Annotated in this window: 111 protein-coding genes and 2 pseudogenes (1 of these 113 running past the window's edge); 98 read left to right on the top strand and 15 right to left on the bottom strand. The window is 49.3% G+C overall.

Annotation, left to right across the window (positions count from 1 at the left end):
• The 10 genes from ACQ76X_RS19765 to coaD all read left to right on the top strand — a co-directional run.
• Positions 1–510 carry the end of a sensor domain-containing diguanylate cyclase gene (locus ACQ76X_RS19765; protein ID WP_438495561.1) on the top strand. The gene continues 1,122 nt to the left of window position 1, outside the view, so the window shows 510 of its 1,632 coding nt (coding positions 1,123–1,632); its start codon lies off the left edge, out of view; it ends in the stop codon at positions 508–510.
• 521 nt (positions 511–1,031) lie between these two features.
• Positions 1,032–1,835 carry a glucosaminidase domain-containing protein gene (locus ACQ76X_RS19760; protein WP_438495560.1) on the top strand — a complete coding sequence of 268 codons (804 nt, stop codon included), beginning with the start codon at positions 1,032–1,034 and terminating at the stop codon, positions 1,833–1,835.
• Positions 1,836–1,840: 5 nt separating this feature from the next.
• Entirely contained in the window at positions 1,841–2,119 is a 279-nt protein-coding gene (locus ACQ76X_RS19755; protein ID WP_438495559.1) for a holin, read from the top strand.
• Positions 2,120–2,247: 128 nt separating this feature from the next.
• Positions 2,248–2,670, top strand: coding sequence for a hypothetical protein (locus tag ACQ76X_RS19750; RefSeq protein ID WP_438495558.1), 423 nt, complete (start codon positions 2,248–2,250; stop codon positions 2,668–2,670).
• Between the two features lie 161 nt (positions 2,671–2,831).
• On the top strand, positions 2,832–2,966 hold the full coding sequence (locus ACQ76X_RS19745) for a YjcZ family sporulation protein (RefSeq protein WP_438495557.1): 135 nt from the start codon (positions 2,832–2,834) through the stop codon (positions 2,964–2,966).
• Positions 2,967–3,093: 127 nt separating this feature from the next.
• Complete coding sequence (locus tag ACQ76X_RS19740) at positions 3,094–3,546, top strand: GNAT family N-acetyltransferase (protein WP_438495556.1); 453 nt, start codon at positions 3,094–3,096, stop codon at positions 3,544–3,546.
• A 34-nt stretch (positions 3,547–3,580) separates the two neighbouring features.
• Positions 3,581–4,519, top strand: coding sequence for a cysteine synthase A (gene cysK, locus ACQ76X_RS19735; RefSeq protein WP_438495555.1), 939 nt, complete (start codon positions 3,581–3,583; stop codon positions 4,517–4,519).
• Positions 4,520–5,144: 625 nt separating this feature from the next.
• Positions 5,145–5,462 (top strand): hypothetical protein, encoded by a 318-nt coding sequence (locus ACQ76X_RS19730; protein WP_438495554.1) that lies wholly within the window; start codon positions 5,145–5,147, stop codon positions 5,460–5,462.
• A gap of 439 nt (positions 5,463–5,901) precedes the next feature.
• A complete protein-coding gene (gene rsmD / locus ACQ76X_RS19725) occupies positions 5,902–6,510 on the top strand; it encodes a 16S rRNA (guanine(966)-N(2))-methyltransferase RsmD (RefSeq protein ID WP_438495553.1) in 609 nt (202 codons plus the stop codon).
• Positions 6,494–7,012 (top strand): pantetheine-phosphate adenylyltransferase, encoded by a 519-nt coding sequence (coaD, locus tag ACQ76X_RS19720; RefSeq protein WP_144024236.1) that lies wholly within the window; start codon positions 6,494–6,496, stop codon positions 7,010–7,012. The genes rsmD and coaD overlap by 17 nt, the downstream gene beginning before the upstream one ends.
• Here the strand turns inward: coaD and ACQ76X_RS19715 are convergent.
• The gene (locus ACQ76X_RS19715; RefSeq protein WP_438495552.1) at positions 6,984–8,213 is read right to left on the bottom strand and encodes a nucleoside recognition domain-containing protein; all 1,230 of its coding nucleotides are present in this window, start codon (positions 8,211–8,213) and stop codon (positions 6,984–6,986) included. The genes coaD and ACQ76X_RS19715 overlap by 29 nt on opposite strands.
• A gap of 153 nt (positions 8,214–8,366) precedes the next feature.
• Between ACQ76X_RS19715 and ACQ76X_RS19710 the strand changes: the two genes are divergently transcribed.
• Positions 8,367–9,404, top strand: coding sequence for a SepM family pheromone-processing serine protease (locus ACQ76X_RS19710; protein WP_438495551.1), 1,038 nt, complete (start codon positions 8,367–8,369; stop codon positions 9,402–9,404).
• On the opposite strand, the gene ACQ76X_RS19705 is transcribed toward ACQ76X_RS19710, so the two are convergent.
• On the bottom strand, positions 9,394–10,632 hold the full coding sequence (locus tag ACQ76X_RS19705; protein ID WP_438495550.1) for a nucleotidyltransferase: 1,239 nt from the start codon (positions 10,630–10,632) through the stop codon (positions 9,394–9,396). The two genes, ACQ76X_RS19710 and ACQ76X_RS19705, sit on opposite strands and share 11 nt — an antisense overlap.
• Before the next feature lie 149 nt (positions 10,633–10,781).
• On the opposite strand from ACQ76X_RS19705, the gene ACQ76X_RS19700 reads away from it, so the two are divergent.
• The 18 genes from ACQ76X_RS19700 (at position 10,782) to hydF (ending at position 28,224) form a co-directional block, all read left to right on the top strand.
• Positions 10,782–11,291 (top strand): YceD family protein, encoded by a 510-nt coding sequence (locus ACQ76X_RS19700; protein WP_038591190.1) that lies wholly within the window; start codon positions 10,782–10,784, stop codon positions 11,289–11,291.
• Positions 11,292–11,353: 62 nt separating this feature from the next.
• The gene (gene rpmF / locus ACQ76X_RS19695) at positions 11,354–11,527 is read left to right on the top strand and encodes a 50S ribosomal protein L32 (RefSeq protein WP_019911234.1); all 174 of its coding nucleotides are present in this window, start codon (positions 11,354–11,356) and stop codon (positions 11,525–11,527) included.
• 269 nt (positions 11,528–11,796) lie between these two features.
• Positions 11,797–12,393 carry a transcription factor FapR gene (gene fapR / locus ACQ76X_RS19690; RefSeq protein ID WP_076109228.1) on the top strand — a complete coding sequence of 199 codons (597 nt, stop codon included), beginning with the start codon at positions 11,797–11,799 and terminating at the stop codon, positions 12,391–12,393.
• On the top strand, positions 12,377–13,366 hold the full coding sequence (plsX, locus tag ACQ76X_RS19685; protein ID WP_038591196.1) for a phosphate acyltransferase PlsX: 990 nt from the start codon (positions 12,377–12,379) through the stop codon (positions 13,364–13,366). Before fapR ends, plsX begins: the two co-directional genes overlap by 17 nt.
• A gap of 8 nt (positions 13,367–13,374) precedes the next feature.
• The gene (locus ACQ76X_RS19680) at positions 13,375–14,364 is read left to right on the top strand and encodes a beta-ketoacyl-ACP synthase III (protein ID WP_144024237.1); all 990 of its coding nucleotides are present in this window, start codon (positions 13,375–13,377) and stop codon (positions 14,362–14,364) included.
• A gap of 96 nt (positions 14,365–14,460) precedes the next feature.
• Positions 14,461–15,393 (top strand): ACP S-malonyltransferase, encoded by a 933-nt coding sequence (fabD, locus tag ACQ76X_RS19675; RefSeq protein WP_438495549.1) that lies wholly within the window; start codon positions 14,461–14,463, stop codon positions 15,391–15,393.
• A gap of 34 nt (positions 15,394–15,427) precedes the next feature.
• Positions 15,428–16,177 carry a 3-oxoacyl-ACP reductase FabG gene (gene fabG, locus ACQ76X_RS19670; protein WP_038591204.1) on the top strand — a complete coding sequence of 250 codons (750 nt, stop codon included), beginning with the start codon at positions 15,428–15,430 and terminating at the stop codon, positions 16,175–16,177.
• A 121-nt stretch (positions 16,178–16,298) separates the two neighbouring features.
• Positions 16,299–16,532, top strand: a complete 234-nt coding sequence (locus tag ACQ76X_RS19665) for an acyl carrier protein (protein ID WP_019911228.1) — start codon at positions 16,299–16,301, stop codon at positions 16,530–16,532.
• Between the two features lie 221 nt (positions 16,533–16,753).
• Positions 16,754–17,992 (top strand): beta-ketoacyl-ACP synthase II, encoded by a 1,239-nt coding sequence (fabF, locus tag ACQ76X_RS19660; protein ID WP_438495548.1) that lies wholly within the window; start codon positions 16,754–16,756, stop codon positions 17,990–17,992.
• A gap of 12 nt (positions 17,993–18,004) precedes the next feature.
• Complete coding sequence (rnc, locus tag ACQ76X_RS19655; protein ID WP_038591210.1) at positions 18,005–18,709, top strand: ribonuclease III; 705 nt, start codon at positions 18,005–18,007, stop codon at positions 18,707–18,709.
• A gap of 279 nt (positions 18,710–18,988) precedes the next feature.
• Positions 18,989–19,339: a Na-translocating system protein MpsC family protein gene (locus ACQ76X_RS19650; RefSeq protein WP_438495547.1), complete on the top strand. Its 351-nt coding sequence runs from the start codon at positions 18,989–18,991 to the stop codon at positions 19,337–19,339.
• A gap of 133 nt (positions 19,340–19,472) precedes the next feature.
• Entirely contained in the window at positions 19,473–21,617 is a 2,145-nt protein-coding gene (gene fdhF / locus ACQ76X_RS19645) for a formate dehydrogenase subunit alpha (protein WP_438495546.1), read from the top strand.
• Positions 21,614–22,204, top strand: coding sequence for a 4Fe-4S dicluster domain-containing protein (locus ACQ76X_RS19640; protein WP_438495545.1), 591 nt, complete (start codon positions 21,614–21,616; stop codon positions 22,202–22,204). The genes fdhF and ACQ76X_RS19640 overlap by 4 nt, the downstream gene beginning before the upstream one ends.
• Positions 22,205–22,236: 32 nt before the next feature.
• Complete coding sequence (locus ACQ76X_RS19635; protein WP_438495544.1) at positions 22,237–23,634, top strand: [FeFe] hydrogenase, group A; 1,398 nt, start codon at positions 22,237–22,239, stop codon at positions 23,632–23,634.
• Positions 23,631–24,215, top strand: coding sequence for a 4Fe-4S dicluster domain-containing protein (locus tag ACQ76X_RS19630; RefSeq protein ID WP_438495543.1), 585 nt, complete (start codon positions 23,631–23,633; stop codon positions 24,213–24,215). Before ACQ76X_RS19635 ends, ACQ76X_RS19630 begins: the two co-directional genes overlap by 4 nt.
• Positions 24,216–24,251: 36 nt before the next feature.
• Complete coding sequence (moaA, locus tag ACQ76X_RS19625; RefSeq protein WP_438495542.1) at positions 24,252–25,283, top strand: GTP 3',8-cyclase MoaA; 1,032 nt, start codon at positions 24,252–24,254, stop codon at positions 25,281–25,283.
• 22 nt (positions 25,284–25,305) lie between these two features.
• Positions 25,306–26,712 (top strand): aspartate ammonia-lyase, encoded by a 1,407-nt coding sequence (locus ACQ76X_RS19620; protein WP_438495591.1) that lies wholly within the window; start codon positions 25,306–25,308, stop codon positions 26,710–26,712.
• Between the two features lie 243 nt (positions 26,713–26,955).
• Positions 26,956–28,224 carry a [FeFe] hydrogenase H-cluster maturation GTPase HydF gene (gene hydF / locus ACQ76X_RS19615; protein WP_438495541.1) on the top strand — a complete coding sequence of 423 codons (1,269 nt, stop codon included), beginning with the start codon at positions 26,956–26,958 and terminating at the stop codon, positions 28,222–28,224.
• A gap of 88 nt (positions 28,225–28,312) precedes the next feature.
• On the opposite strand, the gene hydG is transcribed toward hydF, so the two are convergent.
• From hydG to fdhD, 3 genes are all read right to left on the bottom strand, one after another.
• Entirely contained in the window at positions 28,313–29,728 is a 1,416-nt protein-coding gene (gene hydG, locus ACQ76X_RS19610) for a [FeFe] hydrogenase H-cluster radical SAM maturase HydG (protein WP_438495540.1), read from the bottom strand.
• A 100-nt stretch (positions 29,729–29,828) separates the two neighbouring features.
• Entirely contained in the window at positions 29,829–30,905 is a 1,077-nt protein-coding gene (hydE, locus tag ACQ76X_RS19605; RefSeq protein ID WP_438495539.1) for a [FeFe] hydrogenase H-cluster radical SAM maturase HydE, read from the bottom strand.
• A 121-nt stretch (positions 30,906–31,026) separates the two neighbouring features.
• Positions 31,027–31,782, bottom strand: coding sequence for a formate dehydrogenase accessory sulfurtransferase FdhD (gene fdhD / locus ACQ76X_RS19600; protein ID WP_438495590.1), 756 nt, complete (start codon positions 31,780–31,782; stop codon positions 31,027–31,029).
• A gap of 270 nt (positions 31,783–32,052) precedes the next feature.
• Here fdhD and smc point away from each other — a divergent pair, with 270 nt between their 5' ends.
• The 13 genes from smc (at position 32,053) to ACQ76X_RS19535 (ending at position 48,758) form a co-directional block, all read left to right on the top strand.
• On the top strand, positions 32,053–35,622 hold the full coding sequence (gene smc / locus ACQ76X_RS19595) for a chromosome segregation protein SMC (protein WP_438495538.1): 3,570 nt from the start codon (positions 32,053–32,055) through the stop codon (positions 35,620–35,622).
• Positions 35,623–35,689: 67 nt separating this feature from the next.
• The gene (gene ftsY, locus ACQ76X_RS19590; RefSeq protein WP_038591243.1) at positions 35,690–36,688 is read left to right on the top strand and encodes a signal recognition particle-docking protein FtsY; all 999 of its coding nucleotides are present in this window, start codon (positions 35,690–35,692) and stop codon (positions 36,686–36,688) included.
• A 485-nt stretch (positions 36,689–37,173) separates the two neighbouring features.
• The gene (locus ACQ76X_RS19585; protein WP_438495537.1) at positions 37,174–38,637 is read left to right on the top strand and encodes a circularly permuted type 2 ATP-grasp protein; all 1,464 of its coding nucleotides are present in this window, start codon (positions 37,174–37,176) and stop codon (positions 38,635–38,637) included.
• A 67-nt stretch (positions 38,638–38,704) separates the two neighbouring features.
• The gene (locus ACQ76X_RS19580; RefSeq protein WP_076109245.1) at positions 38,705–39,658 is read left to right on the top strand and encodes an alpha-E domain-containing protein; all 954 of its coding nucleotides are present in this window, start codon (positions 38,705–38,707) and stop codon (positions 39,656–39,658) included.
• Complete coding sequence (locus ACQ76X_RS19575; protein WP_038591251.1) at positions 39,655–40,521, top strand: transglutaminase family protein; 867 nt, start codon at positions 39,655–39,657, stop codon at positions 40,519–40,521. The genes ACQ76X_RS19580 and ACQ76X_RS19575 overlap by 4 nt, the downstream gene beginning before the upstream one ends.
• Positions 40,522–40,727: 206 nt before the next feature.
• Positions 40,728–41,537 carry an SDR family oxidoreductase gene (locus ACQ76X_RS19570; protein ID WP_438495536.1) on the top strand — a complete coding sequence of 270 codons (810 nt, stop codon included), beginning with the start codon at positions 40,728–40,730 and terminating at the stop codon, positions 41,535–41,537.
• Between the two features lie 374 nt (positions 41,538–41,911).
• Positions 41,912–42,256, top strand: a complete 345-nt coding sequence (locus ACQ76X_RS19565) for a DUF1801 domain-containing protein (protein ID WP_438495535.1) — start codon at positions 41,912–41,914, stop codon at positions 42,254–42,256.
• Between the two features lie 137 nt (positions 42,257–42,393).
• Entirely contained in the window at positions 42,394–43,218 is an 825-nt protein-coding gene (locus tag ACQ76X_RS19560) for a DUF2087 domain-containing protein (RefSeq protein WP_340898591.1), read from the top strand.
• Positions 43,219–43,267: 49 nt separating this feature from the next.
• Positions 43,268–43,651: a GIY-YIG nuclease family protein gene (locus ACQ76X_RS19555; RefSeq protein ID WP_438495534.1), complete on the top strand. Its 384-nt coding sequence runs from the start codon at positions 43,268–43,270 to the stop codon at positions 43,649–43,651.
• A 65-nt stretch (positions 43,652–43,716) separates the two neighbouring features.
• Entirely contained in the window at positions 43,717–44,115 is a 399-nt protein-coding gene (locus ACQ76X_RS19550) for a DnaJ family domain-containing protein (protein ID WP_438495533.1), read from the top strand.
• Positions 44,116–44,302: 187 nt separating this feature from the next.
• On the top strand, positions 44,303–46,792 hold the full coding sequence (gene hrpB / locus ACQ76X_RS19545) for an ATP-dependent helicase HrpB (protein WP_438495532.1): 2,490 nt from the start codon (positions 44,303–44,305) through the stop codon (positions 46,790–46,792).
• A gap of 381 nt (positions 46,793–47,173) precedes the next feature.
• Positions 47,174–47,749, top strand: a complete 576-nt coding sequence (locus ACQ76X_RS19540) for a general stress protein (protein WP_438495531.1) — start codon at positions 47,174–47,176, stop codon at positions 47,747–47,749.
• A 649-nt stretch (positions 47,750–48,398) separates the two neighbouring features.
• Positions 48,399–48,758: a helix-turn-helix transcriptional regulator gene (locus ACQ76X_RS19535; protein ID WP_438495530.1), complete on the top strand. Its 360-nt coding sequence runs from the start codon at positions 48,399–48,401 to the stop codon at positions 48,756–48,758.
• Positions 48,759–48,760: 2 nt separating this feature from the next.
• Here ACQ76X_RS19535 and ACQ76X_RS19530 read toward each other — a convergent pair whose 3' ends face one another.
• Positions 48,761–49,372 (bottom strand): TraR/DksA C4-type zinc finger protein, encoded by a 612-nt coding sequence (locus ACQ76X_RS19530; protein WP_438495529.1) that lies wholly within the window; start codon positions 49,370–49,372, stop codon positions 48,761–48,763.
• 186 nt (positions 49,373–49,558) lie between these two features.
• Here ACQ76X_RS19530 and ACQ76X_RS19525 point away from each other — a divergent pair, with 186 nt between their 5' ends.
• The 6 genes from ACQ76X_RS19525 to ACQ76X_RS19500 all read left to right on the top strand — a co-directional run bounded on the left by ACQ76X_RS19525 (position 49,559) and on the right by ACQ76X_RS19500 (position 56,350).
• Entirely contained in the window at positions 49,559–49,942 is a 384-nt protein-coding gene (locus tag ACQ76X_RS19525; protein WP_076109250.1) for a DivIVA domain-containing protein, read from the top strand.
• A 124-nt stretch (positions 49,943–50,066) separates the two neighbouring features.
• Entirely contained in the window at positions 50,067–52,814 is a 2,748-nt protein-coding gene (locus ACQ76X_RS19520; protein WP_438495528.1) for a CHASE3 domain-containing protein, read from the top strand.
• Between the two features lie 210 nt (positions 52,815–53,024).
• Entirely contained in the window at positions 53,025–53,891 is an 867-nt protein-coding gene (locus tag ACQ76X_RS19515) for a PRD domain-containing protein (protein ID WP_438495527.1), read from the top strand.
• Positions 53,892–53,913: 22 nt separating this feature from the next.
• Entirely contained in the window at positions 53,914–54,423 is a 510-nt protein-coding gene (locus tag ACQ76X_RS19510) for a PTS sugar transporter subunit IIA (RefSeq protein WP_438495526.1), read from the top strand.
• A gap of 43 nt (positions 54,424–54,466) precedes the next feature.
• The gene (locus ACQ76X_RS19505) at positions 54,467–55,921 is read left to right on the top strand and encodes a PTS transporter subunit EIIC (protein WP_438495525.1); all 1,455 of its coding nucleotides are present in this window, start codon (positions 54,467–54,469) and stop codon (positions 55,919–55,921) included.
• Positions 55,922–56,035: 114 nt separating this feature from the next.
• A complete protein-coding gene (locus ACQ76X_RS19500; RefSeq protein ID WP_438495524.1) occupies positions 56,036–56,350 on the top strand; it encodes a hypothetical protein in 315 nt (104 codons plus the stop codon).
• A 133-nt stretch (positions 56,351–56,483) separates the two neighbouring features.
• Here the strand turns inward: ACQ76X_RS19500 and ACQ76X_RS19495 are convergent, their stop codons facing one another.
• Complete coding sequence (locus tag ACQ76X_RS19495; protein ID WP_438495523.1) at positions 56,484–56,696, bottom strand: hypothetical protein; 213 nt, start codon at positions 56,694–56,696, stop codon at positions 56,484–56,486.
• 324 nt (positions 56,697–57,020) lie between these two features.
• On the opposite strand from ACQ76X_RS19495, the gene ACQ76X_RS19490 reads away from it, so the two are divergent.
• The 4 genes from ACQ76X_RS19490 to ACQ76X_RS19475 are packed head-to-tail and all read left to right on the top strand — an operon-like array spanning position 57,021 to position 60,591.
• Complete coding sequence (locus ACQ76X_RS19490) at positions 57,021–57,545, top strand: sigma-70 family RNA polymerase sigma factor (protein ID WP_438495522.1); 525 nt, start codon at positions 57,021–57,023, stop codon at positions 57,543–57,545.
• Positions 57,546–57,599: 54 nt separating this feature from the next.
• Positions 57,600–58,721, top strand: coding sequence for a hypothetical protein (locus ACQ76X_RS19485; protein WP_438495521.1), 1,122 nt, complete (start codon positions 57,600–57,602; stop codon positions 58,719–58,721).
• Positions 58,718–59,707 (top strand): ABC transporter ATP-binding protein, encoded by a 990-nt coding sequence (locus tag ACQ76X_RS19480; RefSeq protein ID WP_438495520.1) that lies wholly within the window; start codon positions 58,718–58,720, stop codon positions 59,705–59,707. Before ACQ76X_RS19485 ends, ACQ76X_RS19480 begins: the two co-directional genes overlap by 4 nt.
• Positions 59,704–60,591: an ABC transporter permease gene (locus ACQ76X_RS19475; protein WP_438495519.1), complete on the top strand. Its 888-nt coding sequence runs from the start codon at positions 59,704–59,706 to the stop codon at positions 60,589–60,591. Before ACQ76X_RS19480 ends, ACQ76X_RS19475 begins: the two co-directional genes overlap by 4 nt.
• 95 nt (positions 60,592–60,686) lie before the next feature.
• On the opposite strand, the gene ACQ76X_RS19470 is transcribed toward ACQ76X_RS19475, so the two are convergent.
• Complete coding sequence (locus ACQ76X_RS19470; protein WP_438495518.1) at positions 60,687–61,013, bottom strand: winged helix-turn-helix transcriptional regulator; 327 nt, start codon at positions 61,011–61,013, stop codon at positions 60,687–60,689.
• A gap of 166 nt (positions 61,014–61,179) precedes the next feature.
• Between ACQ76X_RS19470 and ACQ76X_RS19465 the strand changes: the two genes are divergently transcribed.
• The 10 genes from ACQ76X_RS19465 to ACQ76X_RS19420 all read left to right on the top strand — a co-directional run bounded on the left by ACQ76X_RS19465 (position 61,180) and on the right by ACQ76X_RS19420 (position 69,942).
• The gene (locus ACQ76X_RS19465; RefSeq protein WP_438495517.1) at positions 61,180–61,962 is read left to right on the top strand and encodes a GTP cyclohydrolase II; all 783 of its coding nucleotides are present in this window, start codon (positions 61,180–61,182) and stop codon (positions 61,960–61,962) included.
• Between the two features lie 165 nt (positions 61,963–62,127).
• Complete coding sequence (locus tag ACQ76X_RS19460; protein ID WP_379148656.1) at positions 62,128–63,192, top strand: ABC transporter ATP-binding protein; 1,065 nt, start codon at positions 62,128–62,130, stop codon at positions 63,190–63,192.
• 70 nt (positions 63,193–63,262) lie between these two features.
• Positions 63,263–64,057 (top strand): ABC transporter permease, encoded by a 795-nt coding sequence (locus tag ACQ76X_RS19455; RefSeq protein ID WP_341097659.1) that lies wholly within the window; start codon positions 63,263–63,265, stop codon positions 64,055–64,057.
• Between the two features lie 49 nt (positions 64,058–64,106).
• The gene (locus ACQ76X_RS19450) at positions 64,107–64,850 is read left to right on the top strand and encodes an ABC transporter permease (RefSeq protein ID WP_179091683.1); all 744 of its coding nucleotides are present in this window, start codon (positions 64,107–64,109) and stop codon (positions 64,848–64,850) included.
• Positions 64,851–65,031: 181 nt separating this feature from the next.
• Positions 65,032–65,775 (top strand): AzlC family ABC transporter permease, encoded by a 744-nt coding sequence (locus tag ACQ76X_RS19445; protein ID WP_438495516.1) that lies wholly within the window; start codon positions 65,032–65,034, stop codon positions 65,773–65,775.
• The gene (locus ACQ76X_RS19440) at positions 65,772–66,086 is read left to right on the top strand and encodes an AzlD domain-containing protein (RefSeq protein ID WP_438495515.1); all 315 of its coding nucleotides are present in this window, start codon (positions 65,772–65,774) and stop codon (positions 66,084–66,086) included. The genes ACQ76X_RS19445 and ACQ76X_RS19440 overlap by 4 nt, the downstream gene beginning before the upstream one ends.
• Positions 66,087–66,114: 28 nt before the next feature.
• Positions 66,115–67,644: a PLP-dependent aminotransferase family protein gene (locus ACQ76X_RS19435; RefSeq protein WP_438495514.1), complete on the top strand. Its 1,530-nt coding sequence runs from the start codon at positions 66,115–66,117 to the stop codon at positions 67,642–67,644.
• 79 nt (positions 67,645–67,723) lie between these two features.
• Positions 67,724–68,692: an ROK family protein gene (locus ACQ76X_RS19430; protein WP_438495513.1), complete on the top strand. Its 969-nt coding sequence runs from the start codon at positions 67,724–67,726 to the stop codon at positions 68,690–68,692.
• Positions 68,693–68,821: 129 nt separating this feature from the next.
• A complete protein-coding gene (locus ACQ76X_RS19425) occupies positions 68,822–69,334 on the top strand; it encodes a GNAT family N-acetyltransferase (protein ID WP_438495512.1) in 513 nt (170 codons plus the stop codon).
• Between the two features lie 71 nt (positions 69,335–69,405).
• Positions 69,406–69,942, top strand: coding sequence for a hypothetical protein (locus ACQ76X_RS19420; protein ID WP_438495511.1), 537 nt, complete (start codon positions 69,406–69,408; stop codon positions 69,940–69,942).
• A 136-nt stretch (positions 69,943–70,078) separates the two neighbouring features.
• Here the strand turns inward: ACQ76X_RS19420 and ACQ76X_RS19415 are convergent, their stop codons facing one another.
• Positions 70,079–70,519, bottom strand: a complete 441-nt coding sequence (locus ACQ76X_RS19415) for a DUF4395 domain-containing protein (protein ID WP_438495510.1) — start codon at positions 70,517–70,519, stop codon at positions 70,079–70,081.
• Between the two features lie 503 nt (positions 70,520–71,022).
• On the opposite strand from ACQ76X_RS19415, the gene ACQ76X_RS19410 reads away from it, so the two are divergent.
• The 16 genes from ACQ76X_RS19410 (at position 71,023) to ACQ76X_RS19335 (ending at position 85,854) form a co-directional block, all read left to right on the top strand.
• On the top strand, positions 71,023–71,682 hold the full coding sequence (locus ACQ76X_RS19410; protein ID WP_438495509.1) for a response regulator transcription factor: 660 nt from the start codon (positions 71,023–71,025) through the stop codon (positions 71,680–71,682).
• A gap of 2 nt (positions 71,683–71,684) precedes the next feature.
• On the top strand, positions 71,685–73,055 hold the full coding sequence (locus tag ACQ76X_RS19405) for an ATP-binding protein (protein ID WP_438495508.1): 1,371 nt from the start codon (positions 71,685–71,687) through the stop codon (positions 73,053–73,055).
• 60 nt (positions 73,056–73,115) lie between these two features.
• Positions 73,116–74,198, top strand: a complete 1,083-nt coding sequence (locus tag ACQ76X_RS19400) for a hypothetical protein (RefSeq protein ID WP_438495507.1) — start codon at positions 73,116–73,118, stop codon at positions 74,196–74,198.
• A 462-nt stretch (positions 74,199–74,660) separates the two neighbouring features.
• Complete coding sequence (locus ACQ76X_RS19395; protein ID WP_438495506.1) at positions 74,661–75,572, top strand: aminoglycoside adenylyltransferase domain-containing protein; 912 nt, start codon at positions 74,661–74,663, stop codon at positions 75,570–75,572.
• Between the two features lie 95 nt (positions 75,573–75,667).
• Entirely contained in the window at positions 75,668–76,123 is a 456-nt protein-coding gene (locus tag ACQ76X_RS19390; protein ID WP_438495505.1) for a GNAT family N-acetyltransferase, read from the top strand.
• A 126-nt stretch (positions 76,124–76,249) separates the two neighbouring features.
• On the top strand, positions 76,250–77,434 hold the full coding sequence (locus ACQ76X_RS19385) for an acyltransferase family protein (RefSeq protein ID WP_438495504.1): 1,185 nt from the start codon (positions 76,250–76,252) through the stop codon (positions 77,432–77,434).
• Between the two features lie 76 nt (positions 77,435–77,510).
• Entirely contained in the window at positions 77,511–77,741 is a 231-nt protein-coding gene (locus tag ACQ76X_RS19380; protein ID WP_438495503.1) for a hypothetical protein, read from the top strand.
• A gap of 253 nt (positions 77,742–77,994) precedes the next feature.
• Positions 77,995–78,777: a lysostaphin resistance A-like protein gene (locus ACQ76X_RS19375; protein ID WP_438495502.1), complete on the top strand. Its 783-nt coding sequence runs from the start codon at positions 77,995–77,997 to the stop codon at positions 78,775–78,777.
• Positions 78,778–78,808: 31 nt separating this feature from the next.
• Positions 78,809–79,969 (top strand): sensor histidine kinase, encoded by a 1,161-nt coding sequence (locus ACQ76X_RS19370; RefSeq protein WP_438495501.1) that lies wholly within the window; start codon positions 78,809–78,811, stop codon positions 79,967–79,969.
• The gene (locus tag ACQ76X_RS19365) at positions 79,969–80,625 is read left to right on the top strand and encodes a response regulator (RefSeq protein ID WP_438495500.1); all 657 of its coding nucleotides are present in this window, start codon (positions 79,969–79,971) and stop codon (positions 80,623–80,625) included. The genes ACQ76X_RS19370 and ACQ76X_RS19365 overlap by 1 nt, the downstream gene beginning before the upstream one ends.
• A gap of 260 nt (positions 80,626–80,885) precedes the next feature.
• The gene (locus tag ACQ76X_RS19360; protein ID WP_038591368.1) at positions 80,886–81,455 is read left to right on the top strand and encodes a TetR/AcrR family transcriptional regulator; all 570 of its coding nucleotides are present in this window, start codon (positions 80,886–80,888) and stop codon (positions 81,453–81,455) included.
• Positions 81,456–81,516: 61 nt separating this feature from the next.
• Entirely contained in the window at positions 81,517–82,971 is a 1,455-nt protein-coding gene (locus ACQ76X_RS19355; protein ID WP_438495589.1) for a DHA2 family efflux MFS transporter permease subunit, read from the top strand.
• 165 nt (positions 82,972–83,136) lie between these two features.
• On the top strand, positions 83,137–83,469 hold the full coding sequence (locus tag ACQ76X_RS19350) for a PadR family transcriptional regulator (RefSeq protein WP_438495499.1): 333 nt from the start codon (positions 83,137–83,139) through the stop codon (positions 83,467–83,469).
• Positions 83,469–84,119 (top strand): permease prefix domain 1-containing protein, encoded by a 651-nt coding sequence (locus ACQ76X_RS19345; RefSeq protein WP_438495498.1) that lies wholly within the window; start codon positions 83,469–83,471, stop codon positions 84,117–84,119. Before ACQ76X_RS19350 ends, ACQ76X_RS19345 begins: the two co-directional genes overlap by 1 nt.
• Complete coding sequence (locus ACQ76X_RS19340; RefSeq protein ID WP_438495497.1) at positions 84,116–85,057, top strand: hypothetical protein; 942 nt, start codon at positions 84,116–84,118, stop codon at positions 85,055–85,057. The genes ACQ76X_RS19345 and ACQ76X_RS19340 overlap by 4 nt, the downstream gene beginning before the upstream one ends.
• A 26-nt stretch (positions 85,058–85,083) precedes the next feature.
• On the top strand, positions 85,084–85,854 hold the full coding sequence (locus tag ACQ76X_RS19335; RefSeq protein ID WP_438495496.1) for a M15 family metallopeptidase: 771 nt from the start codon (positions 85,084–85,086) through the stop codon (positions 85,852–85,854).
• A gap of 253 nt (positions 85,855–86,107) precedes the next feature.
• Here the strand turns inward: ACQ76X_RS19335 and ACQ76X_RS19330 are convergent, their stop codons facing one another.
• Positions 86,108–87,010 (bottom strand): DMT family transporter, encoded by a 903-nt coding sequence (locus ACQ76X_RS19330; protein WP_438495495.1) that lies wholly within the window; start codon positions 87,008–87,010, stop codon positions 86,108–86,110.
• 126 nt (positions 87,011–87,136) lie between these two features.
• Between ACQ76X_RS19330 and ACQ76X_RS19325 the strand changes: the two genes are divergently transcribed.
• The 3 genes from ACQ76X_RS19325 to ACQ76X_RS19315 all read left to right on the top strand — a co-directional run bounded on the left by ACQ76X_RS19325 (position 87,137) and on the right by ACQ76X_RS19315 (position 90,890).
• Positions 87,137–88,015: a LysR family transcriptional regulator gene (locus ACQ76X_RS19325; protein ID WP_438495494.1), complete on the top strand. Its 879-nt coding sequence runs from the start codon at positions 87,137–87,139 to the stop codon at positions 88,013–88,015.
• 21 nt (positions 88,016–88,036) lie between these two features.
• Positions 88,037–89,587: a YcdB/YcdC domain-containing protein gene (locus ACQ76X_RS19320; protein ID WP_438495493.1), complete on the top strand. Its 1,551-nt coding sequence runs from the start codon at positions 88,037–88,039 to the stop codon at positions 89,585–89,587.
• Positions 89,588–89,729: 142 nt separating this feature from the next.
• Positions 89,730–90,890, top strand: coding sequence for a Gfo/Idh/MocA family protein (locus ACQ76X_RS19315; RefSeq protein ID WP_438495492.1), 1,161 nt, complete (start codon positions 89,730–89,732; stop codon positions 90,888–90,890).
• Positions 90,891–91,009: 119 nt separating this feature from the next.
• Here ACQ76X_RS19315 and ACQ76X_RS19310 read toward each other — a convergent pair whose 3' ends face one another.
• On the bottom strand, positions 91,010–91,897 hold the full coding sequence (locus ACQ76X_RS19310; RefSeq protein WP_038591390.1) for a helix-turn-helix transcriptional regulator: 888 nt from the start codon (positions 91,895–91,897) through the stop codon (positions 91,010–91,012).
• Between the two features lie 125 nt (positions 91,898–92,022).
• Here ACQ76X_RS19310 and ACQ76X_RS19305 point away from each other — a divergent pair, with 125 nt between their 5' ends.
• On the top strand, positions 92,023–92,910 hold the full coding sequence (locus ACQ76X_RS19305) for a sugar phosphate isomerase/epimerase family protein (RefSeq protein WP_438495491.1): 888 nt from the start codon (positions 92,023–92,025) through the stop codon (positions 92,908–92,910).
• 22 nt (positions 92,911–92,932) lie between these two features.
• Entirely contained in the window at positions 92,933–93,997 is a 1,065-nt protein-coding gene (locus ACQ76X_RS19300; RefSeq protein ID WP_438495490.1) for a Gfo/Idh/MocA family protein, read from the top strand.
• A 133-nt stretch (positions 93,998–94,130) separates the two neighbouring features.
• Here the strand turns inward: ACQ76X_RS19300 and ACQ76X_RS19295 are convergent, their stop codons facing one another.
• On the bottom strand, positions 94,131–94,337 hold the full coding sequence (locus ACQ76X_RS19295) for a DUF1657 domain-containing protein (protein WP_038591399.1): 207 nt from the start codon (positions 94,335–94,337) through the stop codon (positions 94,131–94,133).
• Between the two features lie 207 nt (positions 94,338–94,544).
• On the opposite strand from ACQ76X_RS19295, the gene ACQ76X_RS19290 reads away from it, so the two are divergent.
• From ACQ76X_RS19290 to ACQ76X_RS19230, 13 genes and pseudogenes are all read left to right on the top strand, one after another.
• Positions 94,545–95,405 (top strand): DUF421 domain-containing protein, encoded by an 861-nt coding sequence (locus ACQ76X_RS19290; protein ID WP_438495489.1) that lies wholly within the window; start codon positions 94,545–94,547, stop codon positions 95,403–95,405.
• Between the two features lie 1,131 nt (positions 95,406–96,536).
• Positions 96,537–97,736: a right-handed parallel beta-helix repeat-containing protein gene (locus tag ACQ76X_RS19285; RefSeq protein ID WP_438495588.1), complete on the top strand. Its 1,200-nt coding sequence runs from the start codon at positions 96,537–96,539 to the stop codon at positions 97,734–97,736.
• A gap of 16 nt (positions 97,737–97,752) precedes the next feature.
• Positions 97,753–98,382, top strand: a pseudogene (locus tag ACQ76X_RS19280) (family 16 glycoside hydrolase); the annotation flags it as partial.
• Positions 98,383–98,514: 132 nt separating this feature from the next.
• Positions 98,515–99,900, top strand: coding sequence for a hypothetical protein (locus tag ACQ76X_RS19275; RefSeq protein WP_438495587.1), 1,386 nt, complete (start codon positions 98,515–98,517; stop codon positions 99,898–99,900).
• A gap of 100 nt (positions 99,901–100,000) precedes the next feature.
• Complete coding sequence (locus ACQ76X_RS19270) at positions 100,001–100,984, top strand: aldo/keto reductase (protein ID WP_438495488.1); 984 nt, start codon at positions 100,001–100,003, stop codon at positions 100,982–100,984.
• 145 nt (positions 100,985–101,129) lie between these two features.
• On the top strand, positions 101,130–102,578 hold the full coding sequence (locus ACQ76X_RS19265) for a spore germination protein (RefSeq protein ID WP_438495487.1): 1,449 nt from the start codon (positions 101,130–101,132) through the stop codon (positions 102,576–102,578).
• The gene (locus ACQ76X_RS19260; RefSeq protein ID WP_438495486.1) at positions 102,575–103,738 is read left to right on the top strand and encodes a Ger(x)C family spore germination protein; all 1,164 of its coding nucleotides are present in this window, start codon (positions 102,575–102,577) and stop codon (positions 103,736–103,738) included. The genes ACQ76X_RS19265 and ACQ76X_RS19260 overlap by 4 nt, the downstream gene beginning before the upstream one ends.
• Positions 103,739–103,759: 21 nt before the next feature.
• Positions 103,760–104,851 carry a GerAB/ArcD/ProY family transporter gene (locus tag ACQ76X_RS19255; protein WP_438495485.1) on the top strand — a complete coding sequence of 364 codons (1,092 nt, stop codon included), beginning with the start codon at positions 103,760–103,762 and terminating at the stop codon, positions 104,849–104,851.
• Positions 104,852–104,945: 94 nt separating this feature from the next.
• Complete coding sequence (locus ACQ76X_RS19250; RefSeq protein ID WP_438495484.1) at positions 104,946–105,923, top strand: AAA family ATPase; 978 nt, start codon at positions 104,946–104,948, stop codon at positions 105,921–105,923.
• Between the two features lie 3 nt (positions 105,924–105,926).
• Positions 105,927–107,015: a DUF58 domain-containing protein gene (locus tag ACQ76X_RS19245; protein WP_438495483.1), complete on the top strand. Its 1,089-nt coding sequence runs from the start codon at positions 105,927–105,929 to the stop codon at positions 107,013–107,015.
• Between the two features lie 20 nt (positions 107,016–107,035).
• Positions 107,036–108,337 (top strand): hypothetical protein, encoded by a 1,302-nt coding sequence (locus ACQ76X_RS19240; RefSeq protein WP_438495482.1) that lies wholly within the window; start codon positions 107,036–107,038, stop codon positions 108,335–108,337.
• Positions 108,338–108,622: 285 nt separating this feature from the next.
• Positions 108,623–109,030, top strand: a complete 408-nt coding sequence (locus ACQ76X_RS19235) for a MerR family transcriptional regulator (RefSeq protein WP_340898494.1) — start codon at positions 108,623–108,625, stop codon at positions 109,028–109,030.
• An 88-nt stretch (positions 109,031–109,118) separates the two neighbouring features.
• Positions 109,119–110,078, top strand: a complete 960-nt coding sequence (locus ACQ76X_RS19230; RefSeq protein WP_438495481.1) for an alpha/beta hydrolase — start codon at positions 109,119–109,121, stop codon at positions 110,076–110,078.
• Here the strand turns inward: ACQ76X_RS19230 and ACQ76X_RS19225 are convergent.
• The 3 genes from ACQ76X_RS19225 to ACQ76X_RS19215 all read right to left on the bottom strand — a co-directional run bounded on the left by ACQ76X_RS19225 (position 110,070) and on the right by ACQ76X_RS19215 (position 113,464).
• On the bottom strand, positions 110,070–110,396 hold the full coding sequence (locus ACQ76X_RS19225) for an AzlD domain-containing protein (RefSeq protein ID WP_438495480.1): 327 nt from the start codon (positions 110,394–110,396) through the stop codon (positions 110,070–110,072). The genes ACQ76X_RS19230 and ACQ76X_RS19225 overlap by 9 nt on opposite strands.
• Positions 110,387–111,124, bottom strand: coding sequence for an AzlC family ABC transporter permease (locus ACQ76X_RS19220; RefSeq protein ID WP_038591428.1), 738 nt, complete (start codon positions 111,122–111,124; stop codon positions 110,387–110,389). The genes ACQ76X_RS19225 and ACQ76X_RS19220 overlap by 10 nt, the downstream gene beginning before the upstream one ends.
• A gap of 285 nt (positions 111,125–111,409) precedes the next feature.
• A complete protein-coding gene (locus tag ACQ76X_RS19215; RefSeq protein WP_438495479.1) occupies positions 111,410–113,464 on the bottom strand; it encodes a beta-galactosidase in 2,055 nt (684 codons plus the stop codon).
• A gap of 146 nt (positions 113,465–113,610) precedes the next feature.
• Between ACQ76X_RS19215 and ACQ76X_RS19210 the strand changes: the two genes are divergently transcribed.
• Together ACQ76X_RS19210 and ACQ76X_RS19205 are read left to right on the top strand one after the other, a co-directional pair.
• Entirely contained in the window at positions 113,611–114,444 is an 834-nt protein-coding gene (locus tag ACQ76X_RS19210) for a helix-turn-helix transcriptional regulator (RefSeq protein ID WP_341092900.1), read from the top strand.
• A gap of 185 nt (positions 114,445–114,629) precedes the next feature.
• A pseudogene (locus ACQ76X_RS19205) lies at positions 114,630–115,343 on the top strand (hypothetical protein); the annotation flags it as partial.

Here is a 115,343-nt window from a genome sequence, read left to right as displayed (position 1 = left end):
GATATGGCTCTGCACGATGTGCTAACAGGGCTGCCGAACCGGGCCGGATTGAACGAATTTTTGGTTCACGCGGTGAACAAGGCTAAATTGAACCGGACAACCCTCAGTTTTCTGTATATGGATCTGGACGGATTTAAAAAAGTGAATGATACTTTCGGCCATGCGACCGGAGACGTTTTGCTCCAGCAGGTGGCTGTGCGGCTGCGGGAGTGCACCCGTGACAATGAAATCGTTGCCCGTCTGGGCGGAGATGAATTTGTGATCATTCTGAATACTTCTGCAAGCAAACCCATGCAGGAGTCGGAGGTTGTTGCAGCGCGCATCATCAGCAAAGTTAATTTGCCGGTCGTCATTGGAGGCGATACCATACAGGTCGGATGCAGTGTCGGAGCAGCCGTATGGACTCCAGAATGCTTGGGTACGGCCGAAACTCTGCGGCTGGCGGACGAGGCATTATATATTTCTAAACGCAGCGGCAAAAATCGCATTACATTTGAAGCCGCTTGCTAATAGGTACTGTGCAGCCAAAAAACCTTTCTGTGTAGATATAGCGGTTAACTTGCCGCTGTATCCTAAGAAAGGTTTTTTTGTGTTGCTATTCTAATGAGATTCTTAGTTGTAAGTGAAACCCTTAGCGCAATTTTTTTCGGGGGGAAGCCCACCATTTGATCCAGAGGCTCCCTTCGTCATCATGAAATAATTTAATGCCAAACCATCTAAGGGGTGTCCACAACTCTTTAAAATAATATGATGGCATAGTCCAATAGACCCTCCTAAATAGTTAATTTTCACTATATACTACCCCAAAATTTAGCAACTAACAATAGCTTTTCTATCAAATTCAGGTAAAGTTTTGGTAAAATCAGGGCCGTTTATCTTTAAGTTGGTTGCTCTATGTACGGTGTTGGATGAACAATTGATAATTCATTACCCCTTTATTCATTTAGCTAAACAGCTATCCTGAATTCATAGGAATAAGCACAAGCTTTTTGGCAGAATGCGCATTTAATATAGGGAGAGGATGTGATGAGATGACGGAGACCGAATTTATTTCCAGACTTATACCCTACGCAGTCGAAGATATGAAGCGCAGTCATATTGCGGCCTCACTGACCATTGCGCAGGCAGCGCTGGAATCCAGCTGGGGAAACAGCAGTTTAACGGTTCAAGCCAATAACCTCTTTGGTATTAAAGGCAGCGGACCTGCCGGAAGTGTGGCGGTACGGACAACAGAGTACAGAGACGGCAAACCGGTGCAGGTGACTGCGGCCTTCCGTGCTTACAATAACTGGGGTGAATCGGTGGCCGACCATTCTGCGTTGCTCATCGGCGGGGTCTCATGGAATCACAGCCTATACAGCAAGGTGATTGGTGCGGATGGAAAAAAGGCCGCACGGGAAATTGCGGCAGCGGGATATGCGACTGATCCCAAGTATGCGGCAAAGCTGATTCAGATAATGAATACCTATAACTTGTACGCATATGATGAAATTAAGGAGGAGGATGAGATGTCGGCGGAAGATAAGCAAAAGCTTGCAAGTCTGGAAAAAGAGCTGAAAGAGCTGCGGATTTTGTTGTCAGATCTTGCAGTCAGCAGAGATATGCTGAAGACAGATGTACAGGAGCAGGGGCAGGCGATCACTAGTGCGACTGAGCGCCTTTCCCTAATTGAAGGCCGAATGGTGATGAATGTCCCGGCATGGGCGGAGTCGGCTGTCAGTGCTGCAGTGACGGCGGGACTGCTGGATACGCCCACCGGCGGCAGCTTGGATTTCTACCGGGTTCTGACAGTATTGCATCGGGCGGGATTGCTGTCATCCCGGAAGGAGGGGTGAACGTCATGTATAACGATGCGCTTAACAATGTGCTTGCTTTCGCATCGGTGTTAGCCGTGTTTGTAATGGCTCTTGTTCAGCTTGTGAAGAATAGCGTGAAGCTTCCGCGCAACCTTGTACCAACGGTTGGTCTGGCAATAGGATTATTAGTCGGGGCCATTGCCTATCCTTTTACAGATATGAATCTGGTGCTGCGTCTGTGGGCAGGCGGACTGGCAGGATTGTCTGCCACGGGTCTGTTTGAACTGGCTTTTAACAAAAGAGATGGAACAACTAAAGATTAATGTCCTGTACCTGATGAATCTATTAAAGATTTACTATGAATTATTGAACCTATTGGTGATATGTACAAGCAATCAGTAATCTCTCTTAATACAATGAAATATGCAAGAAAGGAAAGGGGGTGCTCATCATGGGAACTTATCTTGATGCTCGAACCTCGCAGAACGCGAGCCTAGCGAACTCTATTGCCATTCCGATTCTGCTGCTGAATACTCCGCAGCTGTTCGGACAAATTGGCTTGATCACCGCAGGTGCAACGACGAATCCGCGAGTATTGTTAAAAGGAACAATCTCTTTGACGCTTCCGCTGGCGCTGGCTGGTATTACAATTACAATAGTGAGAGGAACACTTAGTACCGATCCGGTTGTATATTCTGCTACCTCTACGTTTAGCCTTAGCGTCTTGGCGCCGCAAGTCATCACGTTTTCAGCTGCAGACTTTAACCCGCCGATAACTCCTCAATTAACGTACACTGCTTTCGTTAGTTCCAACCTGCTCGGCACTGTTCGTGTTGGTCCGGAGAGTTTTGACGGTATTCTGGTCTCCGATTAATTTAAGGTTACTGTGTCTTGTCATGCCTGTAATATTGGGCATGACAAGACACCTCTACATATACATTTGCCGTGGCCTAAATTTAGACCATTTCGCCCAATCTGTTAAGCCAGCCAATACATATTCTACCTTGTAGTAAACATTATGAAGGAGGTAATCTCATGGGTGCAGATTGCGGATACGGTGGCAATGTTGGTGGCGTTCAAAATTGTCAGGTAAGTCCTTTTACATCAACAGGTGCAATTCTGGTTCTTTATATCCTGTTGGTCATTATTTTGAGTGCCTGTTTCATCTAAGCTGAATAGCACATCGACGCGTCCCCGGGCTTTTTGCCGGGGCGCGCTTTTTTCTGCGTTTAGTCCGTTTTACATAGTGTACCAAAACATTTATAGTTAAGAATAATCCCTAAACAAGGAGAAAATTATGGAATTCAGGAAAATAAAAAACGGTGAAAGTCTGCCACTGGAGCTGCTGTTGTCAGCTGATCCTTCTCTGCCGAAAGTGGAGGATTATGTAAAAAGAGGTGATTGTTATCTCGCAGTTGACAATGATGAGGTTGTGGGAGTGTATGTGCTGCTGCCGACAAGACCTGTTACAGTTGAACTGGTAAATATTGCGGTTGCTGAAGAGCAGCAGGGCAGAGGAATAGGTAAACAAATGGTGATGCACGCCATACAGATCGCCAGACAAGAAGGGTACCGCGTGATGGAAGTGGGCACCGGTAATTCAAGTGTAGGGCAGCTTGCGCTGTATCAGAAATGCGGCTTCAGAATAGTAGCCGTGGATATGGATTTTTTTACAAAACATTATCCTGAAGAGATCTATGAGAATGGTATACAATGCAGAGATATGCTACGGTTATCCCGAGATATATGACTAGCTGTATCATTAATTTATTGGAGGAATTGTTGTGACAACTATTTATAAGAATCTAACCGATCTGATTGGCAATACGCCGCTGCTGGAGCTGGGGAATTACAGCAATTCTCATCAGGTTGAAGCTAAGCTTATCGGGAAACTGGAGTACTTTAACCCTGCTGGTAGTGTAAAGGACCGTATCGGCTTTGCGATGATCAAAGATGCTGAAACCAGAGGGCTGATCCAAAAGGATTCAGTATTGATTGAACCTACCAGCGGAAACACCGGGATTGGACTGGCTTTTGCGGCTGCTGCACTTGGTTACAGGCTGATGATCGTGCTGCCTGAATCGTTCAGCGTGGAACGCCGCAAACTGCTGAAGGCGCTTGGAGCTGAGCTTATTTTGACCCCGGCGGCTGAAGGGATGTTAGGTGCAGTTACCAAGGCGGAAGAACTGGCTGCAGCAATCCCGAATTCTTTCATTCCACAGCAGTTCAGCAATCCGGCCAATCCACAAATTCACCGCGACACAACTGCAGAAGAAATTTGGAAGGATACCGGCGGGGAAGTGGACATTTTTGTGGCTGGGGTAGGTACTGGGGGAACCATTTCTGGAGTCGGAGCAGTATTAAAAGCAAGAAAACCGGGCGTGCAAGTAATTGCTGTCGAGCCGGCAGATTCGCCGGTCCTTTCCGGTGGCAAGCCAAAAGGGCATCAGATCCAGGGCATTGGAGCCAATTTTGTGCCCGATAATTTTGACCAAGACGTGGTGGACGAAATTTTTCAGGTTAAGAACGAGGAGGCATACGAAACGGCGCGCAGTCTGGCCAGAACAGAAGGCCTTCTTGTAGGGATTTCCTCCGGAGCAGCTGTTTATGCCGCATCGCAAATAGCTAAACGCCCCGGGAATCAAGGGAAGAACATCGTTATTATCCTGCCGGATACGGGAGAGCGCTACTTGTCTACACCACTTTTTGATGACGAGGAATAAATGTATCCGCAGGATGTAACTCCGACGATAACAAGAATCTGATTATACTAGGGGCAACCCAATATAATAAGCACAATTGGTCCATTATTGGTGGGCCCTTAGCTTCCCGGGATGGTGTTGTTGAACTTACTGTAAGTTGGAGCGAGATTTAAGTGTATATACCCTGCCGCTGGTAGGGTTTTATTTTTTTACATTTCCTATTTCATTGATTGTCTTTCGAATGGCAATGTGTTAGAAGCAAAAGAAATAGACAAGACATCATCAATCTATACCATACTGATTTTCGTTTACTTAATGGGAAGCTATTAGATTATTATGGTTGTACAAAACAATTAAGTGAGGCATTAAGCAACAGTGGTTCAATAAGTGAAATAGAAGAGGTCAAACCTAAAGATATAGAGGAATTTGTTCCCTATGTATTAGGAGATATGGATTATGATAGGGACCATTTAGAACAGCACTTATCGGTATTCACATTGGATCAAATGGTTGGTTACATAGAGACTTCAGTTGATAAAAGTTTAATTTGCATCAAGTCTCTAATGCGACCTCCCTAATTTCCAAAGTAGAATAAAAATTTTGATTCTGGTACAATCTAAATATTAAGTTTGAGGGAGCGGAGCACATGGATAATGATTTGGTGCAGTTATTGAGATCCGTCATTCGTGAAGAGTTAGCGCCTGTAAATGAGCGGTTGGATCGGACAGATGAACGGCTGGATGGTGTAGGTCAGCATCTGGAACAAATGGACCAGCATATGGAGCAAATGGACCAGCGTCTGGTACGCATTGAGGAAGATCAGCATTTGATCAAAAGTGCTGTACTGGAAACCAACGAACGGGTAATCAAAATAGAATCCATTCTGGAGAATCAGCACCGGATTATTGAACTGCTCTCGGCACGGTCCATTGAGCAGGAAGCCCAGCTTAAGCGAATTAAATAGATTGCTCAGTCCGGCGCGGTCAGGTGTCGGACTTTTCTTTATTTTGTGCCTACGTAAATACGAATTATGGTTTATATGAGCAGCCAGAATTATATTACTGACTTAGTTGGAGGAGCCCTTGATACATAAGGGTCTATAGAACAAAAATCGAGGCCCTATTTCTAGGGCCTCTTTCATGGGAGAGGAGAAACCGGACGAAGAGCTTATGGGGAAACGTAAGCCTGCTCCGCGGTTGTCTACGACATTTTGTGATGTCGATAGTTACATGATGTCCCGGTTGCTCCAGTCTTATACCTGTGGACGTTAAAAAAAATCTGCCGGCCTCAATGTGACAACGGTAGACAATCTTTTTATTTCAATAGACAATTGTGGTACTATAGGCTTGGACTTGTGCCTTAATCGGCATAATAAACAGAGACATAGAGCAGGTGAATAATCGTTGAGAGTTGTATCGGGAAGTGCAAAGGGCAGGCCCCTGAAGAGTGTTCCGGGCAGCGGAACGCGGCCTACAACCGACAAGGTAAAAGAAGCGGTGTTCAGTATGATCGGTCCTTATTTCGAGGGCGGGACAGCGCTTGATTTGTTCGCAGGTACTGGCGGTCTTGGCATTGAAGCCTTGAGCAGAGGGATGGACAGTGCGGTATTTGTGGATATGGAGCAGAAAAGCATCGACACTGTGCGTGCGAATCTGAAGGCAGCTAAGCTGGAAGCGCAAGCTGAGGTTTACCGCAATGATGCCGGCAGAGCCCTTAGTGCGCTAGAGAAGCGGGGACGTTCGTTTGATCTTGTGTTCCTGGACCCGCCGTACAGGCTGAAGCATGGGGATGATCTGATGATGGCGATGGCGCAAAAAGGTCTGCTCGGATCAGACGCGGTCATCGTGCTGGAGCATGAATCAGGCTATGCCTATCCGGAGGATATTCCGGGGTTCTATAGAACCAGACAGGCCGTATACGGCGAGACGACAATTTCAATCTATCAGTATGAATCCGCTCTCCGTGAAGAGGCTGTGAGTGGTAAGGAGGGTAATGATGAGTCTGCAAATTAGAAAAGAACGTGTTGCCATTTATCCCGGGAGCTTTGATCCGGTAACGATGGGACATATGGATATTATCCGGCGTGCAGCCAAACAATTCGACAGACTGATTGTTACCGTGCTTAACAACCTAAGCAAGAATCCGATGTTTTCGGTAGAAGAGCGTACAGAGCTGCTGCGGCAGGCCACTGCGGATATTCCGAATGTGGAGGTTGACAGTTTCCGCGATCTGCTGGTTAATTATCTTCGCCAAAAGGATGCTCAAGTCATTGTCCGCGGGATCCGCACGGTCACCGACTTTGAATATGAATTGCAGAATGCATCCATTAATCATAATTTGGACCCTGAAGCGGAAACGATCTTTATGATGACCAATCCGAAATACTCCTACCTCAGCTCAAGTGTGGTCAAGGAAATCGCCCACTTTGGCGGGAATGTGTCGGATTTTGTGACCCCTGAGGTAGAACAGGCAATGAAGCTTAAATTCAGCCGTTTAGACGGCGGAGCCAAGTAACAGCAGATACAGCGGCAGACAGAGCGATGATCACCAGCAGCAGCAGTGATTGCAGGCCAAGCAGCTGGGGGACTACGCTCCATACGTTCAATGCTCCCAGTGTTGCGGTCGATTCGGCAACCTCGGGACCCGCCACCGCCGGCAGTACGGTTTCACGGAGATTCATCAGCGGGGTCCATAATAATAGGGTAAAAGCAAAGGCAAATACTCCATGCAGCAAGCGGACGGCGGCATAAGGCAGGAAAGAGATTTTCGCCCTTTTAAGCAAGGTAAGTGCTTGGAGCTGGCCGCAAATTCCGCTCCAGCCGAGAGCGGCTGATAGCAGGGCCAGGCCTGTGATCCCCATGGAACTAAAATCGTGAGGCACTGTCAGTTCTGAGGTCAGTGCATTTGCTCCGAGATGAATCTCCAGAAAACTTGCCGCCAAAGCCGGAGGCAGCTGCGGTACCAGAGAAGTAGCAATATTTATGACAACAGCGAACATAATCATGTAGCCGCCGATGACCATCAGGCTCTGAACGGCAGTTGAGACGGATTCGCCGAGCAGCTTGCCGAATCCGCGGCCATCTCTTGCCCGGGCTTCTGTTACAGCCTGATGAATCCGTCTGGGCAATGAAGCCGTTTTGCGCTGTGATGGAACTACCGTCGGAGCTTCGGTTTTCGGCCGACCCGTGAGCAGGGTCGCGGTTACGCCTGCGGTAAGTCCCGAAATCCAGTGGATGGCAAGCAGGGTATATCCGGCGGCAGGACTGTGCAGAAAAGCAACGCCGACTACAATGAGCAGCGTAACCGGACTGGCGAAGTGTGCGATGGAAGCCAAACGTCCGGCCTCCTTGTCCGTAATGCTGCCCTGCTTATGCAGTAATTGCACTCCGCCTGCACCAGCCGGGAAACCGGCGGTCATTCCGAGTGCGAGTGTCCAGCCTCCGGCCCCCGGAAGGCGGAAAATCCTGGTCATCAATGGCTCCAACAGTACTCCGAGTCCATGCACGAATCCCGTGGCTGTGAGCATTTCTGATAACATCAGAAAGGGCAGAAGCGCCGGGAAGACAAGCGTCCACCAGAGCTTCAGACCCTGAAGAGAAGCCTGGAAGGAGGACTCCGGCGATAAGATAATCGCAATGGCGAGCACAATGGCAACGGCCCCGGACAGAAAGGGAACCGAGGCTGAAGTGAAACGGCGTATTTTAAAGTTATTCATTATGAGCATCACCTCTTCATAACTTAGGACATGGGCTGAGACTGTTATCAATTTATGCAAGGCAGACAACCATCATGCCACAGCGGAGAGGATACAGCTCCGAAGTTTATTTGGAGACAAAGCATAGAGCCGCGGGGAAAGAAGGGAATTGCATTGAGGCAACTGAAACGCCGGGTAGGCGTTCGCGCCATAGCCTACTTGTTTACTTTTGTGGTTATACTCTATGTTGCAGTATTTATGAATACTCCATATCTCGTGTATCAGCCGGGCAGTGCCTCAGAGGTGGCGCCGATGATCAAGGTGGAGAATGCCGATCCGCAGGAGCAGGGCACATTCATGATGACTACCGTATCCGCGAGCTACGCCAATGTTGCCCTATTAGTGGCTTCTGCGTTTAATTCCAATGCGGAAGTAGTATTGAAAGAGACCAGGCTAGGGGATAAGAGTGAGCAGGAATATGCGGCTGAGCAGGTGTATTATATGAGCAGCTCCCAGTCTGCTTCCGTTCAGGCAGCCTATCATGCTGCGGGCGTTCCTTATGAGGATGTTGTAGACTATCTGTATGTCTTCTCGGTTCCGGAGGAAAGCAGCCAGGGCCAATTTCAAATAGGCGACAAAATCATCCGTGTTCAAGGGCAAACTGTGCCTGACCCCACTGCGCTCTCCAAACTGCTTTCCTCAAGCAAGGTTGGCGATCAGGTAGAAGTCGTACTGCAGCGGGGCGGTAAGGAAGTCAAGGAACAGGTAACACTGGTGGAGGTTAAAGACAAGGAGACTGCGGCGGGCCGCCCAGGATTTGGGGTTGTGATTGGCGCGGTGCAGAAGGTACAGCCGAAGGAAGCAGGAAAAGCGGTCAGCTTTGTGGATACCAGTGTCGGAGGACCCTCGGCAGGCCTAATGTTTACGATGGAAATTTATAACCAGCTTACTAAAGGCGATTTAACCAAAGGTCACCGGGTAGCGGGAACTGGAACTATTGACGCTGAAGGCAAGGTAGGAGCCATTGGCGGAGTGAAGCATAAGATTGTTGCTGCAGACCGGGAGGATGCGGAGATTTTTTTCGTGCCGGTTAAGAATTATGATGAAGCCAAAGCCAGAGCGGATAAAATAGGCACCTCAATGAAGCTGGTGCCTGTATCCACTCTGGATGAGGCGCTGAAATATATGGAAGAGCTGCCGGTCAAACCCTAACTGGCGGTTGCAAGAAATCGCTGTACAGATCAGTCCGCAGAGGATTGGCGAAAGCTCCGGCATACGCGGCGGAGGCTTGGAGATCGCGTTCAAGCATGGGATGTGAGAAATGGGCAGGACTCAGGACAACGGGAAGTGAGGCACTTCTCTTCATGTTCTTGAGCAGCTTTCTGCCGCTTTCACTGAACCCTAGAACCCGAATGTAACCGGGGCCTTGGGCCAGCCGGGAAGGTGTCATTTCCTCCTTGCTGTGGTTCAGCAGGGCATGCAGCAGCAATCTCTGTAGCCGTGTGTGCGTGTAGCGTCTGCTCTTTAATACTTGCAGCAATTCGCTGACCGAGAATTGTTCAAGCTGCGGCATGACTCTCAGCAGCCGGTTCTCAAGCCCTTCATTCATATCCTGCAGGGACCTCAGCTCTGCGGCAGTATGCGTAGTCAGCACATGACGGAGCTGGGTGCGGAAGTCCTCCAGGCTCAAAGGGCCTCTGCCGGCTGCATGCTCTCTTTCCAGGATGGACACGCTATATTCTGGCATGAATTCTGCAGGCGAGCCGCCTTCATTAAGAAGGCGGCGGATTGCTGTTGCGCTGGCAATCGAAGACCCCGCCTGCAGCGGGTCATGGAAGCCTGCGCCAGTGCGCGGCACGGTAAGAGGTCTGATGACACTGCCGAGCCGCCGCAGGGCGATCAGGTAATGCAGGCCGAGACTGTTGTTCGGCTGCCGCAGCAGTTCTTCGGCATCGAAGGGGTTCTCCTCTCCCGGGAGAGACCCTTCCCAGACTGACGCCGCTGCTGCGCTGTATGCGGCGGGGAAGCTCGTGCCTAGCGCCATGCGGCGGCGGATCTCGCTCTGAAGCTCGCTGCTTTCTTCGGCCAGGAATCCGGCCAGTGGCAGCAGCTCACCCAAAGTGCCGGCTTCGGAGCCGAAGCACAGGCTGTCCACGACCCCGGTCGCTTCCAGCAGGGATACAGCTCCGAAGGCGAACCACTCTGCCGGTTGAAGGGCATAAGCGACCGGCAGTTCAATCACGAGATCGGCGCCCATATGCAGCGCCATCTCCGTGCGGGCCCGTTTACTGACCGCAGCCGGCTCGCCGCGCTGGGTGAACGGGCCGCTCATGACGACGATCACGCTGTCCGCGCCGGAGATTTTTTTGGCTTCGTTGAAATGGTGGACATGCCCGTTATGTAAAGGGTTATATTCTGCTATTATGCCGACGGTTGTCACAGCTGCTTCACTCCGTATTCTGAGAAATATGGTGATTTAATAGTTATATCATAAATTGTCCCTCTTCCTGAAACAATATAAAGGGAAAATGGTTGACAAAGTTCGGTAATAATAGGTATAATAAATTTTGTTTGTTTGGAGTGATGATTATGAAGATTCACTTTCGCAAAATGGCAAATGTCGATGAGCCTCTGAATATTCATGAAACTATGGATGTCAGCGAGCTTGTCAAAGGGCGAAAGGATATACTTGCTGTTGCACCGCTCTTGGTGGACCTTAAAGCGCTGCCCGCGGATACCGATTGTGTGAACGTGGTGGGAAGACTGAGTGGAGAGGTGGACATGTTATGTTCACGTTGTCTCACCGAGGTCAATAGTAAGCTGAACATTCCTTTTGCGGAGACTTTCAAGTGGCTTAAGGAGCCAATTCTTCCCGAAGATGAAGATGATGAACTCATTTACATCAAAGATGAGACTGTGGAGCTTGTCCCGTTCGTGGAAGAAAACTTCGTACTGCACTTGCCGGATTCGGTATTGTGCAAGGCAGACTGTCTTGGTCTTTGTCAGAAATGCGGACAAAACTTGAACGAAGGCACCTGCAGTTGCGACAACACAGTGATCGATCCTCGACTCGCTGGGTTGAAAGACTTTTTCAAATGAAGTATGACTAAGACCAAATCCCGCGATAGGCGGGTTAAAACCGAATTAGGAGGTGTAACACAATGGCAGTACCTCAACGGAGAACGTCCAAAACACGCCGTGACAAACGCCGCACCCACTTCAAACTGGTTGTGCCGGGCATGGTGAAATGCGAACAATGCGGAGAGCTGAAACTGGCTCACCACGTATGCAAAGTTTGCGGAACTTACAAAGCAAGAGAGATCATCAAACAATAGTTTCTAATAAGAGTAGCACTTCATCTAATGGTGGGGTGCTATTTTTTTGGGGATGGGTAAAGATTCCCCACCGTTATTGTGTGGCTGAAGCCGCGTGGTTATGCCGCTTTTCAGGCAAAGCTTTATTTTTGCCGCAGCATGCTTTATACTACATATTAGTACCAGGTTCTAAATGAAGTTTATGACCTTTATATTGATGACGATAGCGGCCTTCTCGCGGCCGGATGCTAAGTTCAGCATGTGCCAGGAGGTGAGCCGCCATAGAGCGGATGTCCAAGAAAGAGCGCCAGCAGCAGCTGCTGGGTATTATCGATGGCAATCCATTTGTGACCGACAGGGAGTTAACCCGGCAGCTCAAGGTGAGCATTCAGACCATCCGTCTGGACCGGCTGGAGTTGGGGATTCCGGAGCTGCGTGAACGGATGAAGCAAATGGCTGAACATTCTTATGATCAGGTACGCTCCTTGCCTGCCGATGAAGTGGTCGGTGATATTGTCGATCTGCAGCTGGACAAGAGCGGCATTTCCATATTTGAAATTCGTGAGGAGCATGTCTTCTCCAGGAACGGGATCGCTCGTGGCCACTACGTGTTCGGACAGGCCAATTCGCTGGCGGTTGCCGTGATCAATGACGAAATTGCCCTGACCGCTTCAGCCGACATCCGGTTTGTGCGCATGGTCCGGTTAGGCGAGAAATGTATTGCCAAAGCGCAGGTGCGTTCGCTCGCTGGCCGGAACGGCAAAGCTGAGGTGGACGTATTTACGTATGTCGGAGAAGAACTCGTGTTTCAGGGCCATTTTGTAGTGTACCGGTCCGCAATTGAAGAATACAGCGAAGGGGGAAACCGCAGTGCTGATCGCCATTGATGCCATGGGAGGCGATAATGCTCCTGAATGCAATGTGGAAGGGGCATTGTCCGCGGCCGCGGAATGGAGCGATACGCAGATTGTGCTCGTCGGCGACGAAGCCAGACTTGAGCCGCTGCTGAAGAATAAGCCGTCCAATGTGACGGTGCGTCATGCGGGGGAAGTGATTGGCTCCGATGAAGAGCCGGTCAAAGCAGTCCGCCGCAAGAAGGATTCATCCATGGTTGTGGCTGGACGTATGGTGCGTGAAGGGGAAGCCGATGCTATGATCTCTTCCGGGAACACAGGTGCGCTGATGACCACGGGGCTGCTTGTGGTGGGGAGAATGGATGGGATAGAGCGCCCGGCGCTTGCTCCGATGATTCCGACGCTCGATGATGTCGGCGTACTCGCCCTTGATCTGGGGGCCAACATGGATGCCAAGCCACAGCACCTCGCACAATACGCGCTGATGGGCAGCATCTACCGCAGCAAAGTGCACGGAATTGCCAAGCCGCGTGTAGGGCTGCTGAATGTGGGGACTGAGCCGGGCAAAGGGAATGAATTGACCAAAGAAGCGTATCCTCTGCTAGCCGCATTGCCGGGAATTCACTTTGTCGGCAATGTTGAAGCACGTGATGTGCTGACGGGTAATTGTGATGTGCTTGTTTGTGACGGGTTTGCGGGCAACATTCTTCTGAAGACACTTGAAGGTACGGCGGGCGCTATGTTCTCTCTGCTGAAGGAACAGTTCAGCCGTTCGCTCAAAACCAAGCTGGGTGCGGCTATACTGATGCCGGAGCTCAGAAGCCTCAAGGGTAAGATGGATTACAAGGAGCACGGCGGAGCGCCGCTGCTCGGTCTTAGCGGTCTGGTAGTGAAGGGGCACGGCTCATCTGACGGTAACGCGGTTAAGAATGCAGTCAGACAAGCGCGGATTGCGCTGCAGGCGGGTCTCGTGTCCAGCATATCCAAGGAAATTAGCGGGAAGTGAGTGACGATATGAAACAGTTGCGTCCGGTAGGAATAATTGGTACAGGAAAATATGTGCCCGAAAAAATATTAACTAACAGCGATTTGGAAAAGATAGTCGAAACGAATGATGAATGGATTGTCAGCCGAACCGGGATCCGTGAACGGCATATTGCCGCTCCGCATGAGGCGACCTCGGATCTTGCTTATGAAGCTGCGCTGAAGGCGCTGGAATCAGCGGGCATGAAGGCGGAGGATCTGGATCTCATTATTATAGCAACAGTTACACCTGACAGCTCTTTTCCGTCCACGGCCTGCATTCTGCAGGACAAACTGGGGGCCAAAGGAGCCGCGGCCTTTGACTTGTCCGCAGCCTGCTCCGGCTTCGTCTACAGTCTGGCAACAGCAACCGGATTTATTCAGAACGGGATGTATAACAATGCTTTAATCATCGGAGCGGATACCTTGTCGCGGATTACAGATTACACGGACCGCAACACTTGCGTGTTGTTCGGAGACGGTGCGGGAGCGGTTATTCTCGGCGAAGTTCCGGAAGGCAGAGGTTTCCAATCCTTTGATCTCGGTGCCGAAGGCTCCGGCGGCAGCCTGTTGAAGATGGAAGCGGGCGGCTCGCGTATGCCGGCTTCCCAGCAGACGATAGACGACAAGAAGCATTTCATCTACATGAATGGCCGTGAGGTGTTCAAGTTCGCCGTTCGGGTGATGGGTACTGCTACCGAGCGTGTGCTTACCAAAGCAGGTCTCACTAAGGAAGATATTGATCTGTTCGTGCCGCACCAGGCGAATATCCGCATCATTCAATCGGCTATGCAGCGTTTGGATCTGCCGGAAGAGAAATGCGTAATCAACGTCGACAGATATGCCAACACGTCTGCAGCTTCGATTCCGCTCGCGCTGGTTGAAGCAGCGGAAGAGGGCCGGATGAAGGAAGGCGACACCGTGCTGATGGTTGGCTTCGGCGGCGGCCTTACTTGGGGTGCCTCGGTACTGAAATGGTAAACGTATAAACGAGCAATGATTCAAAGAACTCGGTGTGCCTGCCGCTTGATTTGCAAGCCCGGCAGCTGCACCGTTTACGGGAAGGAGTTCGAACTTATGGGTAAAATCGCATTTGTCTTTCCCGGCCAGGGTGCACAGGCAGTTGGGATGGGTAAGGATGTATATGACGCTCTGCCGGATAGCCGTGCGGTGTTCGAGAAGGGCGATGAAGTGCTTGGGTTTCCGCTGAGTAAACTTGTATTTGAAGGTCCCGACAGCGAACTCAAGCAGACGGTAAACACACAGCCTGCGCTTGTAACAACCAGTGTAGCTTATCTGGAAGCACTGAATAAGCATGGACTGAAGCCAGACTACGTTGCGGGTCACAGTCTGGGTGAATACAGCGCTCTTGTGGCTTCCGGCGTACTGTCTTATGAGGATGCAGTCAGCCTTGTACGTCTCCGGGGACGTTTCATGGAAGAAGCGGTTCCTGGCGGACAGGGCGCTATGGCGGCTGTATTGGGTGCAGAACGCGAAGCTTTGGCTGAACTGTGCAACAATATTTCCGCAGAGGGCAACCCGGTTGAATTGGCAAACGTCAACTGTCCGGGTCAGATTGTAGTGTCCGGATCGCTCGAAGGTGTGAATGCTGTCGTTGAGCGTGTAAAAGAAGCCGGAGGCAAGCGGGCGATTCCGCTCGAAGTCAGCGGACCGTTCCACTCCTCTTTGATGAAGGAAGCTGCCGAGCGTCTGGCAGCTGAACTGAAAGGTGTAACCTTTAATGCGCCTTCAGTTCCTGTAATTGCCAATGTTACTGCCTCGCCGGTTACCGATCCCGAGGAAATCCGCGGGCTGCTGGTACGCCAGGTGTTCTCGCCTGTACTCTGGCAGGACAGTATGGAATGGCTGATTGCGGCCGGTGTGGACACCTTTGTTGAGATTGGCTCTGGCAGTGTGCTGGCAGGACTGATCCGCAAAATTGACAAGAATGTCAAGGTGATCAATATCAACAGTCTGGAAAGCATCCAGACAGTAAATGACTTGGCTTAACCACAGCGCAGGATAAAGGGAGGGGGAATACAGAATGTTCTCAGCATTAAGAGGCCAGACGGCCCTTGTAACCGGCGGTTCCCGCGGCATCGGCCGCAGCATAGCGCTTCTACTTGCAGAGCATGGCGTGAAAGTGGCCGTGAACTATTCCGGAAGTGAAGCTGCAGCGCAGGAAACAGTAGCCCGGATAGCAGAGCTAGGCTCCGAGGGGATTGCCCTGAAGGGGAATGTAGGCAAAAGCGATGAGGCGGAGAATCTCGTTAAAGAGGTCTTGAACACTTGGGGCAAGATTGACATCCTCGTTAATAATGCCGGCATCACCAGGGACAACCTGATTATGCGCATGAAGGAAGAGGAATTTGATCAGGTCATCGAAACGAATCTCAAAGGCGTGTTCAACTGTCTAAAAGCAGTCACACGTCCGATGATGAAGCAGCGTTACGGGCGGATCATCAATATTTCTTCGGTTGTGGGTGTGACGGGGAATCCTGGGCAGATTAACTATACTGCTGCAAAGGCAGGGGTAATCGGCATGACGAAAGCTGCGGCCCGCGAGCTGTCTTCACGGGGAATTACCGTGAACTGCATCGCTCCCGGTTTTATAGACACCGATATGACCCGTGAGTTGTCCGATGAAGTCCGCAGTGAGCTGATCAAGGGAATTCCCCTTGCTCAGCTTGGGCGGCCGGAGGACATTGCTATGGCGGCGGTATTTTTGGCCTCGGAAGGGGCTGCTTACATGACCGGTCAGACACTTCATGTGGACGGCGGTATGTACATGTAAGATCAAACCAGCGTATAGGGATTACGGGAGAAGCGGGAAGAAGCGCCCGGAAAGCGTTTTTTACGCTCTATGGTATTTTGACTTCATATCTCGTATAATACCAAAAGAGGAGGTGAACCGGATGTCCGATGTATTGGAGCGTGTAAAACGCATTGTCATCGACCGCTTAGGTGCCGATGAAGCTGAGGTAACATTAGAAGCGTCTTTCAAAGATGATTTAGGTGCTGATTCTCTTGATGTAGTAGAATTGGTTATGGAATTGGAAGATGAATTCGATATGGAAATCTCTGATGAAGATGCAGAGAAGATTACGACCGTGGGTGAAGTTGTGAAGTACATACAATCTCATACCTAGAGTCATATGATTGAGGGTCCCGTTCCTGCTAGGGCGGGACTTCTCCTCATTTTACAGCACAAATGAAATACAAAAGGATGCATATTTGCACCTTTACGGGGAAAATAACAGAACCGCAGAGGGGTTAATTTTTGCGGCGACTGCAGTTTATATAGACTATTCAGAGAGCATGTATGTTCAATTATGTTGAAGTATACAGCCTACAGATGGGGTGATTGCGTTTGAGTCATAGAGTGGTTATTACCGGTATGGGCGTGATGACGTCACTGGGTAAAGATTTGGATACGTTCTGGGATAGCCTCATGAGCGGGAAATCCGGTGTTTCCAAGGTTGAAGCCTTTGATGTCAGTGAATACACTACGCAAATCGCAGCTTCGGTTAAAGACTTTGATGCGGAAGCGCGTTTTGGCCGCAAGGAAGCCCGCAAGATGGACCGTTTCGTTCAGTTCGCGGTAGCAGCCGGAGAAAATGCGCTGAAGGACAGCGGACTTAAGATTGGTGAAGATATTGATGCGGAGAGAATTGGTGTGTCCGTCGGATCAGGTATCGGAGGTCTGGGTACTTGGGAAGACAATCATAATCTCCTGCTGGAAAAGGGACCGAAACGGGTCAGCCCGTTCTTTATTCCCATGATGATTGCCAATATGGGCTCCGGCCAGCTGTCGATCAATCTTGGTGCAAAAGGTCCTAATACAACAACTGTGACAGCCTGTGCAACAGGAAGCCACTCCATAGGGGAATCCTTCCGCCTGATCCAGCGCGGTGACGCAGATGCGATGATCTGCGGCGGTTCCGAAGCTACTATCCGCCCGACAGGGATGGCAGGGTTCTGTGCCATGCGGGCGATGTCCACCCGCAACGACGAGCCGGAGAAGGCCAGCCGTCCATTTGACAGCGGCCGTGACGGTTTTGTAATGGGTGAGGGTGCCGGGATTCTGATTCTGGAATCGCTGGAGCATGCCGAGAAACGCGGGGCGAAGATCTATGCCGAAGTGATCGGCTACGGTCTGAGTGCGGATGCCCATCATATGACGGAGCCGGATCCTGACGGCGCAGCACGCTGTATGAAGATGGCAATCCGGGATGCCGGTATCGCACCGGAAGAGATTGATTACATCAATGCGCATGGCACTTCCACGCCAGTAGGCGACAGATCGGAAACGGCTGCCGTGAAGAAGGCGCTTGGAGATCATGCTTACAAGGTTGCAATCAGCTCCACGAAATCAATGACAGGCCATTTGCTTGGTGCTGCCGGCGGTGTGGAAGCGATCATTTGTGGTCTTTCCCTGCAAAATAACATCATTGCGCCAACCATCAATTTGGACAATCCTGATCCGGAATGTGATCTGGACTATGTTCCGAATGAACCGCGCAAAGCAGATCTGAATATTGTTATGTCGAATTCGTTCGGATTCGGAGGACATAACGCAACCGTAATTCTCAAAAAATATAATCAGTAAGGGGACAGTGCAGTGAAAGGAGACCTGAAGCAGTTACAAAGTCAACTTCAAATCCAATTTCACGATGCTGTACTTCTGAAGCAGGCCTTTACCCATGCCTCTTATGTGAATGAACACCGTTTCAATCAGCATCAGGATAATGAGCGTCTGGAGTTTCTCGGAGACGCGGTTCTGGAGCTTACGGTTTCTGAATATTTGTACAAGCTGCTGCCGGACAGACCGGAGGGTGAATTGACCAAGCTGCGGGCCGCTATTGTATGCGAGCCTTCACTGGTCAAGTTCGCTGAGAGCTTGGGTTTCGGCAAATATGTATTGCTGGGCAAAGGGGAAGAACTTACGGGCGGACGTACTCGCCCGGCCTTGCTGGCCGATGTGTTCGAATCCTTCGTGGGAGCGCTTTATCTCGACCAAGGGCTGGAAACGGCACGGCGGTTTCTTGATCATCATGTATTTCCGCTGGTGGAGACGGACGGCAAGCTGCAAATGCAGATGAGCGATTTCAAGACGGAGCTTCAGGAGCTGATACAGCATCACGGATTGGGTACGCTGGAATATCGGATTATTGAAGAACGGGGACCGGCGCATGAGCGCGAATTCGTCTCTGAAGTGTATATGTCCAGCCAGTCACTTGGCAAGGGCAGCGGCCGTTCCAAGAAGGAAGCGGAACAACAGGCTGCGGCTGCAGCGCTTTTGCGTCTGAAGGAAGACGGCGCCTGAGTGATGTGGAACTTAGAAAGAATAGCGAGCAAAGAGCGGTAAAGGTCTGAATCCGGCAGGAAAAGCGGAATTTAGACCTTTGCTGCTCTTTTTTTAAATATAGTTAGATTGAACAAGCTTTTTAGAAATTTATGGATATCGTGTAAAAAGTGGATGAATTCACGTTGAAATGAAAGGATTTGCCCTTTTTTGTGGTTTGACAATCTTTAATGGGTAGGTTTAACATGTAATTAATTAAATAAATTACCATAATAGGGATGTTAAGGCTGGGATGTAGTGATGTCTGAGACTGTATTTGAATGCCAGGAGAAGATGCGAAGACTTGCAGTCAAGATTGTGAAGCATTATCGCGGCAAGGGTCCGGAGAATGTAAAGGTTAGGATGGAGTATGAGTCCTTAATCATTATAGAGATCCGTGGAATTCTCTCCAGTTTATCTGAAATTTTGCTCAAAGAAGGTGCGGTACATTTAGTTACAGAATACTGGAAAGTGCTGAAGCCTTATTTGGAAAGAGAGTTTATGGCAGAGATCGCAGAAACGCTTGGCAGCCCCTTTACATATACATGGAAGATCGAAGATCCGAATCCAGGGGATAGGGCAATCATTATTCAATTGAATAAATCGGTTTGATTAGAGAGAATGGACTTTTGCTCCTTAGCTTTTTAATAAGCCAGTACATTGTGTATTTCTGATTATACCTTGTATTGGCTTATTTTTTTGTTGCTATAATTGTGCAAAAAATCACAAGGAGAGGTGAGGAACTATGGAGAATAAAGTGCTGACTGTATGTCCGTATTGCGGAAGTGGTTGTCAGATGAATTTACTTGTTGAGGAGGGAAAAATCGTAGGCGCTGAACCAGCGTATGGAAGAACAAACGAAGGGAACCTGTGCCTGAAGGGTCATTATGGATGGGATTTTCTGAATGATCCGCAGATTCTTACCGCCCGTATCCGCAAGCCGATGATTCGTAAGGCAGGGACACTGGCAGAGGTATCCTGGGATGAAGCCATTCAGTATACAGCCGAGAAACTAACAGCAATCAAGGAAAAGTATGGACCGGATGCAATCATGGGAACCGGTTCAGCCCGTGGCCCGGGAAATGAAGCCAATTATGTCATGCAAAAATTTATGCGCGCTGTTATTGGAACCAATAATGTTGACCATTGTGCGAGGGTATGTCACGGGCCGTCCGTAGCTGGGCTTACCTATTCGCTAGGGGATGGCGCAATGTCCAATTCAATTCCTGAAATTGAGGACACGGATCTGTTGTTTATTTTTGGATACAATGCAGCGGTTACCCATCCCATTGTGGCGAGAAGAATTGTTAGTGCGAAGCAGAAGGGCGCAACGATCATTGTAACCGATCCCCGCAAGACGGAGTCGGCCCGCATTGCAGATACTTGGCTGCCCCTTAAAGGCGGCACGAACATGGCGCTTGTCAATGCCTTTGGTCATGTGTTAATTGCTGAGGAGTTATACGACAAGCAGTATGTTGAGAAATATGTAGAAGGTTTTGCGGAATATAAAGCCAGTGTACAGAAATATACACCTGAATATGCGGAGAGCATTACAGGTGTGCAAGCGGCTGAGATCCGCAAAGTAATGAGGCAATATGCGAGTGCGAACAAGGCGATGATCCTGTACGGTATGGGGGTATGTCAATTTGCCCAAGCCGTGGACGTTGTAAAGGGTCTGGCCTCACTGGCGCTTCTGACCGGCAACTTTGGCAGACCTGGCGTCGGGATTGGTCCGGTCCGCGGCCAAAATAATGTACAGGGTTCTTGCGATATGGGGGCATTGCCAAATGTCTATCCGGGATACCAGTCTGTTACGGATGACAAGATCCGCAAAAAATTTGAAAAGGCCTGGGGAGTGGCGTTGCCTCGCAAAGTCGGGTATCGGATTACCGAGATTCCTCATCTCGTTCTAAAGGAAGACAAGGTGAAGGCCTATTATATTTTTGGCGAAGATCCGGTGCAGAGCGATCCGAATGCTTCAGAAGTGAGAGAGACGCTGGATAAATTAGAATTTGTAATTGTCCAGGACATCTTCATGAACAAGACGGCCCTGCATGCCGATGTGATTTTGCCGGCCACCTCCTGGGGTGAGCATGACGGGGTCTACTCCTCAGCTGATCGTGGATTCCAGCGGATCAGAAAGGCCATCGAGCCTCCCGGTGTAGTAAAGCCCGATTGGCAAATTATCAGCGAGCTTGCCACGGCGATGGGCTACCCGATGTCCTACCGGAACACGGAAGAAATATGGGATGAAATGAGGGGGCTCTCCCCGTCGTTTGCCGGAGCCAGTTATCGGAAGATGGAGGAGCAGGGTAGTGTTCAGTGGCCTTGTCCGTCAGAAGATCATCCGGGCACACCGTATTTATATGAAGGGAACCGGTTTACCACTTCCAGCGGCAAAGGACAGCTGTTTGCCTGTGAATGGAGGGCACCGCTGGAGCAGCCGGATCAGGAATATCCGTTGTCCTTGTCCACAGTGCGTGAGGTAGGGCATTATTCGGTTCGGACGATGACCGGCAACTGCCGTGCCCTCAGTCAACTGTCAGATGAGCCTGGTTTCATCCAGATGAGCCCGGCGGACGGATCAAGCTTAGGGATTGAAGACGGCCAGCTTGTACATGTTGTATCCCGCCGAGGCAGAGTGTTAGCCCGGGCACAGATCAGCAACCGTGTCAAAACCGGGGCCACCTATATGACCTACCATTTCTGGATTGGGGCCTGCAATGAGCTGACGGGTGATTATCTGGACCCGGTCTCCAAAACCCCGGAATACAAGTATTGTGCGATCCGCATCGAGAAAATTGCAGATCAACTGCGCGCGGAACAACAGGTTCAGCAGGAATATGAGGCGCTCAGAGCGCAGATGCATGTGGAGGCGAGACCGGTATGAATAATGTACAGCCGAATCCGTTTGTCATTGCCGAAGCGGGCAAATGCATAGGCTGCAAGGCGTGTGAACTGGCATGTTTCGCAGTTCATAACGATCACAATGGGGTTGGGGCGGCGGTGGGTACTGTTACGGTACCGGTTATTCCCCGCCTGCATGTCATTCGAACAGAGAGTTTCACACTGCCGGTCCAATGCCGCCAGTGCGAGAATGCGCCTTGTGCAGAAGCCTGTCCGGTTCAGGCGATCCGTCAGGAGGAGGGGACGATAGTTATTCATGAAGAGAACTGCATAGGCTGCAAAGGCTGTGCCATGGCCTGTCCGTTTGGTGCCATCAGTCTGTATAAAGCATACAGCAACGGCAAGGTAGTCCCGCAGATTCAACTGAAGGAGCGGCAGCACAGTGCGATGGAACGTAAGGCCAAAGTGATCGCCTATAAATGTGATTTATGCCGGACCAGGGACCATAAGGACGGAGCTATGGGAAACGTTCCGGCTTGTGTAGAGGTCTGTCCGGTAGAGGCACTGTCACTAGTTCATCCGGATACCAGTGTATCCAGGTCGCGGACAGCAGCGGCCATGCGACTGTAATACCACTTCAATTCAGAAAAGAAGGTTGCACTATGTCGTATAAGGATCCAATCATTCATATTGACGAACAATTATGTACCGGCTGCAGACGTTGCGCGGCTGTATGTCCTGTGGACGCCATTATCGGCGAACCGGGCCACCCGCAGACTATTGATGCTCATCGCTGCGTCGTTTGTGGACAGTGTGTGCAGATTTGTACCGCTTATGCTGCGGACAACGAGTCGACGACAGCCTCACGAGCGGTCAAGTTACAGGAAAGAGGGCAGCTCCCCAACGTGCGTGAGCCTTTGTTCGCTGCTTATTCGTCAGGGGATATCCAGAAGGTTAAAGCTGTTCTGGCTGATCCGAAACGGTTCAAAGTGGTGCAGTGCGCTCCTGCGATCCGGGTATCTCTGGCGGAGGAGTTTGGGCTGCCCTTCGGCACTTTAACCCCGGGGAAAATGGCGGCGGCGCTGAGACGGCTGAAGTTTGACCGGATTTATGATACGAATTTTGCTGCGGACGTGACGATTATGGAAGAGGGCTCAGAGCTGATTGGCAGAGTGATGTCCGGAGAGCGGCTGCCAATGTTCACCTCCTGCTGCCCGGCCTGGGTGAAGCATGCGGAGACGGCAGCACCGGAGCTGCTGGAGCATTTGTCCAGCTGCAAGTCCCCGATGCAAATGGGTGGAGCCTTGTTCAAGACCTACGGAGCGGAGCTGGATGGAATTGCACCTTCGGATATTTTCAGCGTCGCGGTTATGCCCTGTACCTGTAAAAAATTTGAATGCAGCAGAGAAGAAATGATTGTGGATGGTTGCCGTGAAGTGGATCTCGTTATTACTACAAGGGAACTGGCCAGCTTAATCAAGGATCAAGGCATCGATTTCATTCATCTTCCCGACGAGCCGTTTGATTCACCGCTGGGCAAATACTCTGGAGCGGGCTCGATCTTCGGCGTTACAGGCGGTGTGATGGAAGCTGCGATACGAACGGGGTATGAACTGATCACCCATGAGCAGATTCCCAATCTGCAATTGGATTTTGTCAGGGGAGAGGAAGGCATCCGGACGGCAGAAGTTCAGATTGGCGATTTGGAGCTCAAAGTGGCAGTAGTTGCAGGACTGAAATATGTGGATGCTGTTTTGGCAAAAGTTGCAGAAGGCACCTGCCCGTATCATTTCATTGAAGTGATGGCTTGTCCCGAAGGCTGTGTCAGCGGCGGCGGACAGCCCAAGCTCCTGTTGGAAACGCAGCGGAAAATTGCTTATCAGGCCAGAAAGAGCGCCGTCTACCGCCACGACTCTCATCAGAAGGTCCGCAAATCCCATGAGAATCCAGATATTATCAAATTATATAAGGACTTCTTAGGTGAACCGTTAGGCCATACTTCACATCATTTGCTGCATACCAAATTTGTTGACAGAAGTCTTAAGGAGGAGATGTCATGAACCGGTTTGTCATTGCCGATCCCGATAAATGTATAGGTTGTCATACTTGTGAAGTGGCCTGCGTAGTTGCACATGCCGGGAATAATATGTTCCTTCAGGAAGAGAGCGGGGCTGACTTCTATCCACGGTTGACTGTCGTCGAGACCGATGAAGTTACCGCACCGGTGCAGTGCAGACATTGCGAGGATGCTCCTTGTGCCAATGTGTGCCCGAATGGCTCCATTACGAGCAAAGACAACAGCATTTTCATCAATCAGGATAGCTGCATTGGTTGCAAGACCTGTATGCTGGTATGTCCTTATGGGGCGATTACAATGGTTCCGGCACATAAAAGTGGCCAAAAGCAACTTCAATCCGGGCTTCGTTCCAATACATCGGGTGCATGGAGCCGCAAGGAGAGAATTGTTGCGAACAAATGTGATTTGTGTGAAGACAGCGGCAAGGGCCCGGAATGTGTACGGGTATGCCCTACCAATGCACTCCAATTCATCGTTCCAAGCCAGATTGAGGAGTCCATTTCCCGGAAAAGACTGGCCAGTGCGCAGTCATTACAGCAGTTTGGCGGTTTTTCGCGCCTCTAATACAGTCACTATAACGCAGAAAGCAAGGTGGAGCGTTTGTCCGATATCTTGGTCGATCACTTTGGTCGTTTACATAATTATGTGCGTATCTCCGTTACTGAGCGCTGCAACTTGGGCTGTCAGTATTGCAATCCGGGCAGAGTAGAAAAGGCTGTGGAGGGTAACCCGCTTACCTTTGACGAAATTGAACGGATCGTAAGGGTACTCGCTGAGATGGGGGTAACCAAGGTGCGTCTTACCGGAGGAGAACCGTTGATGCGTCCGAACCTGGAAGAACTGGTGGCCAGGTTAAGGGCCATCTCCGGGATCGAGCGTGTCGGTCTGACCACGAATGGACTGCTGCTTGCCCCCAAAGTGCAGAAGCTGCGTGATGCCGGGCTTACAGATCTCAACGTCAGCCTGGATTCTCTAATTCCAGAACGCTATTCCAGAATCACTGGGGGCGGTGATGTCAGCAAGGTGTTGCATGCTTTAGCAGCTGGTTTTAAGGCTGGCTTCGAGGTACTGAAGCTGAATATGGTCTTGATGAAAGGTGTAAACGATGATGAAATTGAATCCTTTCTGCAGCTGACTCAGAAATATCCGCTGCACGTCCGCTTTATTGAGTATATGCCCATGGGTCATGATATCAACGGATGGGAAGCGGGATATATGCCTTTGGATGGAATACTGGAGCGTTGTGCCAAGGCTGGTTTTAGTCTTGAAGCAGGTCCGGACTCGGGTAGGACAACTGATGAGCCGAGTGAAAAAGCAGCAGATTCCGGCCCGGCCCGTTATTTTCGCATCCAAGGTGCGGCAGGGCAATTTGGCTTGATTCATCCGGTCAGCCAGCATTTCTGTAATTCGTGTAACCGGCTGCGTATTACAGCAAATGGTCACGTTAAGCCGTGCCTCTTCTGGAACGAAGAGCTGTATATCCGGCCTTACATCGCTCAATCAGAGCTGCTGAAGCAATTGTTCCTGCGCGCCTTGGAAGCCAAACCAGGCCAGCATATAATGATGGACCAACCGGGCACCAAGCCACCCCTGAAGGCCACAATGCGCCTGATGTCGCAAATTGGGGGGTGAAAAGCAATTGAACGACGATCCAATGTTTCGGGTGGAATCGGATGCTTTAGGGAGTGAAGCGGTTCCCAGTGGGGCTTATTATGGAATTCACGCGGTAAGGGCGCGGGATAATTTTGCGGTCAGCGGCCGGCCGGTGAATCCGCGGATCACGCGGGCCATTGTAATGGTGAAGAAAGCGGCAGCCAAAGTAAATGGCAGGCAAGGGGGTATTTCCGAGCAGGCGGCTGCGGGTATTCTATCTGCTTGCGATGAAATTCTACAGGGCCAGATGGATAAACACTTTATTGTGGATGCTTATCAGGGCGGAGCGGGAACTAGCACGAACATGAACGTTAACGAGGTGATAGCTAATCTGGCCATCGAGAAACTTGGTGGCCATAAAGGGGATTACCGGCTGATCCATCCGATAGATCATGTGAATCTCTATCAATCTACCAATGACGTGTATCCCACTGCCATGCGAATTGCGATGATTCCGCTGCTTCGCTCGCTTAGTGAAGAGTTCGCCTCTCTTCAGGAGGCCCTACAGGAGAAGGAGCGGGAATACGCCGATGTGTTAAGGTTAGGACGGACGCAACTCATGGATGCACTGCCCATTATGGCCGGACAAAGCTTTGGTGCGTATGCCAAAGCGGTTGCACGGGACCGGTGGCGGCTGTACAAGGCGGAGGAACGTCTGCGGGAGATTAACCTTGGAGGAACGGCAGTGGGCACAGGAATGAATGCCCCCCTTGCTTATATTTATGCCATAGCAGAAGAGCTGCGGGAACTAACCGGAATGGGGCTGTGCCGCAGCGATTTTCCGATGGATGGCACACAGAATATGGATGTGTTTGTGGAAGTTTCAGGTTTGCTCAAAGCCGCTGCGGTGAATTTGCTGAAGATATCCGGCGATTTCCGGCTGCTAAATGCCGGGCCCTCCGGCGGAATTGCAGAATACATCCTGCCGCCTATGCAGGTAGGTTCTTCGATCCTGCCCGGTAAAATGAACCCGGTCATCGCAGAGATGGCCGGGTCAGTCGCTATGAAGGTGATCTCCAATGATACAGCAGTCACTTTGGCGGCGGCCAGCGGACAGCTGGAGCTGAATGCCTTTGCCCCTTTAATCGCAGAATCTCTGCTTGAATCTCTTGAAATTCTTACCCAGGCTGTACGGCTCTTTCATGAGCGATGCGTGCGTGAGTTGAAAGTCGATACTGCGCATTGTCTCGAGAATTTGGAACGCTCCGGCGTCATGGCTGCCGCAGCGGTGACGTATCTGGGTTATGACGCTGCAGCCGAACTGGCTACGTCTGCGGCGGCCTCGGGTCGGCCGTTAAAAGAGATTTTGCTGGAACGCGGACTGATGACGAAAAAGCAGATTGATGCCATTCTGCACCCGCTGGAGGTTACCAAACCAGGCATCCCTGGTAGATCAAGAGATATATAAAGGTTCTATATAGATTGAACTTAAAAACTTGAGATAAGGGAAAGGAGCAACGGAGGGGGATTTTGGAACTGGAGGAACGGTAGTGTCCGCCTTTGTCTTCGGATTTCTACCGCTAATAGCGGTTAAATCAAGAAATCTGAAGACAACAGCGGCCGGAAGTCCAAATATTCACCGTAGTTGCGACTGATCCTGTACTCTAAAACCACAAGTTCAATCTATATAGGATAAGAAGGAGCGGATGTTATGAGCTTAAATGATACCCCGCGTGGAGAACGAATGCACATTGCAGTCTTTGGACGGCGTAATGCCGGCAAATCCAGTGTGATTAACGCTTTAGGCGGTCAGGAGACGTCCATTGTTTCTCCGGTAAGCGGGACAACGACAGATCCGGTTTATCAACCGATGGAGCTGCTGCCGGTGGGACCGGTAGTGCTCATTGATACCGCCGGATTGGATGATTGCGGAAGTTTGGGCGAACAGCGGATTCGCAAAACAAATCAGGTTCTGAGCAAAACCGATCTGGCGTTGCTGGTGATAGACGCTGTCCAAGGAGTAGCCGAATTTGAGCATAACCTTTTACAGAACCTGTCCGTCAAGAAGATTCCGGTCATTCTACTATTGAACAAAGTAGACTTGCTCGAAGAACATGGTAACGGTGAGGAACACACTGTAGTGGCGGCAAAGGCAAAGGTAGAAGACCAGCTTCATTTGAAGCCAATGCTATTCAGTGCTCTCAGCAATACTGGGATCACGGATCTAAAAGCCGCAATCGTCAGGGAGTTGCCGAGGGACGAAGACCGGTTCCGGCTAGTCGGAGACCTGTTGAATCCCGGAGATTTGGCTGTTCTGGTTGTGCCGATTGATAAGGCAGCACCCAAAGGAAGATTGATTCTCCCCCAGCAGCAGACCATTCGTGACATCATGGAATGTGATGCAGTTGCTGTTGTCACCAAGGAACAGGAGCTTGGACACACTCTCAAGACGCTGGGGCGCAAGCCAAATGTGGTCATCACGGATTCACAGGCATTTCTTAAAGTTCAGGCAGACACCCCAAAGGATATCCCGCTCACGTCCTTTTCCATATTGTTTGCCAGGTACAAGGGGGATCTTCCTCAGCTTGTACGCGGGGTTCGCGCTATTGGCCGTTTGCAGGACGGAGACCGGGTGCTCATTGCGGAAGCCTGCACGCATCACCGACAATCCGATGACATTGCTTCCGTGAAGATTCCCCGCTGGCTGCGGGAACTGACAGGCAGGCAGCTTCAAATTGAACATGCCGCAGGCAGCGATTTCCCCGCAGGACTCGGCGGTTATTCACTGATCATTCACTGCGGAGCGTGTATGTTGAACCGCAGGGCGATGCTGGGGAGGCTTGAAGAGGCGGAACATGCGGGTGTTCCAATTGTGAATTATGGTGTATTTATTGCCTATGTGCAGGGGGTGTTCCCAAGAGCCATCGAAATGTTTCCGTCTGCAATGCTGGCCTGGGAGGAGGGGGCATATAACCATTAATGCGTATATTAAAGCGGGGGTGTTCCAAAAGCCATCTGAATGGCTGCTGGAACACCCCCTTTTTGTGACAGCGTACATTGGGTGCGGCCTAAAACCGTAGATCTCGTTCGCCGTTATGGATACGCTGAAGTTGCTTTAGGGTCGCTTTTTTGACCGATTCCTTGGGAATGCGCTCCAGATTGTCATGAATCGTCTGCTCTCCAATGGCCCGCATCTCCTCATCGGCGTAATCCAGCAGGTATTCCTGAAACGTCATCAGGGAGTTCGGCTGACAGACATTATGGATTTGGCCGGATTTGGCCAGCTGCATGAAACGGTCTCCCGTGCGGCCTTCCCGGTAACAGGCGGTGCAGTAACTCGGCACATACCCGTCCTGGCAGAGATTTTTGATAATTTCCATAGGGGAGCGGTGATCGCCGACCAAGAATTGCGGTTTGTCATCTTTATCTTTGTTCACACTGTATGCGCCAACACCTGTGGCGGAGCCTGCGCTGATTTGGGAAATGCCGAGTTTGATTATCTGATCACGAAATTCAGCGTCTTCGCGGGTAGAGAGTATCATTCCTGTATAGGGAACGGCTATTCGCAGAACGGCGACGATTTTGGCGAAATCCGGATCGCTGACCAAGTAAGGGTAATTGTCCAGGTTCACATTCTCCGCTTCGCGCAGGCGGGGGACGGAAATCGTATGCGGTCCGCAGCCATAGGCCTGTTCCAGATGCTCGGCATGTTTTAACATGGCTATCGTTTCATATTTATAATCATAGAGCCCATACAGAACACCAATACCAACATCCTCGATACCGGCTTTCATGGCCCTGTCCATGGCGGTCGTATGCCAATCATAATCACTTTTGGGTCCTTGTGGATGGTATTGCTTGTAACTAGGTCTATGATAAGTCTCCTGAAATAAAATATAAGTTCCAATTCCCGCCTCAGCCAGCTTGATGTAGTCATCGAATGTGGTTGCAGCGATATTGACATTGATCCGGCGGATACTGCCATTGTCTAGCTTCGTATCGTAAATGGTCTTTATGCAGTCGAGAATATAATCGATGGAACAATTGCGGGGATCCTCACCTGCTTCCAGCACAAGCCGTTTGTGTCCCAGAGACTGCAGAACGGTAACTTCCTGGGCAATTTCATCTGAGGTTAAGCGGCTGCGAGTGAATTCAGAATTGGAATGTTTGTAACCGCAGTACTCGCAATTATTGACACAGTAGTTGCTGACATAGAGCGGTGCAAACAATACAATCCGGTTGCCGTAGATCCGTTCCTTGATATCTCTGGATACCTGATAAATCTCATTCAGTGTTTCCTGATCTTCCACATTTAAGAGGACAGCTGCTTCTTGTGAGGTCAGTCCTTTACATTGTCTGGCTTTCGCAAGAATTGCGGACACCTTGGCTCGATCCGATACGGCATTTTCTCCAAATTGCAGCGCTTCTTTGATCTCTTCGTCCTGAATGAAATCCGCCGGACGACTTTCATTAACTCGGCTCACGAACATCCACTTCTTTCTGGGTTCATTATTGGATTGACAAGCAGACTTGGACTCTTACAACTCGATTGCGAGATGACAACAGGCTGATTCGGTGGCTTCCTTATAATGGAACCTGCTGTGCAGAAGTGCGGGATAGATGATTCAGACTATCTCCCCGGCCCATATCCACATGGAAGCCGGCAGCTTCAATCCGCTGTTCCAGGCAGAATCTGCATTGGGCCGATTCATCACCCAGACAGATTTTGTTGTTGTAGAGCGTATATTGGGCTCGTACAGTCAAAGGAGAGAGATTAGGCATGACCACATTAGCGCCTGCTTGCAACGCCAGCTCCCGCCCGTTCGGGTGAGCGGTTCCCATGGCTGTTGTAGCAGGGATTAGGGCATTCGGCACGAAAAGCCGGGCAAGAGCAATCATATCCAATGTATTTATTACTGTTCCGGCCGGCTCGTCCTTTAAGGGTGTGGCCTGATGGGGCAAAAAAGGGCCAATGCCGATCATATCCGGTTCAAGCGCCTTAAGATACAGCAGGTCTTCAGCCAAATCCCCGGGCGTTTGTCCTGGTAAACCAACCATAAAGCCTGCACCCACCTGATAGCCGAGGGACTTGAGAGCGTCCAACCGATTCCTGCGGCTGTCAAAGGTCATGGTCGGGTGCAGGGCTTGGTATAGCTTGCGGGAGGCCGTCTCATGGCGCAGCAAGTAACGGTCAGCTCCAGCCGCGAGCAGTGTAGCGTAAGTCTCATCATCCCGTTCGCCAATCGACAGTGTTACCGCGGTATCCGGATAGAGTGTTTTGATGCGTATAATGAGCTCGGTCAGCTTCTCAGTGGTATACCAGTCGTCTTCTCCGCTCTGCAGAACAAAGGTACGATAGCCCAGATCATACCCTTCCCGGCAGCATTCCAAGATTTCTTCAGGTTGGAGCCGATAGCGGCTGACCGTCTTATTGCCGGAGCGTATGCCGCAATACAGGCAGTTCTGTTTGCAAATATTAGAGAATTCGATCAGCCCACGCAAAAATACACGGTCGCCATAACGTTCCATTCTTTTCAAATGGGCCAGGTGATGAAGCCGCTTTTTTAGATTTTGATCCGGGTTCCTCAGCACAGCAATAATCTCTTGAGCTTCCAGTGATTCTTCTTCATATAATCGATCCAGCAATTGTTCCGTTGACATCACTCCCTATCATGGAGGGGAATAACCCTATAACCAAAAAATAACAATTGTGAAGTCCTAGAAAAAATTGTAACAAAAGTAAAAATAGAGAACAGTGATTTTTGTGCTTGAAATTTGAGGTTCACGGAGGGGGGAAAGCGGGACAACCGGAGATACGATCCGGACGGGTATACACATTACATGAATTCTGACGAATGAAACCAACGGTGGTGATTCCCAACTGTTCCGCCAGCTCAAGCGCTAGTCCGGTGGGGGCAGATTTGGACAAAATCATTTCACAGCCTATTTTGGCTACCTTCAATAAGATTTCCGAAGAGATCCGTCCGCTGAAGATAACAATTTTGTCATTGAGATTCAAATGTTGCTTCAGGCAGTAACCGTAAATTTTGTCCAGTGCATTATGACGCCCAATGTCACTGCGGGCCAGCAGCACCCCGCCGGCATCGCAAATTGCAGCAGAATGAACGCCACCGGTGCGGTGGAACAGCTCTGATCCGGTTTGCACTTCCTCCATTAAGCGGAAACAATCGTCGAAAGAAAGTGACACATGTACCCCGTTCGCAATTTTGGCCGTTCTGGCATCATTAACGTAGACGAAGCCATGCCGGCTTGACCCGCAGCAGGAAGTTACATATCGCTTGGCGAACAGCTGACGGTGTAATGGGCTTAAGTGGTCTATAGTTACGTGGACGAAACCTTCTTCTTCCTGACTCCAAATCGCCTTGATATCCTGGAACCCTCTAATGATTCCTTCGGATGCTAAATAACCGATAACCATGTCCTCGATATATTCAGGCGTGCATACCAGAGTGACGAATTCATCACCGTTTATTTTGATTGTGACCGGATGTTCCGTAACGATAAGATCTTCCTCCATCGTGATATGGCCACTGCGGTAACGTATAATTTCCCCATGTCGCTCGGGTCCGAGTTTCAATGCAATCACCCTTTTTCTTTAGAAATTGAATATCTCAACATTTCCTTTAAATGAGAAATAATACCATCTAAAAACACACCCTTACTACACCACTTTTCCTAAAAAGTGTCAATTTAATATCTCACATACAGCCTTTGCGTTCTTCATGAATCAGAGCTATTTTAGGAGTTGAACGCTATGGTATAATGGGTCAGAGGTGATAGGCGAGTTATGTTTTTGAAACGGATTGAATTAGCGGGATTTAAATCATTTGCCGACAAAACGGAAATGGAATTTGTACGCGGCATAACGGCCGTCGTTGGCCCGAACGGCAGCGGCAAAAGCAATATTTCCGACGGCATCCGCTGGGTGCTCGGTGAACAGAGCGCCAAATCGCTGCGCGGCGGCAAGATGGAGGATATCATTTTTGCCGGAAGTGACGCACGCAAAGCCGTGAATTACGGTGAAGTGTCGCTCACGCTGGATAATGAGGATCATGTCCTGCCGCTCGATTTCAGCGAAGTTACAGTAACGCGCCGTGTGCACCGCAGCGGTGAAAGTGAATATTTAATCAATAAGCAGGCCTGCAGGCTGAAGGATATCACAGAGCTGTTTATGGATACCGGCATCGGACGCGAGGCTTATTCGATTATCGGACAAGGCCGGATTGAAGAAATTCTGAGTACGCGTTCCGAGGATCGCCGCGGTATTTTTGAAGAGGCCTCAGGTATTGTTAAGTATAAATCACGCAAAAAAGACGCGGGCCGCAAGCTGGACGAAACCGAGCAGAATCTGCTCCGGATTCATGATTTGATCAGCGAGCTGGAGGATCAGGTAGGCCCGCTCAAGGATCAATCGGAGAAGGCCATCCGCTATAAGGAGCTGCGCGAGCAGCTGAAACAGACGGAAATCTCCGTGTACGTGCACCAGATAGAAGGCATTCATACCGCCTGGAAGGAAGGCAATGCCCGGCTTGAAACGCTGCAGGTCGAACAGCTTGAGCTGTCCACTGTCGTTTCGGCCCATGACGCCAAGCTGGAGAGCGGGCGTTCTGAGCTGCGAGCGCTGGAGGCACAGGTAGAACAGCTGCAGGAACAGCTGCTTCGTTACAGTGAAGCGAATGAGAAAAGCGAAGGTTACGGCGAAGTGCTGAAGGAGCGCAAGCGCAACCTGGAGAACAACCGCGAGCAATTGATGCTTACACTGGGCTCGGTAGGAGAGCGCTCAGAGGGTAGACAGCGCGAGCTGGCAGAGCTGGAGCATAAGCTGCAGCAGTCAAGACAGGCTCTGGAGGAGCTGCGCGCTCAACTGGCAGATGAGGAAGTCCGGCTGGAAGGAGTGGCTGGCGGGATTAGCCAAAGCAAGGAAGAGAAGCTGAAAAGCGCCTTGCTTGAGCTGATGAACCTGATGGCCCAGGCCCGCAACGAAATTCGATACGCGGATCAGCAGAAGGAAGCCTTGGAGCGGCGGATGAGCCGCAGCGTTGAGGAAAGCGGCAAATGGGTCGCGCGGCTCGCGGAGTTGTCTGCTTCGCAGAAGGGTCTGAAGGATACCATCGCTACACTCGGCAAAGAGATTGGAACGCTGCGCGGCGCCTACATCACGGAGAGCGAGCAGACCAGTAAACGCCAGAAGTTGCTGGAGGAAACGCAGAGCGGACTCCGTAAATGGGAACAGAAGCGCGAAGCCCAGGTTTCCCGGCATGAGACGATGAAGGAAATGCAGGACGATTTTGACGGATTTATGCTTGGAGTCAAAGAGGTCCTTAAGGGAGCGCGCAAAGGCCAGCTAAGTGGTGTGCACGGTGCAGTAGCGGAGCTGATCTCCGTGCCGGAACGACTGGAGCTGGCTGTGGAAACAGCGCTAGGCGCATCGCTTCAGCATGTGGTTATGGATAATGAAGCCGTCTCCCGTCAAGCGATTGCCTTTCTGAAGCAGCGCCAGCTGGGACGTGCTACATTTCTGCCGCTGGATGTCATCCGGCCCCGGCAGATTACCGGCAGCGACCGCAGTATGGTGGAAGGTGCGGAAGGTTTTGTCGGCATCGGCAGTGATCTGGTCGGTTATGAGGACAAATACGCAAGCATTGTCGGCAGCTTGCTCGGAAATGTCGTTATTGCAGAAAGTTTGGAACAGGCTAACCGGATCGCCGCCAAATGCCAATACCGCTACCGTGTAGTTACGCTGGAAGGTGATGTTGTCAATGCCGGCGGTTCGATGACCGGGGGCAGCCAGCATAAGAAGAACAACAGCCTGCTGAGCCGTAAACGCCAGCTCGACCAGCTGTTCGGTGAAATTGAAGAAAGCGAACGCCAGATTGTCAAGCTGAAGCAAGGCATTGCCAAACTTCGCGAGGAGCAGGAGAACGCTGCGAAGAAGCTGGAGCAGCTGCGCCATGACGGGGACGAGAAACGTCTGGAGGAGCAACGGGTCTCTGGTGATTTGAAGCAGCTCGAACAGGAACTGCGCCATGTTCAGGAGCAGGTGGATGGTGCGGGTGCGGAGCGCAGCGGCTTTGAGAGTGAAGTCCGCAGTCTGGAAGAGAGCCGCAATCAGGCGGTTGCCGAGCTAGCGCGGCTGGAGAAAGAAGAGAAGGATTCCCATGAGGCCATCCGCAATGCCGAATCGGAGCGCAAAGCAAGTGAAACGGCTAAGGAAGAGCTGCAGGGTAAGCTGACCGGCATGAAGGTAAGTGAGGGTAAGCTGGACCAGGAGATTTTCTCACTGGAGGAACAGCTTAGACGCATGAGGCAAGACGCCGGATCGCAGGATAAAGAGCTGCGCCAGAGCCGAAGTCTGCTTATGACCATCGAGAAGGATCTCGAAGAGAATTCACGCGAAGCGGTCAAACAGAAGGAAGATCTGAACAACTACCGCTTGAAGAAAGAAGAGACGGCCGGTACGCTTGATTTAGCGCGAGCTGAACGGGCGGCGTTAACCCGCAAGCTGGAGCTCGCCGAAGGTGAAACCAAAGACCAGCGGCAGGCTTTAAAGGCCGTGGAGGACAAGCTGCGTTCCACCGAGGTAGCTGTAGGACGGCTTGATGTTGAGCTGGACAACATTCTCCGTAAACTGAGCGATGATTACGAGCTGAGTTATGAACTGGCGAAGCAGCGTTATCCGGTTCCCGAGGATGTGCCGGCCGCACAGCTGGAGGTGCAGCGTCTGAAGCGCAGTATATCTGCGCTTGGCGAAGTGAACCTGGGGGCCATCGAGGAGTATCAGCGCGTGCATGAACGTTATACTTTCCTCAGCGGCCAGAAGGATGATCTGGTGGAGGCCAAAACAACGCTTTACCTTGTCATTCATGAGATGGAAGAAGAGATGTCCAAACGCTTCAAGCAGACCTTCGATGCCATCCGCCGTGAATTCGGCACGGTTTTCTCGAAGCTGTTCGGCGGCGGACGGGCGGACCTCATGCTGCTTGATCCCGAGCATATGCTCGACACAGGCATAGATATTGTCGCCCAGCCTCCCGGCAAGAAACTGCAGAATCTGCAGCTGTTGTCAGGCGGTGAACGCGCATTGACCGCTATGGCACTGCTGTTCGCCATCCTGCAGGTCAAGCCAGTGCCTTTCTGTGTGCTGGATGAGGTGGAAGCGGCACTGGATGAAGCGAACGTAGTCCGCTTTGCCCAGTATCTGCGCGAGTTCTCGGAGCAGACACAGTTTATCGTGGTTACCCACCGCAAAGGAACCATGGAGGAAGCGGATGTGCTGTATGGTGTAACGATGGAAGAAGGCGGCGTATCGAAGCTTGTCTCGGTGAAGCTGGAGGATGAGGAAGCGGAGATTGCCTAAGTGAAAGCATAGTATTTCGAAAATGAACCGGGGAATCTGGTGTCTTAACGATAAGAGGAGGAAGAGCATGAGTTTTTTTAAGAAACTGAAAGAAAGTATTTCCGGTAAAACCGAAACGGTTACCAAACAGTTCCGCGATGGTCTGGAGAAGACCCGCAAGGGTTTTGTTGAGAAGGTATCCGACCTCATCATCCGCCGTAAAAAAATAGATGAAGAGTTTTATGAGGAACTGGAAGAGATTTTAATCGGTGCCGATGTCGGGGTAAATACGGTAATGTCACTTGTTGAAGAGCTTCGGGCTGAAGTGAAGCAGAAACGGATTGAGGATGCCTCGGAGCTGCAGCCGATCCTCTCCCGCAAATTGATGGAGCTGCTGCGCGGTGATGACGACAACAGTCTGAAAGAGAATCCAGACGGAATTACTGTTATTCTGTTCGTCGGCGTAAACGGTGTCGGCAAGACAACAACAATCGGCAAGCTGGCACACCGCTACAAACAGGAGGGTAAAAAGGTTCTTCTCGCCGCAGGCGATACCTTCCGGGCCGGAGCGATTGAGCAGCTTGAGGTCTGGGGCCAACGGGCTGGTGTTGACGTCATCAAGCAGCAGGCGGGCTCTGACCCGGCTGCAGTGATGTTCGATGCGGTGCAGGCAGCCAAACAGCGGAATGTGGATGTGCTGATTTGCGATACGGCGGGAAGACTGCAGAACAAGAGCAACCTGATGGAAGAGCTGAACAAGATCTTCCGGGTCATTCAGCGTGAAATTCCCAGCGCTCCGCATGAGGTGCTGATGGTGCTGGATGCGACTACCGGTCAGAATGCCTTGACGCAGGCGAAACTTTTTGGTGAAAAAAGTGGCGTTACCGGCCTGGTGCTGACCAAGCTGGACGGAACCGCCAAAGGCGGAATTGTTGTGGCGATCCGCCAGGAAATGAATCTGCCGGTGAAGCTGGTTGGACTGGGTGAGAAAATGGAGGATTTGCAGCCATTTGATTCCGGACAGTTCGTCCATGCCCTGTTCGCCGGGATGATCTCTGACGAAGATCAGAAGGAAGCGCAGGAGTAACTCGCCGCAGGCGCTTCAAACGAGGATGAACTATGATTACCATAAAAGCCCTGCAGAACGGTTCCCGTTCTGCAGGGCTTTTGTCATGACTGATTGTGTGAAAAAACAACTGCCACCAGTTTTTTTTGTGGAAAAGCTACCCCCTCTTTAAATAGAAGGAACAGGTGCTTTTATATTTGGATACTTATATTAAAAAAACATTATATGAAAAATTCATAATAGTACTGCTTGTCAACTCAGCTGCATACAATTCAATGTATAATTCACTTTCGTGCTCCCGAAAACTAAACTCATGAGAAAGGAAGCGATTCCACGAATGCTGGATGGGGTGTAAACTCCATTTTGTTGTTATATATATTGACATGAACAATATCATTTACGTATTATGAGAGTAGTATTTAATATTTTAATACTTAATTCTTAAATTACGAACTAGCTTGTCAACAAACTTCACACATTATATTGATCCGAAAGGAGTCGGGCTCATGTCCAAACTTGATCCTTTGCCCGGTCTGTCTCCGTATCCGCTGCAGCATTTCTATGATGAAATGTATGCCGATGAACGGAGCATCCGTCCTCATTACAAACATGTGAACCGCATGTTTTCCGGGATGAGCCCTGAAGAGCTGCAAGGCAAGCAGAAGCTGCTGCAGCGCCGGATGATGGAAGAAGGTATAACCTTTACGCTGTACAACCCGGCACAGGATCATCCGATGGAACGAACGATTCCTTTCGATATGATTCCGCGGATTATCCCCAAGGGGGAATGGGAGAGGCTTGAGGCCGGCATTGTCCAGCGGATCACGGCTTTGAACCTGTTCATCCATGATATTTACCACGAGCAATACATTGTAAAAGACGGGATTGTCCCGCGCCGCATGATTATCTCCAACTGTTATTTCCGGCCGGAGATGGCGGGACTGCGAGTCCCCGGCGGTGCTTATGTCACTACCTCGGGCATTGACCTGATCCGCCATCATGACGGAGAGTATTATGTGCTCGAAGACAACCTGCGTACTCCTTCCGGCTTTTCCTATCTGTTTAAAGGCAGATCACTCATGAATCAGCTTTTCCCCGAATTGTCTTTCGCCAGCTCCATCCGGGATGTGGATCATAGCTTAAACCGTTTTCTGTCTGTACTGCGGAGTTTATCTCCGTCGAGGACCAAAGATCCGGTTATTGCGCTTCTGACCCCGGGAGAATATAACTCCGCTTATTATGAACATGCTTTCCTGGCACAACAGATGGGCATTCATCTTGTAGAAGGCCGTGATCTGGTGGCCCAGGACCACAAAATTTATCTGAAAGAAATGAATGGTCTGCGCCGTGTAGATGTGTTGTACCGCCGTTTGGATGATGATTATATCGATCCGCTGGCGTTCCAGCCCAGCTCCCTGCTTGGTGTCGCCGGACTGATGAATGCTTACAGGGCAGGCAACATTGCCATCGCCAATGCACCGGGAACCGGAGTAGCCGATGACAAAGCCATGTATGTCTATGTTCCAGATATGATCAGGTATTATCTCAATGAAGAGCCGATTCTGGGTAATGTCCCCACCTACCTGTTATCGCGTCCGCAGGAACGCCAGTATGTGCTCGATAATCTTGCGGAGATGGTCGTGAAGGAGACCTCACTCTCCGGCGGTTACGGCATGCTGATTGGAAGCGAAGCTACTAAGGAGGAACTCGTTGATTTCCGGCTCAAGATCCTCGCTGACCCTGCCCGTTACATCGCCCAACCGATTATGTCGCTGTCGAGAGCGCCGGTATTGTCAGGAGGGACAATGGCTCCGCGTCATATTGATCTCCGTGCATTCGTGCTCATGGGTGCGGACCGCAAGCCGCATGTGATTCCCGGAGGGTTAACCCGGGTTGCCATGAAGGAAGGGTCGCTGGTCGTGAATTCTTCACAAGGCGGTGGGGTCAAGGATACCTGGGTCATGGCCTGAGGGAAATGCATATTGCTTCTGGATCATAAAATGCCGAATCACTATGTTAGATGAGGGAGTGGCGAGGATGCTGAATCGTAATGCGGAGGCTTTGTTTTGGATCGGCCGGTATATTGAACGGGCAGAGAATCATGCGCGGCTTATCGATGTGCATTATCATATTCAACAGGAAGAGGACTTCCAGGAGGAAGGACATAAATGGTCGAGGCTGATTGATGCGCTCGGGGTCAGAAATGAATACCTGCGGCAATTTGACAGCTTTTCGGAACAGGATGTATTGTCCTTCATTACGCTGGATCTGGGCAATTCCAATTCTTTATTCTCTTGTGTTCATCAAGCGCGCAACAATCTGCGCACTCTGCGTCAGCATTTGCCAAGCGAGCTGTGGGATATTGCCAACGGTTTTAATCTGTGGCTCGCAGAGCAGTCGGTAGCGGATATTATGCGGGGGCCGCATCATTTCTATCAGCAGGTCAAAGAGCGGGCGGCGATGTTCCTCGGTGCAGAGCAGTCTGTCATGCTGAGGGGAAATGAATGGCATTTTATTGAAAGCGGCCGCTTTCTGGAACGGGCAGAGAACACGACACGGATTCTGCAGGCGGTCACTGTACAGTGCAAGTCTAAGGATATTAACGCAATTTATACCCAGCTTCAGGCGGTGCTGAAATCCGTGAGCGGATATCAATCCTTCCGAAGGTATTATGCAGATGCCATGTCGCCGGAGAGTATTCTGGAGTTCCTCATTGTGAATGCCTCTTTTCCGCGTTCGATCCGCTTTTCATTCCATAAATTGGAGGAGCATTTAGCCAAGCTCGAGCTGGATACTTCTGAGAAGGGCTCCGGGCATGAGAAGGTCATTCGCCAGGCTGGAAAGATCAAAGCGGAGCTGGATTATATGGAGAAAGAAGAAATGTCCGGCGATCTCGTCGAGGATGTGCTGCATTCGCTGATGTTATCATGCCAGAGACTGGGCAAAACGATGGAAGGCGCCTTTTTTCGCCGCGAAGGAGTGCGGGTATGAAAATTCAAATCCATCATACGACCACCTACAGCTATCCCGAGCCGGTTACGGACAGTGTCAATGAAATCAGGCTGACGCCGCGCACGAATTACCGCCAGTCCTGCTACCATCATGAGGTAGAGGTATTTCCCCCCGCCAATTTGCTGACTTACGAGGATTTCTTTGGCAACCGGGTTCATGCTTATTCCGTGAACAAGCCGCATACGGAGATGGTCATCCATACCAAGGCGACCGTAGTGACTTTAGATAAAGCACAGGGTAACGATCTGCCGCATCTTCCGCTGGAAGAGCAGGTAAGACTGCTCAATGATGAGAAATTCCAGAACCGGTATGTTGAGTTCATCTTGCCGACACGTTATACGGAAGTGACTCCTGAGCTGGTTGAATTTGCTTCACAGCATCCCTTTGACGAAGCCGATGATATGTACGAGTGGACCAAAAAGCTGTCTTCGACCATCTACGAGCAATTTACGTATGATCCCGAAGCTACCAGTGTGAACACGACTGTGAAAAAAGCATTAAAGCTGAAGCGCGGCGTCTGCCAGGATTACGCACACTTAATGATTGCGGTCTGCCGCAGTGTCGGTCTGCCTTCCAGATATGTTAGCGGGTATCATTTTGTTGGTGATTTGCAGGGAGCCAATGCCAATTTCGAGCAGGCTTCGCATGCCTGGGTGGAGACGCATATTCCCGGCACGGGCTGGCTTGGTTTTGATCCCACCAATAATGTAGAAGTAAGCTGGCGTTATATCAAACTTGGGCATGGCCGGGATTACAAGGATATTGTACCGGTCAAAGGTGTCTACCGCGGAGTATCGGGCACGCTCACCGTGAAGGTGGATGTCCGTCAGCTGGGAAACTAAATGTACAAAACTAAGCCCCACATTGTGGGGCTTAGTTTTGTATCTGAATGAGACAACCGGGTCATATCCTCTTGTTTTGTGCATCTTTAGTGCAACTTGCTGCTTGGTTTGCACAAATTTTGCATAAGCTGATTATAATCAAGGTCGATTTGGGTAATCTTGAAACAGAGCCACTTGGATGGACGAATCGGAAGGAGAGTGTACATATGAGCCCAAATATAGCTAAAAAGCAGCGTTTTCTTGGAAAAACAGCCATAATCACAGGTGCGGGCTCGGGAATCGGCAGAGCGACGGCGATTCAAATGGCGCGCGAAGGTGCAAATGTAGCCTTGTTTGATCTGGTGAATGAGCGTACTTCGATCCTGGAGCAGAAGCTGAACAAACTCCGCAAGGATTGTGCACTGGCTATTGACGTAGACACCTCGGATGAGGAACGGATGAAAGAAGCAGTACGCAGAACCGTCGAGCATTTCGGAGGTCTTGATATTGTGTTCGCCAATGCTGGAATTAACGGAGCTGTGGGTCCGATTGAGGAACTCAGCCTTAGTGATTGGGAACGCACCATATCGGTCAATCTGACCGGAACCTTCCTGACGCTGAAGTACAGCATTCCCCATCTGAAGGATAAAGGGAAAGGCAGCATCATTATCACCAGCTCGATTAACGGTAACAGCAGATTCGCCAGCTTCGGCTGGTCCCCATACAGCACAACTAAAGCCGGTCAGGTAGCCTTTGCCAAGATGGCGGCACTGGAGCTGGCCAAGTTCAAAATCCGGGTCAATGTAATCTGTCCGGGTGCGATCTCCACCAATATTGATGAGAGCACGGAATTTAATGAGGATATGGAAGCTATCGTGATTCCGATTGAATTTCCGGAAGGGGCACAGCCACTCGCGGATGGACCGGGCAAGCCGGAAAATGTAGCGGATCTGGTTGCTTTCCTAGCCTCGGATGAATCCATTCATATAACGGGTGCGCAGATTGTGATCGACGGAGCAGAATCGCTGTTGTCCTAACCCATAACGCAGCGGGTGATAAATCATCTGCTTCCCAGCAAACAGCCTTAACCGGTGATCAGATCAATGATCAGGGTTGAGGCTGTTTGCTGTGTTTTTCTTGTTGTAAACATACAGGTTATGGTAACATTTCAGCTAAAGGGCCTGGGCTGACCCGGACTCATAAGTATTATATGCTATACAATGGCTCTACCCTGTGGTGCGGGCGCTTTTCCCTAAATATGCGGTTTCACTAAAAGAGATCGGTCTGGCTATGATTCATCTATCAGTCCATGGATCTGACCGTGATATTCTGGAAAGCCGGGAGATTGCCGCCATCGCAAGAGAGCAGTAGGTTAAGCATTAAATAATCTATCACAGAAAAAGGTGATCCTATGAATCAAGAGGTTACAGATTTCATTAACAGTGTCCAACAGCCATGGCAAATTGAGCTGTGTAATCAACTCCGCCAGCTGGTTCATGATTCCATTCCGGAGGTACAGGAGCGTATTCAATACGGCAAACCGCATTTTCTTAAAAACGGCAAGTATGCTGCAGTTATTACCACCGCTAAGGGGTGGGTGACCTTTTCCATCTTCAATGCAGCAGAATTGGAAGCTCCTGACGGATTGTTCGAAGCCGGAAAACCGGAAAGAAGAACAGCCAAACTGCTTGAAGGCAAACCGGTTGATTATGAGCTGCTGGGTGCATTGCTGAAACAAGCCTCGGCTACACTCTAGGGTAGTTCATAAAATCGGATGCTGAACAATAAAAGGAATGAAGCACTGCCGAAAGGTGGTGTTTTTTATTTTTTTCACAAGAACAAAAACTAAACAATCTAATTAGATAGTTGTAAAATAACAAACAAAATGATAATATGTCTATATTAAATAAAGTGGATTGGGTGATTGAGTTGCCGGAAGGAAAGGGTTCAGTCAGTATTTCGGAAAAATTCTGGAATGCCTCGATTGAAGAGTTAAAGCAAGGTTATATTTTTGAGACGCGAGACCGTTCAGGAATCTATACCTGTCTGGTATGCGGTGAGGAATATGAGAAGGGTATTATCTATAAGAATGACAACCATTACTATGAGGCAGAGAAATATGCTGCGCTTCATGTGGCTAATGTTCATGGCACCATGTTTAATTGGCTGCTCGGAATGGATAAGAAACTTATAGGGCTGACGGATCTGCAGAAAGGGCTGCTGCTTGCATTTCATCAGAGCCTCAGTGACGGGGAGGTTGCCAAGGAGCTAGGAATCGGCAGTACTTCCACAGTGCGGAATCACCGGTTCACACTGCGTGAGAAGGTCAAGCAAGCCAAATTGTTTCTTGCCGTCATGGAGCTTGCTGAGGAGAAACCGGGTGTTTCTTCACCATTTGTAAGTATCCCGCGCTCCACTTCCATGGTCGATGAACGTTTTGCTATTACGGAAGAGGAGAATGCCGAGATCCTTGGGACTTATTTTAAGGAGGGACTGGATGGCCCGTTATCCGAATTTCCCAAGAAGCAGAAGCGGAAAGCCGCCATTCTTCGCCAGCTGATTAAGAGGTTTGCCGCCGGCCGCAAATACAGTGAGAAAGAGGTTAACGCCATTCTGGGTGAAGCCTTCCCCGATCATGTCACACTGCGGCGCTATCTGATTGATTATGGCTTGCTGGACCGCGAGGATGACGGCAGCAGCTACTGGGTTAAATTATAGAGCCTGTGGACCGGGACAGAGCTTATTATTGAAGGAGAGATCAGGAATAATGGAAAAAGCAAAACGCAAAGAACTGGCCTATGATTATGCCCACTCTCATCGGCCGATGGGTGTATACCGGATTGTGAATACGAAGAACGATAAGTCTTTTGTAGGCAGCAGCCTTAACCTGGAAGGCGTATGGAACAAGCATAAATTTATGCTCGATATTAATAGCCATGACAATAAATCGCTGATGGCCGACTGGGTAGAGTACGGAGAAGAGGCCTTCCGTTTTGAGATTCTGGAACAAATCAAACCGGAGGAGGATTTTGTGGCATCCGTGTCCGAGCTGGCCAAGTACAGAAAGCAGCTTCCCGACCTGGAGAGCAAATGGATGGATCAGCTGTCTCCCTACGGAGACCGCGGTTATCATAAACCCAAGCAGAAATGAAATGACATAGCGGCTGTGATAAAATAAGAAGCAAAACGGGTTCTGAACACAAGGAGCGGTACGATATGGGCATGCTGTCATGGCTGGCGGAGCAGCGGATTCAGGAAGCGATGCGGAGCGGGGAATTCAAGAATCTTCCCGGGGCTGGAAAGCCGCTGGAGCTGGAGGACTTGTCGGGGGTTCCTGAGGAACTGCGGATGTCATTCAAGATTATGAAAAATGCCGGGTTGCTGCCGGAAGAGATCACACTGCGTAAGGAATGTGTAACCCTTGAGGAACTGCTGGCAGCATGCCGCAACAGCGGAGATTCTGGTTCTGGTGAGCAGAAAACGCTGGAGAACAAGCTCTCCATGAAGCGACTTCGGCTGCAGGAACTGCTGAGGCAGCGTGGGCTGGGGAGCAGCAGTTCCATCCTGGAGTACGGCGATAAAATTTGTCAGAAGCTGCTGAGTGAAGAAGAATAAGTCTGCGCCCGGAAGGGCGGCAGGCTTTTTTTTATCTTTCGGTACATGTGTATCCGACTGTGAGTTCGATGTAACTTTATGAAGCATCTTGAAATTTAGGATCGTTTCGCCCATGATGATTAGGCAGGAAAGATGCAATACGCGCTGCCAATTATACCAAGTTAATCACAGATTATGGAGAGAAAAGATGAAACAGCTTCCTATTATGCAGGTGCTTCCTGACCTGAAATTGATACTGAATAAGAATAAAGCAGCTGTACTTATTGCCGAACCCGGTGCGGGGAAGACGACCGGAACACCCCCGGCTTTTTTGGACGAGCCGTGGATGTCTGGCAAGAGTATTCTTATGCTGGAGCCCAGAAGGCTTGCAGCCCGTTCAGCGGCTGTCTATATGGCGGCCTGCCTTGGAGAGAGTGTGGGACAGACGGTAGGCTACCGGATGCGTATGGACAGCAAGGTTGGCAAAAATACACGGATTGTTGTTGTGACCGAAGGTGTGCTGACGAGAATGCTGCAAAGCGATCCTTCGCTTGGCGATGTTGGACTTATTATTTTTGATGAATTTCATGAGCGCAGTCTTCATGCTGATCTCGGGCTGGCACTGACGCTGGAGGCGCAGTCTGTGCTGCGTGAAGATCTGCGTATTCTCATAATGTCAGCTACACTGGATGGAGAACGGGTGTCGGCGCTGCTTGGCGGAGCGCCGGTAGTGAATTGTCCCGGCCGCACCTATCCGGTGGAGACGATTTATGTTCCGGGATCAGGCACAGCGCAACTGGAGCTTGCTGCGGCTACGGCAGTCCGCCGGGCCCTGGATGAGCAGCCCGGTGATGTACTGGTGTTCCTGCCCGGCGAACGGGAGATCCGCCGTACCGAACGTGAGCTGCAGAGCAGGGCGCTTCCCCAAGGGACGGTGCTGCGGCCGCTGTATGGCCAGCTCCCGCAGGCCATGCAGGATGCGGCAGTGGCTCCAGCCGTGCCGGGTGAGCGCAAGGTTGTATTGGCGACTTCCATCGCCGAAACAAGCTTGACCATCGAAGGGGTGCGCACGGTGATTGACACCGGACAGCGCCGTACGCAGGTATTTTCTCCGCGCACCGGCATGCCGCGGCTGACAACAGTACCGGTCTCGAAGGCATCGGCGGATCAACGGCGCGGCCGGGCAGGGCGGACTGCACCGGGAGTCTGCTACCGGCTGTGGAGCAGCGAGGAGCATCACCGTCTTCCGGATGACAACGTGCCGGAAATCATGGAAACCGACCTGGCGCAGCTCGCGCTGGAGCTGGCGCTGTGGGGCGTGCGCGATCCTGCCGCGCTGTCCTGGCTGGATGCGCCTCCCGCCGCGCCTTACGCGCAGGGTGCTGCGCTGCTGCGCCAGCTCGGCGCGCTGGATGCCGGCGGCGCCATCACGCCGCACGGCCGCAGCATGGCAGCGCTTGGCGCGCACCCGCGTGCCGCGCATATGCTGCTACGCGCGGCAGAGCTTGGCGCTGCGCCGCTCGCCTGCCGGCTGGCGGTGCTGCTGCAGGAGCGGGACCTCTTCAAGGGTCCCGCCGCTGCGGACAGCGACCTCACGCTGCGCGTGGAGGCGCTGTTGAGGTTCGAGCGCTCCGCCGAGTTGGGCGGAGCGGACCCGGCGATCTTGCGCGCGGTGCAGCGCGAGAGCCGGAATCTCCTGGCGCAGCTGCAGGCCGCGCCGGAAGTGCCCCGAGACAGCAGCGGCACAGGGCTGCTGCTGTCGTTCGCCTATCCCGACCGGGTCGGGCAGAAACGCGGCGATGGCGCGTTTCTGCTGGCCGGCGGCCGGGGGGCGGCGATGCGGGAAGGGCAGCCGCTGTCGCGTTCGCCCTATATTGTTGCCGCCGGCGTGGACGACCGCGCCGGGCAGGGACGGATCATGCTGGCCGCAGATCTGCCTGAAGAAGAACTGCTCCGTCATCATGCGGGCAGTTTTACAGAGGAACGGGAGGTCTACTGGGACAAAGAGAGCGGAAGCGTCAAGGCACGCCGGCGCACGCTGCTCGGCGCTCTGGTATTGAAAGAGACCTCGCATGAGCGGCCTACGGCAGAAGAGACGGAGGATGTTCTGCTGGGGGTGATATCCGCAGAAGGTCTGGAGCTATTGCCTTGGGATAAAGGAACAGTGCAGTTGCGGCAGCGGATGGCATTCATGCATGGACTGCGGACGGATTGGCCTGATGTGGCAGATGAAGCCTTGCTTGGCTCGCTGGATGAATGGCTGAGGCCCTTCATCCAGGGCATGCGCAACCTGCGTGATCTTCAGCGTCTTCCCTTAAGCCGGGCGCTTGAAGGAATGCTGGACTGGAACAGCAGACAGAAGCTGGACAAGGAAGCTCCGACACATATCGCGGTGCCCAGCGGATCTCGGATACCGCTGGATTACGGCAATTCGGGTGCGCCTGTGCTGGCAGTAAGACTCCAGGAGATGTTCGGACAGGTAGATACACCGAGAATCGGCATGGGGCAAGTTCCTGTACTGCTGCATCTGCTGTCACCGGCGAGACGGCCGATGCAGGTCACCTCCGATCTGGCGAGCTTTTGGCGCAGTACCTATTTCGAGGTTAAGAAGGATCTCAAAGGCAGATATCCCAAGCATTATTGGCCGGATGATCCGCTGCAGGCGGCGCCTACAAACCGGACCCGTCCGGTTAAATAGGGACGATGAATCGTCCCACACGGATACATCCGGTCAAATAAGAACGATGAATCGTCCCGCACGGATACATCCGGTTAAATAGGGACGATGTATCGTCCCACACGGATACATCCGGTCAAATAAGAACGATGAATCGACCTGCACGGATACATCCGGTCAAATAAGAACGATGAATCGTCCCGCACGGATACATCCGGTGAAATAAGGACGGTGAATCGACCTGCACGGATACATCTTGTTAAACAGGGACGACTGATCGTACGCAGAATAACAAAACTATAAATTTTCAGGGAATTGTGAAGTCTTGTTCCTGTAAACTGTTTGGTTCAGCCGCTAAAGGGTAATAATGTAGCGAACCACAATTACGAAGGAGGGCTTCAAGTGACTAACAAAATTGTAGGAGTTTTCGATACGGAACAAGAAGCGACCAGAGCAATTGAAGGACTTCAAAGTCGAGGAGTCAGCAATGACGAAATCTCAGTAATCACAAGAGACCGCGATGAATTAAAAAGCATTTCTGATGATACAGGTACGATGGCTCCCGAAGGGGTAGCGACAGGCGCGGCTACAGGTGGTGTGGTAGGCGGAATTACCGGGTTGCTCGCAGGAATCGGGGCATTGGCCATTCCGGGGATTGGTCCCATTCTGGCGGCTGGACCTATTGTGGCAACACTCACTGGAGCAGCTATTGGTGCAGGTGCCGGTGGTCTGGTAGGCGGATTGATTGGTCTTGGTATCCCTGAGGATGAAGCCAAGGAATATGAAGGATATGTCGACAGCGGCAAAATTCTTGTTCTCGTAGATGACAACGGCAGGGGCCGGGATATCCACGAGGTATTCAGCGGCAGCCAATCTCTGAATTCCAGTCGTTACAATAACCTTTACAGCGATACTACAGTGGATGGCACCTTGATCAAGAGGGATACAACCGATACTTATAACCGTAACAGATTGTAAATAAAGTTTGATTGCAAGGGGCTTTATCAGTCTCCTTGACCCCATATTGAACTAACAAAAACTGTTCTTCCGCTGGCAAGCCGGAAGAACAGTTTTTTTATTGTATAGAAGATAATGCATTGTGAAAATTGTGGATCACTCGAAAATTTGATGAGGTACAGGCGCGGCTACTTCTGATCGCATAAAAGTGTCAGAAACTGTGTCAGTATGCTGCACAGAAAGCACATTAGAAATCGGCGCGACAGGCATCTGGATGAAATGAGAGGTTCAAGTGCATCTGAATTTGCCGCACCTGGCTAAATGGCGGAATCCAGAAGTTACACAACAATATAGTTCTATTTTAGTCAGGCGGCAGCGCACCATCCATCACAACAACCACTATAACCCTAATTTCAACATATGAAAAATTCACAATAGGAAAATCAAAAAAATCACTCACCCACATTTCAACGAGAATGACCACCATTTTATCTTCACTTATATCTTACAAACAAGGAAAAAGTGGACCCTAAGCAAGCGGGGGCTTCAGGTTGTGAAAATTGGTAAATAGTGTTTTACTAGAGTTATGCAATAGAGTGTTCAATAGAGTTTACTGAAGAGGTTAGAAAGAATGCAGGTATAGTCATTCCACTACAAGGAGGGGTTGCCGATGGCATTTATGATTGCCCAGCGGGCTTTTATTAAAGTATATCTGATTACGATGGTAGAACAGCACAAGGGATACGGTTATCAAATGCTGGAGGATTTGCGGAGAGATTTCAAAGCATATGGCTATTCTCCTCCCCAAAGTGAAATCTACCGTGCGCTCCATGAACTGGTGCAGCAAGGAATACTTTACCGCACTAAGCAGTTGAAGGGAAATGATCCTAAGGTCGATTTTCAGGAAATCGTCTTATATCATTTCACGGCCGATGGGGAGGAAAAAGCCAGGCTCTATAAAAAGCAGGTGAAGACAGACCTTGACCGCTGCCTCGGTATATTAAACAAGGCGGTAGCGGATAATTTCTAAAGTCAGGAATCCTCTTTTTCTACATCCTGCCCGGGAGGTGTGACCGGAGAGCTGGCGCTGCCGTAGTCCTCAACGGAATCCCAGGCCCCGGCATCATCAAATCTTCCGCTATGCTCCTGCCGTCCCTCGCCTGCCCCGGCATCATCAAATCTTCCGCTATGCTCCTGCCGTCCCTCGCCTGCCCCGGCAGGAGGAGGAGTCATTACCTGTTCTTCTACGGGACGGTCACTCGAGAGCTCTCTGCCGGGAGAGTATTCTACGGCATAGGCTGTGTAAGGAATGGCCTCTAAACGTTCATAAGGGATGTTTTGTTTGCTGGCGATGCAGACACCGTAGGTTCCATCCTTCATTCGCTGCAGCGCTGCTTCTATCTCTTCTAATTCTTCTGTAAGAGCTTTGTTAATACCCAAATCTCTGCTTCTTTCGAAGGTCTCTGTGCCTGTATCAGCCGGGTGGTTGTCGACGGAGGAGAGTTCACCGGTTGAGATTTTGAGCGAATCACCGAACAGGCTGTTTTCTTCACCATTACTGGAGAAATGTTGTTCCAATTCTTCCTTGCGCTCTTCTAAAGCCGCTTTAAGCGTGGCCAGCTGCGAGTTACTTAAGTGGCTCATTATGTGATCTTCCTTTCTGCGAAAAGAGTAGTATTGCTGATGTATTCTTACCTTACCCTTTTCGCGAGGAGGGCAATCAGTGAAGCTATGAAATCAGAACTGCAACTTTAGTGATATTTTCAGGTTGCACTCAGCCTGTTATAATGGTTACTGCCGGAGAACACAGATAACTTGGAGGTCACTTAAATGGATGAACATATGAAACGCCGATTGGACAAGCAAAGAAAGCTGTTCAGCCAGCTCGGTATTACACTTGATGCACTGACGATTCATGAGAAGGAATTTGGTATGAAGCTTCGTGGTTATGACGCGGAGGAAGTAGACACTTTTCTGGACAGCGTAATCAAGGATTACGAACGATTTTATGCGACGATTGCCGATTTGATGGATAAGTGGCAGGAACAGCAGATTGAACTGCGCGAAATGAAAGCTGAGACCAAGGCGATTCCAGTCGCTCCTCCGATCGTTAGAGGAATTGATCCGAGAGAGTTGGAGGATGTTATTATCAAACTTGAAAACAATATCCGTCAATTAAAAGATAGACTGCCACAAAGTGAAAGCTACTTGTGACAATAAAAGGATGAATATGAAATATATTCTTACATTTTGCAATCGAGCGACTTGTTCACTACATTACCAATACTTACAATAAAATGGGAGTATATATCGGGATGCAAGATGGAGGTTGAAACCTTTGCCCAAGAAGCAAGCTTGGAGCTTAAAGATCCGTGGCAAAATTGCGGTAGGCTATGTCTTGATTTTATTAATGTTAGGCCTTTTTCTGCTGATCGTATCCAGTAGAATTACCGATCTTGAGAAGGAAACAGTTTTCCTGAGTGATCATGATATAGAAGTGCACGAGCTTACATATCAAATTGAAAAAAATGTCTTGGATATGGAGACCGGACAAAGAGGATATGCGCTTACCGGTGACAATTCCTACCTGGATCCATTTAATAATGGCCTTAGAGATTGGCAGATTAATCTCGCAAAGCTAAAGGGTCTGATTGCTGACAATCCGGACCAGATGCGGAATTTGGGCATTATTAAAGAGAACATTCAATTATGGATTGATCTGGCAGGACAGCAAGTCGTTGATCTAAAGCGGAATGGTGAGGATGAAGCCATAGCTGAGTTTTTCCGCAATGATACCGGCAAATCGGTTATTGACTCGATCCGCTCGCAGTCCGACTATTTTCGGGATAACGAGCGGAATCTAACCAATGAACGGATTTCGAATTTGAAGGAAAGCAATAGCAGACTTCTGATAACCATGTATATTCTATGGACACTGGTTGCGCTGCTCGCGCTCTTGATTACGTATTTAATCTCTGCAAGTATTGTAAATCCGCTGCAGCATGTCATCCTGGCAATTAATGGGATCGCTGGAGGCGGCAATATGTCTGAGCGGATAAAGGTAAAGACCATGGATGAAATCTATGATCTTGGTGAAGCTACCAATAGTCTGCTGGATACAGTGCAGCTGGAACAGTGGAGCAGTGAGCAGCAGACTGCCATGTCCGCAATTCTGCAGGAAGCTACAGATATTTATTTGTTATGCAGGAGTTTTATGAATAAACTGGCAACAACCCTTGAGATGCAGTACGGTGCCATTTATGTTATGGATCATAAGGAACGTTATAAATGTATGTATTCCTATGCCGGTGCTGAGAAAAAAGAATTCCCGTTTGCAGAAGACTCGATCTTACCCGGTGAGGGTCTTGTGGGACAATGTGCAGTAGATAAACGTATAATTATAGTTGAAGATTTGCCGGAGAATTATATCAGCATTAATTCTGCACTGGGCAGAACGGCTCCCCGCTTCGCAGTCATTGCACCGATTATTTTTGAGAATAAAACAGTGGCTGTATTGGAAGTAGCTTCATTGACCCAATGGGCATCGTATCACCATGAGCTTTTGTCCAAGCTTTTGGACATGATGGCGGTTTCCGTGAATTCAGTGATGACCCGTATGGAAATCCAGAAACTGTATCATGATTCCCAGGTCATGAATGAAGAGCTGCAAGTTCAATCGGAAGAACTGCAGGTGCAATCTGAGGAATTGCAGGTGCAGACCGAAGAATTGCAAAATCAAACGAATGAATTGCTCACGGTCAACCGGGAACTGGAGAATCAGAAGGCCGTTGCAGAGAATGCCGCAGTGGAACTGGAACGATATAATGAGCAGCTTGAGTTAAGCTCCCGCTATAAATCGGAATTTCTGGCGAATATGTCGCATGAGCTGCGTACTCCGCTGAATAGTATGCTTATCCTATCCCAACTGCTGGCCGAGAACCGCAATAACAACTTAAGCGAGGAAGAACAAGGTTATGCTTCGGTCATTCACAATTCCGGCAGTGATTTGCTGGTCATGATCAACGATATTCTCGATCTGTCCAAGGTGGAAGCCGGCAAAATGATGGTGGAAATGGATGCGGTCAATCTTACGGAGCTGCCTACATTGCTCAGGGGTTATTTTGGTAAAACCGCCGAACAACAGAAATTGGAGTTTTCTGTGAACATCGGTGCAGAAGTACCGGATCTATTTTATACCGACGAAATGCGGCTGCATCAAATTCTGCGCAATCTGCTCTCCAATGCCTTTAAGTTTACGGAGGAAGGTTCCGTGCAAGTTGACATTACCCGGATCGAAGCTTATTCTGACCCGCAGTATAACCCAACTGAGCCAGTTTTGGCTTTCTCCGTCAAGGATACGGGAATCGGGATTTCGGAAGAGCATCGTGAGCTGATTTTTGAAGCTTTCATGCAGGCAGACGGTTCAACTGTACGCAAATTTGGGGGAACCGGATTGGGTCTGTCAATCTCCCTGCAGCTGGCCAGATTACTGGGTGGGTATATTTCACTGCAAAGCGAGCTGGGCCAAGGCAGCACTTTTACACTATTTCTTCCTTGCCGTTGCCTTGAAGCTGACATGGAGGATGGACTTCAGCCGCCGGGCTCCTGGTCATCCGTTGCGGCGGCACGGGAGCGGGAAGTCACTCAAAAGCCTGAGAAGGCCACTATAACTGTGGACACAAGTTTGTTTGAGAAACAATATGAGATGCTTCAAGGCAGGACTGTGCTGATTGTTGATGATGATCTTCGTAATATTTATGCTCTTAAGCAAGGGCTGGAGCCTTATCAGATGAATATCCTGACGGCACAGTCAGGCTTTGAGTGTTTACAGATTGTCAGGGAACAGGCAAATGTGGATATCGTACTGCTCGATATTATGATGCCGAATCTGGATGGTTATGATACTCTGTCTATCATCCGTGAAGAACTCCTGCTTCCGGATCTGCCGATTATTGCAATTTCAGCTAAAACTATGAAAGAGGACCGTGAGAAGTGCCTGGCGGCGGGCGCAACTGATTTCATAAGTAAACCTGTAGTTATGAAAGACGTGATTACCCGAATGTGCCGATGGATTACGGTTGAATAAGCTTAGGCTTATGAGTTTGCTTGACTTTGAAAAATTACCATTGACGGCGTTATGGACTATGATTTATGATAGGCTCATAAATGATCATTTATATGTAGTTGGCGTGTTACCGTAAAGGGCATGAGCCAAGGATTGTCTTCATTCATTTGAGACGATTCTTGGCTTTTTTTGTTGCCTGTAGCCTGAATATTAGGGGAAGGAGGGGAGAACTTGTCACGGGAAATCGAACAATTTCAAGTACAGCGTATGATAGGGAATAACGTTGTAATGGTCCAGGGAGAAAAGAACGGCAAGGAATATGTCATTATTGGCAAAGGCATCGGTTTTGCGGTGAAAGATGCCGGTGTGATTGAAAGCAACGATCACCGGATCGAAAAGCTGTTTCGCCTGGAAGACCGGGAAGAATGGAGCCAGTATCAAATACTGCTCGAGGACATTGATCCTAAAATAATGAAAATCACCGATGAGATTATCGGAGATATCACCTGTCAGTTTCCCGGCAAGTTAAACGACAAGATTTATTTGGCGCTCCCGAGTCATATCCAGTTTACCATCTACCGTTTGCGCAACGGGATGGATATAATTAATCCTTTTTTACAGGAAACCAAAATGACTTTCCCGAAGGAATTTGAGATCGCTTTCAAAGCGGCAGAAAAAATCAGTGACGAGTTTAAAATACAGATTCCTGAGGACGAAGTAGGATTCCTCACCTATCATGTATACTCCGCTGTGAGCAATGTTCCGGTTGGACAGCTGGTGAAAGCCTCCAATATCGTGAATGAATTGATTGAGATGATCCGGGAAGAGCGGAAGATTACCTTTGAGCACGGCAGTATGAACCATGTCCGGTTGATGATTCATCTGCGGTTTTCGCTGGAACGGATACTGCAGGGATCCTTAATAGATAATCCCTTCGTGAAGCACATTAAGAAGGAGTATAAAGCGGAATATAAGCTGGCGCAGAAACTCGGGAAAGTAATGCAAAGTTCACTGGAAGTGGAAGTTCCTGATGAAGAATTATGTTTCCTGGCGATGCACTTGCACCGGCTATTCCAAACTTTAGAGAAGAACAAATAGCAGCTTGCGAGGAGTGGCGCGGATGTTTTCCAAATGGAAATCCAAAAAAGAAGAGCAGCATACTGAACAGATCATAGAAATTACAGCTCCTATCAGCGGGCAAGCGGTTCCTTTGAACCAGGTCCCTGATGATACCTTTGCCGGCGGACACATGGGCAGCGGAATTGCAATTGAACCTGCTGAGGGGAGGCTTAAGGCTCCGTTTGACGGCAAGATTGCCCATATCGTGAAGTCCAATCACGCATTGATTCTTGAGCATCCGTCCGGATTACAGCTGTTGCTACATATCGGAATCGACACGGTCAGCCTGAAAGGCAACGGATTTGTCAGCCATGTTGCTACCGGAGACAGCGTAAAGGCAGGGCAGACCTTGATTGAGTTTGATCTTGAGGCTATACAGGCGGCAGGACTTGCAACAATCTCACCGGTAATCGTAACGAGTATGGAGGAACATCTACCGGAAGTAGAGAGCCTCTATGGTGCAGTCACAGCGGGTACGAATATCGTTCTACGGGTGGCTTCAAAGCGCTAGCATACTTGAGCAGAACCAATCATGAAACCAAGGGGATGATATTATGTTGGCTTTTTTACAAAAGTTAGGTAAGTCTCTGATGCTTCCGGTCGCGACATTGCCGGCAGCAGGGATTCTGCAAGGGTTAGCTTTGATAAATTACGAAAAAGATTGGCATCTGGGGGCTAATGTAGGCGGATTCCTGAATCAATATGTTGCTCCATTCCTGAATGCTGGCGCGGGTGCCATATTCGGCAATCTCGCTTTAATATTTGCTATCGGTGTGGCCATAGGGTTCGCCGGAGATGCTGTAGCGGCATTGTCTGCGTTGATTTCATACCTGGTACTCACCAAAGTTCTGGCTATCGTACCCTTGCAGTTCTCATTTATCAACGACGATGTTGTTCTGAATATGGGGGTACTCGGGGGTATCTTCGCCGGTGCATGGGCGGCCTTCCTCTATAAAAAATACCACAATATCAAGATGCCGGACTGGCTGGGATTCTTCGCAGGCAAACGTTTTGTTCCGATCGTGACTGCCGGTTCCATGATGGTGCTTGCCATATTCGTAGGTATGATCTGGAGCCCTATACAGGATGTAATCAGTGATTTCGGGAACTGGGTTGTGGGTCTCGGCGCGGTGGGCGCATTTATCTTCGGTACAGCCAACCGCTTGCTGATCCCTATTGGATTACATCACGTACTCAACACCATTGCTTGGTTTCAAATTGGTGACTTTACCAATGCAGCCGGTGAACTGGTACACGGGGACTTGACACGTTTCTTCGCCGGAGACAAAACCGCAGGGATGTTCATGACCGGGTTCTTCCCGATTATGATGTTCGCTCTGCCTGGCGCAGCCTTTGCTTTTATCCATACTGCAAAACCGGAGAAACGCAAACTGGTTGCCTCTATCTTTATTGGTTCAGCGATTGCTTCCTTTTTAACAGGTATTACTGAACCGCTTGAGTTTTCCTTTATGTTCGTTGCTCCGCTCTTATATCTGGTGCATGCCATTTTGACAGGGTTATCATTGGCCCTGATGTACGTCCTTGATGTTAAGATGGGCTTCGGATTCTCCGCAGGTTTGATTGATTCCTTGCTGTACCTGAAGCTTACTACTAATGCATGGATGCTTATCCCGATAGGACTTGCGTTCTTCGTCCTCTATTATGTGCTCTTCGGCTTCATTATAGTGAAATTTAAGCTGAAGACGCCTGGGCGGGAAGATGAGACCGAGGATGAAATCGAAGAAAAGTCCATCGGCGGGGCTTCGGCAGGTGTTTCTTCCCAAGCCGAAAAAATTCTGGAAAACATCGGCGGACCGTCCAACATCCGGAATATTGATGCCTGCATTACACGGCTGCGGTTGATCGTAAACGACGATAAGGCGGTAAAAGATGCTGCGCTTAAACAACTAGGCGCTTCCGGGGTTATGAGACTTGGTCATGGTGCGGTGCAAATCGTATTTGGTCCAAAATCGGAACAGATTAAGGATGATATAAAGAAGCTTATGTAATAAATATTATGTGCGGGCATCTCTGATGTCCGCATTTTTTTGTGATGCACCTCTTGCAATATATACAATACCGAGTATAATACTTGGTATAACGGAATTAAGGAGTCGGTACACATGTCAGTCGATGATTATCTGGATCTTTTAAACTACGCCAAAGCAATTAACGATGGACAGTGGCAGGCTGACATCATTGAGAATTTAAAGAACTACAAGGAAGCTTCCGAAGAGCGGGAAAGAGTGGAGAATGTCCGGGAACTCTGGAACCGGTTTGATCATATAAACCTGATGCTGTTGGAATTGTTCAACAAGTTGAGAGAACATGAGGATGCTGAGGACAGTTACCGGTGGAAAGAGAAGATTTGGGAGCTGAAGATGGAGCGGATTACAGTGGCTAAGCAAATTCAGGAGAGATATATCAAGATCAGATAATAGATGAATTGATACCCTTATTTGATAATACAAAAATAAAAAAATGGCATGCAGTTAGTCTGCTCTGCCAAGACTTGCGAGCTTTACGTTAAGGTGAATTTTGCGGATTCACATTAACAATCTGAAAGATGAATTATTTCGACATTTGCATTCCTTCACGCATCATCGTCATACACATGGTCATCATTTCATCGCAGTCTTGCATTTTCTTCATCATCATGTCCATATCCATGTCCATCATGTTCATTTCAGTCATCTTCTCCATGCACATCTTCATAGTGTTCATCTTGGCCATCATGTCTTCCATGCACATATTCATCATCATTTCCATACACATCTTTTCCATTGTTAACGCCACCTCTCAAATTTATAGTAGTTTACCTTCTGAAATTACTATATTTTGCTAGTCTAATCAACACTTTTTAAATATTTAAGCCTGGAAATATTTTATTATTTGTCACTATTATGTATATTCGGACCTTGCAGATTGTAATTATAAGAATACTAAACATCACTGTGCACGGTTATTAGAAGATATGGGCAGTTCCTTTTTTTATAAAAAGGGGCTGCTTTTTTTGTTTGTGGTAAGATGTTTTTGACGTTCTCTGATACAAAAAAGCTCCAGCCTTCGTCTTACTTATAGCTGCAGCTGATAAGGAGGATTTAAACAATGGATATTCCGGAATCTGATATATTCAAAGCTTTATTTTATGAACACTATCCTGTGGTGCGGCGCAAACTTGCTGCTTTGGTACGGGATGAGACGGCGGCGGACGATTTAGCCCAGGATGTATTTTTAAGACTTTACCGCAATCCGCCGGATGACCCCGGAGCGCTCGGTGCCTGGCTGCATAGAGTGCTTACCCGGGTCGGATATGATTATTTGAATAAAGTAGCCAGAGAACGGCGGCTGCAAAATAAGCAGGAGCTCCTCTACGATATTGGGGCCTCACCGCCTACAGGTGAAGAGGTGGTGCTCGCCAAGCTGGACCAGGAGGATGTCAGGACCTGGCTGGACAGCCTGCCGGACAGAGACAGACAGGCGCTGTTGCTGAGGTATTCGGGTTACAGCTACGCAGAGATCGCCGGAGAACTCGGCGTAAAGCCGCCGGTTGTCGGGACACTGCTTAGCAGGGCCACACTGAAGCTAAGGCAACATGCGGTAGAGACGCTCCCGCAGACGACTAGACCGTGAGGATAGCGGCGTTTGGAAATTTTGCTTCTATATATTACTTAGGAGGAACGATCAATGACCAATCCTATAAAACATGAATCAGATCAGCTGAATATGGATGAAGCTTGGGCCAGGCTGCAAGACAGCATTGCGCAGGAACCGGTAAATCCGGTATGGGCAGCTTGGGGCCAGCAATCAAAGACAAACAAAGATCCCTTAATAAATGCTGCTTCTACAGCTGGTACAGCCGACGGTAGGGCTACAATGACGCAGATAACAGGGCAGGCTGATTCTACTACGGAAGGCAAGAAAACGGGAAGACGGACTCGGCGACCTCTGATGAACCGCCGGCGGAAGTGGGCGGCAACAGCAGCCGCTGTAGCTATCTTCGCTGGCATTCTTGCCACTCCGGTTGGTAACACAGCAATGGCGGCAATCTTGAACCAATTCCGGATGCAGGAACCAACAGTTGTGAATGAGGCCGATCTGCGGAATATCTTCAATCAGATTACCGAGGGGGGAACTGTCGGCGAAGCTGCCAGTAAATTCGGAGCGGTTTCGAGTTCGTCCGGAACCATCGATGGAGCGGTGCCTATAAATGATTTGCAGAAAATGCTGGGGTACAGCGCAGTCAGCGGGGAAGGCTTTGACCAAGTCAAGTCTGCTTGGATTAGTCCTTCCCAGGAGATGACCCTTACGCTGAACGTCGACGCAGTTAACGAAGCGTTGCTGCGCCTGGGATCAGATCAGCTGCTACCGGAATCTATAGATGGCAAGCCGATTACTCTGGCTATTCCTGAGATCGTCCGCTACGACTTATCCACGGACAATGAGCATTGGGCGAGCTTTACTCAGATGAATACGCCAATAGTGACGGTAGATCCGTCTATAGACGTAGAAGAAGCCGTTAAGGCTGTCCTTGACTTTCCGCTTCTCCCGGATCATCTGAAATCCAGTTTGCAGCAAAGCCGGATTCTATCCGGCGACATTCCATTGCCGCTGATTAAGGGGCAGTTTTCAGAAGAAATCACTATTGACGGGACACCGGTTATTTTTAATAAAAACGAATATAGCAGAGGAGCGCAATATAGTGCGACTTGGGTGAAGAACGGCCAGTTGTTCGATTTCTCCGGAGGAGAAGTGTATTCGGACAAAGCTAAGTTTATGACAAAACTGCAGGAGCTGATCAAATCATGAGCATTCCCGCAATAGAAGCCAGCTCGTTGACCAAAGAATACAGCAACGGGCGCGGTTGCCGGGATGTAACGATTCGTGTGGGGAAAGGGGAAGCCTTTGGCTTCCTCGGCCCCAACGGTGCCGGGAAAAGCACCTTTGTGAAGATGCTGGTTGGACTTATCCATCCTACAGGCGGAAGCGCCTCTTTGTTAGGACATAAAATTGGTACGATGGAAGCCAAGATGAAGATCGGTTATCTGCCGGAGTTGTACCGCTATCAGGAATGGCTAACCGGGGAAGAGGTTGTGCGGCTGCATGCCAGATTATGCCGGATCGATAAAACCGTGGCGGATCAAAGAATTCCTCAGCTGCTTAATGAGGTGGGGATTGGACAACGCGGACGGGACAGGGTCAAGCATTACTCCAAGGGAATGCAGCAGCGGCTGGGACTGGCTTGCGCGCTGGTGAACGAGCCGGAGATCGTTTTCCTGGATGAACCTTCATCTGCGCTCGACCCGATTGGACGCATGGAAGTCAGAGGTATTCTGGAGCGCTTGAAGGAGCGCGGAATCACTATTTTTCTCAACTCTCATCTGCTTGAGGATGTTGAGGTGCTGTGCGACCGGATGGCACTGCTGAATAACGGTCTTATCCTGCGGCACGGCACAGTATCAGAAATATTAAATAAGCGAACGAGCTGGCATTTTAAAGTGGGCGGCTTTTCGCCTTTTTTGCTGTCCTGGCTGAATGATTTTACCGGACTGTCAATCAACATCTCTTCGGGTGAAGATAAGCAGGAACGGGACTCCTTGCAGGGGACGGCTCCTGACAGCGGAATTGTATGGCTGGAAGCAGAGCTGGAAAGTGAAGAGCAGGTGGGCTGGCTGAATGCGGTTTTTATAGAACAGGGTTTGACTTTATATGAAGTGAAGCGTAAAAAAGAGCGTCTGGAGGAATGGTTTATGGATGCGGTATCCGGACTGAGTCACAGGGGGGAGCGGGAATGAGAATTATACTCGGGATGACCTGGAAGGAAATGCTCCGCAAAAGGGTGATGATGCTGACCCTGGTGATGACAGTGATCTTCCTGCTTGCTTTCTGGTTTGTGGCCGATACTATCGGCGGAGATCGACGTTTTGGCGGCGGGTCCGGGATCATGAATGGCAGCATTCTGATTGAGCGGTTTACGAATGGGGCATTTATACTGACGTTAGGTTTTTTCTTCGGATCGTTTGTCATCGCTTTTCTGGCGATCTTCAGCTCCTTCTCGGCCATTGCCGGTGAGGCGGAGCAGGGAGTAATGCAGGCGATGTTGCCCAGACCGATTCCACGCTGGAAATGGTATCTCGGCCGTTGGCTTGGCTATGTCACGCTTGGGTTGCTCTACGCACTGATACTTTTCGCGGCTATTCTATTCATTACGAATGCTCATGCCGCAATACCTAGAGATATGGCAGCCTTGGTTAAAGCTTTCCTGATTTTTGCTTCAAGTGTTCCGCTGTTGATCACATTGTCGATGCTGGGCTCAGGATTTTTTTCGGCGCTCGGGAACGGGGTATTTATGACGATGCTTTACGGCGCAGGCTGGCTGGGAGGCATGATTGATAAGGTGAGCTCATCGCTGAGCCTGGAAGGCGATGCACTTCATATGCTAAACAATATGACAGGCTTCATGTCAATGCTCATGCCGGTTGATGGTTTGCAGCGCAAAATGACAGCAGTGCTGTTCAGTCTGGACGATCTTGGCGGTATGGTCTCGTTCAGCGGCGGCGCATTTTCACTTCTTAATTTGAACTCAGTTCCCTCGAATTCATTTGTGGTCTACGCTGCGGTTTATACTGCTGCTCTTTTCGTAATCGGTTTGCTGCGTTTTCAGCGGAAAGATTTATAGATACGGAGTTTCAGAAAATATGAACAACAATAAGCGCCCTTTTTATTCCGGCTGCCGGAACAAAAAAGGGCGCTATTGATGTTGCGGACCCCATATCATTTGGTTGCGCCGATCTCGACCCACTCTGTAGACCAGTTGCTGATTTCTCCAAGAATAGGAGCCAGGGCAGTGCCTTTGTCGGTCAGCGAATATTCAATGCGTACAGGCATTTCAGGATAAACTGTACGCGTGATAATGCCCTCATTTTCCATTTCCTTCAAGCGGTCAGATAAAACCTTTCCGCTGAGATTGGACAAGCAGCTCTCGATTTCACCAAACCGGCGAGGGCCATTCATTAATACAAATACGATCAGTGCAACCCAACGTTTGCTAAGCACATCTACTGCTTTTTCAAAGCGTGGACACATCTCGAAGTCATTCATTAAGATCACCTCTGCATTCATTATATCATAAACTTACAATAAGTAATTATAATTATTTAAATATATATTATAACTTGACGAAGTTATATTACAATGATAAACTAACTTACAAATAGTTACTTGAAGTTAAAATTAAAAATATTTAAAACTTTAGGACGGTGCACTTATGATTAAACCTGATATCCTTTCTATATTGCAGAAGAAGATCAAACGGATAACGATGGATGATTCCACTAATATACTGGTTGGACCGATTACGCTGCCGGTGAATCTCGATGGAGAAACAGTCACTTTTAAATGGTACAGCTGGTTGAAATCGGATGACGTTGAACTGCAGGATGGGGATTCTATAGAAGCAACTGAATTATTGATCTCCCGTTTGTCTTCCATGAATCTTGCTGACAGTCAGCAGTCCAGTGTACTCGTTTACGGTGATTTCGAAGACTCGGACGAAGCTTTGATTCGGATGCACAGCATCTGCCATACCGGCGATATTTTCGGCAGCAAGCGCTGCGATTGCGGCTTCCAGCTGCGCCAGTCGATGAAGATGATTGCCCAGCACGGCTCCGGTGCGTTGTTTTACCTGGCCAATCATGAAGGACGAGGCATTGGTCTGTTCAGCAAGGCAATGGCTTATATTCTGCAGGAAGAGGGTTATGATACAGTGGAAGCCAATCTGGAGCTTGGCTTTGCCGATGATTCCAGAGACTATAAGGATGCCATCAGCGTACTGCAGCATCTGCGCAGCAAACCGGTGACACTGATTACGAACAACCCTAAGAAGATGGACGCCTTGAAGGCTGCCGGAATGAACACGGTGAAAAGAATTCCGCTATGGGGTGACGTTTCCGTATTCAATGAGAAGTACCTGCGCACAAAGGTAACGCGGTCCGGCCACTTGGAAGCTGTGAAAAGTAACGATTTCTTTGAAGGCAGAGTCGCCAAATAATGCTGTCATCCAGCTACATTCCTGATTTCCCCGCAGAAACGGATGCCGTTTGTAAATGGACGGTATAACCGTTTCTGCTTATTTTACGATAAACGGGTAGTGCTTTTGTAATCCGTGCATTATAATGGGGTACTGAACCCAATCTTTAGCTTAGCGAGGTACAATATGAACGCCATCCAAGTGCAGGACTTACGCAAAACGTTTAAAGTCCAAAAGAACCGCGAGGGCCTCAAAGGGGCCTTCGCTGATTTGTTTAAGAGGGAATACTCCGAAGTGACGGCAGTGAAGGACATTTCGTTCACGATTCCTCAAGGTGAAATTTGCGGATATATCGGTGAGAACGGTGCAGGCAAATCGACCACGATTAAAATGCTCACCGGCATTCTCGTTCCAACCGCTGGCAGCCTGACTGTAGGCGGGTTTGTTCCGTATGCCGAACGTGAGAAATTTGTGCAGAACATCGGGGTAGTCTTCGGGCAGCGCAGCCAGCTGTGGTGGGATATCGGCGTGATCGAGTCTTTTCAGCTGCTGCGCAAGGTATACCGGGTCTCCGAACAAGATTTCAAAAAGCGGCTCGATGAGTTAGTGGAGCGTCTGGAGCTGCAGGATCTGCTGAACCGGCCGGTCCGCAAGCTTAGTCTCGGCCAGCGGATGCGCTGCGAGCTTGTGGCAGCACTGCTCCATAACCCCTCTATTCTGTTCCTGGATGAACCGACCATTGGTCTCGACATTGTCGTGAAATCAGAGATCCGCGAGTTCCTGAAGGACATGAACCGGGAGCATGGAACAACCATTCTGCTGACTACTCATGATCTGCAGGACATTGAAGCGCTCTGTTCACGGGTCATTATGCTCGATGATGGGCGGATTATTTATGACGGCGGTCTGGAGGACTTGAAACAGCGCTGGGGAACCGGGCGTGAGGTGGTATTCCAATTCGGCACAGCTACGAAGCTCAACCGGATTATGCAATGGACGGAAGGTATGCCGGTGACCTGGACGGCTGAGAACGACCTCGCCGCCAAAGTCTGGATTCCGCTGGAGCTGAATGTATCGGATGTGCTGGGACGCGTGGTAGGCCAGGCGGACATAACAGACATCAAGATTATCGAAACCAACACGGACGATATTGTCCGCAGTATTTATCAATCCGGATCGGCGGAGAAACCGGAAGAGATGATCGCGGCTTTGCAGGAAGAGAAAGAGGTCATACATGTCGGACAAGCTTAACGCCGCTGTTTCCAGCTCCGCGGGTGGCTCCTCTTCCTCTGGAGGACAGCCGGAAAATGGACGCAGACTTTTGCTGGGCGCTTATTTTGATTTTATCCGCATCCGTTTTCTAACCATGCTCGCTTATCGTGTGAACTATTATTCAGGCATTTTAATCTATACGCTTAATATCGGGGTGAACTATTTCACCTGGAAGGCCATTTATGGGAACGGGGAGTCGCTTGGCGGGTTTACAGGAGCGCAGATGACCACCTACGTGGCCGTCTCGTGGATGGCGCGCGCCTTTTATTTCAACAACCTGGACCGGGAGATCTCCACGGATATCCGCGACGGCAGCATCGCCATCCAGTTCATTCGTCCTTATAACTACGTATTGGTCAAAATGATGCAGGGACTCGGCGAAGGGTTATTCCGCTTCATGATGCTGATGATTCCGGGGATGGTCATCGCCATTCTGTTATTTCCGGTGCAATTGCCGACAGAGCCTTCGGCCTGGGCCGGATTTCTGGTCATGCTCTTCTTCAGCTTCCTGATCAGTTCACAGATTAACGTTATCACAGGGCTGTCCGCCTTCTTCGTGGAGAACAATGAAGGCATGATGCGCATGAAGCGGGTCATTGTAGACCTGTTCTCCGGCCTGATTATCCCGATCAGCTTGTTCCCGGACTGGCTGTCCGGTGTGCTGAAGGTTTTGCCCTTTCAAGCCATCACCTACCTTCCGGGCTCCGTGTTTACGGGCCGGGTACAGGGTGTGGGCATATGGAATGTGCTCGGTGTCCAGGTGTTCTGGTTCCTGGTACTGCTGATTCCAATTGTCTGGCTATACCACGCGGCGCGTCAGCGGCTGTTCGTGCAGGGAGGGTGAGGAAGGTTTGTATTATCTGGGATTGTTAATCGAATATTTGAAAAATTATATGAAGACCCGGCTGACCTACCGCGCCGATTTCTGGGTGGAGGTCATTTCGGATCTGCTGTTTCAAGCGACTAATTTTATTTTTATCCTTGTGATCTTTATGCATACCGACAGCCTGGGCGGCTGGAATCAAAATGAAGTGGTGTTCGTATACGGCTTCTTTATGGTCCCGTACGGCGTCTTCAGCTGCTTTGTAAACATGTGGGGCTTCAGTGAGCGCTATATTGTCAAAGGCGAAATGGACCGGATTCTGACCCGGCCGGCGCATAACCTTTTTCAGATCTTTCTGGAAAATGTAGACCCGCCAGCCCTGTTTGGTTCGATCATTGGACTGATTATTATGGCAATCAGCGGCGCGAACCTCGGACTGCCGTTCGAGTGGTGGACGATACCGGCTCTGATCCTCCTTACGCTCAGTGCGGTAGCCATCTATACGGGGATTTACACCACGCTGACTTCATTGTCATTCTACTCCGATGCCCCGACCGGCATTTTGCCGCTGATGTACAATATTCAGAGCTATGGCCGTTATCCGGTCACGATCTACAACCGGGCTATTCAGGTACTGCTCACCTGGGTTATTCCGTTCGCCTTCGTCGGTATTTACCCGGCAGCACTCTTTCTGGAACGGGATGAGATGCGAGGAATGGCGCTGCTGACTCCTGTAGTCGGTGCGGTATTCCTATGCCTTGGCCTTGTTTCTTGGAACTACGGGGTTAAACGGTATAAGGGAGCAGGCTCCTAAAGCAGCTTTTTAGCTATAAAATAGTATCAGCAAGGCAGACAGGAGAAAGACACCCTGTCTGCCTTTTTTCTGTCTCTGTAGAATTGGTATGGCGGATAGAGTGCAAAGTGGTTATTTCCCGGTACAGACCGAACAGGTAAGCTGACTATGTGGTTTAAATGTGCTAAGGGAGTGATCGAACATGGGGGTCTTAGGAGCCGAGTTTAAAAAAGGGTGTTTGGACTCTTTGCCGATTGTCGCCGGTTTTATTCCTGCCTGTTTTACTTTTGGGCTGGTCGGCAAGGGACTTGGACTTGGAAGTCTGGAGGTTTTTCTGATGTCGGCACTGATGTATGCGGGCACAAGCCAATTTGCTGGCGTCAAGCTGCTTGCGGCAGGGACGGCGGCGCCTCTTATATTGCTGCTGACCTTGGTTATTAATTTAAGATACCTGATGATCAGTTTGTCCTTTTCAGGGGCGGTCAGACGAAACCTTAGTACTGCGGTGAAGGCGTGGATCGGCTTCAGTTTAACAGAAGAGGTCTATGCGGTAAGTATACTAAGCCATAAGCAGAGTTTAGGGCAGGAAACAGCGGACGGGAAAACACTGGAGTTGCCGCTGCATTATCTTCTTGGCCTGCAAATGCCTCCTTATACTGCGAATCTTGTATCCACAGCGGCTGGTATATCCCTTGCAGCCTATATCCCGGCCGCTTTTTTACCCGCGCTGAACACCTCGCTATATGCTTTATTGATTGCATTAATTGTTCCTCAGCTGCGTGGCAGCAGGCGCAATCTGGTAATTTGCCTATGCTCGGCGTTGTTCTCCTGGGTTCTGCAACCCTACCTCGGGAGTTCCGCTGTACTTGCCGCCATGCTGGCAGGAATGACTGCTGGCCTTCTCGTTCCAGTTCGGGTTAACAGGGCTGTGGAGGAGGCCGCATGAACATTGCAGTGATCGTTGGCATGGCGCTGATCACCTTTTTGCTGCGATTCGCGCCGCTGCTGCTTACCCGTGATTTCCTTCCGAAAACCGGTAAAATCAAGATGATGCTGGATCATTTGCCGCTGGCTGTACTGAGTGCCTTAACGGTGCCGGGAATCTTCCAGGTAGATCCCAAAGCTCCGCTGATCGGTATCGCTTCCGGCGCTGCCGCTGTTATACTGGTCTTAGTCCGTAAAATACCGCTGCTGCTTGTTGTTCTGGGTGCGGTAACAGCGGCAGTTATAGTAAAGGTGATATTATTAAATTTCTGATAAATGATCAAATGTGGAGGGGTGCCCGATGAAGCATGAACTGCTAATCACGCTGGACAGAGACAGGACGGTGCCTTTAAACCGGCAGATCTATGAGCAGATTCGGACAGCTATCCATTCCGGAGCTTTAAGTGGAGGCGATCCGTTGCCGCCAACGAGAATGCTGGCTAAGCAGTTATCCCTCTCGCGAAGCGTGGTTCTGCAGGCATATGAGCTGCTTCAAGCAGAGGGTTACCTGGAAATGCGCAAAGGTGCGGGAACGTTCGTTACGGGTCTGCAGTCAGAGCACGGGCTATCAGGCGATGACCCTGCCTTGGAAATGACAGCGCAGGAGGACTGGCAACTTCACTTGAATAATGAACTGGCCCTCTCTTTGCTTACACCTGATGCAATCATGGATCATGCAGGCCCTAGTGCCGTGTTTTGTGATTTCCGCCATGGTGTGCCTGCCTGGGATGCCTTTCCTATGGATAGCTGGCAGAAAGCGCTCATGAACGCCTGCCGCAGCGCCACGCCTCAGACGCTGGGCTATGGACCTGCGGAAGGCTCATTTTCCTTGCGCCATGAAATTGCCCGGCTGCTGCGTTCAACACGTTCCATTCCCGTGACTGCCGAGCAAATTGTGATTACATCGGGGGCAACGCAGGCCTTGGATATCTTGGCGAGGTTATGTTTGAGCAAAGGCGACGGAGTGATTATGGAAGATCCAACCCACCATACGGTACGCGAAATATTCAGGTTCTCCGGCGCGGAGATTATACCGGTAACAGTAGATGAGGAAGGCATAACCGTTGAAGACTTCGACAAACGTGTTCTTCAAGCGGCTGAAACAGGGCAGGGCAAGGTTCCGAAGCTGATTTATGTCACGCCATCCCATCAGTTCCCGCTCGGGACAACGATGTCATTAAGCCGCAGGATTCAGCTTCTGAAATGGGCAAAGGCGCATGACGCGTTAATTATTGAAGATGATTACGACAGTGAATACAGATACGATGGTCCGAAGCTGTCTGCACTTGCCGGTCTGGATTCCAGCAGCAGGGTGGCCTACATCGGCAGCTTCAGCAAAATCCTATTTCCGGCGCTCCGCATAGGTTATATTATCCTGCCCCCATCCATGATCCCAGGATTTCTGGCGGTCAAATGGCTTGCCGACCGGATGTCTCCTGCTCTGGATCAGGAAGCGCTGGCTGAATTTTTGAAGTCAGGACAATATGCCCGTCATGTTGCCCGAATGAATAAGCTCTACGCCGGGCGCAGAAGTTGTCTGCTTCACAGTCTGCGGAAGGAGTTTGGCCCGCGGGTGCGCACGTTTGGTGAAGAGGCAGGCCTGCATGTGCTGGTTGAGCTGGATTCACCGGCAAATGAAAATGATATAGCGTCAGCTGCGCTTCGGCATGGCGTACGTATCTATCCAGCCTCTTCTTACTTCGTGGGCTCCAAGCCGCAGAAGCCCGTATTTCTGCTGGGCTACTCCAATCTTACGGAAAGCCAGCTGGAGAGCGGGGTGAAGGCGATCTGCAGGGCGGAAGCCGAAGCGAAGACAATGGGCTTGCATTAATATGGCACTAATAGGGTTTTGAAAAAGTTGAAAGATCATCACTATAAAAATGAAATTGGCGGAATTGAGGAGGTACTGGATGAAATCATATATCCTTGGGATAGATTTAGGTGGAACGAATATCAAATCAGGGCTGTTTGATACCGGTTTTACAGCAATTGGGGAATTGTCAACGGCTACTGAAGCCGCGAAAGGACCGGCATTTGTGCTCGAACGAATCCGAAATGCGGTTCAGCTGCTGACGGAGGAGCATGGAGTTGCTTTGGAGCAGATCCAATGCATGGGACTGGGCGTCCCCGGTTTGCTTGATCCGGAAGAGGGGCTGTCCATCTTCTCTCCCAATTTTCCGGAGTGGGAAAACATACATATTGTAAATGAAATGAAAAAGTTCTACAGCTTTCCTGTATTTATCGATAACGATGTGCGAGTCAACCTGTACGGTGAATGGCAGTTTGGCGCAGGCAGAGGGTATAGAAATCAGGTGCTGCTTACGCTAGGAACGGGACTAGGTTCAGGAATCATCACTCAGGACAGGGTGCTTTACGGTACTACTTTCAGTGCCGGGGAAATCGGGCATATGAACATGTACAGGAACGGTCGTCCTTGCCGCTGCGGAAGCTCCGGCTGTCTAGGGAGGTACGTGTCCGCTGTAGGCATGGTCAACACTTTTAAGGAAAAGCTGGGTGAAGGCAGAAGCAGCATCATTCAGACTTGGACAACCGGTAATAATGATGCCATAACCGCTCTGATGATCTCTGAGGCGTATGATCTTGAGGACAGCCTGGCTGTCGAGGTGATGCATGAGACAGGGGTTTTGCTTGGGTTTGGACTGGCCAATGTCATTAATCTGCTGAACCCGGACGTGGTCATTATCGGCGGGGGAATGGCGGCGGCAGGGGACAGGCTGCTGCGCAGTGTCCGGGAAACGGTAAATGCGCATGCACTGAAACTGGCGGGCGGCAAATGCAGGATTGTTCAGGCTCAGCTTGGCAGCAGGGCCGGAACGCTTGGGGCTGCATACTACGCGTATAAGAAGGATTGTGTTTAGCTGGGAGTAGAAGGGAAAAGCAATATAATCCGGTGACCCCTGTCTTTTTGGCGATGGAAATTAAGATGCTGAGTGAATAGCAAACACTGAAAAAAAGCAGCATTCTGCTTGAATGGAGGAAGACATGCCATGAGTTTACCTGTACAGATCCGTCCTATGACCCAAGAAGACATAGAGATGATCTATGAAGGTTTATCCGGTCACGATATCAGTAAACCACTAGAGTATATCAAAAGCTGCTGGGAAGAAAACCGGAGTAAAGAAAGAGTGACGCTCCTGGTGTCCCTTGAGAGTAAGCTTGCAGGCTGGGGCCATGTGGTGCTTCACCCGCAGTACCCCTACTTTAAAGAGCACGGAATCCCTGAAATCCAGAACTTTGACATTATCCCCCCCCTCCGCAAGCTGGGCATAGGAAGTCTGCTTATTGAGGCGCTGGAAAAAGAGGCATTTATGCAGTCGGACACGATAGGTATAGGCTTCGGGTTGTATTCTGACTATGGCACTGCACAAAGAATGTACATCAAGCGCGGCTTTGTCCCCGATGGCAGAGGGATAATGTATAACGATATGCCCGTAGTACCAGGAAGCCAAGTTTGTGTGGACGATGATCTGACGCTCTTTTTAATCAAAACCAAATCATAAAACATTTAATTCCGATCAAAATAGCGCATGCTATGCTACATAGAGCGGACAGATCAAGCAGGAGGGCGAAAATGAAACGAGAGATCCAGCATGTACCCTATGGCTATGAACCATCGGCCAGCGAACGCAAAGGAACGCTAGTTTTCTATGATTCCTTTGAGCATATAAGTGATCAGGAGCTGGCTGAGGCAGCCCGGATAGCTACGGAACGCAAATTCACCAAGCTGGTGCTGTATCCGTTGCATGAAGAAACGGTAAGGCGGATGACGAAAGAGCCTGTACAGGCGTATTATAAGCGGGAAGACCGTTTGCATGAGTGGAGAAGAGAACAGGGACTTTCATTTATCACTGTGGAAACTCTGGAGGGAAAGCGGAAGAAATATACGCCGCTCGATTCTGCGCTCCGTCATATTAGCGAAGTGTATCCTTCGCCGTATTTCCTGTACCTGACACCGGAGATGGCTAATTTGTTTGCTTCTTATTCCTCCTTTGAGGAGTGGATCGTGAAGCTTCGGCTTATTTTGAGCGAAACTCCATCTACTGTTCATCCAAGGCTCGAGAAATTCCGCCATCGCTGGGATGTTGCGGGCGACGAAGAGAGGAAATAATCTGTGGCAGGAGTTGGCCAGCACATTCAATGCCAGTCTCAAGCAGCAGTGAAGACCCAGGTCATCATTGCTGCTTGTTTTGTTGTTGCCGGTAAAAATGTCCGCTGCGGCTGCTGTCATTACACGCTGAACAGCGTTATTGAGTGCTTCCCTGTTTGCGTCTATAGTTGTACATTCTCCACTGGTAATGGATAAAGCAGCCAATGCAGAATCCAAGAATTGCGACAGTTGCTGCGACCGCTACCAATGCAGTGAAGATATAAGCGGCAATATTCCAGCCTGCCAGAAAGCTGATCAGACCAGCGGCAAGACAGAAGACGGCTATGCTTTGGTTAAATTGCTGCTGCTCCCAATCTTCTTGCACATAAGCAGAGCGTTCTTTCTTGAGGAAATTTGCCCCAACCTTCATCACGGGATTGTATCCGAACAATAAACCGGACAAGCCGGCGGCTAGTGGAATTGCAAGAATCCAATGTTGTCCTGTAAGCCAGGTTAATAGTACGGAGATTACGATAACTGCCTGGTTGGTTTTGACCAGTGGTCTGGGGATTCCTTTGGATTTGATATCTTTGCCCATCTAATTCACACCTTTCGCATTGGAATTAATTAAATTATAGCGGATCCCTCTGCCACTAGCAATCAGAGAAGACTTATTTAGTCTCAAAATTTCCATCCATTACGTTCGTGGAGGTAATGTCCATAGTCCACATGGCTCAGTCGGTTCAACAGTATAACTCAAGTGAATTATTCTTTGACTCCTTCAGCTTTGAAAGTTAAGCTATTTTTTGTATGCCAGTTTCCTTCTGCCAAAAAAAGAGACTTAAAAAAGTGACTTCCAGCGCCAAACCGAAAGAGTCATGAAGAATTATGAAATCTGGTATGTTAAAGTGTAAATAGTTAACAACACAAGAAAGAAGGGCTGAATATGATCTATGTTGTGCTGGACGACCGAGGCTTTACCGATACGTGACGGTCCGGATTATAAAGAATACGCGCTAAATTTGTAAGCTGATGCTAGCGGACGAAGTCTATGCGAACAGAAATATTCGCTACTATAAGAATCAGGAGGATATTAAGTGGATGGCCCATATACTAGTGGTTGAAGATGAACAGCCGATCAGCGATTTGATTACCATGAACCTTAAGCTGGTTGGACACACGTATTCCAAAGCTTATACCGGTTCAGAGGTTTCTGGAATTCTAGAACAGGAGCGAACGGATCTTATTCTGCTTGATGTGATGCTTCCCGGTATGGACGGGTTTAAAGTGATGCAGCAGATTGCCCACTTGCGGATTCCGGTAATTCTGATTACGGCCAAAAATGCATTGGCAGATCGCATCAAAGGGTTCGAGTTAGGTGCGGATGATTATATTATAAAACCCTTTGAAATCCTTGAGCTGCTGGCCCGTATCAATGTCGTGCTGCGCAGGAACGAACAAACTGCCTCTGCTTTTGTTTGCGATGAGGTGGAGGTCCGGTTTCCGGAACGTCAGGTCCGGGTAGACCAGTTGCCGGTGGATTTGACCGCCAGAGAATTTGAGCTGCTCGAAGTGCTGATCCGCAACCGGAATATAGCCCTCTCGAGGGAAAAGCTGCTTGAATTGGCCTGGGGCTATGATTTTGCCGGCGACACCCGCACCGTGGATGTCCATATCCGTCAGCTGCGCAAAAAACTGGGCTGGGAAGAACGGATCAAAACCGTATTTAAGCTGGGATACCGCCTGGAAGTTCAGGTCTAGCCATGCGGTTCTGGCATAAGATTCTGCTTGCCGTCCTCGCCCTCTTCATTGCAGCACTCGATATAAGTGTAATTATGGTGATGAAAAAAAGCTGGCAGCTGAACATGGACAGCGAGACCAAGCGGGCGGCCAGCGAGCAGCTGCTGATTGCCAATAATATATACGAGAATCTTGATTCTATCCTGGCGCGGGGCATCACCCTCACCCCTGTCTTGCTGCTCAGTGTGGCTGAGTCATATGGTGAACACTACCGCACACAAGGAATTGGCTTGGAGCTGCGGAAGAACGGTCGCCTAATCTACCCGAATACGGGCGGAAAGGACGGTATGCAGGATGAACACACCATCCGGTTATCCATGCCGCTTCCCGCTCCTCACCAGCATTTGGAGCTGACCTATAAGCGCGACATCAGCGGGCTGTATGCCCAGCAGCAGGAGCTGAACCGCTTCTTTGTAATGATTAACTGGATTGTAGGTCCGGTGCTGGCGCTGTTGCTCTATCTCCTGATCCGGCAGCTGACCAAGCCGCTCAAGCTGCTGTCGGAGACGACCAAGACGATTGCCGAAGGCGATTATTCGAAACGTGTGGAACTGCAGAGCAGAGATGAATTCGGGGAATTGGCTTTCAATTTCAACCGGATGGCTTCTGTGGTGGAGCAGCGGATGACCGATCTCTCCGACATGGCCGAGGATAAACAGCGGATGGTCGATAACCTTGCCCATGAACTGCGTACACCGCTGACCAGTATGCAGGGATTCGCTGAATTTCTCACCTCGGCGAACATTGGCCAGGAAGAACAGATAAAGGCCGGCCGTTATATTTGGAGTGAAACGGTCAGGCTGAAGAACCTTGCCTTTAAGCTGCTCGATTTGTCCGTCCTCCGGCACCTGCCTCTGGTGCAGTCAGAGGTGGAGGTTTCCGGACTGTTCGAGGCGGTAGTGCAGACGGAACAGCAAAAATTAACAGAGAACGGAATACTGTTGCAGATCGACAGCTCCATCCCCTCTGTGTGGGGAGAAGCCGATCTGCTGGCATCCTTTCTGGTGAATTTGATCGAAAATGCCATTCATGCTTCAAAGCCAGGCTGCCAGATCCGCCTGCTAGCCTATAATCAGAACGGGGAAGCTGTGCTGGAAGTGCGCGACAGCGGAAGCGGGATGACGGCAGAGCAGAGCAAGCGTGCCTTCGAGCCGTTCTACCGGGCGGACCCGGCACGTTCACGAACCTATGGCAATGCCGGTCTCGGTCTCTCCTTGTGCCGGCAAATTGCCGAGGCGCATCAAGCCAGGGTTGAGCTGCAATCTGTTCTTGGTGAAGGGACAAGCATCCGCATCTTTTTACAACTCCATAACAACTGTCCTCCTACTCCATAACATCTTGGGATTAAGGTATAGACAGATTCAACATCTTTGATCCCAATGGAGGTAATACAATTGAGCAAGAACAAACTGTCCGCTACGTTAGCTGTTATCCTAATTTCAGGAGCTGTGCTCACTGTCAGCGCGACTCTAGTCCCCAGCTTTGTGAACTCAGCAGTCGTCGCCAAGAACAGCCCGGAAATTCAGGGTAGTGCCCAGCTGGCTTTAACCGGAAGTACCGTCCCTGTGCTGAAAGTGGAGGCACCGGCGCCGGTGTCCACTGTGAAAGAAGACCTGCTTAAGCAGATGACTGAGGCGCAAATCCAGCAGATCTATGACTTCATAGACAAGCCGGGCGACCCTCATAATTCAGGCCGGGAAATGACCGAATCAGAAGGGAACCGCAGACTGGTTCTGGATGACCAGTATGTGTATGATGGGCTCCGCCCCAAACAGCAGCTGCCGTTAAAGCCGGGACAAGCAGAAGTGTATCTGGATTTGGAGACCAATACGTACACATACCCGGAGCGGAGTTTGACCGATGAAGAGCTGCTGCAGCTGATTGACTGGTCCTACCGGGTCAATTATATCTTGTCCAAACGGAATGTGACTGCGCCCCCCCTGCCGCAGGAATTCAGCAAGGCTGAAGCGCAGGCGCTGGCGGCTGAAAGTGTGCGCAAGCTGTTTGATGCCGATATTTCCAAGCTGCAGACGACAGTTATTCTAGATGAACTAAGACTGGACAAACATCCAACCTGGAGCGTTCATTGGTCTCCTTATAAGTCGCAAACCCTGCGAGGACAAGGCAAGGAATTTTGGCAATATCACGTAATAATTGATGCGAAAACCGGGGTCGTGCTAGATACGACAGCAATTAATGTGGCGCTGAAAAGAACTCCCATCGACAAAGCCGCCGCCAGTGCCATTCAAAAGGATGCCAGCTGGATTCACAAAGCCACCCAGGTCGTTACGGACAAGCAAGGGGAAACAAGAACCATTGTCAAAGCTTATCTGACCGATACCGAAGTTAACAACAAACGCGGGATGGTGGCAGTGAAACTGTTGTTGGAAGACGGAAGCAGCTATACAGCGGAATTCCGCTATCCGAATCAGGCCCTGCGCTGCCTTATCTATGAGGCTGCCGACAAGGCCGATTAAGCAGAAAACGTTTCAAAAAAACGAGTACAAAGTTCCAAATAACTAGAAAGCAAACTTTTCAGCCCTTTCGCTTCCCTGCAGGAAGCCGGAAGGGCATTGTTCGTGTTCCAGGTGTCTTTATTAAGCTAAACGGGCAGGTTGGTTCTAATGTGTGCTAATATCTATGGGTATGACTGGTTGAGCTAGCCGCGAACGATAGTTCAGTGAACTACGAGCAGCGATGTAACCGATCGGCTCATTGATGATTTGATTAAAAGTCAGCTTATAAAAGACGACGGGTTATTTGACCCGGATGAACCTGAGGTATTCATTCGGTGGCTGAGGAACACGTGGATTGATTGTTGAACTAACGTAGAAATTATACCATCATAATTCCAAGAACAGGCTGCCGCGGATCCATACGGCAGCCTTTGCTAACTATAGGACAGAAGATAGGGTTCCAATATGGTGGTATTATAGTATTTGCAAAAACTAAAAATAGAAATTCAAAATGGAGCGATCTTAATGTTGATCCAATCATTTGAAGACGAAACACTTGAGCGAACCTTGTCCATATTTGTCGATGATATCCGAGCCATTCTTAATAGAAAGTTGCGAAGCATTTACCTTTACGGTTCGGCCATCCACAATGATTTATCCCCGGGATACGGGGATTTAGATTTTCTCGTTGTAATCGGAGAGGACCTTAGCCAAAATGAAATCGAACTTTTAAACAAACAAAGATCCATTTATAGATCATCCCTTCTTAGAAGATCCGTCGATAGACAGATCCCCAACCTCTACACCGATATGCTTGAGGGTGCCTTTCTTACGATTAGTATGCTGAGTGGGGGAAAGGGCAGCGGCTTGTGGTGGGGAACAAAGCGTGAATCCGTCTGGACGGAAAATCAATTAGACCTGTTCACCTTGTACACGATCAAGGAGCAGAGTATCTTGTTGTATGGTAAGTCCCATCTAGACAATGTGCCATCGTACTCGAGGGAAGAGTTCATTAGCTTTTTTAAAGAATATGCCAAGTGCATGCGGAAGTTTGGCAAGGGAAATAGCCTACATTCCGTTGACTGGCTCCTGTTAGCTTCCAAATTTATAGCTTGGTGGCAGGAAGGTGTCATCCTGTCTAAAAGCCAAGCAGCAGATTGGGGGCTTTTACATCTTAGTGGCGGATGGAAAGAGAATTTGAAGCGATGCAAGAAGCTAAGGAAGGATCCATCCATGGTAACATGTCTAGAGTATTCCGAATGGCTGAGTAATTTGGAGCCAGCCATTATAGAAGCATCACATGATCTGGACAGAGCTCTCGAAACAACTAAGGGGGGGGATGGGAATAGTTGCTCATCTGACGGTTGTCTACAGCGAAAGAAGCTGCAACGTTGAGGGGGAGCTTACTGAAGCAAAGGGCAGTCTTGTTGAAGAAGGTATACCATTGTAATATAGTATTTTAACAAAACAATGAGATATTGGAGGTCATTATGGAATTCAAAACTGCAAATGTAAACCATCTTCCTGCAATTGTCCGTTTATTAGCGGATGATGAATTGGGGGCTACCCGTGAGCGTTTTGAACACCCACTGCCAAAAGCATACATTGATGCTTTTGCAAAGATTGAACAGCAGATTGGTAATTCCATAATCGTTGCTTTGGATAACAACAAAGTTATTGGTCGTCTTCAGCTTACTATTATTCCGGGGATTGCAAGATTAGGAACGACACGCGGTCAAATTGAAGGTGTTCGTATTGACAGTGATTATCGAGGCAAAGGAGTTGGAGAGTCCTTATTTCGTTATGCTATTAATGAGGCTAGAGCAATGGGGTGCGGGATAATTCAACTGACAACTGATAAAAAACGTAAAGATGCCCATCGGTTCTATGAACGACTTGGATTTGTTGCTAGTCATGATGGTATGAAACTTTTACTAAGTAATTAGTCATTGAACTATCGGGAAACGATAACTCAAAAAAACATGAGGGCATATAACACTTTGATGGAAAGGGAATCAGTGAAATTTAAGTCGCAGGTTATAATAGTTTTATCTGTGAAAGTAGAGGGGAAAATGAATAAAGAGACATCCGAAAAAAAGCTATTCTATTTGGATGGCATTAGGGGACTCGCGGCATTTGCCGTGGTTATTTCGCACTACATACAAGTATTTTATCCAGCTGCGTTAAATGGAAGACCGCAACAAGCTCATTTTAAATGGGATATCTGGTACGGACATTCTCCGATTAATTTATTTTATAATGGACAATTTGCTGTTTGCTTGTTTTTTGTGCTAAGTGGTTATGTGCTCAGTGTCAAAATGTTTGAAAAAGAGCTCGATAGTGAGAACTTTCAAAAATTGTTGCATTCCAGCGCCATACGAAGGTACATTCGGCTTGCCGTGCCGGCAGCGGTATCCGTATTGTTTGTGTATCTAGCAATTATTACGAATGCCTTTCATCTCCAAGAAATATGGGGAACAACATGGACGGATATGAAAAAGGACTACTACGCTTTAGATACAAATGTATATACCGTTATCAAGGCTGCTATTTTTGATCCATTTTTCCGTTTTAAAGCACAGCCTTACAATCCAGTTCTTTGGACAATGGGCTATGAGCTATTAGGCTCTTTTTTAATTTTTGGTTTTCTTGCTTTATTTGGACGAGTGAAAAAAAGATGGATTGTGTATGTGGTCTTATCCATTGTGTTTATTCAAACCTATTTTGTCGCTTTTTTGTGGGGAATGCTGCTTGCCGATTTGCTCAAGCTCAAATGGGTCCAAAGTAAAATAACAGCAGTACTTGTGCTTTTAATGGGAATTTACTTAGGTTCGGCGCCTTATACTGCATTAATGGGGACTATGTACGAACCCATAGAAGTGTGGACAAAAAATATCAATGAATGGACTCAATTTAACATCGATCCACGACTTCTTGCACGAACCCTAGGTTCTGCTATGATTTTGTTTGCTTTGCTTCGTTTAAAACTGCTGCAGCTAATGTTTGGATGGAAACCGTTTGCTTATTTAGGACAGATTTCATTTTCTCTTTACCTCATTCATTTCACTTTCCTAAATACGTTCTCCGCGTTCCTGTTTAGTAAAGTGATTCATCATTTTAGTTATAATCTTGCCTATGCAATTACGTTTATGGTTTCCATGGTGCCCTTATTTATTTTGTCGCATTATTATATGAAGTATATCGATCAAGGTGCATTAAAACTAGCTCGAAAAGTTGAAAAAAAGATGACCGCATAACCAAAAAAAGCGTAGTGTTGAATGTATATATGGAGAGTTAATGAACATCAATTAATAGAATGAAATGGGGGCAAATATGGATAAGGTATTACAGAAGATAGCCAATTTGATTAGCGGTGAGGTTAAAAGAGTCACCATTGGGATTTCGGGTCATGGTGCATCTGGAAAGACAACGTTTGCCCATAATTTTTTAAAGCTTCTGGGACATGATGATGTGAATTATATTAATACTGACCCCTATATTATCAGCTCTCATCTTAGGAAGTACACTTTTATCGACTATGAATATTGGATATTGAGATTATAAGGTGTTACGAGTTCTGGAAAAACATCAATAGTAGATGCTTTACAGTTAAAATCGCACAGTAGGCACATCATTTTAAGACCCTCTTTCCTTCGGGATTGAGGGCTTTTTTTGATAATAACTGAACGACGGAAGCCGTCCAATTGTGGGGAGAACTCCCTTCTTTCGGATGGTTTATGACGATCGTCACTTATCATATGACGCTCTTTTTTAATATATTTACGACGGGAAATATATTTGTCAAGAAGGAGCGGGAATGTTGAATAACGAAATAGAAATCAAGCAGTATAGTGTTGGAAAAATATTGGGTTTATGGGCTTTAGTCACGTTGCCAATGTTCTTTATTCGATTCGGACTGATGCCGTTTCTGGTGCCAATCGTCAATTTTCATCCGCTTATTGTCTTTTGGATGCTTATGATTGTCGGCATGATCTGGCAGTTTGTACTATCTGTCATCATCTTGAAAAAAGAACTGGGCAATTTAAGCTGGGGGAAGCTGAAAAAAAGACTGTGGCTGAATCATCCGGTTCATCCGAAAAAGTTTAAAGTCTACAAAGTTGCTTATTCATTCACGCTTCCGATCATCCTATACGCTTTTTTCTTTGAAAACTCAGGTTTGTTCCAGTTTGTAGGAGAAGCGCTCAACCGGCTTTTCCCGTTTATGGCTCCTCAGGAGTATACAAAGATACAAAATCTGATGGCTCCTGAATTTGTCGGTGCCTGGTATCTGCTCGGTATTGCGCTTGTCAGTTGTTTGTTTAATTATTTACTGGGAGAAGAGTTGTTCTTCCGCGGCATTCTGCTGCCGCAGATGAAGGGAGCCTTTGGAAGATGGGATTGGGCCATGAACGGCGTTTTGTTCGCTTTTTACCATCTGCATAAAATAACGGATATTCCTATGATTCTCATCGGATCGATTTTTTTCGGCTTTTTAAATGTCAGATATCGCAGCTTTTGGCCATCCGTCATCATTCACGGGGTGGAAGCCATACCAGTGCTTTTAGGCGTTATTGCGGCCATTCTAGGAATCATGCTGTGAAGTGAGCGATTTCTAAAGGATGTGTGGTTTCATGAATATTTCAACAGTTCATACCCTAAGCAATACGAAAGTATCGAGATTATTTTTCTATGGACTGGCATGCTCTTATGTGGTCCTGTTATTGCTTTACTTTGTTTTATCTCAATATAAAGGCTTTGTGGTTGTTTCGATCCTGATCGGGCTCTATTTCTTAAGACACTCGAAACGAGTGTTAAATCATCCCGAGTATCATCCCATTGTAGCCGTATCCCCGATTGTCGAAATCGTTCTCCTCTTTCTTCTATTCCTGGGAAGCAGAACAGAAATCGAGAGTATCGTATTTGTTCTTTTTATTGCGGATCTTCTCTTGCACTACAAGTCGTGGTACGCTTTTCCGTTTGCCTATGGTGGATATTTAGCCTACATTTTTTTGTGGTCACCAGGCGGAGAAGATTTATGGCGGAATATGTTCCATATTTTGAGCTATTCGTTTTTGGTAATACCAATCTGGAGCACCAAGCTGCTGCTCAATCAAAGGGATATGAATCTTCGATTAAACGAATCTTTGATCCAGGAAGCTAGAACGAGAGAAGAGATGGCGGCATTAAAAGAGAGAACGCGGATTGCGGAAGAAGTTCATGATACGGTGGGACACACGTTAACTACAGCGATCGTCGCCCTTGAGGGAGCCCAACTGCTCTTCGATAGAAAACCGGAGGAATCTCTTCGGAAGATCCTTATCGCACGCGAGCAGCTGAAGCAAGGACTCGGCAATATCCGTCAGGTTGTCAAAACATTAAAAGCAAAGGAAGGGACTATTGGCGACTTGGGGCTTAAGGAAGGAATACAGAAGATCATGACCGATACGGAGAAGCAGACGGGCGTTCAATTTATTTTACATTTTGAGGAGGTCACCCATCTAATCTCTCTTCAGAAGTATGTTATGATCAACTTCATAAAGGAATCGATCACCAATGCGCTAAAACATGGCAAAGCAAGTGCAATGGAGATCTCTGTCCTTGAGCAGCAAGATACGATTCATATTAGGGTAAAGGACAATGGAATCGGCAGCGATTCATTCATATATGGGTTTGGTCTGAAAACGATGGAAGAAAGAATTGAGGCCATCGGAGGTCAATTGAGTGTGCAAAGTGAGCCTATGAAGGGATTTGCACTCCATGTCCGGATGCCTGTTGCAAAGGGGGACGGTTAATGGATAGCGATCGCAAAATCAGCGTCATGCTTGTGGATGATCATAAAATTATGCTTGAAGGTCTGGAAACTTTGCTTTCGATAAGATCGGAGATAGAGATCGTTGGGACGGCCCAAACCGGCGAAGAAGCGCTTGAACGGCTTCACTCGGTTGTTCCGGATGTCATCCTGATGGACATCCGCATGCCGGGTATGGGAGGCGTAAAGGCAACCGAAGCCATTAAGGAGCTCCACCCGCATGTGATTATACTCATCTTAACGACCTTTGACGATGATGAGTATATTATAGAGGCTTTATGCAACGGAGCTTCCGGTTATTTGCTTAAAGACATCGATGGAGAGAAGCTTGTTCAATCCATCGATGAAGCGCTCTCCGGAAATTTGCTGCTTACTGGTAAAGTGGCAAAAAAGCTTGCTCTCACGATCCGCAATAAGAACAGGGGGTTTGAAAAAGCAGGTAAGGAACTTGAGCTAACGCAAAAAGAACTTGACCTTGCAAGGCTGCTTATTGAAGGATACAACTCAAAGGAAATTGCCGAAAAATTATTTTTGACTCAGGGAACTGTAAAAAACTATTTAAGTGACATTTATTCCAAGATCGGTACCAATGACCGGGCTAAAGCAGTCTTGTTATTAAAAAGATATTTATCAACATGAGAGAGTGGTGTCAGGAACTGGATTAGTGACTCTGCTTTGAATACAAGTTAAAAATTCTGACCAGGTGGCTTTATCTTGGTCAGTTTTTTCATTTTCAGGCTTCTTCAATTTGATCTACAGTTCCTTATCTAGCTAGAGTGGTGATTTTCAATTGGCACCGTAATGTTTAATTTTAAAATAATTTCACGTTGACATTTAGGCCTCTTCCGTGGTTTTATTATGTAGACCGATTGTTATAAAAGTAAAAGGAAGTGTAGAGCTTGTCGAACAAGCACAATGCACGGGAGGCGATTGTGGACACCGCTTCAAGGTTGTTTTTTACCCAAGGTTACCATGCTACCGGGCTAAGTCAGATCATCAAAGACAGTGAATCGCCGAAGGGATCGCTATATTATTATTTTCCCCGTGGCAAAGAGGAGCTGGCCTTGACCTGCATTAACCGGACCAGTGAGATCGTCGCTAAGCAGCTGCGTCATTATGTGGAAAATGGCAAAAGTGCGGCAATCGCGATTCAGGATTTCATTCTGGGAATGGCTGCTGATGCTGAGAACTCAACCTTTAAAGGCGTTGTTCCGTTCAGCTTCTGGCTGTCTGTAGAAACCTCCTGCGTCAGCGAGGAGCTGCGGACGGCATGCCAAGCCGTATTCAACGACTGGCAGGACGTTGTCATGCAACAGCTGCTTGCTGAAGGCACAGATCAACAAATGGCAGCCGATAAGGCTTCCGTTGTGATCTCTTTGTTTGAAGGGGCACTGCTCCAGACATTGACGTACCGCAATACACAGCCGCTGCTTGCAGCTGCTAGAGCTATACCCGCCATACTGGATTGACAAGAAAGAATATAGAGAGAAAACTATACATTTTCAGGAGGATACAAGAGTGGAAGCAACGATGCAAGGAAAGAAGCAAACCCCAGAAAGAAAGTTCAAGACAATTCCGATCCTCGTCTCCTTATTGCTCGCCGGATTTATCGGCATGTTCAGTGAGACTGCGTTGAACGTGGCATTGACGGATTTAATGCAGGTTCTGAATATCACACCTACAACGGCCCAATGGCTGACAACAGCTTACTTGCTGACACTAGGAATTCTCGTTCCGATCTCGGGCCTGCTGCTACAATGGTTCACAACAAGACAACTGTTTATCGCTGCAGTAAGTTTCTCAATTCTGGGAACCTTCCTGGCTGCCATTTCGCCAAGTTTTGAGTTTCTGCTCACGGCACGCGTCGTGCAAGCGATGGGAACTGCACTGCTTCTGCCGCTGATGTTCAATACGATTCTGCTCATCATCCCAGCAGAGAAAAGAGGGGGCGCGATGGGACTGATTGGACTCGTGATCATGGTTGCTCCTGCAATCGGCCCAACCATTGCCGGACTGTTGATTGAGAGCTTAAGCTGGCACTGGATTTTCTGGCTGTCGCTGCCGTTCCTGGTAGCTGCACTGATCTTTGGAATTCTGTTTATGCAGAACGTATCTGAAGTGACGAAGCCGAAAATTGATGCACTTTCCATTCTGCTGTCTTCGTTCGGTTTTGGAGGCATTGTCTACGGATTCAGCAGTGCCGGTGAAGAAGCGGGCTGGGGAAGCCCGAAAGTTATTATTGCCATCGCTATCGGTGTAGTAGCACTCGTGCTGTTCGCTGTTCGCCAATTAGCGATGAAGCAGCCAATGATTAATCTGCGTGCATTCAAATATCCTATGTTTACAGTCGGCGTGCTTATGGTCTTCATCTGTATGATGGTTATCCTTTCATCCATGCTGATTCTTCCGATGTATCTGCAGCAAGGCCAAGGTTATACTGCCTTCAAAGCCGGTCTGCTTCTGCTTCCAGGCGGAATTATCAATGGTCTGATGTCGCCGATTATGGGACGTTTGTTCGATAAATATGGACCTAAGTGGCTCGTGATTCCGGGGTTGGCCCTTGTAGCGGTATCCTTGTGGTTCTTCTCCAACATCACTCCAACATCCACCGTTGTTTTCGTTATCGTGCTTCATAGTGCACTGATGATCGGGATTTCGATGATTATGATGCCTGCCCAGACGAACGGGATTAACCAGCTGCCGCTGCAATATTATCCCGATGGAACTGCCATTATGAATACACTGCAGCAGGTAGCCGGTGCAATCGGTACTGCCTTGGCAGTCAGCATTATGACCGCTGGCTCGAAGAGCTTCATGAAGACCGTAACTAATCCAGCCGATCCTATCAATATTGTTCCGGCATTTACACATGGGGTTCAGAACGCCTTTATCTTCGGAATGATTATGGCTATTGTTGGACTGGTTGTCGCCTTCTTCCTGAAACGTGTCATTGTACAGCACAAAGCACAAGGCATGATGCACTAATAAGAACATTTGCAGTTTTAGAAGCACATCCGCAATGCGGGTGTGCTTTTTCCATATGATGGACGATATTTGTGAAATAATGTATAGTATACATAGAATAACGATGTATTAAGGAACGGTGTTTAGACTTTGGTCTAATTGAATCCTGAAGGGAGTGTTATCAAAATGAAAGTCAGCAAAGAAATGCTGAAGGGCAGCACGGGGACGTTGATACTAACGCTGCTGCTGGACAAGCCGCAGTACGGATATGAGCTGATCAAGGAGCTGGAGCAACGTTCGGAAGGTGTGTTTTCCTTAAAAGAAGGCACACTGTATCCCATTCTCCATGCGATGGAAAGTGAGCGCTGGGTAGAGTCTTGCTGGGTAGAGGTTGAGGGGCGGAAGCGCAAATATTACCGGATATTGAAGGAAGGCGCGGAGAAACTGAAGGAGAAACAGTCCGAGTGGCGTTTATTTAAAAAAGCGGTGGATACTGTACTTGGGGAGGGTGGAGCATAGTGGAGTCGAAGAGTGGGCTGGAGCAGTATTTGGACAACGTATGCGGTGAAGTCAAAGCCAAGAAAATGCATGCCGAGATCCGCAGCGAGCTTAGCAGCCATTTGGAGGATCTGATGATTGAGCAGGAAAGTCTTGGTGCATCCAAAGCAGAAGCAGAAGTTTTGGCGATTGCGCAAATGGGTGATCCGAAAGCTGTGGGAAAGGATCTGCATCATATTCATAAACCAAGGACCCCATGGGGTTTGCTGGGAGCTCTGCTGTTGTTCTCTGCGATTGGACTGCTGGGGATGAGCTCATTGGAAGCAAGCTTTATGAACAACCCGAGAGTTCCTGCAAGCTTTCTGCCGAAGCAATTTAGCTTTATGTTGATCGGGATTGCTTTAATGACTGCCTGCTATTTCATCAATTTTCGCAGGCTTCAAAAGCTGTCCTGGCTGCTGTACATCTTTTCAATAGCTGGGATAGTCGCAAGTTTGAAATGGGGCCTCTATGTGAACGGGAGCCGGACTTATTTTTTGGCTTTTGGGGGAATCGAGATCAACCTGGTCTCCATTGAATATGCGGCGCTTGGACTGCTTATGGGCATCTACCGGCGCAAGGATATCACACCTGCTGAACATGAATCACGTACTATACGGGGGGCATTATGAAACAGCAGAGCCAATTCGGTTCACATTGGAATAGAAAGATCCTGCTCAGCTTATCCATTCTTCTGGGTGCGGCGGCAGGATACTCAGCATTCGTAGCTCAGCCTGCTTACGCCGCTGGTACACAGCAATCCGCAGCCGTGTACAAACAGTTCCAGACGTATGTACAGCAGTCATCCACACTCGCTAAGGCTCGCAGCTATCTCATCAATCATATTGACGAAGCCGGGCTCTGGTATGCTACCCAAATGACTTTGCAGTTAGAAAATGCGCAGAAGGCCGAGCTGCCGAAATATACGAAAAAATTGTATCCGGAAGCGGTCCGTCAGGCGATTGACGCAGCGGTTCGGAAAAACGGACTTACCTATACCTCCTTACTAAACAACATTAAAGATCCCAAGATACGTACAGTACTAATTGAAGGACGAGATAAAGGGTATAGAATCAGAACCAGTGAAGGTATGTACTATCCGGTAATGAATTATGAAAGCTATAAGGCGTTCAAGCCTCATATTAAAACTGATATAGGAACATATATAGATATGATGGCAGCAGAATCGAACAAGCCTAGTCTCAAGGAAGGCTCAATTATAATTAGCTGGAATGAGCTTTTGGCCAGGACACTTGCAATGGAAGATTTCGTTAACAGGTATCCGCTCTCTGACAGGCTTGAAGCGGTCAAACTTGCACTGTGGAGTAAAAAAGTAAATCTGTTCATTGGCTCCGGCAATACACCAGCGTATGATTATATGGAGGAAGGTGCTCCGGTTATTATTAACTCTGAGCTCCGGCAAGCTTATGAAGCTGCAATACTGACCGGCAATGGAGACAGCGAACTTCTCAGTGCCTTAGAGGAGCTGCTTGCACTGCTGGACCGCAATAACAATGAGTTTACTCCTGATGTTCAAAAGTTTATTAATACGTACTTGGACCCGAACTAGGGGAAGGAAGGAGCTTTATCTTAATTATGAAGCAGCATAGGACAGGCAAAAGGCTGACGGCGATCTTGCTCTTGCTGATCTTGGGGATGACCTCAGGCAACACCGAAAGCTCTGCAACAGCGGCAGGTGAACCCGGACAGAAGGCAGGCGCATCAGCACAGCAAGTTAGCACCCAGAAGAAGAATAACCTGCCCAATGGTTTTATTTATCTGGATGAGATCATTCCAACCGCACAATATGAAATTCGTTATTATAGCGATAATAATTTTACCGGTACACGGGTTGACGGGTACAAAGCTCCTCTGGCGATCTTCTCAAAAACGGCGGCGACGGCATTGAAGAAGGTTAGTGACGATTTGGAGCGAAAAGGATACATTCTTAGAATATATGATGCTTACCGCCCGCAAAAAGCAGTTAATCATTTTGTCCGCTGGTCGCAGGATGCCGGAGACATTAAGATGAAGCTGCAGTATTATCCTAAGCTGGACAAACAGAATCTGTTCAAGCTTGGTTTTATCGCCAAAAAGTCGGGACATTCCAGAGGCAGCACGATTGATCTGTCTCTCGCCGACAAAAAAACGGGTGCCCTGGTCGATATGGGCAGCCCGTATGATTTTTTCGGCGAGATCTCCTATTATAATACTTCACTGGTCAGCGCCAAGCAGCATGCCAACCGCAAGCTTTTGAAAGATGTTATGGTGAAGCACGGGTTTAAGCCGTACAGCAAAGAGTGGTGGCATTTTACGCTGATTAAAGAGCCTTTTCCGAAACAGTACTTTATCTTTAATGTAGAATAAAAAGCAGTTGCACGTACCATAAGAAGGGGCTCTCCCAAGTAGTCATTTCATGGGACAGCCCCTTCTTGGATATTCAAGCGGGTGAACACATTCACAGTCAGACGGCATTCATCCGTAGTTTGCTTTTCAGCTCCGGGTAGATACGGCCAGCACCAGGGGCACTACGATCAGTGCGGCGGGCGCAAGGCACAAAATGGGATGATCTACGAAAAATCCGAAATCCCTACGCAAAGCCTCCATAGGCATGACTGTTTCACAAATCCGCCCTGCGTTTTCTCGGCATTCGGTTCATGTTCGCGTTCAGCGGCATTTTTCCCAGCAGTTCGGAGGCGACGATCCCCAGCAGCACTAGCGCTGCCCCGGTGTAACCTTGCATGGACAGCTGCTCCCGGGCAAACCAGAAGCCGAAAAAGGCAGCAAACACAGGCTCAAGGGAGAAGATCAGGCCGGTGCGTGTCGGGGTAGTGTATTTCTGGGCTACCGGCTGTAAGATAAAGCCGCAGGCGCTGCAGAGAATGCCAAGCGCAAGAATGGCAATCCATCCTGGCATGGAAGACGGCAATGACGGTGTCTCGAAGACAGCAGACAGCACAAGGGCGTACCCACCGGCAAAACCCAACTGCAAAATGCCGATATTCAAGGAGTCGCAGGTTTTTACCGCTTTGCCGGTGACAAGGATCTGCACAGCATAAAATACTGCTGACAGGATGCACAGCAGGTCACCCGGCTGCACATGCAGCGAGGAATTTAAGGTCAGGAGCCCGATCCCCGAAATGGCCAGCACAGCGCCAAAGATCTGCGGGGGAGCGACTCTTTTTCTGAAAACAAGCACATCGATCAGTGGAACAAAAATAACGGTCAAAGCGACCAGAAATCCGGCATTGGAGGTAGTAGTTGTCTTCAGTCCGAAGGTGATGCAGGTGAATACGACCAGCAGCAGGAATCCGAGCAGTGCTCCATATTTCAAGGTTCTAAGGTCTATTCTGCGTAGACGTTTGTGAAACAAAATGGCCGCCAGCACAAAAGCAAGGCCGAAACGCAGTGCAATCAGATTAAATTCCCCCAGTGTATCCAGTCCCATCTTCATGAAGATGTAGGAGGAACCCCAGAACATTGTTACTACAATGAGCATTAGCTCAGCCTTAAGCGGCTTCATCTCGTCATCATCCTTCTTTACGTCAAGTGATTATAGTATAATATGGCTTATTACATAAGGTAACTGAATGTTTATCATAGGAAGCATGAGGAAAATTCATGTAAGTTAAGAAGGGGGCCGGAGTCCTTGAGCATCACTAAATATGAGGTGTTTCTGAAAGTTGTGGAGCTGGGCAGCCTGACCAAAGCCGCTGATGTTCTGGGCTTTACCCAGTCCGGGATCAGTCATACCATCAGCAGCCTGGAGATGGAATTCGGCTTTTCGCTGCTGGTAAGAAACCGCTCGGGGGTCAAATTAACTGTCAACGGTGAGCAGGTAATGCAGCCTATCCGTGAGATCCTGAAATGGAATGAGCAGCTGAAGCAACAGGTTGCCGACATTCACGGGCTGGAAACGGGGACGATTACGATTGGCACGTTTACCAGTGTGTCTGTGCATTGGCTGCCGGGGATGATTAAGGAGTTCCGGAAGGAATACCCTTATATTGAATTCAAGCTGATGGAGGGCGGCTATCTGGAGATTGAGCAGTGGATTGAGGCAGGGGTCGTCGACTGCGGTTTTATTTCACTCCCCACCCGGGATAAATTTGAGGTGTTTCCCCTGAAAAAGGACCGGATGCTGGCCATCCTCTCCCAAGAACATCCCTTGAGCAAATCACCATATATGCCGCTTGCGCAAATGGCCTATGAGGATTTTATTATCCAGAAGGCCGGATCGGATTATGATGCCAGGCGTGTATTTGAGCGGGCGGGAATCCAGCCGAATATCAAATTCACAGCCGGAGATGATTATGCCATCATTGCAATGGTGGAAAATGGTCTCGGCATCAGTGTTCTCCCTGAAATGGTCATCTCGCGCCAGAATCATAATGTAGCTATGCTGGAGCTGGAGGAGCGCAGTTTTCGTTCGCTTGGTATTGCCGTTCATTCTATGAAGTATGCATCACCGGCAACCCGGCGTTTTTTGAAGCATGTACAGGTTTGGCTGAAAGATTATTCGGAGTAACTCAATTGGCTGGAGGTTGAAATGGAAGCAAACTTTGATAAACTGCGTACGCAAGCAATGAACATTGTCGCAATTCCCCAGCATTACCGTTTGGTGATGGAAGACAGCACGCCAACGCGGGATGCGGTCAATCGCTCTTTTATCTGGGAAGACCCGGAGAACAAGGAATGGACCCTTGAAGTCTCTCTGGATTTGGCTACCGGTTGTCTGGTGGACTTGAATGTGGATATGGAACCTAATGAGGCAACCAATGACAGGGAAGATCCCAAGGGCATGGGGGAGGAAGCGAGAAAAATCGCAGATGCCTTTGTGGGCAAGCATGCGCCGGACGCGGCTGGTTTGACTTGGATTCATACGGATTACAGCAGAAGACGAATTACGTACAGAGAAGAAGTCGGTGGCCTGCCTCTCCCAGACACAGGTTGTGAGGTGACGCTGGATCAAGGGCTGGGCATTATCCGTTACCGTCATCATCTTAAATCAGCTCCAACACCGGAATGGCCTGCCGTCCTCGTTAATGAGGGTACAGTAAAAGAACAATTGCTGTGTCACACCCATATGGAGCTGCAAATCACAGCATTATCACCTTCCATCTACGATGTGCCCGGTACAGAAGATGAGTATCGGATGGTATATAATCCGGCTCCGCTTATGCGGTTTATTGATGCTGTTAGCGGAAGGGACTGCTTCGGACCTGAACATTACGCTTTGCCATCAATTCATTCGCTCAAAGTCGATGAAGGGCCGACAGAAACCGCGGGAAGTGGGCTGGAAGAAACAAAAGCGGGTGCAAACCGCAGCATTGCCGGCTGGGAGCAGCTGCTTGGCATAAATCCGGAGCTATACGAGCTTGAGAAGTCTTCAGACGATGGCGAACGTATTATGTTGCAGTACAGGCATATAGATGAACTGGAAGATGAACCTGAGCAGGCAGCACTCTCTGTAGACGGATATATGAAGTATAGGTGGGGAGACAAGCTCAGGAATCTGGAATCTCCGTTTAAGCTGCTGATCGAAAAGACGACAGGAACCTTGCTCCGCTTTCATCGGGATGGCCCGGGAAAGGAGCAGCCGCTTTCTCCCCTGAGCCGTCAGCAATGCTGGGTTAAAGCGGAACGGTTTCTGCGTGAGGTGTTCCCGGACTATGCTTCCTATCTGCGGCTGGAAGTTGATAAGGATGACCTGGAGGATGAACCCCGCAGCCGTGAGTTTTTCTTTTTGCCGGTCTACATTGGCGACATTCCGGTTAACGGAGAGCAGGTAACGATTAGTATCAGCACAGCAACCGGGAATACCTGCCTTTATTCCGGCGTCTCTTGCGAGATGCTCCAACAGTTGGCTGAGCACAGGCTTGCCCCGCTTCTAACACCCGATGTAGCCTTAGAAATCTATAAGCGATATATGGATGTCAAGCTTAAATGGATTAAGGATTCTAATGCGGAGCGGCCGGTATACCGGCTGATTTATGAACTTGTTACTATTCCACGGTCTGAGTCTTCTAGTGGATTCGTCAACCGTAAATTGAGATACATTGATGCCCGAAGCGGCGGACCGATTTGGGGGAAGTACTAAAGGGTGAAAGAAATTTCAGGTTGACGAATGTGAAATGGCATGAAAGAATGTACGCGTGTACATTAAGCGGTTACAAAGTTATTAGTCACGGAACTCGTCGTTCGAACTTCATCAAAGAAAAGTGAACCAAAGGAGGAATAAGATGAAACAGCTTCGCATCGGAATGATCGGCTACAAGTTTATGGGCAAAGCCCACAGCAACGCCTACCGCAGCCTTCCCATGTTTTTTCCGCAGGCACTGAGACCGGAAATGTCTATGATATGCGGGAGGAATACCGCTGCGGTGCAAGAAGCAGCTTTACAGCTTGGCTGGTCTGATAGTGTGACTGACTGGAAAGAGCTCATCTCCCGGGAGGATATTGACCTCATTGATATCAACGCGCCCAGCAATGCCCATAAGGAAATTGCTCTGGCAGCAGCCAAAGCAGGCAAGCATATTTTCTGCGAAAAGCCGCTGGCGCTGAATCTTGCGGATTCCCGTGAGATGCTGGAGGCTGCGACGGATGCGGGCATCATTCATATGGTCGGCTTCAATTACCGGTTCTCACCGGCAGTCAGGCTGGCGAAGCGGCTGATTGAGAGTGGAAGGCTCGGGAAGATCTATCATTTCCGTGCCTGGTTTCTGCAGGACTGGATTATAGATCCGGATTTCCCGCTGGTGTGGAGACTGCAGAAGGAGATTGCCGGTTCCGGCTCGCATGGCGATCTTGGAGCACACTTAATTGATCTTGCCCATTTCCTGGTCGGCGATATGCAGGAAGTAATCGGAATGAGCGAGACCTTTATCAAAGAGCGTCCGCTAGCTGCTGAGATGACCGGCTTAAGTGCGAAGGCAAGCAAAGATGCCCCAACAGGAGAAGTGACCGTTGACGATGCGACACTGTTTCTGGCCCGGTTTGTAGGTGGTGCTTTGGGCAGTTTTGAAGCTACTCGTTTTGCTGCGGGTCACCGTTCGACCAATTCTTTTGAGATTAACGGCAGTCTGGGCAGTGTGAAATTCGATTTCGAACGGATGAATGAGCTGGAGGTGTACCTGACCTCGGACGATGAAGATGTACAGGGCTTCCGGCGTGTGCTTGCCACCGATCCGGCCCATGATTACGCCGAAGCCTGGTGGCCGCCGGGCCATACCATCGGATTCGAGCATACGTTTATCCACGAAATGCTGGAGCTCTCCACCGCCATTGCGGAAGGACGCCAGCCGGAGCCAAACTTCAATGACGGAGTAAAATGTCAGGCTGTTCTGGAAGCTGTTGAACGCTCTATTGAACAGAGACGCTGGGTGGAAATTTCCGAAATGTAATCTTCAATAAATCATCATTATAGATGAAGGAAAGCTAATTATGATCTTCCTGCCCAAGAAACAGCACCGTTCGCTTCCCAGGTACGGTGCTGTTTTACGTGTTATGGTGGAGGAGTGAACTATTTGCGCGCACCGGAAGGAGTAATCCCTTTGTATTGCTTGTAGAGTTTGGTGAAATAATTGGGGTTGTCGCAGCCCACTTTGCCGGCAATTTCTGTTACGGTCAAATCCGACTCCAGCAGCAGACGTTCAGCTTCATGGATCCGGCTTAAGTTCACATAGTCGATAAAGGTGCGTCCGGTCAGCTTTTTGAAGGTTTTGCAGAAATGATAAGGATTCAGATTGACAAACTTTGCAGCCCATTCAATCGAGATCTTCTCATCAAAATGAGCTTCCAGATATTCCAGCAGCGGTTTAAAGCGTTCGCGGTTAATGGAATGGCGCTCGCTCTGATGCCTCTCTGACAATTGTTGCGGCGGAAAGCTGCGTGACAGCAGGGTAAAGAACAAATGCAATTGGTTCTTTACAACCAGTTGAAAAGCAGGGCCTTTACTGCGCACTTCGGCAATGATGGCTTGCAGCAGGGGATAATAACAGGAGCAAGCCGGGTTCAGATCGGCGGGTTTGACCGGAAACTGAAACCGGTTATTCAAATAGGGTGCAACGAATTGCTCATGCTGGGAGTCCTGGTTTCTGTCTTTGAACAGTGAAGCATGGAACACGATGGATACGTAAGAAATATCCCCACTGTATAAACTGTAACCGACATGCAAACCGCCTGAAGGAACAATAATCACATCACCCGGTCCGGCTTCATAAGGTTTGCTGTCCACATGAAAGATCGCATGGCCTTCCTGCATCACAATGATTTCGAAATGCTCATGCCAATGCAGGAAAAGGATATTCTGTTCCACTTTAGCCTCCCGGCACTCATTAAAAAAAAGGCGGAACGGATAGGTTTTCTCTTCGAGCTGCGGGTATTCCTTAAGCTCCTTCGGATAAGTCATGACTTCTTTCAACTCCCCCAATATTGAGCTATATTAACACAAGATAAGACGAGAATTCACACCAAATGAGCTATATACTTGATTTGCTGAACTTACTATAAACCAATATTGGAGTGGTACACAAGATGGAAGATACAATGAGAATCGGAACACTGGTTGGTGGGGGAGAAGCTGTAAGAGTGATTCCTCAAATAATTGGACATGGATTTGAATCCTTCAGTCTTACCTTTTGGCAGACCACCGGAGAGACGAATCTGACAGAAACTGCAGCGCGTGTGCGGGAACTGGCTGCAGAGCATGATTTTGTCATCTCCTCAGTCGGCATATTCGGCAACCCGCTAACCGGTGCCGGCGATAATGCGGATACCCTGGCCAGCTGGGAACGTTTGATTGATCATGCCCATCTCTTCGGCACCGATATGGTATCCGGTTTCACAGGACGTCTGACAGGGCAGTCAATAGATGAATCAATACCTAAATTCACGCAGGTCTTCGGGGAACTTTCCAAGAGAGCGGCTGACCGGGGGGTGCGAATTGCATTTGAGAACTGCTCGATGGGCGGCAATTGGGACTCTGGAGACTGGAATATTGCGCATAATCCTACAGCCTGGGAAAAGATGTTCAACGCAGTTCCGGCAGACAACCTCGGTTTGGAGTGGGAGCCCTGCCACCAGATGGTTGCGCTGATTGATCCGCTCCCGCAGCTGCGCAAGTGGACGGATAAAATATTCCATGTACATGGCAAGGATGCTACAATCGCCTGGGATATTGTCAAGGAATACGGCACTCATGGTCCGAAGCCTTATGTATGGCACCGGACCCCGGGTTTTGGAGACACGAACTGGGCTGATGTGATCACGGTTTTGCGCCAAGCCGGTTACAAAGGTACCATCGACATTGAAGGCTGGCATGACCCGGTATATCGTGATGAGCTGGAGATGACCGGACAAGTTCATGCCCTGAACTATTTGAAACACTGCCGCGGCGGCAGCTTTATACCCAATCCGGTCTAATACAGAAAGCGGGGAACTACCAATGACAGCAAAATACCGTGTTGCGATTGCCGGTTGCGGAGGAATGGCCAATGAATGGATCAGCTATGCGTTGAAACACCCGGAGGTCGAAATCGTTGCCCTTGTAGATATCAAGCTGGAGTCGGCACAGGCTATGGCCGGGAAATATGGGCTTTCCACTCCGGCCTTTACGGAGATACGGCAGGCAATTATAGAAACGGGTGCCAACCTTGTGTTTGACGTCACGGTTCCGTCCAGTCATTATTCTATCGCCAGTACATCACTTGAACTGGAATGTGATGTGTTCAGCGAGAAGCCCTTGGCTGAAACGATGGAGGAGTGCAATGACATTGTTGCGTTGTCGGAACGCACCGGACGAACACATGCTGTCATGCAGAACCGCAGGTACGATACGCGCATCCGCTCGCTGCGCGGGCTAGTCGATGCAGGTACGGTCGGCCGGACAGGTTATATCGGAGCGAGTTTCTTCCTCGCCCCCCATTTTGGCGGTTTCCGCGAGGTGATGAGCAGTCCGCTCCTGCTGGACATGGCCATCCATACCTTCGATCAGGCCCGGTTTATCAGCGGAGCTGATCCGGTTACAGTGTACTGCCAGGAATTTAATCCACCCGGCTCCTGGTATGAAGGCCAAGCTGCCGCTATTTGCATCTTCGAAATGTCGGATGGCTCTGTATTTTGCTACCAAGGGTCCTGGTGTGCGGAAGGTGCACCTACCTCTTGGGAAGCGTCGTGGCGGATTCAGGGAGAGAAAGGGGTTATTCTCTGGGATGGTGTAGGCATGCCTTATGCTGAAGTAATCGCAGGTGGTGACCAGTCCGGCAAGTTCATCCGTGACTATGAGCAGGTAGAAGCACAGGCTGTTTCGATGGATGAGACCTTCCATCATGGCTGTCTGGAAGAGATGTTCCTTTCGCTCTCCGTGCAGCGTCCTGCTGAAACAGACTGCAGGGATAACCGCTACAGTATGGCGATGGTATTCGGTGCCCTTGAGAGTGCCAAGACGGGCCGCAAGCTTGAAATTGCTGAGGTCATAAACCTTTCTGCGAAGCACATGCAGCTTGGATAGAAGCAGATGGTTAAGGTAGGCGCACCTGAATACGCCTGCTGTTGTCGCACGAGTGTTCACGTAAATAAAGCAGCCGTATCCCAGACATGTCTGCGGATACGGCTGCTTTTTGTTTATGAGTAAAGATTACATCCTAGAAGCCTTTGTACTGTGGCTCCTCTTGTTCGAGTTCGGTTACACGGCCTTCAACCTGCTGCACAATTTGCTGCGTCTGTTCCGCTGCGCTTGTGAATAAGGTTTTGGCCTGCTGGTTTTGAGTCTCCATCGCGAATTGCTCCAGACTCGCTTGCGCGCTTTTCAGCGATGACAGGCAAGTCTTTACTTGTGAAGATACAGTCATTAGATATTTCCTCCTTCTAGAAAGTTAGCAAACTGATCGAGTCATAGTATCTACAGGTGAAGATGCAGAAATACAGGAATTACATTCCAATGCTAAGCATTGGTCTTCTGGATTAAACAAGTAATTATTTCTTGGTTAGGTCTGCTCCCTTTGACAAATAATAGGCATGTTGGCATGCGGTGATTCTAAACTTAGGAGGTAGTAATCATGCCGGAATGGCTTGAGGTGATTTGGCGGACAATTTTCGCGGTGGTTGTGCTCTTCTTTTTGACAAAGCTGCTGGGGAAGAGACAAGTTTCGCAGCTGTCTTTTTTCGAATATATCACTGGAATTACAGTTGGTAGCTTGGCGGCTTACATATCCCTGGATACGGATAAAACATGGCATTTGGGATTAATTGCGCTGATCGTCTGGGTGGCGTTCTCCCTTGGTATCGAGTATCTGCAAATCAAGAGCAAGAAGGCCAGGGATTTCATTGACTTCAAGTCAACCGTGCTGATCAAAGACGGTAAAATTCTGGAAGATAATATGAAAAAAGAGCGTTTAACAACTGACGAATTGCTGGAGGAGCTGCGGAAGAAGGATGTCTTCAAATTGGCAGATGTTGAATTTGCAATCATGGAATCGGATGGAGCGATTAACGTCCTGCTTACCCGGGAGAATCAGGCGCTGACACCAAAAGATATGGGCATTAAAGTGGCTCCTGAGAAGGAACCACAAGCCGTCATTATGGACGGCAAGATCTTGGATGAACCTTTGGACACACTGAATCTGTCCCGTGGCTGGCTGCAGGGACAGCTTGAAAAGCAGGGTTTAACCGCTGAAAATGTATACCTCGGCCAGGTGGATTCCTATGGCGAACTTACCGTGGATCTATATGCGGACAAGGTGCAGGTGCCAAAGCCGCAGGATAAACCCCAGCTATACGCACTGCTGAAAAAATGTGAAGCCGATCTGGAACTGTTCAGCCTTTCCACCAACAATAAGGAAGCCAAACAGATGTACGAAGAGTGCTCCGGCAAGCTGCAGACACTGCTGCAAAGCTTGAAACCCTATATTCAAAGCTGAATAGTTTAAGTCCATATAGCCCTACAAGACGAGCAGGCCAACAAAAACGAATGTTTTTTGTTGGCTTTTCATATGCTCAGCAATGTACACCGAGGGTGATTATCCCGGTGTTCAATATTTCACATAACTGTAATAATGAGGGGTGAAAATGACTGTACAATTCTCAATAAATACTTATGATTGAGATTAGGCTGACCACTGCAAAAGAGCAGGCTTTTGATTTTTCGGCAGTCTTAAGTTTAAAGTAAAGTGAGGGATGCGATGCCGGGATAGTTACTGTGCTGATTTGAAGAAGCAGAAACAGGGAAGAATTCGTAAATACCGCAACAGGTACTGAAAGAATATAATCTATTGGAGGTAAATGTTAACGTGAAAATAAAAAAACAATTTGCATTCTCTGCAATGATTGCGCTTTCGGCTATGCTGGCTCTCTCAGGGGTGGGTGGAAGTATTCCGTCCGTTCAAGCGGCAAGCATTTTCAGTGATGATTTTGAATCCGGTAACGCCAGCAGTTGGACCCATACGTCAGGCTCATGGACAGTGGTGCAGGACGGTAGCTCTCATGTCTATTATCAATCGGGCAATACGGAAGGGCGCTCCTCGGCGGGCAACAGTAGCTGGACTGACTACAGCGTGCAGGCAGATGTGAAAATTGACAACTTTAACGGCACAAACCGCACTTATCTCTGCGGCCGTTATACAGATGGTAATAATTATTATGCGGCTTCGCTATCCAACAGCAATGGGGGTACGCTGGAAATCCGGAAAAAGGTCGGCGGCTCCAGCACTACACTTGCCACTAAAACAGACTTCCCTGTCACTGCAGGTACAGTGTACACGGTTAAGCTAGAGCTGAGCGGAAGCACGATCAACTTTTATGTGAATAATGTCTTGCAATTGAATGCACACGATAACAATTTGACTTCCGGCGCTATCGGATTGGTCGCTTATAAGACAGCAGCCAAGTTTGACAATGTAGTTGTTTCTAGTGCGGATTCCACGACTCCAACTCCTTCACCTACCGCAACTGCAACCGTGGCACCGACGGCTACGGCCAGTTCAACTCCAGCACCATCGGCTACTCCGACAGCTGTACCCACAGCAACAGCAACCGTTACACCAACACCAACCGTGGCACCGACAACGACACCCCCTCCGGCAACAGGCTCACTTTATGTCTCACCGAATGGAGCGGCCGGAAATGCCGGAACCATCGGCAGTCCTACGACCCTGGAATCAGCTATTACCAGAGTAGCCCCGGGAGAGACTATCTATCTGCGCGGGGGAACCTATACTTTTTCCGCTCCAGTAACAATTGAACGGGAGAACAGTGGAAGCACCAGTTTGCGCAAAAATATTGTGGCTTACGGAAACGAAAAACCGGTGCTTGATTTCTTCGCCGAATCCTTTGGGTCTACTGAACGCGGACTGCAGATTTATGGCCATTACTGGAAGGTAAAGGGGCTTGAGATCAAAGGTGCCGGAGATAACGGGATCTTCATTGGCGGCAATTACAATATCATTGAGAATGTAGAAACGCACCATAACCGGGATTCAGGGCTGCAGATCAGCCGCTATTCCTCCTCACTCTCCAATATGAGCGACTGGCCCAGCTATAACCAGATCATTGGCGTATACTCCCACGACAATTTCGACCCGGACAATGGGGAGGATGCTGATGGTTTTGCCGCCAAGCTGACGATTGGACCGGGCAACGTCTTTGACAAGTGTATTGCTGCATGGAATACAGATGACGGCTGGGATTTATATACCAAATCGGAAACAGGCCCGATTGGTGTGGTTACGATCAAGAACAGCATCGCCTACAAAAATGGCCAAACCTCGGATGGAAGCAGCACGACAAACAGTGACGGCAACGGATTCAAGCTGGGCGGGGAGAAAATTTCTGTGAATCATATTGTGCAGAACAGCATCGCCTTCCAGAATAAAAAACATGGTTTCACCTACAATAGCAATCCGGGCTCCATTCAACTTACAGGCAATACCTCGTGGAGCAATGGGCAAAGCAATTTTGCTTTTGACACAGGGACACATCAGTTCACCAATAATTTGAGCTTTGCCGGCGGATCCAGTGACAAAACCAGCGGTACGGATGTTCTCAGCACCAATGTCTGGTGGAAGAGCAATGCCAGCACGAATGCCAAGGGCCTGGTCGCGAGCAGTGCCGATTTCGCCAGCTTGACCCCTTCAGTCGTCAGAAATGAGGATGGTTCCTTCACACTCGGCAACTTCCTGAAACTCGCCAGCGGCAGTGACCTCATTGGCTCGGGCACACCAAGCGGCACGAATATCGGAGCTACGCTCCAGTAATCGTTATAACAAGGAGATGGATGCTATACAAACTTTGAGGAGGAGAAAAATGGCTTCCAAACAAATGAGATTAAGGCTGCTGAGCGGAATTGGATTCGCTGTAATTCTTGCACTGATATTTATTGTCCCGACCAGCGCAGCTTCTTTAGTCAGCTATGATTTTGAAAATGAAGGCGCTAACAACTGGACCAGCACAACAGGAACCTGGTCTGTCGTTCAGGATGGAAGTTCCTCCGTCTACTATCAATCCAGCTCCTCGGAAGGCCGCACTTCTGCCGGCAACAGCGGCTGGACCAATTACAGCGTGCAGTCCGAGGTCAAAATTGACAATTTCAACGGCAGCAACAGAACCCTTATCTGCGGCCGGTATGGCGACGGAAACAATTATTACGCAGCTTCCTTGTCAAACAGCAATGGCGGTACTTTGGAAATCCGCAAGAAACTCAGCGGCTCGTCAACGACCCTGGCGGCCAAAACGGATGTTCCACTGTCAACGGGTACATGGTATACCGTAAAGCTTGAACTGAACGGAAGCACCCTGAAAATGTACGTAAATGGTACTCTCCAGCTTACAGCAACCGACAGCAGCCTGACCAGTGGAGCCATCGGGCTGGTAGCCTTCAAAACAGCGGCCAAGTTCGATAACATTATCGTATCCGATCTTTCCGGCACGCCTACGGCAACCGCAGCACCTACGGCAACTGCGACGGCTGCTCCGTCGGCAACACCCGCACAAACACCGGCAGCAACAGCTACGCCTACGGCAACACCGACATCTATTCCGACTGCTACCGTAACTCCTACTGCAACACCATCAGCACCAACAGACGCATTCGATGCATATAATTTGACTGGCTTCTCCGCAGGCAACTCCGGTGGAGGCATTGTGAATGAATCGAATGCCGCCCTTTACAAAAAGGTGTACACTGCGACTGATCTGGCAGCTGCCCTCAAGAAAGGGTCCGGTGTAAAGGTCATTGAGATTATGAATGACCTGAATCTAGGCTGGAACGAGATCCCTTCCGCTGCTCAAACCTCACCGTTTGCGGCCCATAATTCTCCGCTGACTCACCCGGTACTTCTGCAGACAGGAGTAAGCAAAGTTACTCTTGACGGCTTTGACGGTCTGACGATCTTCTCGGCTAACGGGGCTAAGATTAAGCATGCGGCATTTACAATTAAACGCAGCTCCAACCTGATCATCCGCAATCTCGAATTCGACGAATTATGGGAATGGGATGAGGCCAGCAAGGGGGATTTCGACAAAAACGACTGGGATTATATCACGCTTGAAGAGGACACCAACGTATGGATTGACCACTGTACCTTTAACAAGTCCTATGACGGATTGGTTGATTCGAAGAAGGGCACTTCCGGGGTGACCATCTCCTGGTCAACCTTCAAGGGCGATGACCGGAGTCCAAACAGTTGGGTGACCCGGCAGATCAACGCGCTGGAGGCCAACAGCACTGCTTATCCGATGTATGCCTATCTGCGCAGCAGCGCCATCGGTTTAAGCAAGGAAGATATCATTGCAGTTGCAAGCTCGCAGAAAAAGGGACATTTGGTGGGTGCCACATCTTTTGATTCGGGAAATTCCAATTTAAGCATTACCCTGCACCATAATTATTATCTCGACATTCAGGACCGCTTGCCGCGTCTGCGGGGAGGCAACGCCCATGTCTATAACATTCTGGCGAATAATTCTGCTGCTTGGGCAGCAAAATCAAGAATCACAACAGCGATGGAAACGGCGATTGCCGGCAAGGGCTACCACTTCGGTGTGACCAGCAACGGGTCCATTTCTACGGAAGGCGGGGCGGTATTAGTAGAGAAATCCAACTTCGTTGATATCTTGTATCCGCTGCGCAATAATCAGACAGATCCCGCAGATTCCAGCTACACCGGAAAAATCAAGGCGCTCGACACGATGTACTCTTTGAATGGCGTGTCATTCAGAGGGGACAGTGACACCTCCGGAAGTTCGCTTGCCCCGGTACCGGCAGCTATTATTCCATTCTCCTGGTCTGGGATTTCGGCTTTGCCTTACAGCTATCCGGTGGATGACCCCTCCACGCTAGCTGCCAGACTAACGGCTTCCAATGGCTCGGGAGCGGGTAAACTGAACTGGACGAAATCCAACTGGTTACAGACAATATATTAACCGGACTAGGTGGAAGAGCGTTTTTATTTCTCGATTAACGGCGCTATACTATAGTGGAATGGCTATTATTACATTTGGTATAGAGAGGAAGTTGTTGATCTTGGAATATGTGAAACTGGGATCTACCGGTCTGGATGTCTCGCGGATTTGCCTCGGCTGCATGAGTTATGGCATTCCTGAACGCGGGTCGCATGGCTGGACACTGAATGAGCAGGAGAGTCGTCCGTTTATCCAAAAGGCGCTGGAGCTGGGCATTAATTTCTTTGATACAGCCAATGTATATTCGGACGGAACCAGTGAGGAGATACTTGGGCGGGCGCTGAAGGATTTTGCCTCCCGCGATGAAGTGGTCATTGCCACCAAGGTGCATGGCAGAATGCGGCCGGGACCCAATGGCGGCGGATTGTCACGCAAAGCGATACTGAGTGAAATTGACCACAGTCTTAAGCGGCTGGGAACGGATTATGTGGACTTGTATCAAATCCACCGCTGGGATAACCAGACGCCTATCGAAGAGACGATGGAGGCCCTGCATGATGTTGTGAAGGCGGGGAAAGCCCGTTATATCGGAGCTTCCTCCATGTATGCCTGGCAGTTTCTCAAGGCGCTGCACGTTGCAGAACAGCATGGCTGGACCCGTTTTGTCAGCATGCAGAATTATGTGAATTTGCTGTACCGTGAGGAGGAACGGGAAATGCTGCCGCTTTGTGAAGCGGAAGGCATCGGCGTGATTCCCTGGAGTCCATTGGCTCGCGGCCGCCTTACAAGGGACTGGGAAGAAGCGAGCCCCCGTTCCGAGCGCGACGAATTCGCCAAGCAGCTTTATTCACAAATGGAAGAGGCCGACCGGATTGTTGCACTTCGGGTGAAGGAAATCGCCGAGGAACGGGCTGTCCCGCGTGCTCAGGTGGCCTTGGCTTGGGTGCTTCAGAAGAATCCTGTGGCCGCTCCGATTGTCGGAGCGACCAAGATGGCGCATCTGGAGGATGCAGCAGCAGCGGTGTCCCTTCGTCTGAACCCGGAAGAAGTCCGCAGACTGGAAGAACCGTATATCCCGCATCCGGTAATCGGCGGATTGAACTGAATCTTTACTCATGATGAATTAACCCTAAGGGCCTGCTGGTGAGCAGGCTCTTTGTGCTGCGAGCGGACAGGGAATAGATGCATAACTTCATCAACTATTGGAAAACTAAGTAAGATTCTCTAAAGATCAGAGGAGGTGAAGCGAGATGACAGCCAGCATGCTGGATAATATTAAAGAGCAGCTTACAGGAAGCAGCGATGCCGTTTACCAGTCTATTATCGTATATGGTCATGCCTGCATGCTGGTCTACATTCCTTCCATTGTAGATACACTCAGCCTGCAGGAGTTTGTGTCATCACCGCTCAAATCCGAAGCGAATTCCGAGCCGGATTGGCCGCGTTTTCTGGAACGGCTCGACCGGGGATCAGCTTTTGCCATTCCTTATATTAAGGCATTTGACCCCGATAGAGCGGTAGAGCTGATAGTCAGCGGCAATCCGGTACTCTGCATCGAAGGGCTGCCCTATTTATATTATTTCGAGATCGCCCATTATCAGAAACGTGCAGTATCGGAATCACAGAATGAGCTGGTTGTCATCGGCCCCCAGGAGGCTTTCATCGAAGATATCGATACCAATTTATCCTTGCTGCGCCACAAGATAAAACATGCCGATTTGAAGACCAAGCATTTCTCTGTCGGCAAATATACAAAAACTGATGTATATCTGGTGTATATTGAAGGGCTGTACAAGCCTGAGATTCTGGCTTCAATTGAAGATACATTACGCAACCTGTCTATCGACGGTATGCTTGGCATCAGTTATTTGGCAGAGCAGATGAAGCAGGGACATTTCTCACCTTTTCCGGTGTTCCAGTATACGGAACGTCCAGATTCTGTGGCGGCCTCTTTAATGGAAGGGCGGATAGGAATGCTGCAGGATGGCACTCCATCTGCCCTGCTGACACCTGTAACTCTATTCTCATTGCTGCAGTCCTCGGAAGATTATTATCAAAGCTCTTATGCCGGCAGCTGGATCCGGCTGGTCCGCTTCTTTTTTTCAATTATTTCGATGCTGCTGCCTGCGTTGTATGTTGCGATTACAACCTTTCATTCGCAGATCATTCCTTCCGAACTTTTGATTACCATTGCCGCTGCAAGAGAAAACATTCCTTTCTCTGCCCTGACCGAAGCTCTGATCATGGAGCTGACCTTTGAAGCACTCAGAGAAGCAGGAACCCGGATTCCTAAGCCCGTAGGGCAGACGGTATCCATCATTGGCGGTATCGTAATCGGGCAGGCTGCGGTTCAAGCGGGTATTGTTTCTGCGCCGATGGTTATTGTCGTTTCCATCACCGGTATCGCCTCCTATATCATTCCCCATTTGGAGCTGGGTTTGACTTTCAGATTACTGCGTTTTGTACTTTTGATCCTGGGTGGGACCATGGGGTTATTGGGCGTATTTGCGGCCACCTTTGTGATTTACGGTCATTTGGCCAATCTCAAATCCTTCGGAACTCCTTATTTGCAGCCGGTCGCTCCGCTTGTATTACAAGATTGGAAAGATACAGTGCTTCGATTCCCCTCCCCGTTCATGACCAAACGCAGCACATCCTTTACGGACAGGAAGAATAAAAGGAGACAGAAGCAACAATGAAACTTTTAAAGCTGGCAGTCATTATCATGATGCTGCTGAATCTGACCGGCTGCTGGTCCAAGGTGGAACTGGATGAATTGACTTTTGTTTATGGATTATACATTGATGTTGGCAAAGAACCCGGAACGGTTGAGGTATCCATCAGCTCACCTCTACCCAATAGGCTGATGTCAGGTACGCAAACAGGGAGCGGAACCGGAGACGGCAAAGCCTACACTATGGTTTCAAAGACAGCGCGTACCCTCCAGGATGCGGCCATCATGATTCAAAAGGATCTTTCACGCCGTATTGAGATCTCTCACATCAAAATTGTCGTGTTGGGCAAGGAATATGCCCGGCAGGGAATCGGGGAGGTGCTGGAATGGTTCGAAAGAAAACCTGAATTTCCCCTCGGCACATATATCATGGCTGCCCCCGGGAAGGCCAAAGATATTTTTAAGTTATCTCCTGTGTTCGAACAGCTTCCCGACCAAGTGCTGATGAATATCGCAAATGAGAATATCATGTTCAATACAAGCGTTATGGATTGTATATTAGCGGAAGTTTCAAATATGGGGTATGCGATGAACTATCTTTCATTCGGTAAGAAAGACGAAACGAGCGAGCAAGGAAAAACGGAGTATTGGGTAGGTGTACAAGGGGTAATGCTGTTCCATGATGCTAAGATGAAGGGCATTCTGGATGTAAAGCAGAGCAGGGCTTTGGCATGGGGGGCGGGACATCTGGCCGGAAGATTGAAGCTGCCTGAATATACGATAACCTGGGATGAAGAAGGTAAGGGCACTGCCAGCGCTATATTCCAAAGAAACTCCGCCTCAAGCTCTGTAAAAATGACAAGCGAAGGTCCTGTCTTTCATATAAAAGTGAAAGGGAGCGCAAGTATTACCTTTTTTAAAGATTCAGAAGGCCGCAGTGCTAGCAATCTTAGTCCTTTAATAAAGAGAAGGCTTCAGGAGCAGGTTGTAAAAGAAATTTCGGACTCGCTCCGGACTGTGCAAGACGCGCAGGTTGACGTTCTGCAGCTTGGAATGCTGGTGGAATGGAATTATCCGAAGGCGTGGAATAAGCTCCGTGAACGCTGGACTGATTATTACGCCAAGCATGCCGAGATCAAAGTAACGGCTGACTTCACTATAGAGGATTTTGGTTCGGAGAGATAAATGAATATTCAAGGAGACGTTATGACTACAACCAAATGGCAGATGTTCCGCTTCACCGTTGTCTACCTCGCTTCACAGAGCTCCATGTTTCTGATCCCCGGTTTACTCTCAACTTCAGGCTATCAGGGCTGGATTGCGATCATTGCAGGCTGTGCAATGGGGATGATTCCGCTTTTTTTTACTATTCAGGTGGGCAAGATAAAGCCTGGAGAGGCGTGGGTCGATTTTGGCAAGGAGATTATGGGGAAGTGGCTGCATGGGGCAATGGTTTTTCTTCTGCTGATCTGGTGTGTTTATTTTGTCTCCTTTGATATTGAGAATTTTGTATTGTTTTTTGGTGCTAATTATTTGCGCGAGACGCCACCGCTGTTTGTTCAGATTGTTATTGGGCTGGTGATTATGTATACGGCTCACTTGGGCTTTTCGACGATGGTCTATATGACTGACGGGTTATTTCTGGTTTTTCTCTTCTCCACTGCGCTCAGTTATTATTTATTTATCCCAAATGCCGACTACTCGATGCTTCCTGCCCTGCTCCATTACCATGATCCCGGGATTGCTTTTAAGGATTCAATCACGACAATGTCCTGGTTTGGGGGATGGACGGTGTTTTTGTTCGTTGCCCCGGATCTCAAAATCGACAACAAAATGCAGAAACGGCTGATTGTTGCGGGGATTAGCGTAATGCTGACCGTACTGGCTGCATGGCTGATAACCATCTTGAATTTTGGCCCACATTTCGGCAAGGAACTGCAGTTTCCTTATTTGCAATTGATCCAGAGTTCTTCACATGATGATCTGCTGGGTAATTCGGACCCGATTCTCATCGGATTATGGTCTGCTTCCATGTTTATTCACAGCTCTTTTTTGATTTATGTAGCGCACAAATGTGCTTTGTACTTAACCAAGCAGAAGGCAAAAAAAGTGATGATCCCATTCCTGACGATTGGTTCGATTACAATTGCCTATCTGTATTCGCTCAATCTCACTCAATACAACAAGAATTATAATGCCTTTGGCACTGTGATTATTTGGCTGATTGTGGAGTGCATCCCCGTGTATTACTTCATTGTTGCTTTCATCCGCTCCAAGATAAGTACGGCGTCCAAATAGCCGCAGGCGACTTATCTATTATAAATTGGAGGCGCTTTCTGGTATGATTAGGAATTAATACATACCACTAAAGCGATGGGATGGTGCCTGATTTATGAATCTTCAAGAAGCAACTCAATTAATAGAATCGATAAGAGTCAATCTGGCTAAAGTTATTGTCGGCAAAGAGGAAGGTGTGAATCTTCTGCTGACAGCCCTGCTCGCCAATGGACATGTGCTGCTGGAGGATGTTCCCGGCACAGGTAAAACTCTGCTCGCCAAAACACTGGCCCGCTCGCTGGACTGCACGTTCAAGCGGATTCAGTTCACTCCGGACTTATTGCCCTCTGACTTAAGCGGAATCAATTACTATAATCAGAAGACCGGTGAGTTTCAATTCCGTCCGGGCCCGGTATTCGCCAGCATTCTCTTGGCCGATGAGATCAACCGGGCAACACCGCGGACCCAGTCCAGCCTGCTGGAATGCATGGAGGAGCGGCAGATTACGATCGATGGTGTGACCCATGAGCTGGAAGCGCCGTTCCTCGTCATTGCAACACAGAATCCGGTTGACAGTCAGGGGACTTTCCCGCTGCCTGAAGCCCAGCTTGACCGATTTCTGATGCGGATTAGGACCGGCTATCCAACCTTTGAGCAAGGGGTTCATATTCTACAGCGGTTCCGCCAGAACAATCCGCTTGAACAGACGACTGCGGTAGCAACCGCCTGGCAGATTCAAGAGATTCAGCAGCTTACGGCTGCAGTGAATGTCAGCGACGATTTGCTGGCCTATATGATCCGGATCGTCGAAGCGACCCGCACTGCACCGGGGGTCAAGCTGGGAGCCAGTCCGCGGGCAGGCTTCGCCTTGCTGCGTGCTTCCCAAGGGTACGCATTGATTCAAGGCAGGAATTATGTGATTCCGGATGATATCAAGGCAGTGGCAGTTCCCGTCCTTGCCCACCGGCTGGTGCTGCAGCGCGGCCCGGGATCCCGGGAGGGGCAAGCCGTAGAGCTGGTTCTCCAGAAGCTGCGCGAAGTGGAGGTGCCGGCAGAACCGCTCCCGGCTACAAGCGGCGGAAGGGTGGAGTAAGAGATGGCACTGCCCTGGTTCATCCTCAGCACGCTCCTGATGCTGCTGTTGATTTCTGCTGTCTATCAGCGACATTCGCTGAAGAAAGTCAGCTACACCCGCTATTTCTCGGCCAAAACCGCTTATGAAGGAGAGCAGGTGGAGATGGTTGAGGAGATAGCCAACAATAAGCTGCTCCCATTGCCCTGGCTGCGGCTGGAGTCCAGCATAGCCCGGGGTCTGGAGTTCGGCAGCCAGGAGAATCTCGGTGTCAGCAGCGGGGAGATTTATCAGAACCACGTAAGTATGTTTTTTCTGAGGTCTTACCGTCATATTAAACGTCGCCACCAGGTCCGTTGTCAGCAAAGAGGCTTGTTCAAGCTGGAAAGCGTCACGATGACCACCGGAGACCTCTTTGGCATGAGCCGGAACAGCAAAGCGTTCTCCTTGCAATTGGAACTGCTGGTTTATCCGGAGATTATAGACCTTTATGAGCTACCGCTGCCGATACACAGCTGGCTGGGAGAACTGCCGGTCAAAAGATGGATTATTGAAGATCCTTTTCTGACGGCCGGAACCCGAGAGTACAGTCCAGGGGATTCGCTTGCATCTATTAACTGGAAGGCAACGGCCAGAACCGGGCATATGCAGGTGCATCAAAAAGATTACACCGCCGATTCGCGGCTGTTCCTCTGTCTGAATGTTGAGATCAGTGACTCCATGTGGAGAACCGTTACAGATAAGGAACGGATTGAGCTGGGTATCCGTTATGCAGCGACGATAGCAGAATATGCAGTAGGGCACGGGATCGACACCGGGCTGCTTAGCAACGGGAGAATGGACGGTGGAGGTGAGCGGGAACCGGTGACTGCAAACCCGATGGGTCAACTGGAGGATGTACTGGGACTCTTGGCCCGGCTGAACCTGGACAGGACGCTGCCCATGTCAAGACTATTGGAGTTAGTAGCTGAAGAAGGGCATAAAGATAATGATTATCTAATTATTACCTGTCACCGAGGCCCAGAGCTTGAGCTGGCAGCTGAGCAGTTAAGACTGCTGGGAAATGGCGTGGAATGGCTCGACATTCCGGATGAGGGGAGAGAGTCTGCATGAACACTGCTAGAGGTCCCCGAATGAAAGCGTCTTTGACTTTATGGTTGGCCTGTCTCATAGAATGGCTTCTATTTCTTCCGGTATGGGTTCTGCTTCAAAGCTACCAGCAGTCCGGGCAGGCTGTCTTGCCATGGATGTACATTCTGCCTCTCCTAGCGCTGGCCGGGGTGCTGTTGCGGCATTTATGCAACCGGAAGTGGAAGCAGCTGCTTTCCGCTCTGCTCCTGGGGGTGGCGTCAGGCTTTTTATTCGGTGAGTTGTCCATTTTTGCACTTCCTTTTATCGCTTGCAGCATGTTGTTTGCTTATCTGGGGATGACTGCCGCTTCCCGGAATAACCGGAATGGAATGTACATTGCCGGAATTGCCGTTTATTTTACAGCTACAATCATCAATACCCGGATTCCTGCACTTGAGTCCAACCTGTCCTTGTTAACCTGGTGTGGAAGTCTGTGTCTGGTATTAGTACTGTTGGATACGAATACCAGCTTTCTTCGCTACAGCTCTTTTGCCGGTGAATCCGCGCGCCTGCCGGCAGGGATAAGACGGCATAACCGGATGTTTGTCCTGCTGTTTATTGTCGTGGCCGGCTTGCTTGCGGCAGGCGGGGGCAAAGCTGTAGGCATGCTTCTGTGGAATACAGTCCGGATGTTTTTGAACTGGATCATCGCGTTGTTCAACGGAACAGAGGAGCCGATTCCGCCTGAAGCTGCTCCTCCGGCGCAGCCACTAGAGCTGCCTTCGGCCGAGACTCATGAACCGGGTTTGCTGGCAATGATCTTCGAAGTCTTGTTTTATGCCATTGGAGCGGCGGCAATTCTAGTTTTGCTTTATTATGTCTTGCGTTGGCTTTACAGAAATACAGGCGGAGTGCTGCGCAGAGCGCTGGATGCTCTGCTGTCCATGCTGCGGAGAGAAACGCCGCAGGAGCATAATGCCTTTCAGGATGAAGAAGAGAGCATCTTCGCCTGGGGAAAGACTGTGCAAGGCATTCGGGACTACTGGAGCAGCCGGTTGAAGCTGCGTAGGCACAGTGACCGCTGGGAAGGAATGGATGGAGGCTGTGAGCGGGTACGCTGGATGTATCGCCATTGGCTTAACAGCAATCGGAACGAAGGATATGAAGTGAAAGGATTTCTTACTCCACAAGAGACGGGAGCAGATGTGGAGGAATGGACTGGCGGGAAGAACCGCCGCCGTAATGGAGACAGCAATACCCCGGCAGTTCCTGAAGGTTTGCTTAGGCTTTACAATCAGGCGAGATACGGAGAGGAGGAGCCGCAGGCAGCAGAAGTTTCTGCTTTGAAGGACCGGCTGAAATAATTCTCATATATAGATTGAACTTAAGAATTACATGTAGGAAAAAGTGGCGGAGGGGAATTTTGGAACTGCAGGAGCGACAGCGTCCGCCTGAAAGCTTTCCGTAGGAAAGCTCGCTTCGGAAGCATGAGCAAGGTTTGGATTTCTACCGCGATTCGCGGTTATTTCAGGAAATCCAAACCTAACAGCGGCCGGAAGTCCAAACATTCACTGTAGTCACGGACAATCCCAAAATAGAAGAATTATAAGTTCAATCTATATAGTTGGATACGAAGAGGAGTGGAGAGGATGGCCCGGTATTTGCGCGGGGAGCTGGCAAAAGAGGCTAATGTGAATATAGAAACGCTTAGATATTATGAGAAGCACGGGCTGCTTCCGGCACCACAGCGGACGGCATCCGGTTACCGGCAATATACACAAGAGACATTGAACCGAATCGTCTTTATCCAGAATGCCAAGTCTTGCGGGTTTACGCTGAGGGAGATCAAGAAGGCACTGGTGAGGTCGGCAGACGGAAGTATCGGGATCGCTGATTTTATCGCAGTTATTGAACGGAAAGTAATCAGCATTGACCTCGAAATATCAAAGCGGGAGAAGACGAAGGCGCTGCTGGGCGATCTGAAGAGCAACCTCGAATCCGCCGAGAGACATCCGGGGGTACAGGAGACATTGCATATTCTTAAGATGGAGCCATAAAGAACCCGGAATACAGATTGCCTCTTGACTGCGTACCATACTACAGGGTTTACAATCCAGACAAAACCTTGTAGGAGGAATGAACAGGATGCAGACACCGATCGAACAGCTTCAAGCTATGAAAAGCTTCTTAAAACAAACAGGCAGCAATTTGGGAAAGCCGGCAGAGCAAATTCGTTCTGAAATGGCGGAAGCCGCCAAGCAATTGCCGGCACTTCCGGGTGATGTACAGGTGAAGCCGGTAACGACCCAGCAGTTGACTGGTGAATGGGTCATCGCTCCTTGTATTAACGCGGAAGGAAGAAATCGAGCAATCCTATATTTTCACGGGGGAGGGTTTATCTCCGGGAACTGTGAGATCTATCGTGATCTGGCGGCAAGACTGTCTTCAGCCTGCAGTGTTCCTGTACTTACAGTGGAATATAGGCTTGCCCCGGAGCATCGTTATCCGGCCGCAAATGAAGATAGCCTTAATGCATACCGCTGGATGCTGGCGGAGGGATATTCGCCGGATGACATTATCCTTGGCGGCGATTCGGTAGGGGCCACTCTGGCCTTGATGACAATGATCAGTGTGCGGGATGCTGGGGAGAAGATGCCTGCAGGGGCGTTTCTGCTCTCGCCGCATAGTGATCTCGTACATTTGGACGGATATTCTTATGATAGCATGGCTGATTCAGATCCAACGGGGAGCCGTGAGGGTAATCAGAGAATTCTGGAGGATTACTTAGGCGGTTCCGCCAGGGAGAAGCCTGCGATTCTCTCTCCGTTACGGCTCTATCTGCACGGTTTGCCCCATCTGTATATTCAGGTTGGTGATCAAGAAGTGCTGCTCAGTGATGCGGAACGTTTGGCCGATCGCGCACGTGCTGATGGAGTAGAGGTTACACTGGAAGTATGGGAGAACATGTGGAGTGTGTTTCAATTCATGGCCGCACTGCTGCCCGAAGCGCAGCAGGCGATCATGAACATCGGCAGCTATACAGGGAAAATCTGGGAAAAAACAGCTAACTTGCCTGATGACAGCTATCACGAGGAGTTACATTAACAAGCGCAGAAGCATGAGTGATAGAACTCCGGTAAGCACGGTTCCCAGCAAACTGCGCGTCTTTATGGCCACCCAGAAGGTGGGCAAGGCGGCGATCAGTTCCACATTGGATGACAGTGAAGTGAATTTTCCTTCCTGAATGAACAGCTCCTGGGCGACGAGCGCCGACATAATCGCAATGGGTATATAACTCAACCAGCGCATCCCCCATTCGGGAATGGTGATCCGGCTTAGCAGCATCATCGGAAGTACCCGCGGAATGAACGTAACCAATGCGGCTCCGAAGATAATCAAGAAGATATCCAGTCTTATTTCCATTTTTGCATCACCATCCCTATCGTAGGTGCAATTAGAGCTGCAGCGATCACGCCGAAATTAGGCGACCACAGGATGGAGACACCGACCGTAACCACTACGGCAATAGCTCCAACTATAAGATCCAGTGCATATTTGTTCCTGCTCAGTATGGTCAGCACCAGTAGTCCGATGAACATAGCCGGAAGCGCGAAATCCAGTCCCCACTGCTCCGGGCTTGAGATCCACTGTCCCAGAACAGCACCTGCGAGGTTCGCGAACAACCAATTCAGGTAGGCTGTGATATTGAGTCCATGCATCCATTTCTCGCTGATGTGCTTTTTTCTCGCACTCTCCTGAATAGCGACACCAAAGGTTTCATCGGTTAAGAGTGCGCCTATCAGCAGGTTTCTCATGGGTGTGAGGTGGCGGAAGTAAGGGGACAACGCGGCACTTAACAGCAGGTGGCGCAGATTCACAAGCAGGATCGTAATGATGATGCTGGCCCCCGTGCTTCCTGCGGCTATCATCCCCGCCGCAATGAACTGGGCGGAGCCGGCGTAGAGAATGATGGAAATCATAGCTATTTCAGCGATGGAAAGACCGGCCGTTTTCTCGACAACCCCGGCGGCAAAGCCGATACTTAAATATCCTAGCAAAGTGGGGATACAATCCTTAACTCCCTGCAGGAAGCTGTCCTCCTTGCCCTGCGCGTCAAGTGTTTCTGACGCCTGTACAGGCTCCAGCTTCATGGTTGCTCCTCCTTTTTATCAATGGAATCATCAAGATGAAATAAAATCAGATTATATTAATATCTAATAATTAACCGTGGTTTGCAAGGGTATTGTTTCTGGAAAACCCGAGAATGAACCGGCCTGAGCTATGTATGAGGCATTGTGAAACAAGAGAGTCAGCGAAGAAGTGATGATGGAGAGATCATCCATCTGCTTCAAGGAATGCAATCTGTGCACTAACTTCACCAAAAAGTCCCGCTGCAGATAGTTCTGCAGCGGGACTTTCAAATTGTATTTATCCTATTATTTGAGCACCAGCACACCGAATCCTTCCATACTGTAGGTTCCCGAAATGCTTTCTCCTGTCAGCAAATCTGTTCTCTGTTCTTTGAGTGAGATCACTGCAGGCTCTTCGCTGTAGTTCAGCAGGAAGGTGAGACTGGCGGATTCGCCTTGACGGATTTGCAGCTCCACCTCACTTGGCAGCTCCAGCCAATGTTCAGCAGGTGAACGTAGATTTAGAGCACCAATGATTCTTGTCGCAGCTTCTTCATTGAATACAGCTCCGTAATACCACACCTCGCCTTTACCGCGGAGATTTCGGGTAACGGCCGGTTTTCCTTTATAATAATCGGAAGCGTAGGTCGCCATGACTTCCACGCTGTCTTCTTCCACGTAAAGGATATCGTTAAAAGCGTCGGCTCCCGTCAGTGCTTCCGGTGCTTCAGTCCAACTGATAAAGGTGGGACGCCGTGTACCTTTAACCACAGTGAATTCTTCCACTGTTATCCCGCAGAGCTGTCTTGCCGCCCCGGGAAAAGGCCGCATATAGCAATGTCCACGCTTATCCTTGTAGCCGGTCCGACAGCCGAAGATCAGTTTCCCGCCTTGCTGCACATATTCATCCAATAATGCCGCTGTTTCATCTGTCATGATGGCCGGATGCGGATAGACCAGCACTTGATAACGGGCCAGTTCCTCTACGGTTGTAGCGCCGCCCAAGTAGACAATGTCGCTTGGAATGTGCTGCCGCTGCAGCGCTTTGAACCATTCCTTGTTGCTCTGCCACATGAAAGGGCCGTGCCAGACATCATATTCACCGTCCCATTCATTGTCATAATCCCGCAGAATAGCTACTGTGGCTTCAGCGCGTGTCCCGATGATCTCTTTGCCGGATGCCGCCAGCTCCTGGCCGATCCGCGCCGCTTCCCGGACTCTCCGGTTGGGCTGGTTATGATAATCATTGAGGCCATGCCAATAGATCTCATTGCCCATGGTTGCCGTTCTCCAGCGGAAGTACAGCACCATATCTGCGCCATGGGCGATGGACTGGTAAGTCCAAAGCCGCATCTGTCCGGGTTTAGGTGAGGGCATGTCCATACGGTTCACCCAGCCGCCTGGACCGGATTGCTGTTCCATGATGCAGAAGTTGGGGCTGATGGAACGCACAACACTGAGGGACAGGCTCCAGCTCCGGTCACCCAGCGGATTTCGTTCAGCAGGATCAGTATGAATGCTGGAGAACTGGGGATATGAATCATAGCTGAAAAAGTCCAGCAGCTCATCACTCATTTGATGACTGTCCAAATGGCCGAATAACCCGTTTGTCGTAACCCATTGATCCGGCGCCGCAGCACGGATAATGTCGGCCTGATTCTTGGCAAAGGAAATCGTATTGTCAGAGATAAACCGCTTCTCGTCCAGTGCCTGATGCGGATTAGGCTGTCTCGGGACCGGGGTAGGACGCGGTAAAAAGACCTGAGACCAGTTAGTGTAGCTCTGATTCCAGAAGACTGCACCCCATGCCTCATTCAGTTTCTCCAAGGAGCCGTATTTATCTTGCAGCCACTTCCGGAAAGACTTGTGGTCACTTTCGGAATAGAATTCACTGATCTCGCAGTTCAGCTCGTTGTCGATCTGCCAGCCGGTTACTCCCGGGTGGTTGCCATAATGTGCTGCAAGCTGAGCGGCAATCCGGGCGCATAACTCGCGGTATTTGGGGCTGCTGTAATTGTAATGCCGGCGCATGCCATGCTGAAGAGTAACACCTTCATAAGTCACATTAAGCACTTCCGGGTATCGTTCGGTAAGCCAGGCAGGAGGCGTAGCCGTCGGTGTACCCAACACCACCTTGAGTCCATGGCGGTAAGCCAGATCAATGGCGCGGTCGAACAGTTCAAACTGATAGACGCCTTCTTCCGGTTCAAAAATGGACCAGGCGAATTCACCCATACGGACAATCGTGAAGCCTGTTTCCACCATCCGGCGGTAATCATCTTCCCACATCTCTTCCGGCCAATGCTCGGGGTAATAGCATACGCCCAGCTCGAACCGATCTGCTGCAACTGGTTTCTTCATAGGTTCCTCCAAGTGTAAAAATATGCTTTGAACATTCTACAAATCTATTGTATTATCAGGTACATAAAAACTGATATAACATAATATTGCTATTATATGACTATATTGCGTGCTTGCTTTCCAAGTTAGAATAGAGGGGGGACGAAATGAAAAAGCAATGGGTCTTGCCAGCCCCTGCTTACGCCCACTACGTATGCTATCCGGAGTTTCTCGGGCATTACAATCATTTTCCGCAGCATGCGGAGCGGAGAAGCGAGGGGGTACTGAACAGCTACAATCTCCATCTGGTATTTGAGGGGACAGGTTATGTTTTTCAGGAGGGAGAACGGATTCCCATGGGAAGGGGAAGCGGCTTTCTGTTCCCTAGAGGGGCATATCAACAATATGGCTCTGATCCCCGCAGACCCTGGGAGGTGCGCTGGGTTCACTTCAATACAGCCATTTCCTTGCCGCTACTGGAGGAAGCAGATCAGTCGCGCGGTTATTTCTTTACATTCGATCCGGATGCCGGGCTGGAGTCTATCTTTGATGAGCTGTTCGAGCTTAGCGCAGTCCATGAAACCCGGAGTGAACCTCGTTTCTCGGCTTTACTTTATGAAATTCTGGTTACACTGTTGCAAAATTCTGAGCCGCTTCACGGATCGGTGCCACTGGAGATCCGACATTCCATCAGGCGCACAGCCGACATGATTCATAAGGATTGCCAGCGCCCCTGGACACTGGAGAGCATGTCAAGGCTTGCGGGTTACAGCAGCTATCACTTTTTGCGGCTCTTCCGGTCCATCATGGGGAAGACACCGAACCGTTATTTGAGTGACTGCCGTCTGGCCAGGGCCAAGCTGCTGCTGGTCTCTTCCGATTTGTCTGTGGCGCAGATTGCAGATCAGACCGGGTTTCATCAATCCAGCTACTTCATTAAAATGTTCAAACTGGCAGAAGGTATGCCTCCGAGCCAGTACCGCCGGACTTTCGGCTCTTAATGCCGCAGACGATTAGGGTTTATTAACGGTCACCGTTCTGAAAACAGCGCATGTTGCGCTGTTTTTTTGCAACATTGGCACAAAAAGGTTACAAATTCGCATCATAGAGTTACAACTTGGTTACATTTACCTTCCAGCCAACAACTATAATAATTCTAGTTAATAGACTTGGGAGGGGAAAGAAAGTGAGAAAGCATAAAAATACATACGTTGCTCTGCTCTTAAGCACCATCGTTCTCGGTCAAGTGGCCGGAGGGATAGCTGCTCCTTCTTCGGAAGCAGCAGGCACAACACCAGCAGCAGCAACAGCAACCGTCAAAATCAATCCGATTCAATTAGGCCAAGGAGTCACTGCCGCATTGGAGGATGTTAATATTTGGCCGCAAACCGGTGGCAATATTCTGGCCTATACGCTTAAGCTCTCTAACAACGGCAGTTCTAGTGCCAATCTGGTGCATTATTTTCCGCGTGTAGTCACTCCGGGAGGATCAGCCATTCCCGCCAATCCAGTAACTGCTGATGCGCTTAAGAAAAAGGTCGGTGCGAAGGACAGCCTGCGTGTGACCTACTATGTGAATGTCGGTCAAACGACTTCGCTGCAGGGAATGAAGATTGCCATGTACGTATGGGACGCCAAAGCCAAGGGGTACCTAAAGAATGCGGGTTCTCTGGCGATTCCGGCGGGCTATTCCACAGCCGCTGAACGCGGTAAGATCCTGAGCACCACCATGAATGACATTCCAGTTTCAGCAAGTGCGGATTCTCTGCAGCTCTATAAATTTAGCGGTAAAGTGTACGCCAAGGTAGGACTGAGCATTACCAATAAGGGCAGTAAAGTTCTGAATGAAGCCGGATACACTCCATATCTCCAAACAGCAAGCGGCACCTCTTTCGAATTA

Source organism: Paenibacillus sp. IHBB 3054 (assembly GCF_051594305.1).
Classification (GTDB): Bacteria; Bacillota; Bacilli; order Paenibacillales; family Paenibacillaceae; genus Paenibacillus_AQ.
This window is presented reverse-complemented; position numbering and strand designations above follow the sequence as displayed.

What these genes read in the sequence shown, in the direction of transcription:
- ACQ76X_RS19760 (WP_438495560.1), top strand. Translation starts at nt 1,032, where the DNA reads ATGACGGAGACCGAATTTATTTCCAGACTTATACCCTACGCAGTCGAA.
- ACQ76X_RS19755 (WP_438495559.1), top strand. Translation starts at nt 1,841, where the DNA reads ATGTATAACGATGCGCTTAACAATGTGCTTGCTTTCGCATCGGTGTTA.
- ACQ76X_RS19750 (WP_438495558.1), top strand. Translation starts at nt 2,248, where the DNA reads ATGGGAACTTATCTTGATGCTCGAACCTCGCAGAACGCGAGCCTAGCG.
- ACQ76X_RS19745 (WP_438495557.1), top strand. Translation starts at nt 2,832, where the DNA reads ATGGGTGCAGATTGCGGATACGGTGGCAATGTTGGTGGCGTTCAAAAT.
- ACQ76X_RS19740 (WP_438495556.1), top strand. Translation starts at nt 3,094, where the DNA reads ATGGAATTCAGGAAAATAAAAAACGGTGAAAGTCTGCCACTGGAGCTG.
- ACQ76X_RS19730 (WP_438495554.1), top strand. Translation starts at nt 5,145, where the DNA reads ATGGATAATGATTTGGTGCAGTTATTGAGATCCGTCATTCGTGAAGAG.
- coaD (WP_144024236.1), top strand. Translation starts at nt 6,494, where the DNA reads ATGAGTCTGCAAATTAGAAAAGAACGTGTTGCCATTTATCCCGGGAGC.
- ACQ76X_RS19715 (WP_438495552.1), bottom strand. Translation starts at nt 8,213, where the DNA reads ATGAATAACTTTAAAATACGCCGTTTCACTTCAGCCTCGGTTCCCTTT.
- ACQ76X_RS19700 (WP_038591190.1), top strand. Translation starts at nt 10,782, where the DNA reads ATGAAGATTCACTTTCGCAAAATGGCAAATGTCGATGAGCCTCTGAAT.
- rpmF (WP_019911234.1), top strand. Translation starts at nt 11,354, where the DNA reads ATGGCAGTACCTCAACGGAGAACGTCCAAAACACGCCGTGACAAACGC.
- fapR (WP_076109228.1), top strand. Translation starts at nt 11,797, where the DNA reads ATGTCCAAGAAAGAGCGCCAGCAGCAGCTGCTGGGTATTATCGATGGC.
- ACQ76X_RS19680 (WP_144024237.1), top strand. Translation starts at nt 13,375, where the DNA reads ATGAAACAGTTGCGTCCGGTAGGAATAATTGGTACAGGAAAATATGTG.
- fabD (WP_438495549.1), top strand. Translation starts at nt 14,461, where the DNA reads ATGGGTAAAATCGCATTTGTCTTTCCCGGCCAGGGTGCACAGGCAGTT.
- fabG (WP_038591204.1), top strand. Translation starts at nt 15,428, where the DNA reads ATGTTCTCAGCATTAAGAGGCCAGACGGCCCTTGTAACCGGCGGTTCC.
- ACQ76X_RS19665 (WP_019911228.1), top strand. Translation starts at nt 16,299, where the DNA reads ATGTCCGATGTATTGGAGCGTGTAAAACGCATTGTCATCGACCGCTTA.
- ACQ76X_RS19650 (WP_438495547.1), top strand. Translation starts at nt 18,989, where the DNA reads ATGTCTGAGACTGTATTTGAATGCCAGGAGAAGATGCGAAGACTTGCA.
- fdhF (WP_438495546.1), top strand. Translation starts at nt 19,473, where the DNA reads ATGGAGAATAAAGTGCTGACTGTATGTCCGTATTGCGGAAGTGGTTGT.
- ACQ76X_RS19640 (WP_438495545.1), top strand. Translation starts at nt 21,614, where the DNA reads ATGAATAATGTACAGCCGAATCCGTTTGTCATTGCCGAAGCGGGCAAA.
- ACQ76X_RS19635 (WP_438495544.1), top strand. Translation starts at nt 22,237, where the DNA reads ATGTCGTATAAGGATCCAATCATTCATATTGACGAACAATTATGTACC.
- ACQ76X_RS19630 (WP_438495543.1), top strand. Translation starts at nt 23,631, where the DNA reads ATGAACCGGTTTGTCATTGCCGATCCCGATAAATGTATAGGTTGTCAT.
- ACQ76X_RS19620 (WP_438495591.1), top strand. Translation starts at nt 25,306, where the DNA reads ATGTTTCGGGTGGAATCGGATGCTTTAGGGAGTGAAGCGGTTCCCAGT.
- hydF (WP_438495541.1), top strand. Translation starts at nt 26,956, where the DNA reads ATGAGCTTAAATGATACCCCGCGTGGAGAACGAATGCACATTGCAGTC.
- hydE (WP_438495539.1), bottom strand. Translation starts at nt 30,905, where the DNA reads ATGTCAACGGAACAATTGCTGGATCGATTATATGAAGAAGAATCACTG.
- fdhD (WP_438495590.1), bottom strand. Translation starts at nt 31,782, where the DNA reads ATGGAGGAAGATCTTATCGTTACGGAACATCCGGTCACAATCAAAATA.
- smc (WP_438495538.1), top strand. Translation starts at nt 32,053, where the DNA reads ATGTTTTTGAAACGGATTGAATTAGCGGGATTTAAATCATTTGCCGAC.
- ftsY (WP_038591243.1), top strand. Translation starts at nt 35,690, where the DNA reads ATGAGTTTTTTTAAGAAACTGAAAGAAAGTATTTCCGGTAAAACCGAA.
- ACQ76X_RS19585 (WP_438495537.1), top strand. Translation starts at nt 37,174, where the DNA reads ATGTCCAAACTTGATCCTTTGCCCGGTCTGTCTCCGTATCCGCTGCAG.
- ACQ76X_RS19580 (WP_076109245.1), top strand. Translation starts at nt 38,705, where the DNA reads ATGCTGAATCGTAATGCGGAGGCTTTGTTTTGGATCGGCCGGTATATT.
- ACQ76X_RS19575 (WP_038591251.1), top strand. Translation starts at nt 39,655, where the DNA reads ATGAAAATTCAAATCCATCATACGACCACCTACAGCTATCCCGAGCCG.
- ACQ76X_RS19570 (WP_438495536.1), top strand. Translation starts at nt 40,728, where the DNA reads ATGAGCCCAAATATAGCTAAAAAGCAGCGTTTTCTTGGAAAAACAGCC.
- ACQ76X_RS19565 (WP_438495535.1), top strand. Translation starts at nt 41,912, where the DNA reads ATGAATCAAGAGGTTACAGATTTCATTAACAGTGTCCAACAGCCATGG.
- ACQ76X_RS19560 (WP_340898591.1), top strand. Translation starts at nt 42,394, where the DNA reads ATGTCTATATTAAATAAAGTGGATTGGGTGATTGAGTTGCCGGAAGGA.
- ACQ76X_RS19555 (WP_438495534.1), top strand. Translation starts at nt 43,268, where the DNA reads ATGGAAAAAGCAAAACGCAAAGAACTGGCCTATGATTATGCCCACTCT.
- ACQ76X_RS19550 (WP_438495533.1), top strand. Translation starts at nt 43,717, where the DNA reads ATGGGCATGCTGTCATGGCTGGCGGAGCAGCGGATTCAGGAAGCGATG.
- hrpB (WP_438495532.1), top strand. Translation starts at nt 44,303, where the DNA reads ATGAAACAGCTTCCTATTATGCAGGTGCTTCCTGACCTGAAATTGATA.
- ACQ76X_RS19535 (WP_438495530.1), top strand. Translation starts at nt 48,399, where the DNA reads ATGGCATTTATGATTGCCCAGCGGGCTTTTATTAAAGTATATCTGATT.
- ACQ76X_RS19530 (WP_438495529.1), bottom strand. Translation starts at nt 49,372, where the DNA reads ATGAGCCACTTAAGTAACTCGCAGCTGGCCACGCTTAAAGCGGCTTTA.
- ACQ76X_RS19525 (WP_076109250.1), top strand. Translation starts at nt 49,559, where the DNA reads ATGGATGAACATATGAAACGCCGATTGGACAAGCAAAGAAAGCTGTTC.
- ACQ76X_RS19510 (WP_438495526.1), top strand. Translation starts at nt 53,914, where the DNA reads ATGTTTTCCAAATGGAAATCCAAAAAAGAAGAGCAGCATACTGAACAG.
- ACQ76X_RS19505 (WP_438495525.1), top strand. Translation starts at nt 54,467, where the DNA reads ATGTTGGCTTTTTTACAAAAGTTAGGTAAGTCTCTGATGCTTCCGGTC.
- ACQ76X_RS19500 (WP_438495524.1), top strand. Translation starts at nt 56,036, where the DNA reads ATGTCAGTCGATGATTATCTGGATCTTTTAAACTACGCCAAAGCAATT.
- ACQ76X_RS19495 (WP_438495523.1), bottom strand. Translation starts at nt 56,696, where the DNA reads ATGGAAAAGATGTGTATGGAAATGATGATGAATATGTGCATGGAAGAC.
- ACQ76X_RS19490 (WP_438495522.1), top strand. Translation starts at nt 57,021, where the DNA reads ATGGATATTCCGGAATCTGATATATTCAAAGCTTTATTTTATGAACAC.
- ACQ76X_RS19485 (WP_438495521.1), top strand. Translation starts at nt 57,600, where the DNA reads ATGACCAATCCTATAAAACATGAATCAGATCAGCTGAATATGGATGAA.
- ACQ76X_RS19480 (WP_438495520.1), top strand. Translation starts at nt 58,718, where the DNA reads ATGAGCATTCCCGCAATAGAAGCCAGCTCGTTGACCAAAGAATACAGC.
- ACQ76X_RS19475 (WP_438495519.1), top strand. Translation starts at nt 59,704, where the DNA reads ATGAGAATTATACTCGGGATGACCTGGAAGGAAATGCTCCGCAAAAGG.
- ACQ76X_RS19470 (WP_438495518.1), bottom strand. Translation starts at nt 61,013, where the DNA reads ATGAATGACTTCGAGATGTGTCCACGCTTTGAAAAAGCAGTAGATGTG.
- ACQ76X_RS19465 (WP_438495517.1), top strand. Translation starts at nt 61,180, where the DNA reads ATGATTAAACCTGATATCCTTTCTATATTGCAGAAGAAGATCAAACGG.
- ACQ76X_RS19460 (WP_379148656.1), top strand. Translation starts at nt 62,128, where the DNA reads ATGAACGCCATCCAAGTGCAGGACTTACGCAAAACGTTTAAAGTCCAA.
- ACQ76X_RS19450 (WP_179091683.1), top strand. Translation starts at nt 64,107, where the DNA reads ATGAAGACCCGGCTGACCTACCGCGCCGATTTCTGGGTGGAGGTCATT.
- ACQ76X_RS19445 (WP_438495516.1), top strand. Translation starts at nt 65,032, where the DNA reads ATGGGGGTCTTAGGAGCCGAGTTTAAAAAAGGGTGTTTGGACTCTTTG.
- ACQ76X_RS19440 (WP_438495515.1), top strand. Translation starts at nt 65,772, where the DNA reads ATGAACATTGCAGTGATCGTTGGCATGGCGCTGATCACCTTTTTGCTG.
- ACQ76X_RS19435 (WP_438495514.1), top strand. Translation starts at nt 66,115, where the DNA reads ATGAAGCATGAACTGCTAATCACGCTGGACAGAGACAGGACGGTGCCT.
- ACQ76X_RS19430 (WP_438495513.1), top strand. Translation starts at nt 67,724, where the DNA reads ATGAAATCATATATCCTTGGGATAGATTTAGGTGGAACGAATATCAAA.
- ACQ76X_RS19425 (WP_438495512.1), top strand. Translation starts at nt 68,822, where the DNA reads ATGAGTTTACCTGTACAGATCCGTCCTATGACCCAAGAAGACATAGAG.
- ACQ76X_RS19420 (WP_438495511.1), top strand. Translation starts at nt 69,406, where the DNA reads ATGAAACGAGAGATCCAGCATGTACCCTATGGCTATGAACCATCGGCC.
- ACQ76X_RS19415 (WP_438495510.1), bottom strand. Translation starts at nt 70,519, where the DNA reads ATGGGCAAAGATATCAAATCCAAAGGAATCCCCAGACCACTGGTCAAA.
- ACQ76X_RS19410 (WP_438495509.1), top strand. Translation starts at nt 71,023, where the DNA reads ATGGCCCATATACTAGTGGTTGAAGATGAACAGCCGATCAGCGATTTG.
- ACQ76X_RS19405 (WP_438495508.1), top strand. Translation starts at nt 71,685, where the DNA reads ATGCGGTTCTGGCATAAGATTCTGCTTGCCGTCCTCGCCCTCTTCATT.
- ACQ76X_RS19390 (WP_438495505.1), top strand. Translation starts at nt 75,668, where the DNA reads ATGGAATTCAAAACTGCAAATGTAAACCATCTTCCTGCAATTGTCCGT.
- ACQ76X_RS19385 (WP_438495504.1), top strand. Translation starts at nt 76,250, where the DNA reads ATGAATAAAGAGACATCCGAAAAAAAGCTATTCTATTTGGATGGCATT.
- ACQ76X_RS19380 (WP_438495503.1), top strand. Translation starts at nt 77,511, where the DNA reads ATGGATAAGGTATTACAGAAGATAGCCAATTTGATTAGCGGTGAGGTT.
- ACQ76X_RS19375 (WP_438495502.1), top strand. Translation starts at nt 77,995, where the DNA reads ATGTTGAATAACGAAATAGAAATCAAGCAGTATAGTGTTGGAAAAATA.
- ACQ76X_RS19370 (WP_438495501.1), top strand. Translation starts at nt 78,809, where the DNA reads ATGAATATTTCAACAGTTCATACCCTAAGCAATACGAAAGTATCGAGA.
- ACQ76X_RS19365 (WP_438495500.1), top strand. Translation starts at nt 79,969, where the DNA reads ATGGATAGCGATCGCAAAATCAGCGTCATGCTTGTGGATGATCATAAA.
- ACQ76X_RS19355 (WP_438495589.1), top strand. Translation starts at nt 81,517, where the DNA reads ATGCAAGGAAAGAAGCAAACCCCAGAAAGAAAGTTCAAGACAATTCCG.
- ACQ76X_RS19350 (WP_438495499.1), top strand. Translation starts at nt 83,137, where the DNA reads ATGAAAGTCAGCAAAGAAATGCTGAAGGGCAGCACGGGGACGTTGATA.
- ACQ76X_RS19340 (WP_438495497.1), top strand. Translation starts at nt 84,116, where the DNA reads ATGAAACAGCAGAGCCAATTCGGTTCACATTGGAATAGAAAGATCCTG.
- ACQ76X_RS19335 (WP_438495496.1), top strand. Translation starts at nt 85,084, where the DNA reads ATGAAGCAGCATAGGACAGGCAAAAGGCTGACGGCGATCTTGCTCTTG.
- ACQ76X_RS19330 (WP_438495495.1), bottom strand. Translation starts at nt 87,010, where the DNA reads ATGAAGCCGCTTAAGGCTGAGCTAATGCTCATTGTAGTAACAATGTTC.
- ACQ76X_RS19320 (WP_438495493.1), top strand. Translation starts at nt 88,037, where the DNA reads ATGGAAGCAAACTTTGATAAACTGCGTACGCAAGCAATGAACATTGTC.
- ACQ76X_RS19315 (WP_438495492.1), top strand. Translation starts at nt 89,730, where the DNA reads ATGAAACAGCTTCGCATCGGAATGATCGGCTACAAGTTTATGGGCAAA.
- ACQ76X_RS19310 (WP_038591390.1), bottom strand. Translation starts at nt 91,897, where the DNA reads ATGACTTATCCGAAGGAGCTTAAGGAATACCCGCAGCTCGAAGAGAAA.
- ACQ76X_RS19305 (WP_438495491.1), top strand. Translation starts at nt 92,023, where the DNA reads ATGGAAGATACAATGAGAATCGGAACACTGGTTGGTGGGGGAGAAGCT.
- ACQ76X_RS19300 (WP_438495490.1), top strand. Translation starts at nt 92,933, where the DNA reads ATGACAGCAAAATACCGTGTTGCGATTGCCGGTTGCGGAGGAATGGCC.
- ACQ76X_RS19295 (WP_038591399.1), bottom strand. Translation starts at nt 94,337, where the DNA reads ATGACTGTATCTTCACAAGTAAAGACTTGCCTGTCATCGCTGAAAAGC.
- ACQ76X_RS19290 (WP_438495489.1), top strand. Translation starts at nt 94,545, where the DNA reads ATGCCGGAATGGCTTGAGGTGATTTGGCGGACAATTTTCGCGGTGGTT.
- ACQ76X_RS19265 (WP_438495487.1), top strand. Translation starts at nt 101,130, where the DNA reads ATGACAGCCAGCATGCTGGATAATATTAAAGAGCAGCTTACAGGAAGC.
- ACQ76X_RS19260 (WP_438495486.1), top strand. Translation starts at nt 102,575, where the DNA reads ATGAAACTTTTAAAGCTGGCAGTCATTATCATGATGCTGCTGAATCTG.
- ACQ76X_RS19255 (WP_438495485.1), top strand. Translation starts at nt 103,760, where the DNA reads ATGACTACAACCAAATGGCAGATGTTCCGCTTCACCGTTGTCTACCTC.
- ACQ76X_RS19250 (WP_438495484.1), top strand. Translation starts at nt 104,946, where the DNA reads ATGAATCTTCAAGAAGCAACTCAATTAATAGAATCGATAAGAGTCAAT.
- ACQ76X_RS19245 (WP_438495483.1), top strand. Translation starts at nt 105,927, where the DNA reads ATGGCACTGCCCTGGTTCATCCTCAGCACGCTCCTGATGCTGCTGTTG.
- ACQ76X_RS19240 (WP_438495482.1), top strand. Translation starts at nt 107,036, where the DNA reads ATGAAAGCGTCTTTGACTTTATGGTTGGCCTGTCTCATAGAATGGCTT.
- ACQ76X_RS19235 (WP_340898494.1), top strand. Translation starts at nt 108,623, where the DNA reads ATGGCCCGGTATTTGCGCGGGGAGCTGGCAAAAGAGGCTAATGTGAAT.
- ACQ76X_RS19230 (WP_438495481.1), top strand. Translation starts at nt 109,119, where the DNA reads ATGCAGACACCGATCGAACAGCTTCAAGCTATGAAAAGCTTCTTAAAA.
- ACQ76X_RS19225 (WP_438495480.1), bottom strand. Translation starts at nt 110,396, where the DNA reads ATGGAAATAAGACTGGATATCTTCTTGATTATCTTCGGAGCCGCATTG.
- ACQ76X_RS19220 (WP_038591428.1), bottom strand. Translation starts at nt 111,124, where the DNA reads ATGAAGCTGGAGCCTGTACAGGCGTCAGAAACACTTGACGCGCAGGGC.
- ACQ76X_RS19215 (WP_438495479.1), bottom strand. Translation starts at nt 113,464, where the DNA reads ATGAAGAAACCAGTTGCAGCAGATCGGTTCGAGCTGGGCGTATGCTAT.
- ACQ76X_RS19210 (WP_341092900.1), top strand. Translation starts at nt 113,611, where the DNA reads ATGAAAAAGCAATGGGTCTTGCCAGCCCCTGCTTACGCCCACTACGTA.